General features: G+C 47.6%; 107 protein-coding genes (2 of these 107 running past the window's edge). 81 read left to right on the forward strand and 26 right to left on the reverse strand.

What is annotated here, in order from left to right; genetic code table 11:
- Together AC3Y23_RS04710 and cysI are read left to right on the forward strand one after the other, a co-directional pair.
- Positions 1 to 1688, forward strand: the 3' portion of a protein-coding gene (locus AC3Y23_RS04710; RefSeq protein WP_379197094.1) for an assimilatory sulfite reductase (NADPH) flavoprotein subunit. 160 nt of this gene lie to the left of the window's left edge; the window shows 1688 of its 1848 coding nt (coding positions 161–1848); its start codon lies beyond the left edge, outside the window; it ends in the stop codon at positions 1686 to 1688.
- A gap of 53 nt (positions 1689 to 1741) precedes the next feature.
- Positions 1742 to 3469, forward strand: a complete 1728-nt coding sequence (cysI, locus tag AC3Y23_RS04715; RefSeq protein ID WP_379196189.1) for an assimilatory sulfite reductase (NADPH) hemoprotein subunit — start codon at positions 1742 to 1744, stop codon at positions 3467 to 3469.
- A 94-nt stretch (positions 3470 to 3563) separates the two neighbouring features.
- On the opposite strand, the gene AC3Y23_RS04720 is transcribed toward cysI, so the two are convergent.
- On the reverse strand, positions 3564 to 4673 hold the full coding sequence (locus AC3Y23_RS04720; protein ID WP_379196191.1) for a glycosyltransferase: 1110 nt from the start codon (positions 4671 to 4673) through the stop codon (positions 3564 to 3566).
- Between the two features lie 197 nt (positions 4674 to 4870).
- The gene (locus tag AC3Y23_RS04725; RefSeq protein WP_483874835.1) at positions 4871 to 7081 is read right to left on the reverse strand and encodes an exosporium glycoprotein BclB-related protein; all 2211 of its coding nucleotides are present in this window, start codon (positions 7079 to 7081) and stop codon (positions 4871 to 4873) included.
- A gap of 232 nt (positions 7082 to 7313) precedes the next feature.
- Between AC3Y23_RS04725 and map the strand changes: the two genes are divergently transcribed.
- Positions 7314 to 8060, forward strand: coding sequence for a type I methionyl aminopeptidase (map, locus tag AC3Y23_RS04730; RefSeq protein ID WP_379196193.1), 747 nt, complete (start codon positions 7314 to 7316; stop codon positions 8058 to 8060).
- Positions 8061 to 8129: 69 nt separating this feature from the next.
- On the opposite strand, the gene AC3Y23_RS04735 is transcribed toward map, so the two are convergent.
- The 4 genes from AC3Y23_RS04735 to AC3Y23_RS04750 all read right to left on the reverse strand — a co-directional run bounded on the left by AC3Y23_RS04735 (position 8130) and on the right by AC3Y23_RS04750 (position 11119).
- The gene (locus AC3Y23_RS04735; RefSeq protein WP_379196195.1) at positions 8130 to 8534 is read right to left on the reverse strand and encodes a CBS domain-containing protein; all 405 of its coding nucleotides are present in this window, start codon (positions 8532 to 8534) and stop codon (positions 8130 to 8132) included.
- Positions 8535 to 8713: 179 nt separating this feature from the next.
- The gene (locus AC3Y23_RS04740) at positions 8714 to 9895 is read right to left on the reverse strand and encodes an oxalate decarboxylase family bicupin (protein ID WP_379196197.1); all 1182 of its coding nucleotides are present in this window, start codon (positions 9893 to 9895) and stop codon (positions 8714 to 8716) included.
- A 137-nt stretch (positions 9896 to 10032) separates the two neighbouring features.
- Positions 10033 to 10224 (reverse strand): hypothetical protein, encoded by a 192-nt coding sequence (locus AC3Y23_RS04745; protein ID WP_379196199.1) that lies wholly within the window; start codon positions 10222 to 10224, stop codon positions 10033 to 10035.
- Between the two features lie 151 nt (positions 10225 to 10375).
- The gene (locus tag AC3Y23_RS04750) at positions 10376 to 11119 is read right to left on the reverse strand and encodes a hypothetical protein (protein ID WP_379196201.1); all 744 of its coding nucleotides are present in this window, start codon (positions 11117 to 11119) and stop codon (positions 10376 to 10378) included.
- 162 nt (positions 11120 to 11281) lie between these two features.
- Between AC3Y23_RS04750 and AC3Y23_RS04755 the strand changes: the two genes are divergently transcribed.
- Together AC3Y23_RS04755 and AC3Y23_RS04760 are read left to right on the forward strand one after the other, a co-directional pair.
- Positions 11282 to 11998, forward strand: a complete 717-nt coding sequence (locus AC3Y23_RS04755; protein ID WP_379196203.1) for a response regulator transcription factor — start codon at positions 11282 to 11284, stop codon at positions 11996 to 11998.
- A 1-nt stretch (position 11999) separates the two neighbouring features.
- A complete protein-coding gene (locus AC3Y23_RS04760) occupies positions 12000 to 13463 on the forward strand; it encodes a sensor histidine kinase (protein ID WP_379196205.1) in 1464 nt (487 codons plus the stop codon).
- A 200-nt stretch (positions 13464 to 13663) separates the two neighbouring features.
- On the opposite strand, the gene AC3Y23_RS04765 is transcribed toward AC3Y23_RS04760, so the two are convergent.
- Positions 13664 to 14005, reverse strand: a complete 342-nt coding sequence (locus tag AC3Y23_RS04765) for an ArsR/SmtB family transcription factor (protein WP_379196207.1) — start codon at positions 14003 to 14005, stop codon at positions 13664 to 13666.
- 107 nt (positions 14006 to 14112) lie between these two features.
- On the opposite strand from AC3Y23_RS04765, the gene AC3Y23_RS04770 reads away from it, so the two are divergent.
- The 9 genes from AC3Y23_RS04770 to AC3Y23_RS04810 all read left to right on the forward strand — a co-directional run bounded on the left by AC3Y23_RS04770 (position 14113) and on the right by AC3Y23_RS04810 (position 24607).
- Complete coding sequence (locus AC3Y23_RS04770) at positions 14113 to 15489, forward strand: MFS transporter (protein WP_379196209.1); 1377 nt, start codon at positions 14113 to 14115, stop codon at positions 15487 to 15489.
- A gap of 825 nt (positions 15490 to 16314) precedes the next feature.
- Complete coding sequence (locus tag AC3Y23_RS04775; protein ID WP_379196211.1) at positions 16315 to 17091, forward strand: ABC transporter ATP-binding protein; 777 nt, start codon at positions 16315 to 16317, stop codon at positions 17089 to 17091.
- Positions 17092 to 17373: 282 nt separating this feature from the next.
- Entirely contained in the window at positions 17374 to 18177 is an 804-nt protein-coding gene (locus AC3Y23_RS04780) for an ABC transporter permease (protein WP_379196213.1), read from the forward strand.
- Positions 18178 to 18189: 12 nt separating this feature from the next.
- Positions 18190 to 19074 carry an ABC transporter permease gene (locus AC3Y23_RS04785; protein WP_379196215.1) on the forward strand — a complete coding sequence of 295 codons (885 nt, stop codon included), beginning with the start codon at positions 18190 to 18192 and terminating at the stop codon, positions 19072 to 19074.
- A 23-nt stretch (positions 19075 to 19097) separates the two neighbouring features.
- Positions 19098 to 20705, forward strand: coding sequence for an FAD-dependent oxidoreductase (locus tag AC3Y23_RS04790; protein WP_379196217.1), 1608 nt, complete (start codon positions 19098 to 19100; stop codon positions 20703 to 20705).
- Positions 20702 to 21034, forward strand: coding sequence for a 4Fe-4S binding protein (locus AC3Y23_RS04795; protein WP_379196219.1), 333 nt, complete (start codon positions 20702 to 20704; stop codon positions 21032 to 21034). Before AC3Y23_RS04790 ends, AC3Y23_RS04795 begins: the two co-directional genes overlap by 4 nt.
- Positions 21035 to 21472: 438 nt before the next feature.
- Positions 21473 to 22540 carry an ABC transporter substrate-binding protein gene (locus AC3Y23_RS04800; RefSeq protein ID WP_379196221.1) on the forward strand — a complete coding sequence of 356 codons (1068 nt, stop codon included), beginning with the start codon at positions 21473 to 21475 and terminating at the stop codon, positions 22538 to 22540.
- 112 nt (positions 22541 to 22652) lie between these two features.
- Complete coding sequence (locus AC3Y23_RS04805; protein ID WP_379197100.1) at positions 22653 to 24266, forward strand: FAD-binding protein; 1614 nt, start codon at positions 22653 to 22655, stop codon at positions 24264 to 24266.
- A complete protein-coding gene (locus AC3Y23_RS04810) occupies positions 24263 to 24607 on the forward strand; it encodes a 4Fe-4S binding protein (RefSeq protein WP_379196223.1) in 345 nt (114 codons plus the stop codon). The genes AC3Y23_RS04805 and AC3Y23_RS04810 overlap by 4 nt, the downstream gene beginning before the upstream one ends.
- 179 nt (positions 24608 to 24786) lie before the next feature.
- On the opposite strand, the gene AC3Y23_RS04815 is transcribed toward AC3Y23_RS04810, so the two are convergent.
- Positions 24787 to 24966, reverse strand: a complete 180-nt coding sequence (locus AC3Y23_RS04815; protein WP_379196225.1) for a TetR-like C-terminal domain-containing protein — start codon at positions 24964 to 24966, stop codon at positions 24787 to 24789.
- Positions 24967 to 24976: 10 nt separating this feature from the next.
- Between AC3Y23_RS04815 and AC3Y23_RS04820 the strand changes: the two genes are divergently transcribed.
- The 8 genes from AC3Y23_RS04820 to AC3Y23_RS04855 all read left to right on the forward strand — a co-directional run bounded on the left by AC3Y23_RS04820 (position 24977) and on the right by AC3Y23_RS04855 (position 32180).
- Complete coding sequence (locus tag AC3Y23_RS04820; protein WP_379196227.1) at positions 24977 to 25906, forward strand: NADP-dependent oxidoreductase; 930 nt, start codon at positions 24977 to 24979, stop codon at positions 25904 to 25906.
- Between the two features lie 151 nt (positions 25907 to 26057).
- The gene (locus AC3Y23_RS04825) at positions 26058 to 27215 is read left to right on the forward strand and encodes a YhgE/Pip domain-containing protein (RefSeq protein ID WP_379196229.1); all 1158 of its coding nucleotides are present in this window, start codon (positions 26058 to 26060) and stop codon (positions 27213 to 27215) included.
- Between the two features lie 69 nt (positions 27216 to 27284).
- Positions 27285 to 27827 (forward strand): PadR family transcriptional regulator, encoded by a 543-nt coding sequence (locus tag AC3Y23_RS04830; protein WP_379196231.1) that lies wholly within the window; start codon positions 27285 to 27287, stop codon positions 27825 to 27827.
- A 565-nt stretch (positions 27828 to 28392) separates the two neighbouring features.
- A complete protein-coding gene (locus tag AC3Y23_RS04835; RefSeq protein WP_379196233.1) occupies positions 28393 to 28920 on the forward strand; it encodes a WGR domain-containing protein in 528 nt (175 codons plus the stop codon).
- A 339-nt stretch (positions 28921 to 29259) separates the two neighbouring features.
- Positions 29260 to 29397, forward strand: coding sequence for a hypothetical protein (locus tag AC3Y23_RS04840; protein ID WP_379196235.1), 138 nt, complete (start codon positions 29260 to 29262; stop codon positions 29395 to 29397).
- A 978-nt stretch (positions 29398 to 30375) separates the two neighbouring features.
- Positions 30376 to 30789 carry a cytidine deaminase gene (locus AC3Y23_RS04845; RefSeq protein WP_379196237.1) on the forward strand — a complete coding sequence of 138 codons (414 nt, stop codon included), beginning with the start codon at positions 30376 to 30378 and terminating at the stop codon, positions 30787 to 30789.
- Positions 30790 to 30793: 4 nt separating this feature from the next.
- Positions 30794 to 31273 (forward strand): hypothetical protein, encoded by a 480-nt coding sequence (locus AC3Y23_RS04850; protein WP_379196239.1) that lies wholly within the window; start codon positions 30794 to 30796, stop codon positions 31271 to 31273.
- A gap of 427 nt (positions 31274 to 31700) precedes the next feature.
- Positions 31701 to 32180, forward strand: coding sequence for a GNAT family N-acetyltransferase (locus AC3Y23_RS04855; RefSeq protein WP_379196241.1), 480 nt, complete (start codon positions 31701 to 31703; stop codon positions 32178 to 32180).
- 435 nt (positions 32181 to 32615) lie between these two features.
- Here AC3Y23_RS04855 and AC3Y23_RS04860 read toward each other — a convergent pair whose 3' ends face one another.
- Positions 32616 to 33290 (reverse strand): hypothetical protein, encoded by a 675-nt coding sequence (locus AC3Y23_RS04860; RefSeq protein WP_379196243.1) that lies wholly within the window; start codon positions 33288 to 33290, stop codon positions 32616 to 32618.
- A gap of 152 nt (positions 33291 to 33442) precedes the next feature.
- Between AC3Y23_RS04860 and iolD the strand changes: the two genes are divergently transcribed.
- The 18 genes from iolD to AC3Y23_RS04950 all read left to right on the forward strand — a co-directional run bounded on the left by iolD (position 33443) and on the right by AC3Y23_RS04950 (position 56905).
- A complete protein-coding gene (gene iolD / locus AC3Y23_RS04865; protein WP_379196245.1) occupies positions 33443 to 35305 on the forward strand; it encodes a 3D-(3,5/4)-trihydroxycyclohexane-1,2-dione acylhydrolase (decyclizing) in 1863 nt (620 codons plus the stop codon).
- A 12-nt stretch (positions 35306 to 35317) separates the two neighbouring features.
- Positions 35318 to 36211, forward strand: coding sequence for a myo-inosose-2 dehydratase (gene iolE / locus AC3Y23_RS04870; RefSeq protein WP_379196247.1), 894 nt, complete (start codon positions 35318 to 35320; stop codon positions 36209 to 36211).
- Between the two features lie 19 nt (positions 36212 to 36230).
- Entirely contained in the window at positions 36231 to 37238 is a 1008-nt protein-coding gene (gene iolC, locus AC3Y23_RS04875) for a 5-dehydro-2-deoxygluconokinase (RefSeq protein WP_379196249.1), read from the forward strand.
- 37 nt (positions 37239 to 37275) lie between these two features.
- Entirely contained in the window at positions 37276 to 38721 is a 1446-nt protein-coding gene (locus tag AC3Y23_RS04880; protein WP_379196251.1) for a CoA-acylating methylmalonate-semialdehyde dehydrogenase, read from the forward strand.
- Between the two features lie 136 nt (positions 38722 to 38857).
- Positions 38858 to 39871, forward strand: coding sequence for an inositol 2-dehydrogenase (gene iolG / locus AC3Y23_RS04885; RefSeq protein WP_379196253.1), 1014 nt, complete (start codon positions 38858 to 38860; stop codon positions 39869 to 39871).
- An 18-nt stretch (positions 39872 to 39889) separates the two neighbouring features.
- Positions 39890 to 40723 (forward strand): 5-deoxy-glucuronate isomerase, encoded by an 834-nt coding sequence (gene iolB, locus AC3Y23_RS04890; protein WP_379196255.1) that lies wholly within the window; start codon positions 39890 to 39892, stop codon positions 40721 to 40723.
- A 98-nt stretch (positions 40724 to 40821) separates the two neighbouring features.
- Positions 40822 to 41835, forward strand: coding sequence for a LacI family DNA-binding transcriptional regulator (locus AC3Y23_RS04895; RefSeq protein WP_379196257.1), 1014 nt, complete (start codon positions 40822 to 40824; stop codon positions 41833 to 41835).
- 5 nt (positions 41836 to 41840) lie between these two features.
- A complete protein-coding gene (locus AC3Y23_RS04900; RefSeq protein WP_379196259.1) occupies positions 41841 to 42386 on the forward strand; it encodes an HAD family hydrolase in 546 nt (181 codons plus the stop codon).
- A gap of 909 nt (positions 42387 to 43295) precedes the next feature.
- Entirely contained in the window at positions 43296 to 44444 is a 1149-nt protein-coding gene (locus tag AC3Y23_RS04905) for a GntR family transcriptional regulator (RefSeq protein ID WP_379196261.1), read from the forward strand.
- A 389-nt stretch (positions 44445 to 44833) separates the two neighbouring features.
- The gene (locus AC3Y23_RS04910) at positions 44834 to 46363 is read left to right on the forward strand and encodes a Vps62-related protein (RefSeq protein WP_379196263.1); all 1530 of its coding nucleotides are present in this window, start codon (positions 44834 to 44836) and stop codon (positions 46361 to 46363) included.
- A 27-nt stretch (positions 46364 to 46390) separates the two neighbouring features.
- On the forward strand, positions 46391 to 48505 hold the full coding sequence (locus AC3Y23_RS04915; protein WP_379196265.1) for a DUF5054 domain-containing protein: 2115 nt from the start codon (positions 46391 to 46393) through the stop codon (positions 48503 to 48505).
- Between the two features lie 420 nt (positions 48506 to 48925).
- Positions 48926 to 50884, forward strand: coding sequence for an ABC transporter substrate-binding protein (locus AC3Y23_RS04920; RefSeq protein WP_379196267.1), 1959 nt, complete (start codon positions 48926 to 48928; stop codon positions 50882 to 50884).
- An 89-nt stretch (positions 50885 to 50973) separates the two neighbouring features.
- Positions 50974 to 51972 (forward strand): ABC transporter permease, encoded by a 999-nt coding sequence (locus AC3Y23_RS04925; protein WP_379196269.1) that lies wholly within the window; start codon positions 50974 to 50976, stop codon positions 51970 to 51972.
- Between the two features lie 2 nt (positions 51973 to 51974).
- Entirely contained in the window at positions 51975 to 53120 is a 1146-nt protein-coding gene (locus AC3Y23_RS04930; protein WP_379196271.1) for an ABC transporter permease, read from the forward strand.
- Positions 53121 to 53152: 32 nt separating this feature from the next.
- Positions 53153 to 54196 carry an ABC transporter ATP-binding protein gene (locus tag AC3Y23_RS04935; RefSeq protein WP_379196273.1) on the forward strand — a complete coding sequence of 348 codons (1044 nt, stop codon included), beginning with the start codon at positions 53153 to 53155 and terminating at the stop codon, positions 54194 to 54196.
- Entirely contained in the window at positions 54193 to 55239 is a 1047-nt protein-coding gene (locus AC3Y23_RS04940; protein WP_379196275.1) for an ABC transporter ATP-binding protein, read from the forward strand. Before AC3Y23_RS04935 ends, AC3Y23_RS04940 begins: the two co-directional genes overlap by 4 nt.
- 97 nt (positions 55240 to 55336) lie before the next feature.
- Entirely contained in the window at positions 55337 to 56371 is a 1035-nt protein-coding gene (locus tag AC3Y23_RS04945) for a LacI family DNA-binding transcriptional regulator (protein ID WP_379196277.1), read from the forward strand.
- Between the two features lie 30 nt (positions 56372 to 56401).
- Positions 56402 to 56905: an MgtC/SapB family protein gene (locus tag AC3Y23_RS04950; protein WP_379196279.1), complete on the forward strand. Its 504-nt coding sequence runs from the start codon at positions 56402 to 56404 to the stop codon at positions 56903 to 56905.
- Positions 56906 to 57098: 193 nt separating this feature from the next.
- On the opposite strand, the gene AC3Y23_RS04955 is transcribed toward AC3Y23_RS04950, so the two are convergent.
- Positions 57099 to 58172, reverse strand: coding sequence for an LLM class flavin-dependent oxidoreductase (locus AC3Y23_RS04955; RefSeq protein WP_379196281.1), 1074 nt, complete (start codon positions 58170 to 58172; stop codon positions 57099 to 57101).
- Between the two features lie 187 nt (positions 58173 to 58359).
- Between AC3Y23_RS04955 and AC3Y23_RS04960 the strand changes: the two genes are divergently transcribed.
- From AC3Y23_RS04960 to AC3Y23_RS04970, 3 genes are all read left to right on the forward strand, one after another.
- A complete protein-coding gene (locus AC3Y23_RS04960; RefSeq protein ID WP_379196283.1) occupies positions 58360 to 58839 on the forward strand; it encodes a DinB family protein in 480 nt (159 codons plus the stop codon).
- 215 nt (positions 58840 to 59054) lie between these two features.
- Positions 59055 to 60038 (forward strand): phosphotransferase enzyme family protein, encoded by a 984-nt coding sequence (locus tag AC3Y23_RS04965; protein ID WP_379196285.1) that lies wholly within the window; start codon positions 59055 to 59057, stop codon positions 60036 to 60038.
- A gap of 165 nt (positions 60039 to 60203) precedes the next feature.
- Positions 60204 to 60563 (forward strand): hypothetical protein, encoded by a 360-nt coding sequence (locus tag AC3Y23_RS04970; protein ID WP_379196287.1) that lies wholly within the window; start codon positions 60204 to 60206, stop codon positions 60561 to 60563.
- Between the two features lie 108 nt (positions 60564 to 60671).
- On the opposite strand, the gene AC3Y23_RS04975 is transcribed toward AC3Y23_RS04970, so the two are convergent.
- The gene (locus tag AC3Y23_RS04975) at positions 60672 to 61100 is read right to left on the reverse strand and encodes a VOC family protein (RefSeq protein ID WP_379196289.1); all 429 of its coding nucleotides are present in this window, start codon (positions 61098 to 61100) and stop codon (positions 60672 to 60674) included.
- Positions 61101 to 61327: 227 nt separating this feature from the next.
- On the opposite strand from AC3Y23_RS04975, the gene AC3Y23_RS04980 reads away from it, so the two are divergent.
- The 3 genes from AC3Y23_RS04980 to AC3Y23_RS04990 are packed head-to-tail and all read left to right on the forward strand — an operon-like array spanning position 61328 to position 65409.
- Positions 61328 to 63286, forward strand: a complete 1959-nt coding sequence (locus AC3Y23_RS04980) for a serine hydrolase domain-containing protein (protein WP_379196291.1) — start codon at positions 61328 to 61330, stop codon at positions 63284 to 63286.
- A gap of 60 nt (positions 63287 to 63346) precedes the next feature.
- Positions 63347 to 64024 (forward strand): response regulator transcription factor, encoded by a 678-nt coding sequence (locus tag AC3Y23_RS04985; RefSeq protein WP_379196293.1) that lies wholly within the window; start codon positions 63347 to 63349, stop codon positions 64022 to 64024.
- A complete protein-coding gene (locus tag AC3Y23_RS04990; RefSeq protein WP_379196295.1) occupies positions 64021 to 65409 on the forward strand; it encodes a HAMP domain-containing sensor histidine kinase in 1389 nt (462 codons plus the stop codon). Before AC3Y23_RS04985 ends, AC3Y23_RS04990 begins: the two co-directional genes overlap by 4 nt.
- On the opposite strand, the gene AC3Y23_RS04995 is transcribed toward AC3Y23_RS04990, so the two are convergent.
- Together AC3Y23_RS04995 and AC3Y23_RS05000 are read right to left on the reverse strand one after the other, a co-directional pair.
- Positions 65381 to 66001, reverse strand: coding sequence for a TetR/AcrR family transcriptional regulator (locus tag AC3Y23_RS04995; protein ID WP_379196297.1), 621 nt, complete (start codon positions 65999 to 66001; stop codon positions 65381 to 65383). The genes AC3Y23_RS04990 and AC3Y23_RS04995 overlap by 29 nt on opposite strands.
- 60 nt (positions 66002 to 66061) lie before the next feature.
- A complete protein-coding gene (locus AC3Y23_RS05000) occupies positions 66062 to 67231 on the reverse strand; it encodes a pectin acetylesterase-family hydrolase (RefSeq protein ID WP_379196299.1) in 1170 nt (389 codons plus the stop codon).
- A gap of 197 nt (positions 67232 to 67428) precedes the next feature.
- On the opposite strand from AC3Y23_RS05000, the gene AC3Y23_RS05005 reads away from it, so the two are divergent.
- Together AC3Y23_RS05005 and AC3Y23_RS05010 are read left to right on the forward strand one after the other, a co-directional pair.
- Positions 67429 to 67881: a MarR family winged helix-turn-helix transcriptional regulator gene (locus tag AC3Y23_RS05005; protein WP_379196301.1), complete on the forward strand. Its 453-nt coding sequence runs from the start codon at positions 67429 to 67431 to the stop codon at positions 67879 to 67881.
- Between the two features lie 8 nt (positions 67882 to 67889).
- Positions 67890 to 69098 (forward strand): MFS transporter, encoded by a 1209-nt coding sequence (locus AC3Y23_RS05010; RefSeq protein WP_379196303.1) that lies wholly within the window; start codon positions 67890 to 67892, stop codon positions 69096 to 69098.
- Positions 69099 to 69153: 55 nt separating this feature from the next.
- On the opposite strand, the gene AC3Y23_RS05015 is transcribed toward AC3Y23_RS05010, so the two are convergent.
- Positions 69154 to 69918 (reverse strand): hypothetical protein, encoded by a 765-nt coding sequence (locus tag AC3Y23_RS05015; protein ID WP_379196305.1) that lies wholly within the window; start codon positions 69916 to 69918, stop codon positions 69154 to 69156.
- Between the two features lie 419 nt (positions 69919 to 70337).
- On the opposite strand from AC3Y23_RS05015, the gene AC3Y23_RS05020 reads away from it, so the two are divergent.
- The 4 genes from AC3Y23_RS05020 to AC3Y23_RS05035 all read left to right on the forward strand — a co-directional run bounded on the left by AC3Y23_RS05020 (position 70338) and on the right by AC3Y23_RS05035 (position 75344).
- Positions 70338 to 71429: a mandelate racemase/muconate lactonizing enzyme family protein gene (locus AC3Y23_RS05020; RefSeq protein ID WP_379196307.1), complete on the forward strand. Its 1092-nt coding sequence runs from the start codon at positions 70338 to 70340 to the stop codon at positions 71427 to 71429.
- Between the two features lie 98 nt (positions 71430 to 71527).
- Positions 71528 to 72763: a mandelate racemase/muconate lactonizing enzyme family protein gene (locus AC3Y23_RS05025; protein WP_379196309.1), complete on the forward strand. Its 1236-nt coding sequence runs from the start codon at positions 71528 to 71530 to the stop codon at positions 72761 to 72763.
- Positions 72764 to 72996: 233 nt separating this feature from the next.
- Positions 72997 to 73905, forward strand: coding sequence for a LysR family transcriptional regulator (locus AC3Y23_RS05030; RefSeq protein WP_379196311.1), 909 nt, complete (start codon positions 72997 to 72999; stop codon positions 73903 to 73905).
- Positions 73906 to 74087: 182 nt separating this feature from the next.
- Positions 74088 to 75344, forward strand: coding sequence for an APC family permease (locus AC3Y23_RS05035; protein WP_379196313.1), 1257 nt, complete (start codon positions 74088 to 74090; stop codon positions 75342 to 75344).
- 114 nt (positions 75345 to 75458) lie between these two features.
- Here the strand turns inward: AC3Y23_RS05035 and AC3Y23_RS05040 are convergent, their stop codons facing one another.
- Positions 75459 to 75632, reverse strand: coding sequence for a hypothetical protein (locus AC3Y23_RS05040; protein ID WP_379196315.1), 174 nt, complete (start codon positions 75630 to 75632; stop codon positions 75459 to 75461).
- Between the two features lie 6 nt (positions 75633 to 75638).
- A complete protein-coding gene (locus AC3Y23_RS05045) occupies positions 75639 to 76091 on the reverse strand; it encodes a MarR family winged helix-turn-helix transcriptional regulator (RefSeq protein ID WP_379196317.1) in 453 nt (150 codons plus the stop codon).
- Positions 76092 to 76511: 420 nt separating this feature from the next.
- Here AC3Y23_RS05045 and AC3Y23_RS05050 point away from each other — a divergent pair, with 420 nt between their 5' ends.
- From AC3Y23_RS05050 to AC3Y23_RS05080, 7 genes are all read left to right on the forward strand, one after another.
- On the forward strand, positions 76512 to 77264 hold the full coding sequence (locus AC3Y23_RS05050) for an SDR family NAD(P)-dependent oxidoreductase (RefSeq protein ID WP_379196319.1): 753 nt from the start codon (positions 76512 to 76514) through the stop codon (positions 77262 to 77264).
- 142 nt (positions 77265 to 77406) lie between these two features.
- Positions 77407 to 78159, forward strand: coding sequence for an SDR family NAD(P)-dependent oxidoreductase (locus AC3Y23_RS05055; protein ID WP_379196321.1), 753 nt, complete (start codon positions 77407 to 77409; stop codon positions 78157 to 78159).
- Between the two features lie 399 nt (positions 78160 to 78558).
- On the forward strand, positions 78559 to 79851 hold the full coding sequence (hcp, locus tag AC3Y23_RS05060; RefSeq protein ID WP_379196323.1) for a hydroxylamine reductase: 1293 nt from the start codon (positions 78559 to 78561) through the stop codon (positions 79849 to 79851).
- 177 nt (positions 79852 to 80028) lie between these two features.
- Positions 80029 to 80706 (forward strand): hypothetical protein, encoded by a 678-nt coding sequence (locus tag AC3Y23_RS05065; RefSeq protein ID WP_379196325.1) that lies wholly within the window; start codon positions 80029 to 80031, stop codon positions 80704 to 80706.
- A 239-nt stretch (positions 80707 to 80945) separates the two neighbouring features.
- Complete coding sequence (locus AC3Y23_RS05070; protein ID WP_379196327.1) at positions 80946 to 81344, forward strand: Imm10 family immunity protein; 399 nt, start codon at positions 80946 to 80948, stop codon at positions 81342 to 81344.
- Positions 81345 to 81855: 511 nt separating this feature from the next.
- A complete protein-coding gene (locus AC3Y23_RS05075; protein WP_379196329.1) occupies positions 81856 to 82386 on the forward strand; it encodes a pyrophosphohydrolase domain-containing protein in 531 nt (176 codons plus the stop codon).
- A gap of 82 nt (positions 82387 to 82468) precedes the next feature.
- Positions 82469 to 83386, forward strand: coding sequence for a poly(ethylene terephthalate) hydrolase family protein (locus AC3Y23_RS05080; RefSeq protein ID WP_379196331.1), 918 nt, complete (start codon positions 82469 to 82471; stop codon positions 83384 to 83386).
- A 95-nt stretch (positions 83387 to 83481) separates the two neighbouring features.
- Here the strand turns inward: AC3Y23_RS05080 and AC3Y23_RS05085 are convergent, their stop codons facing one another.
- A complete protein-coding gene (locus AC3Y23_RS05085; protein WP_379196333.1) occupies positions 83482 to 84039 on the reverse strand; it encodes a TetR/AcrR family transcriptional regulator in 558 nt (185 codons plus the stop codon).
- A 199-nt stretch (positions 84040 to 84238) separates the two neighbouring features.
- Here AC3Y23_RS05085 and AC3Y23_RS05090 point away from each other — a divergent pair, with 199 nt between their 5' ends.
- Entirely contained in the window at positions 84239 to 84961 is a 723-nt protein-coding gene (locus tag AC3Y23_RS05090; protein ID WP_379196335.1) for a RibD family protein, read from the forward strand.
- Positions 84962 to 85088: 127 nt separating this feature from the next.
- On the opposite strand, the gene AC3Y23_RS05095 is transcribed toward AC3Y23_RS05090, so the two are convergent.
- The gene (locus AC3Y23_RS05095; protein ID WP_379196337.1) at positions 85089 to 85355 is read right to left on the reverse strand and encodes a hypothetical protein; all 267 of its coding nucleotides are present in this window, start codon (positions 85353 to 85355) and stop codon (positions 85089 to 85091) included.
- A gap of 511 nt (positions 85356 to 85866) precedes the next feature.
- Here AC3Y23_RS05095 and AC3Y23_RS05100 point away from each other — a divergent pair.
- From AC3Y23_RS05100 to AC3Y23_RS05110, 3 genes are all read left to right on the forward strand, one after another.
- On the forward strand, positions 85867 to 86574 hold the full coding sequence (locus tag AC3Y23_RS05100; RefSeq protein ID WP_379196339.1) for a DNA alkylation repair protein: 708 nt from the start codon (positions 85867 to 85869) through the stop codon (positions 86572 to 86574).
- A 366-nt stretch (positions 86575 to 86940) separates the two neighbouring features.
- Complete coding sequence (locus AC3Y23_RS05105; RefSeq protein WP_379196341.1) at positions 86941 to 89265, forward strand: S-layer homology domain-containing protein; 2325 nt, start codon at positions 86941 to 86943, stop codon at positions 89263 to 89265.
- A 99-nt stretch (positions 89266 to 89364) separates the two neighbouring features.
- The gene (locus AC3Y23_RS05110) at positions 89365 to 89988 is read left to right on the forward strand and encodes a hypothetical protein (protein ID WP_379196343.1); all 624 of its coding nucleotides are present in this window, start codon (positions 89365 to 89367) and stop codon (positions 89986 to 89988) included.
- Positions 89989 to 90009: 21 nt separating this feature from the next.
- On the opposite strand, the gene AC3Y23_RS05115 is transcribed toward AC3Y23_RS05110, so the two are convergent.
- From AC3Y23_RS05115 to AC3Y23_RS05130, 4 genes are all read right to left on the reverse strand, one after another.
- Positions 90010 to 90135: a hypothetical protein gene (locus AC3Y23_RS05115; protein ID WP_379196345.1), complete on the reverse strand. Its 126-nt coding sequence runs from the start codon at positions 90133 to 90135 to the stop codon at positions 90010 to 90012.
- Positions 90132 to 91226, reverse strand: a complete 1095-nt coding sequence (locus AC3Y23_RS05120) for a GerAB/ArcD/ProY family transporter (protein WP_379196347.1) — start codon at positions 91224 to 91226, stop codon at positions 90132 to 90134. Before AC3Y23_RS05120 ends, AC3Y23_RS05115 begins: the two co-directional genes overlap by 4 nt.
- 25 nt (positions 91227 to 91251) lie before the next feature.
- Positions 91252 to 92454: a Ger(x)C family spore germination protein gene (locus tag AC3Y23_RS05125; RefSeq protein ID WP_379196349.1), complete on the reverse strand. Its 1203-nt coding sequence runs from the start codon at positions 92452 to 92454 to the stop codon at positions 91252 to 91254.
- Between the two features lie 73 nt (positions 92455 to 92527).
- Entirely contained in the window at positions 92528 to 94003 is a 1476-nt protein-coding gene (locus AC3Y23_RS05130; RefSeq protein ID WP_379196351.1) for a spore germination protein, read from the reverse strand.
- Positions 94004 to 94269: 266 nt separating this feature from the next.
- On the opposite strand from AC3Y23_RS05130, the gene AC3Y23_RS05135 reads away from it, so the two are divergent.
- From AC3Y23_RS05135 to AC3Y23_RS05150, 4 genes are all read left to right on the forward strand, one after another.
- Entirely contained in the window at positions 94270 to 95109 is an 840-nt protein-coding gene (locus AC3Y23_RS05135; RefSeq protein ID WP_379196353.1) for a GNAT family N-acetyltransferase, read from the forward strand.
- 3 nt (positions 95110 to 95112) lie between these two features.
- Positions 95113 to 95652 carry a GNAT family N-acetyltransferase gene (locus AC3Y23_RS05140; protein ID WP_379196355.1) on the forward strand — a complete coding sequence of 180 codons (540 nt, stop codon included), beginning with the start codon at positions 95113 to 95115 and terminating at the stop codon, positions 95650 to 95652.
- A gap of 188 nt (positions 95653 to 95840) precedes the next feature.
- The gene (locus AC3Y23_RS05145; protein WP_379196357.1) at positions 95841 to 96413 is read left to right on the forward strand and encodes a PadR family transcriptional regulator; all 573 of its coding nucleotides are present in this window, start codon (positions 95841 to 95843) and stop codon (positions 96411 to 96413) included.
- Positions 96410 to 96772, forward strand: a complete 363-nt coding sequence (locus tag AC3Y23_RS05150) for a DUF4180 domain-containing protein (protein ID WP_379196359.1) — start codon at positions 96410 to 96412, stop codon at positions 96770 to 96772. Before AC3Y23_RS05145 ends, AC3Y23_RS05150 begins: the two co-directional genes overlap by 4 nt.
- Before the next feature lie 60 nt (positions 96773 to 96832).
- Here AC3Y23_RS05150 and AC3Y23_RS05155 read toward each other — a convergent pair whose 3' ends face one another.
- On the reverse strand, positions 96833 to 98584 hold the full coding sequence (locus AC3Y23_RS05155) for a HAMP domain-containing sensor histidine kinase (protein WP_379196361.1): 1752 nt from the start codon (positions 98582 to 98584) through the stop codon (positions 96833 to 96835).
- Complete coding sequence (locus tag AC3Y23_RS05160) at positions 98581 to 99309, reverse strand: response regulator (RefSeq protein WP_379197102.1); 729 nt, start codon at positions 99307 to 99309, stop codon at positions 98581 to 98583. The genes AC3Y23_RS05155 and AC3Y23_RS05160 overlap by 4 nt, the downstream gene beginning before the upstream one ends.
- Positions 99310 to 99670: 361 nt before the next feature.
- Here AC3Y23_RS05160 and AC3Y23_RS05165 point away from each other — a divergent pair, with 361 nt between their 5' ends.
- From AC3Y23_RS05165 to AC3Y23_RS05185, 5 genes are all read left to right on the forward strand, one after another.
- Complete coding sequence (locus AC3Y23_RS05165; RefSeq protein WP_379196363.1) at positions 99671 to 100372, forward strand: GntR family transcriptional regulator; 702 nt, start codon at positions 99671 to 99673, stop codon at positions 100370 to 100372.
- An 87-nt stretch (positions 100373 to 100459) separates the two neighbouring features.
- Positions 100460 to 101452, forward strand: a complete 993-nt coding sequence (locus AC3Y23_RS05170; protein WP_379196365.1) for an ADP-ribosylglycohydrolase family protein — start codon at positions 100460 to 100462, stop codon at positions 101450 to 101452.
- Positions 101453 to 101485: 33 nt separating this feature from the next.
- A complete protein-coding gene (locus tag AC3Y23_RS05175) occupies positions 101486 to 102868 on the forward strand; it encodes a purine-cytosine permease family protein (protein ID WP_379196367.1) in 1383 nt (460 codons plus the stop codon).
- Positions 102861 to 103775 (forward strand): PfkB family carbohydrate kinase, encoded by a 915-nt coding sequence (locus AC3Y23_RS05180; protein ID WP_379196369.1) that lies wholly within the window; start codon positions 102861 to 102863, stop codon positions 103773 to 103775. Before AC3Y23_RS05175 ends, AC3Y23_RS05180 begins: the two co-directional genes overlap by 8 nt.
- A gap of 210 nt (positions 103776 to 103985) precedes the next feature.
- Entirely contained in the window at positions 103986 to 104408 is a 423-nt protein-coding gene (locus tag AC3Y23_RS05185; RefSeq protein ID WP_379196371.1) for an immunity 22 family protein, read from the forward strand.
- 83 nt (positions 104409 to 104491) lie between these two features.
- Here the strand turns inward: AC3Y23_RS05185 and AC3Y23_RS05190 are convergent, their stop codons facing one another.
- Positions 104492 to 105760: an alkaline phosphatase gene (locus AC3Y23_RS05190; RefSeq protein WP_379196373.1), complete on the reverse strand. Its 1269-nt coding sequence runs from the start codon at positions 105758 to 105760 to the stop codon at positions 104492 to 104494.
- Positions 105761 to 105926: 166 nt separating this feature from the next.
- Here AC3Y23_RS05190 and AC3Y23_RS05195 point away from each other — a divergent pair, with 166 nt between their 5' ends.
- From AC3Y23_RS05195 to AC3Y23_RS05215, 5 genes are all read left to right on the forward strand, one after another.
- Entirely contained in the window at positions 105927 to 106322 is a 396-nt protein-coding gene (locus AC3Y23_RS05195) for a RidA family protein (protein WP_379196375.1), read from the forward strand.
- Positions 106323 to 106524: 202 nt separating this feature from the next.
- On the forward strand, positions 106525 to 107217 hold the full coding sequence (locus AC3Y23_RS05200) for a TetR/AcrR family transcriptional regulator (protein WP_379196377.1): 693 nt from the start codon (positions 106525 to 106527) through the stop codon (positions 107215 to 107217).
- On the forward strand, positions 107178 to 108461 hold the full coding sequence (locus tag AC3Y23_RS05205) for an MFS transporter (RefSeq protein ID WP_379196379.1): 1284 nt from the start codon (positions 107178 to 107180) through the stop codon (positions 108459 to 108461). The genes AC3Y23_RS05200 and AC3Y23_RS05205 overlap by 40 nt, the downstream gene beginning before the upstream one ends.
- Before the next feature lie 36 nt (positions 108462 to 108497).
- Entirely contained in the window at positions 108498 to 110837 is a 2340-nt protein-coding gene (locus AC3Y23_RS05210) for an ABC transporter permease (protein ID WP_379196381.1), read from the forward strand.
- Between the two features lie 14 nt (positions 110838 to 110851).
- Positions 110852 to 111616 carry an ABC transporter ATP-binding protein gene (locus tag AC3Y23_RS05215; RefSeq protein WP_379196383.1) on the forward strand — a complete coding sequence of 255 codons (765 nt, stop codon included), beginning with the start codon at positions 110852 to 110854 and terminating at the stop codon, positions 111614 to 111616.
- A gap of 55 nt (positions 111617 to 111671) precedes the next feature.
- On the opposite strand, the gene AC3Y23_RS05220 is transcribed toward AC3Y23_RS05215, so the two are convergent.
- Positions 111672 to 112007 carry a CDP-alcohol phosphatidyltransferase family protein gene (locus tag AC3Y23_RS05220; RefSeq protein WP_379196385.1) on the reverse strand — a complete coding sequence of 112 codons (336 nt, stop codon included), beginning with the start codon at positions 112005 to 112007 and terminating at the stop codon, positions 111672 to 111674.
- Between the two features lie 97 nt (positions 112008 to 112104).
- Here AC3Y23_RS05220 and AC3Y23_RS05225 point away from each other — a divergent pair, with 97 nt between their 5' ends.
- From AC3Y23_RS05225 to AC3Y23_RS05240, 4 genes are all read left to right on the forward strand, one after another.
- Positions 112105 to 113265, forward strand: a complete 1161-nt coding sequence (locus tag AC3Y23_RS05225) for a sensor histidine kinase (RefSeq protein ID WP_379196387.1) — start codon at positions 112105 to 112107, stop codon at positions 113263 to 113265.
- 22 nt (positions 113266 to 113287) lie between these two features.
- Positions 113288 to 113941, forward strand: a complete 654-nt coding sequence (locus tag AC3Y23_RS05230; protein WP_379197104.1) for a response regulator — start codon at positions 113288 to 113290, stop codon at positions 113939 to 113941.
- Positions 113942 to 114218: 277 nt separating this feature from the next.
- Positions 114219 to 115151 (forward strand): ABC transporter ATP-binding protein, encoded by a 933-nt coding sequence (locus AC3Y23_RS05235; RefSeq protein ID WP_379197106.1) that lies wholly within the window; start codon positions 114219 to 114221, stop codon positions 115149 to 115151.
- A gap of 15 nt (positions 115152 to 115166) precedes the next feature.
- Positions 115167 to 115343, forward strand: the 5' portion of a protein-coding gene (locus AC3Y23_RS05240) for an ABC transporter permease (protein WP_379196389.1). The gene runs 1107 nt beyond the window's last position; the window shows 177 of its 1284 coding nt (coding positions 1–177); the start codon lies at positions 115167 to 115169; the stop codon falls past the right edge of the window.

The following is a 115343-nucleotide window of genomic DNA, read 5'->3' on the forward strand; positions in this document are numbered from 1 at the left end:
CTGTTCTGGTCGAAGAGAGTGTTGCCCCGATCAGTCAGCAGTCCATTTCCCGAGAGGTGACAGTATTGTTCGGCTCACAGACAGGCAACTGCCAGCGGCTGGCCGGCAGCCTGTCCCGCAAGCTGGAGGAGCAGGGATTCCAGGTCACACTGTCTTCTATGAACAGCTTCAAGCCGAATGGATTAAAGAAAGTGGAGAATTTGCTGGTTCTGGTCAGCACGCATGGCGAAGGAGAGCCACCGGATAATGCCCGGGCACTTCATGAATTCCTCTATAGCAAGAGAGCACCGGGACTTGAGCATTTACGCTTCTCAGTTCTGGCGTTGGGAGACACTTCCTATGAATTTTTCTGCCAGACGGGTAAGGACTTCGACCAGCGTCTGGAGGAGCTAGGAGGACAGCGCCTGTACCCGCGTACAGATTGCGATTTGGATTATGATGAGCCGGTAGCGGAATGGATTGAAGGTGTACTGCAATCTTTTCAAGAACGTCTTCATCCCACCGCTATTGCTACGGAAGCCGTAAAGGCAGCGGACCAGGCGCCAGGGCAAGATCCATCGCAATATTCACGTAGCAATCCTTTTCAGGCTGAAATTCTTGAGAATATTAATCTGAACGGACGCGGCTCAGATCGTGAGACACGGCATCTGGAGCTGTCACTTGCCGGTTCCAATCTGCAGTTCGAGCCGGGTGACTCCCTTGGAGTCTATCCTGAGAATCATCCGCAGCTGGTTGACGAGATTATCGCAGCCTTCGGTTGGAAAGCGGAAGAGACGGTTCCTTTCAATAAAAAGGGTGACGAAGGCGCTTTGCTAGATGCGCTCAAATATCATTATGAGATAACAGTGCTGACCAAGCCGCTGCTGGAGCAGGCGGTACAGTTTTCCAGAGGCACCGGGCTTCAGGAACTTCTGTCGCCTGAACGCAAGCAGGAGCTAAAAGAATATATCCATGGGCGTGATCTGCTGGATCTGGTTCAAGACTTCGGGCCTTGGGAGGCACCAGCCCGCAGCTTTGTACCAATCCTGCGCAAGCTGCCAGCCCGTCTGTACTCCATTGCAAGCAGCTATAATGCGAATCCGGACGAGGTCCACTTCACCGTTCGTGCTGTACGTTATCAGACCCATGGCCGGGAGCGGTATGGTGTATGCTCCGTACATTGCGCAGAGCGGGTGCAGCCGGGCGATACTTTGCCGATTTACATCCAAAACAATCCCAACTTCAAGCTCCCGGCTAGTGGGGACGCTCCGATTATCATGATTGGACCGGGTACGGGCGTAGCGCCGTTCCGTTCCTTCCTGGAGGAGCGAGAGGAGCTTGGTGCTGAAGGGAAATCGTGGCTGTTCTACGGAGACCGTCACTTTGTGACGGACTTCCTGTACCAGACCGATTGGCAGCGGATGCTGAAGGACGGTGTACTGACGAAGCTGGACGTGGCATTTTCCCGTGATACAGAAGAGAAGGTATATGTTCAGCACCGATTGCTGGAGAAAAGCCACGAGCTGTATCAATGGCTGCAAGAGGGTGCACATGTCTATGTTTGCGGTGACGAGAAGCATATGGCCCATGACGTCCATACTGCACTGATCACGGTTATTCAGCAGGAAGGCGGGCTTAGCCCCGAGGATGCTGCCGCTTATCTAGAGCAGATGCAGCAGGAGCAGCGCTATCAGCGTGATGTATATTGATATACAGGGTCCAAAGAGGACACCGGGATGATCTGCGAGAGGAGATGGCAGCATTGGCGAATAAATTATCGGTAACGCCTATTGGCGGTCCGCCAAGCGATGTTGAACATATAAAGAGTGAGAGCAATTATTTACGGGGCGCCTTGGTGGAGACCCTGCAGAATCCGATAACCGGGGGCTTGCCGGAGGATGACAACCGTCTGCTGAAATTCCACGGCAGCTACATGCAGGATGACCGTGATCTGCGCAATGAACGGGAGCGGCAAAAGCTGGAGCCGGCCTATCAGTTCATGTTGCGGGTCGTAGCTCCCGGCGGGGTGGCGACACCGGCCCAATGGTTGGAATTGGACAGACTAGCCCAGTTATACGGCAATGGCACACTACGGATAACGACGAGACAGGCTTTTCAAATGCATGGAGTTCTGAAATGGAATTTGAAAAAGACGATCAAGAGCATCAACGATTCACTGATGACAACGCTGGCGGCATGTGGTGACGTGAACCGTAATGTCATGAGTAACCCTAATCCCTATCAGTCGGATGTACACGGTGAGGTCTATGAATGGGCAAGACGAATCAGCGATCATCTGTCTCCGCGCACACCGGCGTATCATGAGATCTGGCTGGACGGGGAAAAGGTTGTGGACAGCCTCGCAGACCAACCGGAGGTAGAACCGATCTACGGTCCGGTTTACTTGCCGCGTAAATTCAAGATTGGCCTGGCCGTACCGCCTTCTAACGATGTAGATGTATTCTCGCAGGACCTGGGATTCATCGCTATTATTGAAGATAATAAGCTGGTTGGTTTCAATGTCACTGTGGGCGGCGGGATGGGAATGACCCATGGCGATACTAGCACTTATCCGCAGCTTGGCCGGGTTATCGGCTTCTGCAAGCCGGAGCAGATGATTGATGTCGCTGAGAAGACGGTGACGATTCAGCGTGACTATGGTAACCGCTCCGTACGTAAGAACGCCCGTTTCAAATACACCATCGACCGTCACGGCATCGAATGGTTCACAGAAGAGCTGCATGATCGGCTGGGTTGGCAGCTGGAGGGGGCACGCGATTTTAACTTTGAGCATAACGGCGATCGTTACGGTTGGATAAAAGGTAATAATGGCCGCTGGAACCTGACACTCTACGTGCAGAGCGGACGGATTCATGATCAGGAAGGCTATGAGCTGATGACTGGCCTCCGGGAAATTGCCAAGATCCATACCGGAGATTTCCGGCTGACCCCGAATCAGAATTTGACTATTGCCAACATCACTACAGCGAAGAAACGCAAGATTATGGAGTTGGTTCAGCAATACGGGCTGACCGATGGTGCCCATCATTCGGCACTGCGGAGAAGCTCTCTGTCTTGTGTGGCCCTCCCGACTTGTGGTCTGGCGATGGCGGAAGCCGAGCGTTATCTGCCGCTGCTGCTCGATAAGCTGGAGCTGGTGATTGACGAGGCAGGTCTGCGTGACAAGGAAATTGTTATTCGGATGACTGGTTGCCCGAATGGCTGTGCCCGTCCGGCACTGGGTGAAATTTCGTTCATCGGCAAATCACCGGGCAAATACAATATGTACCTGGGCGCAGGCTTCACTGGCGATCGGCTGAACAAGATTTACCGGGAAAATATCGGCGAGGATGAGATTCTTTCGCTTCTTACGCCGATGCTTCACCGTTATGCCAAAGAACGTCATACGGGCGAGCACTTTGGCGACTTTGTCATCCGCGCCGGATATGTCAAGGCGGTAACGTCAGGGCTTAATTTTCATAGCGTATAGAAAGATAGAATAGACAGTGGAATTAACAAAGCTCCGGGCAATGTGCCGGAGCTTTGTTTTTTAACGACCGCTTATATTTTGATGAGAGCAGAATTCAGACGACCAGTTGGGCTAACGCTTCTTGGGCCAGCGTGTAGTTCGGATAGAGCTTTAACGCTTCTTCATAAGCTTCAGCAGCGAGTTTAGGCTCTTCCAATTGTTCCAGACATTTGCCTTTGTAATACCAGGCGTGAAAGCTGCCAGAACCTTTTAAAATCAAGTGACTGATATTGTCTTCTCCCATGAGAATGCATTGCTCGAATAGTTCTATAGCCGATGAGTATTCTTTACTTTTGAACAAGGCGACTCCTTTATAGAAATGCAAATTGATATAGTCTGGGTACAGCTTAATGGCTTTATCAATGCCTGTTGGAACGTTCTCCAGACTATCCACAATAATCAGGCAAGAGTATTTCAGATTGTATAGCAAGGAAGGCGGTAATTTACCGCTATTCAAAAAACGGGCGATGGACAAATTCACAAAATTATAGGCTTGCTCATATTGACCAGTCCGATAATATTCACTGGCTAGATGGTATTCCGTCCAGGGATTGCTGTTCTCGCTATTCCATTCCTGAAGCAGAAGCGTTAGATTCCGCTCATTTTTTTGTTTGGCTGTGACATAGGGCTGAAGGTAGCCATAGTGGTAGATGAACAGGTCTTCGATTTGCTCGATGCTGCGGGGGGCTTTTTCCCCAATCAATATCTCTTCGACATTTAGCGTTTCATGAATAGGGTATATAAAACGCAGTCCGATTTTGTTGCGAAATAACCGGGTATGTGCAATATGAAATGTCTCATTGGGGTCAGGAGTTTCACCTATATAATTTACTAAGTGAACATTAAACAACGGCACGTCTGCCACCGTCAACCGTTCCTTCCAATTTCCAGCGGCAGATACATCCAGTACCTCGTCTGCATCCATCCATAGAATCCAATCGCCGGTCGCTTGCTCCAGACTATAATTACGGGCTTCTGCAAAATGATTATTCCATTCATAACTGTAAACCTGTGCTCCAGCACTCTGACAGAGCTGTATCGTCTGATCTGTCGAACCTGTATCGACGACAATCATTTCATCCACGAACGGCCTCACGCTTGCCAGACAGCGTTCGATGCTCTTTTCTTCATTTTTAACAATCATGCAAAGCGATACGGTAGTCATTTTAGCATCTCCTTTGAGGGTTTTACAGAGTAAAGAGTATTATTGTAATTTCTATACTGTAGATGCTTAAATATGAGTTTTTTTTGAAAATTACTATGTAAAAAAAACAAAACAGAGCTGGCTCACGGATCTATTGAGATCTTTGAACCAGCTCTATTGTTAAAGGATCATTGGAAGATCCTAATATTATAAATGTATCAGCTGATGGTGACACCTGCCCTAGCATATCCACCAATGGTGTTCAACAGGCTTAGACCGGAAGCAGTTGAGGAGAAGACCATGAGCAGGCTATCCTGGGCTGCAACAGCTATAGATAAACCGGATGATAACCCGTTACTAATCTGACCAGTAGGGACAATTCCTGTGAGTGCAGGGGCTAAAGTTACACTAGCTCCAGGAATCGGTATAAAGGAATTATTGGGGGTAGCTGACCTATATAATTGAGCTGTAATTGTAATCGATGAGCCGACAAGTGAAAGTCCGGACGTTGTGCTAAAGAAGGCGGCTATGCTCGTAATTGTGCCGGGCCGGGAGCATTGAAACGCAAAGTTAAGCAGAGTGCCTGAAGAACCGGTCAAATCGATGCTCCCACCTGCAGCGCTGACACCTGTTACAGAGCTACCAAAGCCTACAAGGCTTGTTGAGCCGATTAACCCGCCAGCAATAGTTGTCATAGAGATTGGTGTACCCGATGCGTACGGAATGATCGCCCCGGGACCCGTGGCGCCGGTGGAACCCGTGGCGCCGGTAGAGCCTGTGGCGCCGGTAGAGCCTGTGGCGCCGGTGGAACCCGTGGCGCCGGTGGAACCCGTGGCGCCAGTAGAGCCTGTGGCGCCGGTGGAACCCGTGGCGCCAGTAGAGCCTGTGGCGCCAGTCGAGCCCGTGGCGCCGGTGGAACCTGTGGCGCCGGTGGAACCTGTGGCGCCAGTGGAACCCGTGGCGCCAGTGGAACCTGTGGCGCCGGTGGAACCTGTGGCGCCAGTGGAGCCTGTGGCGCCAGTGGAGCCCGTGGCGCCGGTGGAACCCGTGGCGCCAGTGGAACCTGTGGCGCCGGTGGAACCTGTGGCGCCGGTGGAACCCGTGGCGCCAGTGGAACCCGTGGCGCCGGTAGAGCCCGTAGTACCCGTGGCGCCCGTAGCCCCTGTCGCTCCAGTAGCCCCTGTCACACCAGTGGCACCGGTAGCGCCTGTCTCTCCCGTAGCGCCCGTGGCGCCAGTAGAGCCCGTGGCGCCAGTAGAGCCCGTGGCGCCAGTAGAGCCCGTGGCGCCAGTAGAGCCCGTGGCGCCAGTAGAGCCCGTGGCGCCAGTAGAGCCTGTGGCGCCGGTAGCACCAGTGACGCCAGTAGCGCCCGTCGCCCCCGTAGCGCCAGTTGCGCCTGTCGCACCAGTGGCGCCTGTGGAACCCGTAGCGCCCGTAGCGCCCGTAGAGCCAGTAGAGCCAGTAGAGCCCGTGGCGCCGGTGGAACCCGTGGCACCAGTAGAGCCCGTGGCGCCGGTAGAGCCTGTGGCGCCGGTGGAACCCGTGGCGCCAGTAGAGCCTGTGGCGCCAGTGGAACCCGTGGCGCCAGTCAAGCCTGTGGCGCCAGTGGAACCCGTGGCGCCGGTAGAGCCTGTGGCGCCGGTGGAACCCGTGGCGCCAGTGGAACCTGTGGCGCCGGTAGAGCCTGTGGCGCCAGTGGAGCCCGTGGCGCCAGTGGAACCCGTGGCGCCAGTCAAGCCTGTGGCGCCGGTAGAGCCCGTGGCGCCAGTGGAACCCGTGGCGCCAGTAGAGCCTGTGGCGCCGGTGGAACCCGTGGCGCCAGTAGCGCCGGTGGAACCCGTGGCGCCAGTAGCGCCGGTGGAACCCGTGACGCCAGTGGAACCCGTGGCGCCAGTGAAGCCCGTAGCGCCAGTAGCTCCCGTAGCGCCGGTAGCCCCCGTCGCACCAGTGGCGCCGGTAGCCCCCGTCGCACCAGTGGCGCCAGTAGCGCCTGTCTCTCCCGTAGCGCCCGCAGCGCCATTAGCACCAGTGGCACCTGTCGCACCAGTAGCCCCAATAGCCCCCGTAACCCCAGTAGGCCCAATCGGTCCACCAGCTGGGCCCGTAGGGCCGGTCGGTCCAGTTGGACCAACTAAAGAAGGGGCCGCCAAGATGCACTTCATTTTAAACACGAGGAGAATCTCTTTCTTAATGATTTCCTGCATAGTATTTTGAACACTGTCATTAATAGCAATCAGTTCGCTTATAGAGGGCGGATTAGTCAGCCCTGGTAGTGTTCCAAGGGCATATTGAATTTTTTCCGCTTCGGCATTAATGAGATGGCCTAATCCTAATTCTTCAATCGCTATCGATGATAGTAATAGGTTAAGCGCTTCATCTCTGGTAATGAGGACGGTAGGCGTAAGGTTGGGAATATCTTCTAGAGGCAAGAGAAACATCCCTTTACTTTTGGATTTTAATATCTTATGTGTTAATCCAAAGAAAGTTCCTCGAATCCTCGTAACATCCCGTTATTTCCGCTTTTAAATAGAAGCTGTTTTACATGTAATCATAAAAAATTTGGATTTCTTCCGTTTTTCTTTCATAATATAAGGGGAGTACTAACCATACCAAGAGCCATTATGATCAGTAATGAGTTCTGTACAAAAAAGAGGCGAATATATGATTATCATCAAAACGATGGAAGAGATCGAGAAGATGCGGGCTGCCGGCAAGATTCTTGCCGAATGCCATCGGCAGATTGCGCAAATTATTAAGCCCGGTATTACTACCTGGGAGATTGATGAGTTTGCAGAAAAGTTTATCCTGTCCCAAGGAGCAACGCCTGAACAAAAAGGCTACCATGGTTATCCTTATGCGACCTGTGCATCGGTCAACGATGTGATTTGCCACGGTTTTCCTAAGAAAGAGCCTTTGAAGGAAGGCGATATTGTGACAATCGATATGGTGGTGAACCTGAACGGCTGGCTAGCTGATTCGGCTTGGTCTTACGCAGTGGGAACCATCAGCGATGAAGCGCAAAAGTTACTGGATACCACGAAGGAATCGCTGTTCCGCGGCATTGAGCAGGCGGTGGCAGGCAATCGGATCGGGGACGTAGCACATGCGATCCAGACTTTTGCTGAAACCAGCGGCTATTCGGTGGTGCGCGACTTTATTGGTCATGGAATCGGTTCGGAGATGCACGAAGCCCCAGAGGTGCCGCATTACGGTCCCGCAGGGAAGGGGCCTCGCCTCAAAGAAGGTATGGTATTTACCATTGAACCTATGTTGAATACCGGAAGCTACCGTACGAAGGTGGATGCAGATGGTTGGACAGCCCGCACTATTGACGGCGGTTTGTCTGCACAATACGAGCATACCCTGGCGATCACGCCACAAGGAACGATTATTCTGACAGAACTGTAATTCCTTAACCATACAATACCCCCGGCCTACCTCACTTTAGTGTGAAGAGGGACCGGGGGTATTTGTGTTTTAATCTGTGATATTGCTTGTATAATATTCGATGATATCTTTTCGACGGATGATCCCGATGAAGACTTCGTCCTCGTCGATTACAGGAACAAAGTTCTGATCGGCAGCCAGAGTTAACATATCTTCCATTTGTGCTCTTACAAATACACTCTCGTTGTGCACATGCCTTTGGATATCGCTAATTTGCACCTCACGCATGGTTTCAAACGTTAGTCCTGGCGTTCGCTTCAGCTTCCACAACAGGTCACCCTCCGATAGAGTTCCTACATATTTCCCATCGGCATCAATTATAGGGATCGCTGTGTAATGATGCTGTTCCAATTTCTCCAGCGCTTCCAGCATGGACATTGAGGAGGTGATATAGGCAACCTGATCTTTAGGTAACAAAAAAGAGGATATTTCCATCGGTATGAACTCTCCTTTACTGTGGATTGATTGGCAGTGTCTCTTTAATTAAAACACATTTATGTATGTAAGCGCATTGATAAAATGATTAGAAATGGATATATCTCAATATTGCTGAACATAAAAACCCTTGGAAACGCCTAGTTCATTAGGATTTTCCAAGGGTTTTCGGCTGCAAATCACGGGTTTGGCCAATGCTGAGGGTATTTTACAACCGGATGTTTGACCTTTTGCAATTTGGCTATCAGATCTGGACCCACATTCAGATTGCTTTCGACAAGTTGGGGAGGTGTGAGCGCCATCCATTGATTCAGCGATACATCCTCGAACCTGTCGCTCTTGAACATCTCCAGAAACCACAGACTCTCTGCACCGGTATTCTGAATATAATGTCCAAAGGCAAAAGGTACATATCCCACGTCCCCGGCTCTGTAATCGAACGTTCGTGCTGCGCCGTTGCCTGCGAATACGGTCATCCGGCCTTGCCCAGAGAGGTAATACTGCCACTCATCATTATTGGGGTGCCAGTGCAGTTCCCGCATACCGCCCGGTTCAATCTCCACCAGTGCTGCGGCGACGGTTTTGGAGATGGGGAAATTAGAGGAATCCACGATTCGTACACTTCCCCCAGAGGTTTTGAGTGGAGGTTGTGCGAGTAACTGGTGCTTGAAAGACAAAGGGATGGGGCCATACGGTGATTCAACAGCCTGGCTGTTGAGGGGGCCTGGAACGGTATCCTGATAAATGTATACCTGTTCGTTAGGGATGGACTGAAAGTCGCTTTCCGGTACCCCAAAATTGGCCGATAATACCTCTTTGGGCGTATGCGCGAACCAGTCCGAGATTGAGAGTGTATTGAGGTCGGAGAAGCGGCCGTCGTCGAATACAAGCAGGAACTCACAGCCCGCGTCAAGACCTTGGATCGAGTGAGGAATACCAGGTGGAAAATACCACAGATCCCCTGGCCCGACATCGGCTATGAAATTTCTGCCGTTCTGGTCCACTACGGTAATTCGTGCCTGGCCCAGCAGCATATAAGCCCACTCCGCCTGCTGATGCCAGTGCAGTTCCCGGACGCCGCCCGGGGTCAGACTCATGTTCACCCCAGCGAGCGTGGTGGCGATCGGAAGCTCCCGCACGGTTACTTCACGTGACCAGCCGCCGTGGTTCAACTGTATGTGGGTATCGGAGAATGAAAACCGCAGGTTCGGAACCAGTCCATTATCGGTAACCGGGGGGACGAACATATCTGGATTCTCTAAATCCCGTAGAATATCGCGCGGACCATTGTCTACATTCCCCGCACCATCACTACGGATGGGTTGGGGAATATGTGCAGCTTTGGAGGGATGCTGATTCATGAATTCCTCTTCCTCTCTTTATGAAATGCCGAATGAATGACATACATGAGATTGTTATGAGGTTTTACGGGCTTTTATACGATTTTAGCGAAACAAAAACAAGCTCGGGCGGTGAAGGGTTGGGGGTGAAGCGATATTCAAAATCCGGACTGAGCTCTGAATCTGCCTTTTACAAGCTCGGCTTTTAAGTTTGATTTTGCGACGGCTACAACTGCGTTAACAGGTCGCTGGCTAGTGGCTTCGCTATCTATACTGAGAAGGAAGCAAAGCGCGGCTGCAGCCAGCAGCAGGAGGGAGAGCAAAATCTTTTTAATGAGGTGGAAATCCATAAAGTGGTAGCTCCTTCTGTGTATCGTGTTGGGACCAGCAGAAAGCAGACCCCTAGGAAGGGGCCTGTTGGTTCATGCACAATCGGTCATTCTATATAGTGGGGATGTCCGGGAATAGTAATGTTTTTATGCGTGGAATGTATAGTGAAATTTATTCTTGAGGTTGGGCTTTCTCCAACCCAGTGACTTTAACCTCTGCCTTATATTGCTTCAGGAGCTCGGCAAGAGCGTTCTTGATTTTGGCAGCGTCCTTAGTAGCCACAGCGTCGTTCAGATTAATCTGAGCGTTAAAAAATGCATTGTTTTCAATAGCGACTACCGGGAATGCAGCGTCGAGTTTTACAGCTTTTTCTGCCGGAACGCCTTCCAGATTACCGATAACTTTCATCTCACCGAGGTCTGTAGCCTGAGCAGGAATTGTAACGCCGGTCCATGTCCGCTTTTCCGCTTCTGAAGTTTTAGGGCTTGCCGCAGCCGTTTGGTTGCTCTTCGTAGTCTCAGACTTGGCCGGCAGCTCAATTTTTACGCCGTCCAAATTTTTAAGCGTGCCTCTCACGGCTTCGCCTTCTTTCAGAGCGGGAAGCGCAGGAATCTCAGAACCGGTCTGAGAGGAAGAGGCATCTACTAGAATAGCCATAGGCAGCACTTCTTTGTATTTTTCCAGCACAGCTTCCCATTCGCTTACTGTTTCGGGTGCGTATTTTTTGGCCAGCTCTAACGGGTTAGCCATTGTAAATGCCGCAGTAGTTGCTTTCAAAGGTTGGACGTTGCTAGTTACGTTTCTGGTGTCTTTAAGAGTTGCAGCACTGTCGGCGTTGGCGATAACCGGTACCGAGATGGCGGAGATCAGCAGGGCGGACAGGGCGACATTTTTGAATTTCAGGCTGTAGTTCATTGTTTAACACTCCTTGTGGTTTGGTTTGTCTTACAGTGTCCAATTTACAGGAGGAGTGTGGCACAATATTGGTTGAATTGTGGAAAAACAATGGCAACGCCCTTACGCTCTATCTACCTTTGGTATACTTACTAAAGAGAAAACGTACAGGAGGATCACTTCATGAACAACAACTATCTCATCGCAGTAGTCGACGATGACGAGAATATACGGACCTTAATAGAAGCATATCTACATAAGGAAAACTACCGAACGATCGGGCTCGCGAATGCTGAGGATGCCTGGACATTATATAGAATGAGTCCACCAAGTATGTGGGTAATGGACATTATGCTTCCTGGCATGGATGGCTATGAATTATGCAGACGCATCCGTAATGAGGGCGAGGTTCCAATTATCATGATTTCGGCCAAGGATAATGAAGTGGATAAAATCCTTGGTCTTGAACTGGGCAGCGACGATTATCTTGTCAAGCCTTTCAGCCCTCGCGAACTGGTCGCCCGAATCAAACGGCAGCTGGAGCGCTGGGTCCGAATATCGAACACAGAAGAACGGACAGCTCCTAGTGAAGCAGTTTCTTCACGGATCGAGATCGGCGAGCTTAGGCTGCTGCTGGAGGAGAGACGGGTGATCTGGCATGGCGAGGAAGTGGATCTTACCAGTAAGGAGTTTGCTATGCTTAAAGTCTTGGCTGAACATCCGAACCGGGCATTCACAAGGGACGAGCTGTTGACGTTCGTCTGGGGAGACGATTACTTCGGCAGCGACCGTGCAGTCGATCATCTAATTAAACGGATGCGCAAAAAAATAGAGGAATTACCGGTTGAGTCCGTATGGGGACATGGATACCGTATGCGTACAGACAGGAGTGAGATTTGAGATGAAGCTCGTTCACCAGATTAATCTTGCCTTCGGTTTATCGTTGGCCTTGATTCTTTCGATCACGGCGGTGTTGATTCATTATGTGCTGCTGGATCATTTCATCGGGGCACAGAAAGATGATCTCAAGACATTAAGCACGGCGATGTCGGCGACTTTATCCCAAGCGGGAGAGAATCTTACCCCAGCAATGATTCAGGATATGGGTACCCTGCAAAATGTGGCTGGAGTAGATGTGGACCCGAGCAAGACGATTAGTGGTACAGTCCTTGATGTCGTAAGCGCGATTCCGGTTAATTACGCTGGCGTGGAAGCCATCGTCACTGATCCTAGCGGGAAAGTGCTGTCTGGCCCAATGCCACTAAATGCAACTTCCTTGCGATCAACAGATGACTCATTCTCAGCGGTCATGCCTGCACAGCTGCAGGAGTTCAAACCTGTTACGTCCAGTCTTCAGGAACTATGGAATGGGAAAGATGGACGTTATGTGATGGATGTAAGCGCGATTCCACAGGGGACCCTAACGCTTCTGACACCAATGAGCAAGATCAAAGCAATCGAGCAGGCGCTCTTGGGACGACTTATTCTGGTAATCTTCATTGTAGGTGCGGTTTTGTTCCTGCTCAGTTTGTTCATTACGAAAAAGCTAATCCAGCCGCTAATGAATTTGAAGCAGGAATTGAAGAAGGTCAAGGAGCGGCATTTTACCGATGTACAGCTGGTCAGAGCCGGAGGTGAGATAGGTGCTGTGGCGCAGACCGTATATGAAATGGCCGGAGAGCTGAATCGGTTCAACCAGGTACAGAAGCAGTTTTTCCAGAATGCATCCCATGAGCTGAAAACGCCTCTGATGTCCATCGCGGGGTATGCGGAGGGTATCCGGGATGGTGTGTTTGAAGGTGAGAGTGTCCGCACAGGCCTGGATGTAATTCTGGAGGAGAGCGGCAGATTGGGGAAAATCGTAACGGAAATGACGCTGCTAGCCAAATTAGACAGCGAAGAGGATATCTTCAAGCCTTCCGAGGTGAGCCTGAATGAGCTATTGTCAGAGATGGCCGAGCGTGTCAACCCGCTGCTGGTGAAGAAAGAGCTGATGCTCAACATTGACTGTCCGGATAACAAAGCGCTGGTCATCATGGCCGACCGTGATAAGCTGCTGCAAGCTTTGCTCAATATCGTAACGAATGCTGCTAGATATGCGAAGGCGTACATTCATATCACAGGACGTGTTGAAAAAGGAAAAGTGGAGTTGACCGTCACTGATGATGGCCCTGGCTTCCCGCAGGAACTGCTCCCAACACTGTTCCACCGGTTCGTTAAGGGTAAAGATGGCGAGTCGGGTCTTGGCCTTGCCATTGCCCGCGCGATTGTGGAGCGCTGTGGCGGCCTGATACAGGCTAGTAACCGCCAGGAGGGCGGCGCGGTGATCACATTTGGCTTTCCGGCGGCTGGTAGTGCCACGTGAAGAGAGAATACAACTAACGTGGACATAGATAAAGGTCCGGTTTCCTTGGATAGGGCTAAGGATCGGGTATATCTTCCTGCCGATCAATTGCAATCCAAAAACAGCATGTCGATGAGGTTATCGGCACGCTGTTTTTTATACTTATTGGTTTACTAGTAAAGAATGATCTTATGACTGATATTATTGGTGGAATAGGGTGATCAGTTGTTCAGGTTCAACAGCTTGCTTTTCTCTTCGGAATTTTCGAAAGCCTCGAGAATGGAAGATAGCAGACCAGGAAAACGGAGATTCAAGTCTTCTGCCCGCAAGGCCACGAGCCTCTGTGTTCCATGAGGACGCACATGTACAATACCTGATTCCCGAAGAGTCTTGATATGATGAGACGCTGTGGATTTGACCACAGGAACGTTAATTTCACCGCAGGTGCGTTCACCGACTTGATACAGTTCAGAGACAATTAATAGACGGATAGGATCGCTTAATGCATTAAGTACCGTGGATAAATGAATATCCGCCCGGTCGGGATGAAATAAGAGCTTCACGGGAGGACCTCCTTTTTTTACTGATGATTGCATTATAACACAAACCGTGTTATATTATTTTCAAATTTCGATAATAATCGAACAATAGAAATTGGATGGTGGAGAAAATGAATAAACAACCAGTCCCTGCCGCATCTGGCGGACAGGAATCGACTGTGATAAATGAACGGGCAGTAGGCATTTTGCTAGGTGTAGCGATCGTGCTGGTCATCATGAATACCATGATGTTCAATCTGGCTCTGCCCGATGTTGCTGAAGCTTTTCATTTGACACCTGCGTTAACTTCGTGGATTGTCACAGGCTATTCGATCGTTTTTGCTGTCTCGTCTATCACGTACAGCCGTCTTGCCGATTTTGTACCGATCCGCAGGTTGTTCATAATAGGTATCCTGTCGCTCAGTCTTGCAGCGATAGTAGGGCTGTTCAGTAACAGCTTTATAATGCTTCTAATTGTGAGGCTCGTTCAAGCCACTGGTGCAAGTTCAATTCTTGCATTGACGATGGTTCTGAACTCCCGCTATATTCCGGTTGAACGCCGGGGCAAGGCGATGAGTATAACCATGTCTTCTGTCTCGATGGGTCTTGGACTGGGTCCGGTTGCTGGCGGAGCTATTGTTGAGTATTTAGGCTGGCATATGTTGTTTGTAGTTACTGCAGTTACGGTGCTGCTGGTACCGCTGTTCGTCATTTTTATTCCAAAAGAGTCTGTGCAGAAGGGGTCTTTTGATTTCCTGGGCGCATTGTTCATTAGCGCGGGCACGACAGGCCTGCTAATCGCTTTAACGAATCATTCCTGGATTGGTCTGGTCGTAGGTCTTGTAGCGCTTGTATTGTTCGCTGTCCGGATTCGTTCGGCTAAGGAACCGTTTGTCCTGCCATCCTTGTTCCAGAACCGCCGCTATCTGATCCTGGCTGCAGTTGGTATCGCTGCTTATCTTTGCAGCTTCGCGACCTTGTTCCTGATGCCGCAGATTCTGGTGAAACAGTACAGTCTAAGCGCCATCCAGGCAGGTATGGTGATTTTCCCGGGCTCGTTCCTGGCGATGGTTGTCTCCCAGCGGGTCGGCCGGTTTATTGATTCTCGCGGCAACAGCCCGATTCTGCGGATTATCCCGTTGTTCTTCCTGGCAGCCGTTGTCTTGTTTGCATTATTTGAGGGAAGCTCGTATGTAGCTATCATCTTTATTTACATGCTGATGAGCACCTGCTTCACAATTCTGTCGAGTAGTGTATCCAACGAAATCTCCCGTATTCTGCTGCCGGCCGAGATGGGCTCCGGGATGGGGCTGTACCAATTGCTGCAGTTCTGCAGCGGAGCCATGGGGGTTGCTGCTTCTGCCAGTGCACTGGCGATGCAAAAGAGTCTGCCAATGGGCATGGCCTATAGCAATATTTACTGGGGCCTGTCCATCATCGTCATCGTATCCATCGGCTGTGCGGTGCTCTACCTGAGATCGGCCATGCAACGCCAGCCGCAGGTATAATCCGAATTTTCCCAGCTGAAGTACAAAGGTAAAGGTAAAAAGTCCAAGAATCCTGTGTTTATAAGGCGTCTTGGACTTTTACTTTATTCAGAACAGATTCCGAAGGAGTTCTATAGCAGTGAAGCTCAGCAATGTCTTCGAGAGATAGGATTTAAGCAAATCCGCATAAAGAATCGTTGACAACCCATTAAATAGATGCTATTTTAAAAACACAAATTCCAATATATTTACTTTGAATTAATTGAATAACCGACTGTTCAGAACAGAGGTGTTGCGCTTAAGAGAAGCGTGATACCTCTGTTTTTTTAGCTCAATGTCTTAGTGATCGCTAGCCAGAACGATCTGGCCAAACAGGCTCGATAAAACAGCGTCAGCAGAACACGATCATCAAAACAAGCTTAATAAAACAGTGTCGTGAAAACAAGCTCATCAAAACAGCATCGTAAAACACTTAGTAAAAACAAATTTGTTAAAACAGCGGTATCCAAACAATGCGATAAAATCAGTGTATCAGAACAATATTTTCATAATAGCCAGTTCAGCAGCTAACATGTGGTACTACACATCGCGTGAGAGCTAACGGACCGTATAGGCGTTATTTTCAAATGAGGCTGGTCTGGCACATGTAGCGGACTCAAATGACGCTATTTCATCCCAAACAGCCCATTTTGAGCAAGAATCTTGTCATTAAGGTCTCTGGAGTCCTTTATCTTCTGAAATGGTTTGATCAAAAGGCAATAAAGCCTCTGGAGTCCGTTGTTTGACAAAGCAAGCATGGTTTTGAGGTGATCCATTTTTTCACTCACAATTAAAGGGGGAGCTGGGATGGGAGAGGCTTTATTATCCATAACCAATCTGAATAAACGGTTTGAGACGGCGGGCGGGTCTGTGCAGGCCCTTCACAATGTAGATCTGAATGTCCAGCAAGGGGAATTTATTACGGTTATTGGTCCCAGTGGTTGTGGAAAAAGCACTCTACTCCGCATCATTGCCGGGCTAGACAGCGGCTATACGGGCAATGTAACTCTGGAGGGTAGCGAAATTGGCGGACCGGGGATTGATAAGGGCTTTATCTTTCAGGAGCATCGGCTGTTTCCTTGGCTGACTGTAGAGAAGAATATCGCTTCCGATTTGTCGCTAAGGAACCATGAAGTTCGGCAGAGAGTGGATGAGCTGATTGAACTGGTAAAGCTGAAGGGATTCGAGAAGTCCTATCCTCGTGAACTGTCCGGTGGGATGGCCCAGCGAGTGGCGATTGCCAGAGCGTTGCTGCGGAGTCCGAAAATTCTGTTGCTGGATGAGCCATTCGGGGCACTGGATGCCTTCACTCGGGCGCATATGCAATCGGTACTACTGGACATTTGGCGCACCAACAAAACAACGATGATCTTCGTGACTCATGATATTGACGAGGCTGTCTTCCTGGGTAACCGGGTAGTTATTCTAGAGCCGCGCCCAGGGAAAATCCGCCAGATTGTACCTATAGATCTACCGTATCCGCGTAAGAAGACGACTTCATCCTTTCAGGAGCTGCGCTTACGGGTGCTGAATCAGTTCGAGAAGGTGGATGAATTGGAACTTACAGATGGGGCGGGAATCTGAAGCAAGCTTTTATGGCAGAAATTCCTTTCCTCTGTAAACCTTATGAAAAATAGCCATGGCCATGAAAAAGCAGCGATGGGGCAATGTAGAGCGGTAATTAGCGAATTAGAGCAGTATGGAAGTAGAATTAATACAGCATTGAAGCAGCATTAAATCAAAAAATCAGCGCTGAAGTATCACTATAGGTCGACCATACACTTGGAGACTTCCTGAAGAACAACTTTCGGGAGTCTCTTTTTTTATAGCTTTAGAGGATTGGTAAAGAACAGGAGGAGAGCATTCATGAGCAACAGCACTGCAGTCGTACACACAGCAAGAGGACCAGGAAAGTTAGCAACATTGGGGTTGGCCTTGCTGCTTCCGGGAAGTGTGCTGATTCTGTGGCAGGTATTAGGACATTATGGAATCATCTCCGAATTGCTGTTTCCTACACCGTATACCATTGGCGAGTCTTTTTGGAATCTGGCTGTTTCTGGTGATCTGTGGATTAATCTGAAAATTAGTGCGGTCCGGGCACTTAGCGGGTTTGCACTTGGCGGGGGGCTTGGGCTGCTACTGGGTCTTCTGGTCGGCCTGTTCCGAAGGTCGGAGAAGCTGCTCGATCCATCACTACAGATGATTCGGATGATCCCGAGTCTTGCGGTAGTGCCACTGTTCATCCTTTGGTTCGGTATCGGCGAGGAATCTAAGGTATTGCTGATTGCCAAAAGCGCCTTTTTTCCGCTCTATATCAATACCTTCGTAGGTATCCGTGGTGTGGACAACAAGCTGTTTGAGGTTACCCGGGTGCTAGGTTACAGCCGGCTGAAGCAGATCTCCAGACTGGTGCTGCCCGCAGCGTTGCCAAATGTCATTCTTGGCGTACGCCTGTCGCTTGGATTGTCCTGGCTTGGACTAGTGGTGGCTGAGCTTATCGCTTCAAGCTCAGGCATCGGCTATATGATGTCGGATGCTCGCCAGTTTGCCGACACGCCGGTGGTATTCGTGGGGATTCTGGTCTTCGCAGCAGCCGGGCTGCTTAGCGATACAGTCGTTCGCTTGATCGAGCGCAGGCTGCTGAGATGGAAGGGCAACTTTCAAGGATAGGAGGAGTGTAGTATGAGCGATAGTGCAGAAATCATTATCAATCAGGCCAAAGCGGTTAGAGAGGCCCATGATTATAGCGGAACGGCACCAATCTGGTCCAAAAGGAAGACCCGAAAATCTCGAGTTGCTTGGAGACCATTGCTGTCTGATCTGGGAATTGGTGCCTTGATCCCAGTCGTGACTGTGGCTGTCTGGCAGTTCGCTGGCAGCGCCGGGTGGATCTCGGGTGAGTTCTTGCCTGCACCGTTATCCATTGCGAGAGCTTTTGGCGAACTGTTCACCAGCGGCGAACTGCTGCACCATCTGGGTGTCAGTATCGGCAGGGCGGGAATCGGTTTTCTGATCGGCGGTGTTCTGGGGCTGTTGTTCGGCATATTAACCGGATTGTTTCGCAGCGCGGAGTACGTACTGGACCCGAGTGTCCAGGTGCTGCGCCTTGTTCCGCACCTTGCGATAGCGCCGCTAATTATCCTTTGGTTCGGTTTTGGAGAAGTATCCAAGGTGGCTATTATTATGAGCGGCTCTTTCTTCCCGCTCTATATTAATACATTTGCCGGTATTCGTGGCGTGGATAACAAGCTGTTCGAGGTGGCACGTGTGCTTGGGTTTAGTCCATCTCAAAAGCTAGTAAGATTGATTTTACCAGCGGCACTTCCCAGCATTCTGCTTGGTTTGCGGCTGTCACTGGCTGTCGCTTGGATTGGTCTTGTCGTCGCTGAATTAATCGGCTCACAATCAGGGGTTGGCTTCCTTATCAATGAAGCGAAGCAGAATTCCCAGACGGAAATCATTTTTGTCGGCATTATCATATTCGCTATTGTCGGCAAGCTGATCGATTCTCTTTTTAAAGTGATTGAACGTAAATTTCTGTTCTGGCGCGATAGCTACCAAGGCTAAACAATTTGAGGAGGTATATGCACATGAGTGTAGCAGCACATAAAGGATCGTTGGATTTGACGGCAGATGTTCTGGTGATTGGTGGAGGTCCGGCGGGAACCTGGGCGGCGCTCACAGCAGCCGCTAAAGGCGTTAAAGTCGTGTTGGCTGACAAGGGGTACTGCGGATCAAGCGGAGCAACGGCTCCTTCCGGCACTGGTGTTTGGTACGTAAACCCAGACAAGAAGCTGCGTGAAGAGGCCAAAGCCAGCCGTTTTGAAATGGGTGGACGACTGGCAGAAGACCGCTGGATGAACCGGGTGCTGGATCGAACATATGAGAATATGAATCGCCTCGGTGTAGCCGGATATCCCTTCCCGCTGGATGAACAGGGGAATCAGCACCGCCGGAGTCTGCAAGGACCGGAATATATGCGCTTAATGCGCAAGCTGGTCAAGAAGGCCGGGGTCAAGATTCTGGATCACAGCCCGGTTCTGGAACTGCTGGCCGACGGTCATGGCGTTGCTGGCGCGGCTGGTGTACAGACGCAGACCGGAGAGACCTGGTCTGTCCAGGCAGGGGCAGTGGTGATTGCCACTGGCGGCTGCGCTTTTCTGAGCAAGGCGCTGGGCTGCAACGTTTTGACAGGAGACGGATACCTGTTTGCAGCTGAGGCGGGAGCGGCTCTGTCCGGAATGGAATTTTCGAATGCTTACGCGATCTGCCCTACCTTTTCCTCGGTTACCAAAACGGCATATTACAACTATGCCAGCTTCTATTATGAGGATGGCAGCGTAGTAGAAGGAGCCGGCTCCAAGAAAGGCCGGTCGGTCATAGCCCACAGCCTGCTGGCTGGGCGCCAGGTGTTCGCCAAGCTGGACGGAGCGCCGGAAGATTTACAGCCGCTTCTGCGGGTAGCGCAGACGAACTTTTTCCTGCCCTTTGACCGCCTCGGGATCAATCCCTTCAAGGACGCATTCCCGGTTACGCTACGGCTGGAAGGCACTGTGCGAGGCACAGGTGGCATCCGCATCACGGATGAGAACTGCGGCACAGGCGTTCCGGGACTCTACGCAGCAGGCGATGCGGCTACACGCGAGTTGATCTGCGGCGGCTTCACCGGTGGCGGCAGCCATAACGCCGCCTGGGCAATGTCCTCCGGTTCTTTTGCCGGGGAAGGCGCTGCTGATTATGCGCTGAGTCTGGGCAGACATGCGGCGGACCGCACAGCATCCAGTCTTTCGTCCTCACCGCTAGTGGACCGGCAGGTGAAGCCGGGAACCGCGGCGCGGACAGCAGAGCTTGTCTCCGCGGTGCAAGCGGAAGTAAAGCCTTATGATATCAATCTTTTCCGGACAGAGAAGGGTCTGACTTCTTCGCTGGAACGTTTGGGCGGATTGTGGAAAGAACAGCGCAATACGGAGATTCAGCGCACACCTGAAGGGGTGAAAGCACGGGAGATTCAGGCGATGACGGCGACAGCACGCTGGATGTATAGCTCCGCGCTTGCGCGTACGGAGTCGCGTGGTATGCACAAGCGGGAGGATTATCTAAAAATCGATGAGCAGCAGCATCATCGTCTCATCAGTGGTGGCCTGGATGACGTATGGGTCAAACGAGAAGAGGTAGCGAAGGAGAGTGTTCTTCTGTGATTGAAGTCCTCAGTGCAGACAGTTGTATATCTTGTAACCAATGCGTAGCGGTCTGCCCGACTAACGTATTCGAGCGTGTGGAAAATGGAATCCCCGTCATTGCCCGGCAAAGTGATTGCCAGACCTGCTTTATGTGCGAACTGTACTGCCCAGTGGATGCACTCTATGTAGATCCTGATGCCGAAGCCGTGACCGGTGTGACAGAGGCAGAATTACAAGAGCGAGGGCTGCTTGGCGGATACCGTGAAAAGGTGGGCTGGGGCAGAGGTCGGCAGCCGGTGGCGGGCCATGACTTTATGTATCAATTATCGCGAAGAGCGGGCTTTTAAAGTTCTATATGTATTAAGTGAATTTAAGATTGAAGCAGAAAATCAGGCGTTATTCTGGTGAAGTACCCGTCTTCTTAAAGTGGAAAATGGTCCAACTTCCCAACTAACAGCATTTTTGCACCTTATTTTTCTTCAATGCAGAAAAAAGAGGGAATTAAGGACATTATTGTATCTTATTTTTCGGAAAATCACGCTGAACGGGTATTCTGGAAGATTTAAGGTACAAAATTGCACTTATTCTCCAATAACCCTTAGTTGCAGACAATTTAGGGTACAAAAATGTCGTTAATTACACTCCTGAAATAACTTCTAAGCATTATTTGTTATTTTAATGTGCTCTATATAGATTTACAAAGCTGCAAGAACACCATGAAATTCGCATTGGCAATATTGCCTTCATATTCATTCCAACATCCAACATCGAGGGGAGAAACAACAATGGCAAAGGTATTCAGAGAGAATCAAGGGGGACACGGCAAGCGGCTGCGTTTGCTGCTCATCGCAAGTGCATTGATGATTATGATGGTGCTTCAGGCTTGCGGGAACAACGCAGGTTCCAGTAGCAAAGAGGCTTCTGCTCCGGCAAGTGGAGAGAAGGCCGAGGCTGCTAGCGGAGCGGCATCAATTAATGTACCTGCAACGCTGAACTTTGGCTTTATCGGCTCCAACAAGCTGAACCTTCCGGGTGGAGCCGAAGGCTGGGGCTTTTACAAGGGCATTATTCAGGAGGAGCTGAAGAAGTACGGTATCACTGAAGTGAAGCTGACTGGCTTTCCGAACGGACCGGACCAGACGGAATCCTTAATCAGCGGTCGGCTTGATTTCGGAAGTCTTGGTGACACCCCTGCCATCATTGCCTATGCTTCCGGAGCGAAGACTCGTCTGATCACCCAATCCTCGGCGAATACCATTGGCTACTTGATTGGTAAGAAGAACGGCCCAAAGACAGTCAAAGATCTTCAAGGTAAGACGATTGCCATCCAAAAAGGCTCCTTCATGCATCGTTATGTGGCCGGATTGCTAAAAGATGAAGGAGTCACAGATGTGAAGCTTGTTCACATGCTGATTCCCGACGCAACAGCAGCCTTGGCCCGCGGAGATGTGGATGCCACTACTAATAATGGCGTTCCTGCACTGAAGCTGCTTGATGAAGGTTACACTTATCTGGATGATGCTTCCAAGCATCCTACCCTCCTGGGTTCAAGTGCAACCGTAGTGTCTGAGGATTATTTGGCGAAGTTCCCTGATTTCCCGAAGGTATGGAATGAAGCGCGCGAGAAAGCGCTGGCCGATCTGAAGCAGCATGAGGATGAATATTATCAATTCCTTGCGGATATCGGTAATACAACGCCAGAACTGGTGAAGAAAGTGAGTCCGATCAGCGATATCAAGGATACCGCGTTTACGGAGGAAGGTACGAAGCTACTGGAAGGCACGAAGAACTTCCTGGTGGAAGAGAAGCTGGCGAAAAAAGATTTCAAGATCAGTGATTGGCAGCTGAAATAACACTCAATAGCACTAAAAATATCACTCAATATCACTCAATATCACTCAATATCACTCAATATCACCAAGAACAGAAGGTCCATGGGACATGGCCTATGAACAAGGAGGAAACATGGTGTCTCAGCAGGATCAACAATGGACGACAGATGTGCTGGTGCTGGGCGGCGGACCGGCGGGAGCCTGGGCTGCCTGGAAGGCTGCTTCGCAAGGAGCCAAGGTCATCCTGGCGGATAAAGGTTATCTGGGTACCAGCGGAGCGACCGCGCCTGGAGGCACCACGCTGCTCGTCATTCCCCCGGTGGCGGACTTGCGGGAGCAAGCCGTTCAGGCCAGACTCCGGGCAGGCGGATACTTGTCCGAAAATGCCTGGATTCACCGGGTACTGGATCAGGTAGAGCATAATCTGGAACTGGTGGCCGAGTGGGGATATCCGTTCCCCAAGGATGAGGAAGGCAAACCGCTCCGCACTCATCTGCACGGACCGGAATACATGCAAATCATGCGGCGGACCGTGCGCAAAGCCGGGGTCAAAATTCTGGATCAGTCGCCTGCCCTGGAACTATTGCATGATGAGCATGGTGTCGGCGGTGCACGCGGTATCAACCGCTTGACCGGTGAGAGCTGGGAGATTCGGGCTAATGCCGTCGTTATGGCTACCGGTGGCTGCGCTTTTCTCAGCAAAGGTCTGGGCTGCAACGTGCTGACCGGGGAGGGGCTGCTGATGTCTGCCGAGACGGGCGCGGAGCTATCCGGCATGGAATTCAGCCGTCAATATGCCCCCAGCTTTGCCGATGGGACCGTCACACGCGGGCGTATGCTGGCTTGGGCCACGCTGTATGATGCGGCTGGCCAGCCGCTGCATAAGGGAGATCGTACCTTTGGCAGCTTGCCGGAACTAATGAAGCAAGGTCCCGTCTACGCCTGTCTTGATCTGGCCGATACGGCAGAGAAGAGGGAGTTCCTGCGCCGGGCCCACCCGATCTTCTTCATGCCGCTGGAACGGGCCGGGATCGACCCGTTCCGGCACAAGTTTCCGCTGACCCTTCGTTACGAAGGGACGATGCGCGGTACTGGCGGCTTGCGCCTTACGGGTAGCGACTGCGCCACCACGGTCCCCGGCCTATATGCGGCCGGGGACGCCGCCTCGCGCGAGAAGGTAACCGGCGCGATCTCCGGCGGCGGGGCCTACAACGCTTCCTGGGCCATGTGCAGCGGAAGCTGGGCCGGGCAGGGCGCCGCGCAGTATGCGCTGGCCCAGCCAAGAGGCGCAGACAGCCGGCGGCTGGTCGCGGCGGGCCGCTATGGTCTGCCGGCTGGCGCCACCCACAGCAGGGCGCTGGACGCAAAGCCGCTGATTGCGGCTGTCCAGCGGGAGATCCTGCCGCTGCGGATTAACTACTTCCGCAGCGTACCGGTCGTCCAGTCCGCCTTGCAGCGACTGACGGACCTCATGCCCAGCCTGCACGGAAGAATCGCACCATCGGTGCAAGGGACCGTGCAGGCCCGGGAAGCGGCCGCCCTGCTGGTCGTCGGCCGGTGGATCTATACCGCTGCGCTGGCCCGCAAGGAGACCCGCGGTCTGCAAAGCCTGGCGGAATATCCAGCTCTGGACCCACGCCAGACCCACCGGGTGATCCTATCTGGTATCGAGCAGATTTGCACCAGCACAGAGAGCGTGCCTCACGCCCATGAGCTGAGCAGACTGCAGGAGGAGCAGGCGATATGATCGAGCTAGTCAGCAAGGACCGCTGCATCGGGTGCAGCTTGTGTGTGAAGGTCTGTCCGACCAATGTATTCGAGATGCAGGGCAAGCTACCCGTCATCGCCCGGCAGGAGGACTGCCAGACCTGCTTTATGTGCGAGGCTTATTGTCCTGCGGATGCACTATATGTGGCGCCTCAGGGTGAGCGTTCGGTCGAAGTGAATGAAGAGGAATTGGTGTCATCCGGGCTGCTAGGAAGCTGGCGGGCCGAGATCGGCTGGAGCCGGAATTCCGTGTCCACGATGGCGGAGCGGGATACGACGCCTTTTTTCGAAATCTTCACCGAGCAACACAGGGGTGGGTAAGAAAGAACGTCCGCATGCGCTTATTCCCCCTTCTTTTCTTCCCCTTCACGGAGCAGCATAGAGGTAGGTAAGAGAAGGCAAACGAACGCTCGAGTATTACTTAAAAGGATTGGAACAGATTCGGCCCGGCCGGAGGTTCCAATCCTTTTTTTGCGCTGAATAGTAGGGGACAGATATCCTTACCCGATCTCCACTTTTTGCACCTGATTTCGCTCCAGTAACATCCATATTTCATCGGCGATATCTTCCGCGGAATAGGGCATTTTGTTCATAATCCACCATTCCACAACCCCTACAGCAGCCGATGTCAGGAAGCGGATCAGAATTTCTTTGTTGGCATGTTGATTGATACGATCCATGGATATCTGGTTGAAAGCTATTATTTTTAATGAATACGGAACCCCAGATGTGCTTAGAGAAGAGGAGGTTGAAATTCCGATCATCCATGATGATGAAGTGTTGGTTGAGGTGTATACCACGTCAGTAAATCCTGTAGACTGTTACATTCGTTCAGGACAAGTGCATGATATATTTCCAGTAGACTTTCCACACATTTTGGGCGTTGATATTGCCGGTATCGTCCAGGCGACAGGGAAGAATGTAAATCACGTACAACCAGGGGACCGGGTCTTCGGGCTTGTGGATTCCGGAGGCTACGCAGCATATACAAAGGTAGATAAATCTGCTGTGGTCCGTATCTCCCCAAGTATTTCTTTTGCCGAAGCAGGAGCTTTACCGGCAGTTTCGATTACAGCTTGGCAATCGCTTTTTCACTACGGTCAGCTCCGTAAAGGAGAACGTATATTAATTCACGCCGCAGCAGGCGGTGTAGGGCACATCGCGATTCAGTTGGCTAAATGGGCAGGCGCTTATGTTATAGGAACGGCAAGCTCGTGGAATTATGATTTTGTTAGACAGCTCGGCGCGGATGAGGTCATTGATTATACAGCTGTTGATTTTACTAAAGTTGTGCATGCTGTCGATGTCGTCATTGATGGTATTGGTGGTGAGGTTGAGGATATGAGCTATAAAGTGCTCAAGGAGGGAGGCAAGCTGATCTCGCTGATTAACCGGGCTATTAAGGGAAATACTTCTCGGAATGATGTCATGGCAAAATTTGCGCTCATTCAGTCCAGTGCAAGTGATTTTGCGCAGATTGAAGAATTGGTTAGAGAGCACAAGCTGAAAGTTCATATTAACGGCGTTGTTCCACTGTCACAGGCGGGAGTGACCGAGGCGCACCTCAGAAGTGAAACCCGTCATGTCAACGGCAAGTTGGTTATTCAAGTCAGGGAATAGGTTATGTAAAAATACTCAACAGGTTTATAAAAATGCTGCGGCAGTTTTGTAGACCTGTTTTTTTTGCTCCTTGTATTCCCCATTGACACCCACCTTTGATTGTATTACTTTAATTAAAGTATATAAAATAAAGTATAAGGTGGAGTTGGGTATGAAATCATTTCTGAAGCACAAAGGTATTTTGAGTGGCGTCTTTATGATGATCTTTTATCAGATCGTGATGATCGGGATTTTTATGGGCGGGTACAGCTCGGTGCCTAAGGATCTGGACAAACTAACTGTGGCCATTGTCAACGAGGATCAGCAGGCTGGTGCAGCGTTTGTGAAGGAGATTCAAGCGCAGATGCCTTTTCACGTCGTAACGAATCTGTCACTGGAAAAGGCCAAACAAGAGCTGGAAGATCGCAGCGCCCATCTGGTGATGCATATTCCGCAGGATTTTACGCAGAAGCTGTCTGCACAGGGAGAGCAGGTCAAGCTGGATTTTTTCATTAACCAGTCCAATCCCGCTACTGTAAGTAGTACCATGCAAAACGTTGTCACCCAGATCACGAATAAGATCACCACACAATTGCAGACCCAGAGCTTCGATGGTATTCTGCAAGGCATGAAGGTGCCCGAAGCCCAGGCGCAGCAGATGGTAGCTGGTGTAATGGGCAAGGTGGATGCCAATGTCGTGATGACCAATCCACAACCGGTCGGCATGCACAATCAGATGGCTCCAATGTTCCTGACGATGTCTTCCTATGTTGGTGCGATGATCTATTCCATGATGAGTGTTGGCGCTTTGAATCAGTTGAGATCTCGTCTGGGCAAATGGAAGGCTTTCCTGTCCCTGCAAGGTGTCAATGTACTGTTGTCCTTGATTGCCCCGCTTGTCGGCGTATCATTGTACTTCGCGGTTCATGGCTATGGTGTTGAGACATTTATGAAGGTGTGGATGGTGCATTCGTTAGAAATGTTTGTCGCTATTGAGTTTACAAGCATTTGCTGTCTGCTGTTGGGCCAGGCGGGGATGATTCTGAATCTGCCGATTCTTCTGAGCCAGACGATTGCCAACGGCTCTGTAATTCCCCAGGAAATGATGAGTGGTGTGTTCAAGGCTATCAGCTATATTTCCCCGATGTTCTATACAGTACATCTGGATTACAACCTGTTGTTCGGCGGCGGCAAAACTGGAGCATATCTCGCGGGCCTGGCACTGGTAGGCCTTGGAGCGCTGTTGATTAATACGTTGATCCATCTGTTCAAGACAGTAAAACAGCCTAAAGAAGCAATTGAGCCTGCACCGCAGCCTCTTTTCATGTAAAATAACTATAGCGGGCTCTGAAGTCTCCTCGTGAGCCCCTTTTAAAAATGCATGAAGGAGAGGACACTATTGTCGCTTCAAATATTTATCCTGGGTATGCTGAGTGAGGGCGAGCATCATCCATATGACATTAAGAAGATGATCCTCAAGCCACTGGAGAACACAGTGTCCATCAACGACGGAACGCTGTATTATAACTTCGAGGTGCTGTTGAAGAAGGGGCTGATCAAGAAGCTCCAGGTGGTGCAATCTGACAATCGTCCAGAGAAGACCACCTACGGTATCACCGACAAGGGACGAATCGTGCTGGAAGAAGAAATATACGATGTTTTCAAAAAATTCAACGATATCCGGTCACTATATTCCTCGTTAATGTTCCTGGATAAGGTCGATCCCCATAAACTTGCGTATGTCATCGAGGAGGCTATTGCGAGATTGGAGAAACGGGTCAGTATGATTGAGGGATCTGATCCTGAGCTCTTGGAAGTTCCGGAAGAGAAACGGGAGGCCGTCAGCCTGATTGTGGAGCATGCGAACCAAACGTTCCTCAAGGATATCGACTGGCTCCATAAGCTGCTGGCTTCTGTTCGTAAGCGCGCCGGGGCTGAATAACAGCACAACAGATGCTATTTCAAGGGAAATAAAAAGTATTACACTCAGATGTATTTTATCAAGACAGCTCCTGATTAAGGGGCTGTTTTTTTCCATTTCTAAAGGACGGATTAGTCCTTCACTCGAATAAAGTTTCTCGAAAACATAAAGTATCTGGAAAAAAATGAAGTACAGTTCGATCACAGGGAACGTCTTGTCAGAAGAAGAGGAATTAAAGGTTAGCAGACACAATGAACTACCTGATTCGAACAAATGGTTGCCGACGGATGTGCATAAGTCTGCATTTCGTGAATTTGGCAGGTATGCAAATGGGGAGAATTTTTTATTTACAGGTACACCATTTTGGGAATGATAGGCAATTTTATTTTTAGAATAATACAAGATTCCAGAAAAAAGATAACTTAATTACGCTAACGGGCAGGTTAGTTTAACAAAGAACTAGTAACCAATGCATAAGTTTTGATATTTTGAGATAATTAAAAGGCAACAAGACATTGAAGGTAAGAAGTAAAAACCGAGGGAAATGTACATAAAAGATTAGTGATTTTCACAGGAGGAATAAACGGTGATTAAGTTAGTCAAAAAAGTTGATAATGAATTGGTGTATTGGGAAGTTTGGAAAAATGGTAGAACATTAACAGTCCACTATGGTGTTGTTGGAGATACTGGTGAATCAGAAGAAGTAAAATTAAACTTATTTGAAAAAGCAGAAAAGGTAATGGAAAAATTAGCTGAAGAGAAGCTGAATAATGGTTATGAAAATCTTGATGAGGAGGAGTTAATCGAGTTTGTTGTCCAATACCCATATGAAGAAAATCAAATGGAAGAAGCACTTGAAAAAAGGCATATGGTCGAAAATTTAATGAATGAGTGTTTAGGTTGGACTGGAAATGGTTCGAGTGATGGTGGAGACATTGGTAGTGGTAGTGTGAACGTCTTCAACTACGTTCTTGACGTCGAAAAAGCTTTAAAAACTACAATTAAGGAATTATCTAATAAAAATTTATTAGATAATGTGAAAGTAGCCTTTTTAGATGAAGATGAAGAATATGTTTCTCTTTATCCAGAAGGTGCAGAATTTGATATTATTTAATTTAACTCCCTCGAAATGATTCGGTTTCCTCACTCAGACTCATGAATTCGCAGGATTTCATCCTGTATTTAAAGTGAAGAAGAGGATGGTGAAGGAGCCGGTGGCTGGGAGATGGAGAATTGGGTATGCGCAAATAAAGGGTGAATAAGGATCGCCCATATTGTTTCATTATGTGCACGTCCCCACTTACAATGTCTACCCAGCGATGAATCTGATTAACCGCAGCGTTGAGACGCTTGGTTACCGTCTCTCGGTTTGCCATTAGAATACTACATACTCAATTTCAGTCATTTTATATATGTACTCCGACATAAGGAAGAGGAAGCTCAACAAGAAGAAATGGAAAAGTTGTTGCTAAAGACTCGTTCTGAATTGGAAAGTGGGAGATATTATCTTTTTGTCTGCCCCATGTGTGCTGACTTGGGTTTTGGGGCGATTGCAGTTTCCATAAGGCGTGAAGGAGAAAATATTATCTGAAGTGAGTTTAGTCTTGTAAAATGGAGAATCAATAAGACCATTGAACGTAGGTACTTTTATGTTTAATTGGTTAAAGTACTCAGGTGGCATTTTGTCTTCTAATATTTAAGAATAATTAATAATATGTTTAGTTGATGAGCTAACGGGGAACGATAGTTTGACAACAACAGCGGCAGTCTAAGGCTTTAATTATCAAGTCTTGTTCTGCCGCTGCTTCATTTAATGGATCAGTCTAAAACTTTATTTTCACAGAACATTAGGAGGATTTTATACCAAATAAGACAAAGTTAAGAACCAGACGTAGGATTCAAACTACAAGTAAAAAGTTCAAGCTTTATTATGGTGATGTTTGGACTCTATGTGATTCACAACGTGTAATTAACGGCATTTTTGTACCTTAATTACTATGTAATGAAGCGTTAGCAGGGATTAGAGGCAGTATTGTACCTTAAATATTCCACTATAGCACGTTTAGAGAGTTTTTTCGAAAAATAAGATGCAATAATGCCCTTAATCACCTCTTTTCTCTATATTAGAGAAATATAAGGTACAAAAATGCCCTTAATTGGGAGATGGATCTTATATCATTTGAAATCTGCCGACCAGTTAGTCATCCGATACAAGCTTTCCTCCGGAAATCTTTCAGGCAAACCCTTAGCTCCTTTTCGCTGTTTGTTACTTTCTTTTGTTCGTCTTAAAAATTAGAACACTAATTCAGTGAATAGGATCACCTAATATAAAAAGCGAAGAGATATCTTTCGGGCCATTTATGGCTTGGGGTGCCTCTTCGCTTTTAAACATGGCAGAAGATTCTTGCCTACTTCACCGAAAAGCCAATATAACACTCCTCCGAGCATTCCTGGACTTCACGTAACAATATATTCACTCAGTATGGCTATCGCCGCTCGGATACTGAATGTATAATTATGGAATGAGCTCAGTCGATATATCAATTTTTTAGTGGGAGTGAATTTATTAATGACAGTAGATCAAGAAGATCTTCAACTTATAGATGTGGCGAAGAACACAATAAAAGCTTTATATGTAGACGGAAAGCATCATGTTGGAGCAGCTGTAAGAACAAAAACAGGAAAGATTTATTCAGCAGTACATTTAGAAGCTAGTATTGGTCGTGTCTCTGTATGCGCAGAGGCAATTGCATTGGGGAAAGCTATCTCAGAAGGAGAAAGCGAATTTGATACCATCGTAGCAGTTAGGCATCCTGACCCCACTCAAGAAAATCAACAAATAGAAGTTGTGTCCCCATGTGGTATTTGTCGAGAATTAATAAGCGATTATGGCGAAGGAACAAATGTGATTTTAAGTGACAAAGAAGGATACATAAAGACCGTAATAAATGACTTGTTGCCCAATAAATACACTAGAGACTAATGGGGTGATTAAGATAATTCTTGATGAGTTTTTCCAACACTTGTCTGACGAGGATAAACTGTTATACTCCAAAATTGCTGATCAAGCTGAAAAACTTGGATACAAACCCCGAAAGGCCAAGACTCAAGCACTTAATTTTGTATTTAAAAATAATAAGACTAAGAAACATATTATGAAATTCTCGATAGAAAAAGAAATTCCAGTACTAAAAATGAAATTCTATGCTTCATTAGAATACTCTTATATTTTTCATGATAGTGTAAGGTTTGCTATTGAAGAATATAACTATAAGTACACTGGATGTTACAACGGTGGGAAGTGTTTAGACGAACTTGAAGGATATCAATACAAATATGATGATGGTCGTACCTATTTTAGATGCGGTAGCGAATTAATCAGTTTGCCGCCAGTCACACATCACGAGCTTCCAGAGATTCTTAAATTACTCAATACCCAGCATCAATATTATTTATCTAAAGGATAAGCGCTAAGTATTAAATCAACAAAGTAGTTTACACACGAAGAGGTATCCTCCGACCATTCACGGCTTGGGGATTAAAGTCTCAATATTTCAGAGAATACCGTAGACTCGTGCGATTTCGGTAGTATCCATAACATGACGTCTGTACTCAAAATCGCAAGTTCCTCCTGTATTTCATTTTGGGTTATGTACAAAAACAAGTTTCACGGGCAGATCGCAGAAATTGTGTAAGAGGCGGAACCTTTGATGTATTTTGAATTGGACTTATGAAGGTTTTGAACTACAGTTTATTTCTGAATATGTAGTAATATGTTGTCAATGCAAAGCGGAGATCGAAGGTAGAAATCGGCATTATTTTTAATCATGGCGAAAGTTCTTGCCTACTGCACAAAGAAGGATACATAAAGACTTTAAAAAGGCGGACGCTTAAATGAATTATGAATTATTACGTGCTGCTAAAAAACACAAAGAGATCATACAAAATTTAATGCAATTTTATATTTATGATTTTTCTGAATTTGTAAAGTGTGATGTGGAGGAAGATGGGCTTTTTGCGCCATATCCTTATTTAGATGACTATTGGGAAGAAGAGAATCATCGGTTTCCTTATGTCATAAAACAAGATAAAAAATATGCAGGATTTGTCTTAGTAAGATTCATTGAATCAGAAGAGCGGAATTACTTTTCAATAGCAGAGTTCTTTATTCTGAAGAAGTATAGAAAAGAAGGAATTGGCAAAGCAGTAGCCAAACAAATATTCGAATTACATAAGGGTAACTGGGAAGTCTTTCAAATAGAAAGTAACAAACCGGCGCAAGCTTTTTGGAACAAGACCATTAACGAATACACTAGAGGGGAATTTAAAGAACGGTTTGAAGACGGTAGAAAAATACAAAGTTTTATTAGTTAATCGAAGACTAACAAAGTAGAAAGAGCTGATTATTCTGAATCATCAATGTCCAAAGTGCAATATTGATATGACTCGCTCAAGAGCAACAAGTGCGATTGGTAAGTTCTCAGCAATAAAAGAACCAGTTAAAAATTTTACAACAAAAGAAAGCAGTCCGATCATTCCGTTTGTATGTTCGAAATGCGGATTAACGGAGTGGTATGTAGAAAAGCCTGAGAATTTCAGATGAACAATACGGTAGACGCTATTTATTTATTCTAAGTCCAAAAAAATAGTAAAAAGCTAAGCCTGTCGCTCCTCGGTTTAGTCATTCTTGGGTAAGTTAAGGGGCAAAGTTGTTGGCAAATCGGACAATTAATGCGAAGAGGTATCCTCCAGCCATTCACGGCTAGGGGATACCTCTTTACTTTTTATTTTCCAGAAAATTAATATTTTTTACCTAATCGTGTCAATGAGAGCCTTCATGCGTACCGGAATCTCTTCGCGCAGCTCTGGCCAGGAGACGAATGTCTCCTCAGGTAAGGTATAGGGAACATATTCGAACGATGGCTGAAAACTGAAAGTTCGTAAATGCGCCTCGGCTGGCGGATCGATATGTACTCCTGGTTTGAACTCACCACTGAACATGTCCGGTTCCAGCACACCTTCGATTCCTGCCTCCTCTTGGCAGCATCTCTCGACGTTCGGGAGCAGCCGGAACAATTCTTCATGTGCCGCCATGGCGTGTTTACCGGGCTGAACATAAATTTTGATGACATTATCATCCGTCAGATTGCTGCGGTCGCGCATTAGTCCTACCATAAAATGGCCATGGAAGCTGACTTCAGCGTACTCGATGCCACCGTCATGATTTAGATATACCCAAACATGCTCCAAATCATAAATATGTTGAATGTCATAATCGTAATAAATGGCGTACTCAATGACCAGGCTATACTTGCTGGTATCGACATGGACGATCCGGTCAAAAGAAACCGAAGGTGCGGTCGTCTCGAATACAGTGACCCCGACACGATGCGGTTTGAAGGGCTCCTGACGGTCCAAATATAGTAATGGTGCAACGCGAAGAACAGTGTCCCAGAAGGGACGAAGATGGTCGACAACAGGCATTAGCAAAACCTCCAAGAAATAATGATTGATTTTTTTGTCCTATTCATTGTAACATTGGATTAAGCGCTTTACCTATACAATTAATATAAAATGATTGCATTTACATTTCTTTATTTTTGATAAGCGCTTAACTCACAAATAGGGAGGATACAATGACTACTATCCGCTTAACAATGGCACAGGCCCTATTAAGATTTCTGGATCAACAGTACATTTCCTGCGACGGAGTCGAAACAAAATTTGTTGCCGGGGTAATGGGAATCTTTGGTCACGGTAATGTAACCGGTCTTGGTGAGGCCCTGGAGCGTAGCTCAGGCAGCCTGAATTTCATCCAAGGCAAGAACGAACAGGGGATGGCACATGCGGCCACCGCGTTCGCTAAACAACACAATCGCAAACAAATTTATGCATGCACTACTTCCATTGGTCCTGGTGCTTTGAATATGGTTACTGCAGCCGGAACGGCAACGGTCAACCGTATTCCGCTGCTACTTCTTCCAGGAGACAACTTTGCTTCCAGACAGCCTGACCCGGTATTGCAGCAACTTGAAGCCGGTCATGACTACACGATTTCGGCAGCCGACGCTTTTAAGCCGGTGAGCAGATTCTGGGATCGCATTGTCCGCCCTGAACAATTGATGACTTCAGCTCTGAACGCGATTCGCGTGCTTACAGATCCGGCCGAGACTGGCGCGGTAACCCTGGCACTGCCACAAGATGTGCAGGCTGAAGCTTATGATTATCCGGCATCCTTCTTCGAGAAACGGGTGCATTATGTAGAACGCCAACAACCGGCTCCCCAGGCTCTGGAAAGAGCGATCGCCCTTGTGAAGTCCAAACGCAAGCCTTTGATCATCGCCGGTGGAGGCGTTAAATATTCAGACGCTACGAAAACGCTTGCGGAATTTGCAGAGAAGTTTGGCATTCCGGTATCGGAAACACAGGCAGGTAAAGGCTCCTTGCCTTGGAACCACACGCTCAATGTTGGCGGAGTCGGCGTAACCGGCGCTTTGGCCGCTAATAAAGTAGCCAAAGAGGCAGACCTGATTATTGGTATCGGAACAAGATATTCCGATTTTACGACATCATCTAAATCTGCGTTTCATCCGGAAGCGCAGTTCCTGAATATCAACATCAACCGTATGGATGGCGCCAAGCTTGATGGCGTAGCCTTGACGGGAGATGCGAAGACGGTCATCCTTCAGCTCTTGAAAGGCTTGAGTGATGCAGGTTATAGCAGTTCTTATGAAGACGGACAGCTTGCGGCACTCGGCACCGAGTGGAAGAACGAGGTAGACCGGTTGTATGGGCTGGAACATCCAGAAGGCTTCGCCCAGACACGTGCGCTTGGTGTTATCAACGAGACGATCGGCGACGAAGCCGTTATTGTCTGCGCGGCAGGCAGCTTGCCGGGTGACCTGCACCGCTTGTGGCGGGTCGGACAACCAAAGGGCTATCACATGGAATATGGCTTCTCCTGTATGGGATATGAAGTCAGCGGGGCCTTCGGCGTTGCACTTGCCGAGCCGGAACGTGATGTGTACGCCGTTGTCGGAGACGGCAGTTATCTGATGCTCCATTCCGAATTGGTCACAAGCCTTCAGGAAGGACGCAAAATCACTGTGCTGCTATTCGACAACCATGGTTATCAATGTATTCATAACCTGCAGCGCGGACATGGCAGTGACGGCTTCGGCAACGAGTTCCGTTATCGTGAACAGAGTACAGGCCGTTACACAGGGGCGCCGCTCCCGATTGATTTTGCAGCGCATGCCCGCAGCCTTGGCGCAGCCGCATACAAAGCGACTACACCAGAAGAACTTGAGCAAGCACTTAAGGCAGCGAAGGAAGAAACACGCACTACATTAATTGAAATTCCGGTTCTTGCTGGTACGAATACTGACGGATATGAATCCTGGTGGAATGTAGGGGTTCCCGCCGTTTCCTCAAGCACTAAAGTCACAGATGCGCATCAGGCAATGAACGAGAAGTTATCTCAGGCGAGAGTCTACTAGGAGGACTAAGTGATGACACGGTTTCCATTTCAATTAGGCGTTCACCCTATTAACTGGGTCGGCGAAGATGTTAAAGAGCATGGCGATGATACCACTTACGAGCAGATTATGGACGATATCCATTCCCTGGGCCTTAAGGGCACGGAGATGGGTAGAAAGTTCCCGACCGATATTGCAGTTCTAAAGGAAGAACTGGCGAAGCGTGACATTCAGCTGGTCTCCCAGTGGAAATCCGTATTGTTCTCTGATCCCGCATATCGTGAGCAGGAGTTGGAAGCTTTCCGGGAACATGCCAAATTCCTGCAGAGCATGGGCAGTAAGGTCATCAGCACTTGTGAGGTGGGTGGCTCGCTGCATTTCGATCCGCGACGGACGCCAAATGAGAGTGAAGTCATTCGTCTTGATGAAGCGGGCTGGGCCAGCCTGGCAGAAGGTCTGAATGCTGCCGGCAGAATTGCCCAAGAGTACGGCTTGAAGCTGACTTACCATCACCACGGCGGTACTGCTGTAGAAAGCCCGGAAGAAATCGACAAGCTGATGGAGCTGACAGATCCACAGGCTGTATATCTACTCTTCGATTCTGGTCATGCATTGTATGGCGGCGCGAATCCGCTGGATGTACTGCGTAAGCATTATGATCGAGTGGCTTATGTACATCTCAAGGATGTGCGTCCAGCGCTGCTGGAGCAGGCCAGAGCCGATGGCGTGGACTTCGTCACCTGCATTCGTAGAGGCGTGTTCACGGTTCCGGGAGATGGCTGCATTGATTTCAAACCGATTATCGGCGAACTTGTAAGCCGTAACTATACAGGATGGGCGCTGCTCGAAGGGGAACAGGACCCAGGCGAACATCCGGCGCGTGAATACGCAGAGAAGGCACTCCGTTACTTGGAATCTTTACTATAAACGAAGGAGGGTGAACATATTGTCTAACATTTTTCCTTCCGGAAGGAAGTTTGACTTTACTGCGATTGGCCGCTTGTGCATCGATTTGAATGCGAATGAGATTAATCGGCCTATGGAAGAGACGATGACGTTTACCAAATATGTAGGTGGCTCTCCTGCCAACATTGCTATCGGCATGAGCCGATTGGGTCATGCAACAGCATTTATCGGCAAGATTGCCGATGACCAGATGGGGCGCTTTATCCAAGGGTACCTGGAGAAAGAAGGTATTGATACCGGTAATGTCGTTACAGACAAGACCGGTGCGGTTACAGGCCTTGCTTTTACCGAAATCAAGAGCCCGAGCGAATGCAGCATTCTGATGTATCGTGATAATGTGGCTGACCTGAAGCTGGGACCGCTTGAAGTGAATGAGGAACTGATTGCTAACAGCAAGGCCCTGCTTGTATCGGGTACTGCGCTCGCAGCTAGTCCTTCGCGGGAAGCAGTGCTTCTGTCTCTGGATTATGCCCGCAAGCATGGCACTACAGTCATTCTGGATATTGATTATCGCCCGTATACCTGGAATTCTGCCGAAGAAACAGCAGTATATTACAACCTGGCGGCAGAGAAGAGTGACATTATTATTGGCACAAGAGAAGAATTCGACAGCATGGAGCGATTTGAGAATAATCTCGAGCATAGCGACAGCTTTACAGCTTCCAAGTGGTTCAACCACTTTGCCAAAATCGTTATTATCAAACACGGTAAGGAAGGATCCATCGCCTACACCGCAGAGGGACTGGAGCAACGGGCTAAATCCTATCCGGCCAAGGTTATCAAGACTTTTGGTGCGGGCGACTCTTATGCCGCAGGCTTCATTCATGGACTCATGTCCGGTCTAACTATTGAGAAAAGCATGGAATTCGGCAGTGCGGCTGCATGTATTGTCATTTCCAGCCATAGCTGTTCAGATGCCATGCCAACTGTAGCACAAGTTGAAGATTATATTGAACGCTGCAACCGCGGCGAAATCATAGCTGGCTAAGCAAAGCCGCTAAATCTACTATAAGCGAGGGAATACGATGACAACGAAGTTAAAGAACTGGATCGGCGGAGAATGGGTGGAGTCTTCCGCTGTACAATACGATGATGTGTACAACCCTGCTACGGAAGAAGTATTGGCGCAGGTGCCATTGTCTTCCAAGGAGGACGTAGATTCAGCGGTCCAAGCCGCCCGCAAGTCTTTTGAGAGCTGGAGTCGGACACCGGTTCCTCGCCGGGCCCGCGTACTTTTCAAATATCAGCAGCTGCTAGTGGATCACTGGGATGAGCTGGCTACCCTGATTACGAAGGAAAATGGTAAAAGCTTGAGCGAAGCGCGTGGCGAAGTGCTGCGTGGGATCGAATGTGTCGAGTTCGCTGCTGGTGCACCAAACCTGATGATGGGTAAACAATTGCCGGATATTGCTTCCAACATTGAGTCGGGCATGTACCGTTATCCTATCGGCGTGATCGGCGGTATTACACCGTTCAACTTCCCGATGATGGTACCTTGCTGGATGTTCCCGCTGGCGATTGCCGTTGGTAACACCTTCGTATTGAAGCCATCCGAACGTACGCCACTTCTGGCGAACCGTCTGGCTGAGCTGTTCCATGAAGCAGGTCTACCTGCCGGCGTGCTGAACGTCGTACACGGTGCACATGATGTCGTAAACGGTATTCTGGAGCACCCGGAGATCAAGGCGATCTCCTTCGTTGGATCACAACCGGTTGCAGAGTACGTGTATACAAGAGGTACGGCTCATGGCAAACGCGTGCAAGCATTGGCTGGCGCGAAGAACCACTCCATCGTTCTGCCTGACGCGGATCTGGATTTGACGGTCAAAGAAATCGTTAATGCAGCATTTGGCTCTGCAGGCGAACGCTGCATGGCTTGCGCCGTTGTAGTCGCTGTCGGTGATGTTGCCGATGAGCTGGTTGAGCGGTTGGCTGCTGCTGCCGATCAGATTACGATCGGTAACGGACTGGATGAAGGCACGTTCCTTGGCCCGGTTATCCGTGGCGGACACAAGGAAAGAACACTTGGTTATATTGAGTCTGGGGAATCCGAAGGCGGTGTGCTAGTCAGAGACGGGCGTAAGGATGAAGCTGTTCAGAACTCCGGCTACTTCGTAGGCCCGACGATCTTTGACCGGGTTAGCAGTGAAATGAAGATTTGGAGAGATGAAATTTTCGCACCGGTATTGTCCGTGATGCGTGTAGATACGCTGGAGGATGCAATCGCTGTTGCCAATCGTTCAGAGTTCGCGAACGGAGCTTGTTTGTTCACCAGCAACGGAAGCAGCGTGCGTCAATTCCGTGAAACTATCGATGCAGGTATGCTCGGGGTCAATCTCGGCGTTCCAGCTCCAATGGCCTTCTTCCCGTTCTCGGGCTGGAAGAAATCGTTCTATGGTGATTTGCATGCCAACGGACCAGACGGCGTAGAATTCTTTACCCGCAAAAAGATGGTTACCGCTCGCTGGTAATTCACAATAGCAGCCTTACAACTACGAAATAGCAGATCCCCGGCCGTGAGCCGGGGGGAATGATGGAGTGGACTGAATCCATATAGAAGAGAAATCGGAATCGTATTTACACCCCACTACAGAAAGGCTGACGACTATGAAGAAGCTGAAATTCGGTATTATCGGCGCCGGCAGAATCGGGAAAATCCATGCCGACAACTTGATCAGACATCCACAAGCGGAGATTCTCGCAGTGAGCGACCTGTTCGCAGGTCCGGAACTTGAAGAATGGGCGGCATCTAGAGGCATTGCCATCGTCACTAAGGACAGCGAAGAGATCCTGAACCATCCCGAGATTGACGCTGTATTTATTTGTTCTTCCACTGATACGCATGTCCCTTTGATTAAGAAGGCTGCAGAACAGGGTAAGCATATTTTCTGTGAAAAGCCGCTTAGTATGGATATCCGTCAGACTGAAGAAGCTATCGAAGCCGTATCCCAGGCAGGCGTACAGCTGCAAGTCGGCTTTAATCGCCGGTTCGACCACAACTTCAAACGGGTGCGTGAGCATGTGCAGAACGGAGCCATTGGCGACACCCATCTGATCAAGATTACTTCCCGGGACCCGGGGCCACCACCAGAAGCATACATTAAGGTCTCCGGGGGCATCTTCATGGATATGATGATCCATGACTTTGATATGGCTCGTTTCCTCTCGGGTAGTGAAGTTGAAGAAGTCTATACCCAAGGTAGCGTACTGATTGATCCTGTATTCGGTCAATACGGCGATGTGGACACAGCGATTGTGACCCTTCGCTTCGCAAATGGTGCGCTTGGCGTCATCGATTGCAGCCGGAAGGCGGCTTATGGCTATGACCAACGTGTTGAGGTGTTTGGATCGAAGGGTTCTGTAACGGCTGCCAATGATTTTCCGAACACGGCTGTTTTGAGTACAGAAGACGGCATCCAAAGCGACAAGCCGCTTCACTTCTTCCTGGAACGTTATAATGCAGCATATGTAGACGAAACACAGCAATTTATCGATACTCTTCTACTGGGCAAGGCGGTTTCAGTTAACGGAAATGACGGCTGGCAGGCAGAAAGAATTGCCCGGGCAGCGAAGCTTTCCTTGCAAGAGAACCGTCCGGTCAAACTCTCGGAATTACAATAAGGAAAGGTTGTGAAAAGCGTGAGCAAGCTGATTGTAAGTCCGGATTCGCAACGTACAGGTAATCAACCCGCGCTATCGATAACACCTGAGTCCGCTGGCTGGACCTATGTAGGCTTCGAGGTCTATCGATTGAGTCCTGGTGAGACGTTAAGCCAGTCTACAGATGGTGACGAGGTATGTCTGGTGCTTCTGAGTGGTAGAGCCGACATCGCGACTGCCAATGCTTCCTGGCTCAATATCGGGCAAAGAATGAGCGTGTTCGAGCAGATTCCACCTTATTCTGTTTATGTCCCGAATGACAACCGTTTCAAGGTGACCGCTGTAACTGAACTGGAGCTTGCAGTATGCAAGGCCCCTGGTCACGGCAACCATGATGCGCGTCTGATCGCTCCTAGCGATGTAGGCGTTGAGGTTAGAGGAGAAGGACCTACGCAGCGGTTCATCCATAATATTTTACCGGAGCAGGAGCCGGCTGACAGTTTGCTGGTGGTCGAGGTATTCACACCGCAGGGTCATTGGTCGAGTTATCCTCCGCACAAGCATGACCGGGATGCGCTGCCAGAGGAGTCATTGCTGGAAGAGACTTATTACTTCCATGTGAAGCCTGAACAAGGTTTTGCCGTTCAGCGTGTGTATACGGATGACCGTTCTCTCGACGAGACGCTGGCTGTCAAAGATAGCGAAGCCGTGCTTGTACCGAAAGGGTATCACCCTGTCTCGGCGCCTCCTGGCTATGATGTTTACTACCTGAACGTGATGGCCGGACCAACCCGGATCTGGAAATTTCACAATGATCCAGATCATGAATGGCTCGCTAAGCCACTTTCCACCGCTCCGGCTGAGAGTGAATGAGTGTTGCAAAAAGAGTATATTCATCGGATAATAATGTGATGGGGATTTGAAAGAAGAGAAACTATCCCTTAACAATCCGATAATAATGAGGCTATGCCATGAAAGCAACCACGATATATGATGTTGCGAAGGAAGCGGGCGTATCGATTGCCACCGTCTCCAACGCAATTAACGGTAAAGGAAAAGTAAGCAAGAAAAGGCGCGAAGAAATCCTGCAGGTGATGGAGCGACTGAATTATCAGCCCAGTGTCATTGCGTCCGCTTTGATGGGGAAGAAGACCTACACGATAGGTCTTCTGATTCCGGATGTCTCCAACCCTTTTTTCTCTGAAATTGCAAGAACAGTAGAGGATTTGGCACATTCAGAAGGCTACAGTGTCATCGTTTGCAGTACGGACAACAGGGATGAACGCGTTGAGAAGTACATCCGACTACTGGAGCAAAAGAACGTTGACGGTATTCTGATCGGAACCGGATTAGAGAATGCAGAGATTCTCGCGCTGCTTGCAGAGAAGTCCTTTCCGATTGTTATGATTGCACGGGAGGCCGCAGGCATGTCGGTGCACAGCGTCCTGACGGACGACTTCAGGGGCGGCGAGCTTGCCGCCCGGTATTTGCTGGGCAAGGGCCATAAGCAAGTGGCGGTTCTTTCGGAGAATTTCAAGGTCAGCAGCAGCTTTGAGCGGGTCAGAGGTTTCCGGTTTGGATTATTCGAAGCAGGAATTTCATTGAGCCCGGAGGAGATTCTGTCCTGTGAGTCGAATATTAAAGACGGCAAACGGGCAGCCGCTGCGATTATTCGCGGATCGGAACGTCCCACGGCTTTGTTCTGCTGCAACGATTTGCTTGCTATCGGCGCGCTGCAGGCCGCGAAAGAAGCGGGCATATCCGTACCGGAGCAGCTCTCGATTATCGGCTTTGACGACACCATACTGTCCACCGTGACGAACCCAACGCTGACAACTATTGCTCAGCCTATGGATCAGATGGTGAAGCTGGCGTTCGATCTGCTGATCGGCAGTCTGGATAACGCAGATGATATCAAGCAGAGAATTGTTATGCAGCCAGAACTGGTCATCCGGGAATCCACTGGCAGTCCGCCAATCGAATGAAGAGGATGGTCATAAAGAATATGGACGACAAGAAGTTAATTATCTTTTTTGACAGCGGCGACACGATTGTTGATGAATCGACTGAGATTCGGGACGAAGAAGGCATCGTTCTCGGTGCGGATCTGATCCCTGGGGCAGAAACCACGATTCAAACTCTGCATGAGAGAGGCTACACGCTGGCCCTGGTGGCCGATGGCGATGCACAATCCTTCAAGAACGTATTCAAGCAACATGGACTTCATGATTATTTCAGTGCAATGATTATTTCTGAGAATATTAAAGCTGTTAAACCTAGTCCTCGGATGTTCAAGGCTGCAATCGGAGCACTTGACCTGTCTGAGCAGGATTTCTCCCGGACCGTCATGATCGGCAATAACCTGAGCCGTGATATGAAGGGAGCCAACGCACTTGGCATCACCAGCATCTTTCAGAGCTGGACGCCGCGTTATCCCCATGAACCGGCGGATGAATCCGAACGGCCGACACACACCGTCAGTGAACCGCTGCAGTTGCTTGAGCTCATTGAACGGCTGAATGCCGAGCTGCAATAATAAGGCAGATTGCCTGTTGTATAGATTGAACTGGGGAAATATCACAGGGGAATAAGGAATGCTTCTCCTATGTTGAAAAATTCAAGGTCAATCTATGCATGCCCTTTGGTTGAAGAATGGGAGTTTAACCATCCTTCGGCCAAAGGGCTGTTTTTTTATATTTTTATATAAATCGTATTTAAAAACACAATGTGATCTCGAAAATGACACGGACGTCTAAATAACGACTTTCTTGTAGCTTAAGGTACAAAATAGAAGTGAACTCTTTTGAATGCTCAGCTCACAAGGATTTCACGCCTTCAGGTGACCAATGCGCCGGAAAGCTCAACTTCATTCGATAGGGCATTGCAATAACGGGAATAACTCCTGTTATTTTGATTGAATTTTTTTCTGTTCTAAAGATAACTGGAAAATATCCCGTTAATTACCTCATATCTAGATCGTTGAGGGGGAAAATAGGTTTTTAACAGGAGAATTTCCCTTTATTTATCGCAAATAAGGAGAAAAGAAAGAATTAACGGTATATTTTCCTGTTATAAAACTCTTACTAAGCTCGAACGTAGGCTCAGGCGGATTTTCTGGTAAAGTGGGTACTGCGGCCGTTGTTGCTCCCTATTCTTCTAGGTTTAGGTACTGCGGCCGTTGTTGCTCCCTATTCTTCTAGGTTTAGGTACTGCGGCCGCTGTTGCTCCCCTATTTTTTCTAGGTCTAGCAACAACAGCGACCTGAAGCCCAAACATTCCCCGTGATGCCTCCCGGAGCGCGGTGCTTGGCCCAAGGTTTCGTCTTACTTTAGCAATAAAAGTGGAGATTCTTAAACAGGATTGTACAATAACTGTATCGAACTATCTTTTTCATGAGACAATGACAAAAGAAAGATAGCAATTCGGAATTGAGGTAGATGTGTACATGGAAGAACAACATCAGAAGTCGGATCGGAAGCCGCTACTATACCTGCAAACTGCTGATTTGGTGCTGGAGGAAATTCGCAAGCGTAAGTTGCAGCCGCATGATCCGGTGCCGTCTGAGGCGGAGCTGGCCAAGCTGTATTCTGTCAGCCGCATGACTGCCAAGCTGGCGCTGCAAATTTTGGAGAAGCAGGGAATTGTATACCGAATGGCGCGGCGGGGCACCTTTATGTCAGGCGACTATTCAGGACCAGATAGAGAGATTGCAGCGGATCGAGCAGATATTGATAATACGCTGGATAAGCGAAGAATTGCCCTTGTGTTTCCGAACGTGGATGATTATATCGCCAGAATTATCGCCTCCGTTGAGCGGGAAGCCCGCAAATCCGGTTGCCATCTGCTCATTCGCATGACTACCGACAAAGAGGATGAGAGTAGCAGCCTTCAGGAGCTGTATGATGATGGCGTGGACGGAATTATTCTATTCCCACGAGGAAGAACGCATTGTAGTGAGAAGGTACTGGAGCTTAATTTGCTAAACTACCCGCTGGTGATTATCGACCGGATTTTTCGCGAGCTTAACATTGATTGTGTGTATCACGACCATCATCAAGGTGCCTATAATCTAACGGAATATTTGATTCAGAGAGGACATCAGGAAATCGGTTATCTCTCCATGCCATTTGACGGAGTGACAAGTCGGGAGGACCGTTATAAAGGTTACATGCAGGCGATGCTGGATTATGAGCTACCTGTGAACGGGCGGAATATTAGCCTGAACTGCTCAGAGGATTATATGTTGAATCTGAACGGCTCCAACCAGGAACTGGTTGATTTCATGCAAAATAATCCGGACATGACAGCGGTCCTCTGTGCGGATGATTATCTGGCGACTTCCTGCTTGAACACGGCTTTGTCAATCGGCAAGGCGGTTCCTAAGGATCTGTCCATCATCGGGTTTTCTGATATCCAACTCGCCAGTTTGTTGCCGGTCCCGTTGACCACAGCGAGACAAACAACGCAGCAGCTAGGTCAGGCAGCGGTTAATCTGCTCTGCAAGCGTATGGAGAATTCCAAGGAGGGAGCGGTGTCGATTAAAGTAAACACGACTATTATCGAACGAAGCTCTGTACGGAATCTTAATCTCTGAACCGAATAGTGGTATTCAGCCTCTCTAGCCTTCAACATCACTTGTTATGTGATAGGGGAGGTTTTTTATATATCAGTGACATATGGAGGTTGGTTTCTTTAAAATGGAAATTTAATCTCGACATTGTTATCTTTGTCCTTGGGTTGTGCAATGATATTGTAAATAATGGTCGAATTATGAGATTTGGGATCGGAAAAATTTACGTAACAATGCTGATTTTATTATTGTATATGTCACTGACATAGATTACCCTGAGTGTATAGTTATCTTTAATCATGAAAGGAGGATCTTTAGAAAGCGTTATCATACATCCTGAGAATAGACCTACAGAAGTCCGAAGAAATGAATGTTAGCAGAAAATGAAATCATCATTCGAAGAGGAGCCGAATATGACAATCAAATCCTTGCTTACAGTATCGTTCTTGGCAGTATCTCTGATCTTACCGGTAGCGCAGCCTGCGATGGCGGAAGAAGCACAGCCCATGCTGGTGGAGGAAGCACAGTCAGCGCTGGCGGCAGAAAGTCCGGTAACAGTGTATCGGGATGGTGATTTTGACGGCATTTCACAGCAGTTTGGGATTGGTCTTTACAATGTGAACGAGCTAAATGTCGTTGGAAACGATAAAATTTCTTCAGTCAAAATAGCATCAGGTTACCGTTTAACCTTGTATCGTGACAAGGACTTCTCTGGTGACGCAAAGCAGCTAACTCGTGACGCAAGTTGGTTGGATGATTTCAACGACGCGACTTCCAGCCTTAAGGTTGAGAAGATTGGCGGTCCGAACAAGCCGGTGATTGCTTACTCCAATTCTCCTTATGGTGGATTCGAGCAGCAGTTTGATATCGGCAACTATGATTGGGCGGATATTGTTAACGGAGTTGGCAATGACACAATCTCTGCTATTCGTATAGCACCAGGTTATAAGGTAACACTATACAAAGACAATAACTTTAAAGGATCGTCAAAGGTGTTAACTTCTGACACGATCTATCTATCCGATTTTAATGACCAGACCAGCAGCTTGAAAGTGGAGGCCATTTCACCACAGGATTCCACGACCAGGGCTGTGCCAGGCAATGCTTACAGTGATACGGCCAAACGCGAGATTTTGCAGACATTCGCTCCCAGAATTTGGTTTGCGCAAGGGGAGACCTACTTCCCGGCTTCCGTAGAGTTCACACTGCCTTACCTGGACCGCTATATTAATCCTGACTCTGGATTGTATGAATTCAAAACTAAAACGGAGCTTAATCCTTACACTTTGAAGCTCCCTCATTTCTCAGGCGATTTGGCCAATGCTCCAATCTATGCTTTCTGGGTAGAGAAGGAGTATAACAATGTCGATCTAGTATACTTCCAGTACAGTGCCTATGATCTAGGCAAAACTGTGTTCGGAACAGAAGTAGGCGATCATGTCGGGGATTGGGAACGTGTAACGGTTAGATTGGCCAAATTCTCAGACCAAGGCAGCAATTATATTAAACCGGTTCAAGTTTTTTATGGTGCCCATTCTTTTGGCACAACATACAACTGGAATGAAGTAGATAAAGTGAATAACACCCATCCGGTAGCTTACTCTGCATTTGGCTCTCACGGGATGTGGAAAGATCCAGGTAACCATGTATATAAAGAGCTGGTCGTTACCCAACTAATAGATGTGGCGAACCAAGGCACCGCATGGGATACATGGAACAATATTCAGGCATTCCAGTACTACCCGAATGAATTGACAGGCAATGGCCTCGGTAATGCGTGGCCGTCTTGGCTGGACAGAGATTACAGCAATCCGAACAGTCTCTCGGTGTACAAATTCGGTAATCCTGCCCAAGGCTCTTTCTTTGGACAGCCGCTCCTCGCTGGTGGACCTACCGGTCCGCAAGAAAAAGGCGCGCTTACGAACGATGTAGTTCTTGACTAATTATTTGAAAATGGAGGCAAGACAACCATGACTAGCAGAAAAAGAGTACACGTTGTTTTTAAGACTCACCTCGATATCGGTTTTACCCATCTGGCAGCTAATGTAGTAAAGCAATACATGGAGGAGTATATTCCAAAAGCGATCGCGCTGGCTGCTGAGCTTGAAGCTAAAGGTGGTAAAGAGCGCTTCGTCTGGACCACTGGTTCCTGGTTGATTCGCTATTACCTTGATCATGCGTCCGAAGAAGGCAAGAAAGCGATGGATGAAGCGATCCGTAAGGGTCACATCGTGTGGCACGGCTTGCCGTTCACAACACATACCGAGCTAATGGATCCAGCCCTGTTCCGTTATGGTCTGTCGATTAGCCAAGAGTTGGATGCCCAGTTCGGCAAAACGACGATTGCTTCGAAGATGACAGACGTACCGGGTCACACCCTGTCGATGGTGCCATACATGAGTGAAGCAGGCATTCGCTATATGCACCTTGGCGTGAACCCGGCCTCGATGCGCCCGGATGTGCCGAAGCTGTTCAGATGGCAGGCGGCCGATGGCAGTGAGATTATTGTCAACTATGCTGGAACTTACGGTGAAGCCGTAGAGCTGGACGATCTTAATGATATCCTGCTGTTCGCGCATACCGGCGACAACTGTGGTCCACCAAGTGCAGAGGAGATTCGTGAGCAGTTCGAGCATATTCAAGAGCGCTACCCGGATGCAGAGATTATTGCTTCTTCGCTGGATGCTTTTGCTGAACAATTGCTTACGGTTAGCGACCGACTGCCAGTGGTACGTGAAGAGCTTGGAGATACCTGGATTCACGGCGGAGCTACTGATCCGCTGAAGGTTGCTAAACTTCGCGAGCTGCAACGCTTGAGAGACAAGTGGCTGGCTGAAGGCCGAATTGATGTCGCAAGCGCCGAGTACAAAGGTTTCAGCGACGCCTTGCTGCTTGTTGTAGAGCATACTTGGGGCCTTGACGTGAAGAAATGGCTGCCGGACTTCCGCAACTATGCGAAGCCAGACTTTAACAAGGCGCGGGAAGTTGACGATATCGACGTGGATGACATCCCGGCTAAATTCCAATACATCGGTGCATTTGCTATGGACGAGTTCGACAAGCATTCCAGCGGATTGTTCGCTTCTGAGACCAGCCGCCGCACGTACTCGATGATCGAGAGCTCTTGGGCGGAGCAGCGTGGATATCTGGACACAGCTGTTGCTGCACTGAGCGAAGATAAGCAAGCTGAAGCACGGGCAGCTTTTGAGCAATTGAAGCCAGTGAAGAATGAGTTGTCCGGTGCGACTCAGTTTGTCAGCCATTCGGCTTACAACAGCGGTGGTTATGAGGTTGCCTTCAATGAGAACGGCGCTTTGATCCAGCTGATCGACGGCAACGGCAAGAACTGGGTGGATGCCGAGCATCCGTTTGGTCAATACATCTATGAGACCTTCGGCACAGATGATTACGGCAGATATTTCCGCACTTACATGCAGAACCTGCCGCTAACGCACCCGTGGGCAGATGCCGATTTCAGCAAGCCGGGCTTTGAATTCGTACGTCCGCTGCCAAGCCATGGTATCTATAAACCGATTGTAAGAGAAATGCAGAAGACAAGCAGTGTGAACGGTGATCAATACTTGCTCCGTCTGTCCATGCCTAAGGAAGCTCATGAAGTATACGGAGCACCGAAGGAACTGGAACTGATCTACACTTTTGCCGGTGATGGTGGAGTGGATGTTAGTTTGCAGTGGTTCGGAAAAGATGCCAACCGCCTGCCGGAAGCCAGCTGGTTCAGCTGCGGCCTGAAGGTGGATAATCCAAATCTGTGGATGATGGATAAGCTGGGCGGTCCGATCTCGCCTCTGAATGTAGTGAAGGACGGCAACCGTAATCTGCATGCCATCGACCGTGGAGTTTTCTATGAAGGGGCAGACGGTCAGGCTTCGATTGCGGCATTGGATTCTGCACTGGTTGCACCTGGTCAGAGAAGACTGCTGCAGTTCGACAATACGTTTGTTTCGCTGAACGGCGGATGGCACTTCAATCTCCACAACAACAAATGGGGAACAAACTTCCCGATGTGGTACGGAGATGACGCCAAGTTCCGCTTCCGTCTGAACACACATTCTAACCTCAAATAAAAGGAAATAAGCAGGGGTTTTACCGAAATTTGATGATCCGCTAATAATCCTAGTACATTTTGGTCCTATAATAGGACAAGTAAGAGGGATTAACGGATTGCGAATGAGGTAAAACCTCTTTTTATTCATATTAAAATAATATTGAACTTTCTGTTAATTACGTATTGATTAAGCGCTTAATTCCATGTATTATACAAATAAAGCGTTTACATTTCGGTATTAACAATGTTTAAACCGGTTTAATAAGGGGTTATGTCACAGGCCCATATTTTTTTAAACCAATATTAAACCGGTTTAATATTGCTTTTACATAGCATTTCCGCATTTATGTTAAATCGGTTTAATTCCACTTGGGAGGTGGGAGACAGCTAGAGCAAGTTCCGCTAGACAAATCGTAAATCTAAACACGGAGGGGTTAACTTGAAAAGGGGTAGCAAACTGTTAATGGGTCTTGTCCTTTTAACTACGGTTCTGGGAGGGTGTACAACTACTTCCTCTAACAACGCAGTTGAGAAGGTTAAAGAATCGCCGGATGTGAAAGAAACGATCGTCAAGGACAATAACACTAAAGAGGCACCTCAGTTTGCTAAGCTGGTGTCTGAAGGCAAGCTGCCACCGCTGGAAGAGCGTCTTCCGGCTGCCAAGGACATTAAAATTGAGGAAGTCGTCGATGAAATCGGGCAATACGGCGGCGACTGGAAAATGCCTTGGAACGGGGTAGCTGATAAGTGGGGAATTGGTCAACCAACCGAAGAAGCGCTGTTCCGCTTCAATAAGGAAGGCAATAAGGTTGAACCAAACGTAGCCAAAGGCTATGAAGTTAACGCAGATTCCACAGTGTTCACCATTCATTTGCGGGAAGGCATGAAATGGTCTGACGGTGTTCCTTTCACAGCTGATGATGTCCTCTTCTATTGGGAGCACATGCTAACCAAAGAGACTTTCGGTAAAAAGATTTACGATGCTTACTATTCCGTTGATCCGGCAACTGGCGACAGAGCGCTAGCGGAAGTCAAGAAGGTAGATGATTACACCTTTACAGTGACTCACAAGTATCCAAGCGTACTCTTCCTTGAACGTGTGGCGATTGATAACAAGTGGTTCTTTGCTCCGGCACACTTCCATAAGACTATCCTGCCTGAGTTTGTAGGTGATGCGAAGACGCTGGAAATCACCAAGGAGTGGGGCTATGAAGATCCGAAGACCTTCCTGATGGAGACCGGATATACAGACTGGCTGCACTACCAAATTCCTACACTTCGCGCTTGGGTGCCAACGAATGATCCTAACGGCGACCAATTCGTGATGGAACGTAACCCTTACTATTGGAAAACAGATAAAGAAGGCAAACAGCTTCCTTACATCGACCGGATTGTTGCAACCAAGATTCAAGATCCAAGCCAGAAGGTGCTGGGTACACTCTCCGGCGACTATAACTTGACTATTTTTGATTCGAAGGACTTCACAGTCCTGAAGGAAAATGAGAAAAAAGGCGACTTCCGTATCATTCCATGGACACAACCATCTTGGTCCAGTGCGGGTATCCAATTGAACCAGACAACAGAAGATCCGAACCTGCGCAAGCTGTTCCAGGATATCAAGTTCCGCGAAGCGCTTTCGATCGGGGTAGACCGCAACCAAGTCTCTGAGATCGTAACCAACGGACTAGGTGAGCCGATTCAGGCTTCCGTTCCGAAAGGGGTTATGGGGTATCAGGAAGGCTGGGATAAACAGTGGGCGGAATACGATCCGCAGCGGGCTAACCAGCTCCTCGACGAACTGGGTCTGACTAAGCGAGATAAGGATAATTTCCGTACCAATGCTGACGGCTCTGAACTGGCGCTGACCATCGTCGAGAGCAGCACCGACAATGCGCCATTCTTGGAACTGCTGAAGAAGTACTATGAAGAAATGGGTCTCAAAACGAATGTGAAAATCGTGGATGGCACTACCCAATTCGATATGAAGTATGCCAACCAGATTCCAATGCATACCGAGAATATTTCTGTCGCTAACGTTGCCTTCCGTCCGGATACCCTCGTTCCACTTCGTGTCATGACACCATGGCTCGGTCATTACGGGCTCTACACGCAATCCGGTGGTAAAGAAGGCGTTAAACCTGAAGGCGATGTAGCGAAGATCCTGGAATACTGGGATCAAGTGAAGTCCAGTAAAACACTTGAAGATATCAACAAATACAGCAATGAAATCGTCAAGCTGCATCAGAAAAATCAATGGGTAATCGGTTATGCAGGACCAACACCGGTACTGATTGTTGCAAACAATAAGATTCACAACATTCCTACTGACGCCATCTGGTGTGACGAATATCGTTCCCTCGGCCAAGGACATCCAGTGCAATTCTTTATCAAGCAATAAGCTTTGAATCGATTTGGCGGCAATAGCGGGGTATCCCATCCCCGCTATTGTTTTGTATCATCAAGTGTTGTAGAGGAGAGGATTGCAAAATGCTTCAATACATTATCAGACGAATTCTGCTGGCGATACCTGTGGTGGTCTTAATCTCCTTCATCGTCTTTTATATCATTCAATTGCCGCCCGGAGATTATGTCTCCTCCTATGCGGCCAAAATGTCCGCCTCTGGCGATATCATGACCCAGACCGAAATGGATCAAATGCGGGCAAATCTGGGCCTGGATCGACCGATCTATGAGCAGTATTTTATATGGATGAGTAAAATTATTCTGCATGGCGATTTCGGATTCTCGTTCAACTATAACAAGCCGGTTATGGCGGTCATTCAGCAATATATGGGACTGACACTTGTCGTGTCCTTAGTTACCATGGCTTTTCATTATATCGTTGCGATCCCCATCGGGATTTACACAGCAGTGAAGCAGTATTCCGTAGGAGACTATTTCTTCTCGGGCCTGAGCTTTATCGGGATGGCTACCCCGAACTTCCTGCTGGCGATTATTCTGATGTTCCTGTCTTATAAATGGTTCGGTAATCCGTTGCTCGGCTTATTCTCCCATGAATACGTAAATGCGCCGTGGTCGATGGACAAAGTGAAAGACTTAATGCAGCATATGGTCATCCCAGTTATCGTCATCGGGCTATCGGGTACCGCAGATCTGGTCCGGATTATGCGGGGACAGATGCTAGATGAGTTGAATAAACCGAATGTGGTTACCGCACGCGCCAAGGGCTTGTCAGAGATGCAAATCTTGTTCAAGTATCCGACACGTGCAGCCTTGAATCCGATTGTGAGTACCTTCGGCTGGTCCTTGTCCTCGATCTTTACGGGCGCGACCATTACAGCGATTGTATTGAACCTACCGATTCAAGGTCCGGTCATGCATAACGCCTTGCTGGGTCAGGATATGTACCTTGCCGGAACCTTCCTGTTAATTATGGCTCTGCTGACCGTACTCGGAACCCTGATTTCCGATATTTTGCTAGCTTGGCTTGATCCAAAAATCCGTACAGAGTTCAGGGGATCTTAATTATGAGAACACTACCGTTATTCAAAGGTCAAAAACCGGCAGCCCAGGTCGCGGCGGCACCCAAAGACACGGTTTACAGCTCGCAATGGCGGCTGATTTATAAGAAATTCAAGAAGCATAAGCTGGCTCGGATCAGTATGTATATCCTTGGTTTGCTATACCTCGCGGCCCTGTTCGCGCAATTCATCGCGCCCTATGATCTGCAAAGCTATGACAGTAAATACGTTAATGCCCCGCCCATGGGTCTTAGGTTTGTGGATGCAGAAGGTAAATTTCACATCAAACCATTTGTCTATGAGCTGAAGACGGAGCGGGACCCGGAAACTTTACGTAAAATATTTGTTCCGGATACAGAGACCAAATACTCCTTCAAGTTCTTCGTGAAAGGACAGGATTATAAATTTCTGGGCCTGATCCCGATGTCGACCCATTTGTTCGGGGTAGAGGAGCCGGGACGAATCTTTCTGCTCGGTACGGATGGCATGGGCCGTGATCTATTCTCCCGGATTGTGCTTGGCAGTCAAATCTCGCTCAGCATTCCTTTAGTCGGTGTAGGCATCAGCTTTATTCTAGGATTAATTATTGGCGGCATCTCCGGTTATTTCGGTGGCTGGATTGATTCAGTGATTCAACGTGTAATCGAAATTATCCGTTCCTTCCCTACACTGCCGCTATGGATGGCCTTGTCTGCTGCGATTCCGCCGCGTATACCAGTGGTGACCATGTATTTATACATTGTTATCATATTTGCATTCATTGGCTGGACGGATCTGGCACGCGTCGTTAGAGGCAAATTCATCTCGCTTAAGAATGAAGATTATGTGGTAGCGGCGAGGATCGCTGGCGTAGGCAACACGAAGATTATTGTGAAGCATATGCTGCCTGGCTTTATGAGTTATCTGGTCGTAGCGACGACCTTGGCAATCCCCAGTATGATCCTAGGGGAGACGGCCATGAGCTTCCTCGGACTTGGTGTCCGTTCACCTGCAACCAGTTGGGGTGTGCTGTTACAGGAAGCCCAAAAAATCGAGAACGTGGCTCTGTATCCATGGAAGCTGCTTCCACTGGGTGCAGTCATTCTGACCGTATTGACTTATAACTTCATTGGTGATGGCTTGCGCGACGCAGCTGACCCGTACAAAAAATAATGTCACAAATACTAGGCAAGCGAGGGGATAGCATGGCAACTCAAGCGGCTCACAAGGAGCAACCTTTACTGTCCGTTCAAGATTTGAAGATCAAGATCCAGATGGAAAGTGGCATCATGAATGCCGTGGATGGGGTCGACTTCAACATTTACAAAGGCAAAACGCTAGGACTCGTCGGTGAGTCAGGCTGCGGTAAAAGCTTGACCAGCCGTTCAATCATCAGCATTAATCCGAAGGAATGTGAAACGAGCGGAACCATCACTTACAATTCGGAGTCAGAGTCGGCGCTGAATGGCTTGAATCTTTTATCCCTGAAGCCTACTGGCAAGCAGATCCGCTCCATCCGCGGCCGGAAAATCTCGATGATTTTCCAGGAACCGATGACCGCTTTCTCACCAATGTATACCATTGGAAATCAGATTATGGAAGCGATCCGGACGCACCAGACGAAGGACAAGAAAGAAGCCAAGAAAATCGCGCTGGAGATGCTCAGCAAAGTCGGCATTTCCGATCAGGCGAAACGGTTTGATCAATACCCACATGAATTCTCGGGAGGGATGCGCCAGCGGGCGATGATCTCTATGGCGCTGTCCTGTAACCCGGAGATTCTGATAGCTGACGAGCCGACGACAGCGCTCGATGTGACGATTCAGGCGCAGGTGCTGGAACTGATGAAGAGTCTGCAGGCGGAGTTCGGCATGGCGATTCTGCTAGTGACGCATGATTTGGGGATTATCGCCGAGATGTGCGATGAGGTCGCGGTGATGTATCTTGGGAAAATCGTGGAACAGGCACCGGTGAAAGAAATTTTCAATAATCCGAAGCACCCTTATACCAAAGGATTGCTCCGATCTATGCCGAGGCTGGGCGGGAACAAGAGTAAACGACTAGATTCCATTGAAGGCTCTGTTCCAATGCCAATTAACATGCCGCCGATGTGTGGATTCTATGACCGCTGCAAAGACCGGATCGAAGGCGTATGCAATGCGCAGTCTGCACCGAAAATCACAATTTCTGACGAGCACATGGTTAGATGTTTCCTGTACGGTGACCAGAGAGAAGGAGAAGTACAATGACCAAACCTATTCTTGAAGTCCTCAAGCTGAACAAGAGCTTTCAAGTCAAATCCGACAAGGCGCTGTTCAAAAAGCCAAAGCCTGTTCATATCCTGAATGATATTTCATTCGAATTGCTTGAAGGGGAGACGCTTAGTATTGTCGGAGAATCCGGCTGTGGAAAAACGACGCTTGGGCGGTGTATCGTGAGGGGCGTTAATGCCTCTTCGGGCAGTGTCGTCTATCATGCAGAGGATGAGAAGGCCGTTGATTATCTTAAGCTTGACCGTAAAGGAATCAAGGCTTACCGAAAAGATATTCAGATGATTTTTCAGGACCCGTATTCCTCACTTAGTCCGCGGATGAACGTGTTTGATATTATTGCCGAGCCGCTGATTGCCAATTTTAAGCTGAGCAAGGATGAGGTGGAGGCCAAGGTCACGGAGATTGCCGAGAAGACCGGACTGAATGTAGGTTATTTAAAAAGATATCCCCATGCCTTCTCCGGGGGACAACGGCAGCGGATTGCTATCGCACGCGCGCTGATTACACAGCCTAGGCTGATTGTCTGTGATGAGGCGGTATCTGCGCTCGATGTCTCGATTCAAGCACAGATTATTAACCTGCTCAAAGATTTGCAGGAGCAATACAAGATTACTTATATTTTCATTTCGCATGATCTTTCTATCGTACAGAACATTTCTGACCGGGTAGCCGTAATGCATCTGGGCAGAATCGTGGAGCTGGCGTCAACGGAATCGCTATTCGGACATCCTCAGCATCCCTATACGGAGGCTCTGATGTCGGCTGTACCCCAGCCGAATCCTGAATTCAAGAAGGAGCGGATCATTCTGGAGGGAGAAGTGCCGAATCCAGCCAATCCGCCAAGCGGCTGCCATTTCCACCCCCGCTGTGCTTACAAGACAGAGAAATGTATCCAGCAAGTGCCTGAACTTCGTGAAGTGGGTTATAATCATTTTGCTGCATGTCATTATGCAGAGAAGCTGCAGCTTCGCGGCGTTCCGATGGAGAATACAGACGAAGTGCAATCCAGAACATCGTAATTAACCTACATTGTTGAACCCGGCGATGCGATACAGTCAGTCACTTGACCACCCAGATGAAACTTTTAGCAAGTGCTTAAGGAGAGGTATTTTCAAAATGGCAAAAATCGATGACGTAGCCCGGCTGGCGGGCGTATCAAAGGGTACGGTATCTAATGTATTCAGCCAAAAAAGGCCAACCAGCAAAAAAGTGACTGAGAGAGTACTGCAGATATCGAAGGAATTAAATTACGTACCAAATCATATTGCAAGAAGCCTGGTCACCAAGAAAACAATGGCGATCGGGCTCACTATTCCGCATCGTAAATTCTTCTTCAGCATGTTCCATAATCAATTTATTAATGGTGTGCTGTTGGAGGCCTCCAGGTATGGCTATCGCGTGCTGCTGGACATGATTGCGACTGAAGAGATCAAGACGCCTTCACTGGCTAGTTTTCCGATCGACGGAGCGATTGTGCTGGGGCCAACGGAAGAAGACCCGCGCATTAATCTTCTGCACCGGCATGACATTCCGTTTGTCACTATTGGCCGTGTCATGAATGAAGGAATGGAGGATGTCCCTACAGTCAACAATGACAATAGACAAATCATGCGTGAAATCTGTGAGCACCTGATTGGACTTGGGCACCGGAATATTATGTTCCTGAACGCTGGAAAGCGAATGACAGTTGCCAAAGAGCGGTTGGAGGAATTCATGCAGTCGATGGAGACTCATGATATTGCTGTCACCCCGGATATGATCTTCGACAAGCCGGATATTCAGTCGGACAAGTATATGAGTTATGGTTATGATGAGACCCTTCAGATGCTCCAGCATCATCAGGGGCGCGTGACGGCGATTATTGCCGATGATGATCGTGCAGCGATCAATGCGCTCCATGCCATTAATGATGCAGGACTCAGTGTGCCGGAGGATATCTCGCTGTTCATGATCTGCGGAGACCTGTCCACGACGCATCAGGTTCGGCCGTCGCTTACAGGAATGGACCTTCAGGCCTCAGAGCTTGGGGTGCAATCGGTTCGGCTATTGATGCATAAGCTGGGGGTTCTGGAAGGGGAGTATGAGGATAACTGGGTTGTGCCCAGCAAGTTTATTGAAGGCAGTTCCTGTTCCGCCATCACAGAGCCGTGAAGGGGAACTGCAGAACTGGCGAGGTGAGAAATGAATGCGATTACATCATCTATAAGAGCTGGTATCCCTTTGGAATATTACATCCGGATTCTGGTCAGTGCGGTACTGGGACTCCTGATCGGATTCGATCGAACACATAAGAACAAACCGGCAGGCGTTAAGACATATACTTTCGTTACAGTAGCTTCTGCACTAATCACTATCGTATCTATTGAAAGTGTTGAAGTCTACGGCCAGCTGCATAACCGGACGATGATGGACCCGATGCGTCTGGCAGCCCAGATTGTCTCCGGACTTGGCTTTCTCGGAGCAGGCTTGATTATGAAGGCTGGTTTTGAGGTTAAGGGCTTAACCTCTGCTGCGATGATTTTGTTTGCGGGAGGCGTCGGGATTGGTACGGGTGCAGGCTTTTATGGCATCGTGATCTTCGCAATCGTCGTCAGCTTCTTCTTTGTCCGTGTTGGCACATGGATAGAGAAGTGGGAGCACCGCAAGCTGGAGGTCAAAGAGGAGAAGAAAGACTTGAGCGCGTGAGGCGTTTGATGGATTATCCAGCCGGTCACATATTTTTGTGTTTTTGACTACCTCTTCGCTCAGTGGAACAAGAAAAGAGCTGTACCGGCGTACTTGTACCGGTGCAGCTCTTTGTTTATTGCAGCGAGGTGTGCATAGCGCACTCGACTTACAGGTCAATTAGTAGACGCTGTGTCCTTGCAGCCATCCTAGCTTATTCCCAGCCCTCGATACGGGCCAATTCCTTGCGCACAATAGGCGCGACCTTGGTGCCTAGCAGTTCAATCGCGTGCATGAGCTCCTCATGTGGCAGCGTACCAGCGCTCAAATGCAGGAAGAAACGCGTAATACCAAGGTTCTTACGCAACAGAATGATCTTCTCTGCGACATATTCCGGGTCTCCCACATACAGAGCGCCGCGCAAGCTGCGGGCGGCATCGAAGGTCGCCCGGCTGTAAGGCTGGCTCCAGCCGCGCTCGCGCCCGATGACATTCATCTGGGCCTGGATCGGCGGGTAGAGCAGCTCAGCCGCATGCTCGGTTGTGTCGCTGACAAAGCCGTGCGAATGGGTCGCGATTTGCAGCTTCGCAGGATCATGCCCGGCCTGCGCGGCGGCTTGTTTGTACAGCCGGACGAGCGGTGCGAACTGCTCTGGCATGCCGCCGATGATCGCGAAGGCGACCGGCAGACCCAGTGCGCCCGCACGAATGGCGGACTCCGGGTTGCCTCCGGTGCCGATCCAGACCGGCAGCGGGCTCTGAACGGAGCGCGGGTAGACACCGAGGTTATGGATGGCCGGGCGATGCCCGCCGCGCCATGTAACCTTCTCGGATTCACGGATCTTCAGCAGCAGCTCCAGATTCTCTTCGAACAGCTCGTTATAGTCATCCAGGCTGTAGCCGAACAGCGGGAAGGACTCTGTGAACGAGCCGCGTCCAGCCATAATTTCTGCCCGACCGTTCGAGAGGCCGTCTAGTGAAGAGAAGCCCTGATAGACACGGACCGGATCGGCCGAGGATAACACGGTCACGGCGCTGGTCAGCCTAATACGTTTGGTTACAGAGGCTGCGGCCGCAAGCACAATCTCAGGAGCGGTACCCGCATAATCGGCCCGGTGATGCTCCCCGATGCCGTATACATCCAGGCCGACCTGATCGGCCAGGACAATCTCCTCCACAGCGTTGCGCATCCGCTGCGCATGACTCATAATCTCACCCGTTTTCAAATCGGGAGTTGTTTCCAGAAAAGTACTAATTCCTATTTCAATGCGGTTTGCTGGTTCAGCCACTGCAATCGCCTCCTTATTTATAATTTTATAATACTATATTTTTTAATGTTTCTCAACTTTAGTAAGTAACTTTTATTTTTCTAGATTGGAATATTTGTAGTTAATTTCCTTTTTCGTCTGTTACAATTAACTTGTAGCCAAGCAATAGAACCCGGAATTGCTGACAAAATTGCAGGAGGTAATACGTATGGCGGTTAAAACCAATGAGCAGATGGTACTCGAATTTCAATCGTTTCTCCCTTTTGTGGAGTCCTTGAGTGAAGCATCTGAGACGCACTGGAATACACCAATCGGTGAAGGAAAATGGACAGTGAAGGATATCATTTGTCATATTATGTTATGGGACAAGTACTTTTACGAGGAAGCCATTGAGAAGATCAAGCAGGGTCAGCCTTTGACATCCAGACATCTGGACTTCAATGAGTTTAATGCCAATGCCGTAGAACACGCAAAATCGCTATCTGCCCTGCAGGTAGCTGAGGCATGTATTTTGCAGCGAAACCGCATTCTGGATGCCATCACGGGGTTAACGGAAGAAGAATACATACAGGAATATAAGGATGGAGACCGCAAGAAGTTCAGCATCCGCAAGCATTTGCGGGGCTTCCTCCCGCATGACAAGCATCACCGGAAGCAGATCGAGACCTTTTTCAAAGGTCTGAAATAACGAGAATACCTAAGGGGGCTGACCATTCGTCAGCCTTCTTTTTATATAAAGCTGATCAACTTCGAGGATAAAAGTCTTTTCAAACTGATCTTTCCTCTGTTCCCACAATAGAAACATGCTAATCTACTTATGCAACAAGCTTACACATGATGTGTACTGCGAGACATGCGCATTTGATCAGAGCTTGAATCTAGGTAACGAAGGAGTCGGGAAGAATGAGCTTTTTTCCAGTAATGTACTCATTATTGTCTGCGGAGGCCCTATTATCGCATATCATGGGGACATATAAACTGAATCAACCTGCAGAGCTGCAGTTTTTTCTCAGGGGAATGAACGATACGTACATACTGACTGCCGGACAGGAAAAATACATCTTTAGGGTCTATCGTGCAGACCTGAGAAGCCAATCAGAGATTTTCTTCGAATTGGATTTGTTAGCGGAGCTTCATCAGAAAGGGATAGCAGTATCTATTCCCATTCCTCGGATAGACGGGAAGCTTATTAATGAATTTAACGTCCCTGAGGGTATTAGATACGGAGTGTTATTCAGCTATGCTGAAGGACATGAGCGGCACATTCGTACCCCAGAGGATAGTTATGCAGTCGGCAAGGCGGCAGCAGAGATTCATAAGGCTTCAGAAGGTTTTCGTAGCAGTCACAATCGGGGTGAACTGAATCTGGAGCATCTGATCGACAAGCCGCTTCGAATTATTCAAGCTCATATGGCTCACCGGCGTCAGGATTATGAGTTTCTGTATAGCCTTATTATGCAGTTACGACAGAGGCTGGACATGTATCTGGAACAGGGGCTGGATTGGGGGATTTGTCACGGAGATTTGCACGGCAATACCAACGCGGCATTCGCGGAAAATGGAACGTTAACCCATTATGATTTTGATATTTGCGGCTTCGGGTGGCGGGCTTATGATATAGCTGAGTTTCGTCTGGCGCGGGAGATTCATAGCGGTCACGATAAGAACGAGGTAGAGCAGCTATGGCAGGCATTTCTGCAAGGATATGCTGAGGTCCGGGAACTGGGAGAATGTGACCTGCAGGCAGTTCCGCTCTTCGTGGCATTGCGGCAGCTATGGCTGTTCAGTCTATGCTTCAGCGAAGCTGCGTATGTGGGTGCCGCAGATTTTGATGACGGGTTTATCGATGGCAAGCTGGAGTATTTCCGGGGACTAAATTTAACGTAAACAGGCGATTCACAGGCCGGGGCATGATTCTTTATGCTTCGGCCTGTTTGTGTTCATGCTTGATAAGGAGAGCGGACATATATCACTGTAAAAGGATGGAATCACAATTATAATGTAAGCGTTATCTTTTGTTTTATTTACAAATTATATCAAAGGAGAACCGCTATGCATTTGAAGAGAATCCCCTTTAATTTGCTGGTGTTTTTAGGGCTTGGCCTCCAATATAGTATGCTGCATGTGCTTTCGCCCGGTCCTACACTTGTCATTACTAACCTGGAGCTTGTCATCTATATTGCCTACACTGTCATCGGTCTTGCAGGATTCTTCTATAAGAGCCGAAGAGTGCGGAGTGAAGACGTCTCCAGTATGGCAGCGCTGTTCTTCGGCGTGCTATGGACCGTGGCGATCACCTCACATTTTCGGAAAGAGAGCTATACCGAGGTGCTGACACTGATGAACTCTCTCGGAATTTTCACAGCTGGTCTGATTCTGCTTACCGAACTGATTATCCTGTTCAGGGCATGAGCAGTGACAATAGTGTCGACTAGCGATATGGACAACAAAAAACGGCGCTGCCGCAATTCTGCGGACAGGCCGTTTTCATTTGAATTGATTTTTCTAAAAAGAAGGGAACTATCCTTGGAATTCTCCATTGTCATAGTTAAACTGCCATTGAATGCCGAATTTATCGGTGAGGTTACCATAACACTTACTCCAGAAGGTCTCCTGTAATTCCATACCCACCTTGCCGCCATCCTCGAGCTTGCCGAAGAGGGACTTGATCTCCTCGATATTATTGCTGCTATAGGACAGGCTGATATTGTTGCCCTGGATGAACGACATCCCTGGGAACGTGTCTGAGAACATGACGTTACTGCCATTGATGCTCAATCTTGCGTGCATAACCAACTGTTTCGCTTCCTCTGGAAGTGGGTAGTTCGGATCTGGTGGTGTATCGCCAAAGGTCATGATTTGCGGTTCTGCGATTCCAAATGTCTTAGCGTAGAATTCTACAGCTTCACGGCAGTTTCCTTCAAAATTAAGATACACGTCAATGGCCATTGTCTTCACTCCTCAGTTTTAAATGGATCGCACATATTGTATCATTTCAATTCTTGATAATCAAAACTTGTCCTACGTTCAAATGAAAGGGAATTTTGTGCCGTTATGTGATTATGGTTTTGTTAACTTTCTATTCACAATCCTCTGATAATCTCAATACGTGTTAGGGCGGATGATATCGAAGTCCCAATAGATGATGATACGGAGGATAAATGATGTTTACAACGATGAAAAAAAGGTTGGTCGCAGGTCTGGCCCTATTGGTTGTTCTAGGCGCCGGATTAGGAGATACACTGATATTTCCCGGGAAACCAGTCTCGGCAGAAGTCAGGCAAACCAAGCCGATGGCACAGCAGATTGAAGCCCCTGCTAATCTGGAAGACACCGCGGGTCTGACTAGGTTCGTGGACGGAATCATGGAAGAGGACATGAACCGGCTGCACATCCCGGGCGCAGTGATTTCGATTGTAAAAGACGGACAGATTATTTTGGCGAAAGGTTATGGCAGTTCCAATCTGGAGAAAGCTGCACCGGTTGATCCCAAGACCAGCATGTTTCGGATCGCTTCAACGACCAAGCTGTTCACCTGGACAGCGGTTATGCAACTGGTGGAGGAAGGCAAGATTGATCTGGATACCGATGTGAATACTTATCTGAAAAGCTTTAAGGTGCCGAATACCTATCCTGAGCCGATCACAATGCGTCATTTGATGACGCACACAGCGGGGTTTGAGGAAGGGGGAGTGGGGTATCAGATCACGACAGACCCTGCTAAACTGCCGAGTTCGATCTCGGAAACGCTGGACAAACATAGGCTAGCCCGGGTGAGACCGCCAGGTGAGATAAGTTCCTATTCTAATTACGGCACCGCATTGGCAGGCCTGATCGTGCAAGAAGTTAGCGGGATGTCTTATGACGATTATATTAAAAAGAATATATTTGATCCGCTGGATATGAAATATGCGACAGTACAGGAGCCGTTGCCGGAGGCATTCAAGCCTTACGCAGTTGTGGGATACAACAGTGAGAACGGCAGCTTTACTCCCGGCACGCCTACATTTGAGGCAGGCTTCCGCCCGGCCGGGTCCGGGACTGTTTCGGCAGTGGATATGGCACATTTCATGATTGCTCATTTGCAGAATGGACGATATGGGGACAAGCAAATTCTGAAAGCCGACACTGCAGGGCTGATGCATGCAACGGCGTTCCAATTCGATAAACGTATGCCGGGCGTAACTCTTGGCTTTGCCGAGAAAAAGGTCAACGGACTGACCCTCATTACCCATGGCGGTTCCGATCCGATGTTCAATACAGAATTATATCTGGTTCCTGCCAAAAATCTGGGCATATTCCTTTCCTATAATGGAGGGTCGGGTAGTGAATCGGCAGAGGGTCTGCTCCAGGCCTTTTTCAACAAATACTATCCTGCACGCCTTCATGAGACACCGGTAGACCCTTCAATTACGGCTGAATCGATTCAAAAATATGCGGGTTCCTATGAGTTTACACGCCGTAATTTTAGTGATATCGATAAATTTTTCAATTTCCTTGTACAGTTCAATGTCTCCGTATCCGATAATAAGTTGTCTCTGGGAAGCGGTAGTGAACAAGCCATTTACGCACCTATTGGGGAGAATTTGTTCCAGCAAGTTGGAGGTACCGAACAAATCGCTTTCCGCACTGATGATTCTGGAATGGTCACACATATGCTCTTGGGGGCTATCCCGGATATGCCACTGGAACGTACGCCTTTAATGGATCAAACGAAGTTCTGGTTCACTTTACTCGGGGTTTCAGCCTTTATTTTCATCACAGCCATACTGGGATTTATTTTTGGTAGACGCAAAATCAAGATGATGTCTGCTCCGGAGAAGTGGGCGTTCAGACTGTCGGCGGCGACCTCTGGCTGGGGATTGCTCTCCTTCGTCACGATATTTCTGGTAGTAATGTCCATGGATCTTATGACGAAGCTCAGCGGGATCAGTACCGCGCTTTATCTCAGTTTGGCCATGCCAATCCTATTTGTAGGTCTGACCTTGGCTTTACTGGTAGGGACTGTGATGGCCTGGAAAAACAAGTACTGGACGGCTTTGCGGCGTGTTCATTATACGCTTGTGGCATTTTCAGCAGTGACGTTAGTTGTATTTTTCTACCACTGGAATCTGCTGGGCTGGCAGTTCGGTTAAGGCCATTTCTTACTAAGCGTAAAACATTTATAATGGAAGCTTAAGAGAGGAGGGATGATTGTGGCGGTTATCCTTATCGCAGATGATGATGACAACATCCGGAAGCTGATGTCTTTATTTTTACGTAAAGAGGGCTTTGAGATCAAAGAAGCGAACGATGGTGCCAAGGCGCTGTCCATTGTGGAGAACTCACGGCTGGATCTCGTTATTCTCGATATTATGATGCCAGGATTGGACGGCTGGGATCTTTGCAGGGAGATCCGGCGTCAGGATGCCAACCTCCCCCTTCTGATGGTGACAGCCAAAGCCGAATCCGCGCACAAAGTAAAGGGATTCCAACTTGGCACAGATGACTATCTGAGCAAGCCATTTGATCCACTTGAGCTGGTAATGCGGGTAAAAGCACTGCTTAAACGTTCGCTGGTAGTTACTTCCCAGTCCGTGCAGGTGGGCAGTGTCGTTCTTAACCGCCGCACATTTGAGGCCACTCGCGGAGACGAATTGGTCAATATGCCGCTTAAGGAGTTCGAGCTTCTGTTTCTGCTAGCGAGCCATCCCGGACAAATCTTCACAAGGGAACAGCTGATCCAGCAGATCTGGGGACTTAACTATGATGGAGATGGCCGGACGGTCGATGTGCATATCAGCCGGCTCAGAGAGAAGTTTACCAGCAAGGAAGGACCTTTTCAAATTGAAACGGCCCGGGGGCTGGGATACCGGCTGATTCTGCAGCCATGATCAAGACCTTGTATGTGCGTGTTATTATCACGTTCCTGGCCATTATTATATTCAGCCTGTTATGCTCCTTTTTTATAGGACTGTATGTTTTTCAACAACAGATTAGTTACGAAGGTCAGAATGAAATGATCAGTGTAGGCAAAGAGATCATTCACCGCTATGATAACGCCAAACCCGCTGATACAGATGAATTTCTACGGAGTATGGTTAAAATATCTGCCTATCCGATTCATCTGTTCAATCATTCCGGTGAGCATACCTTTTACGGACTTAAGGATAATCCGGCTGTAAGTATCAATCCCGAAGCCGTGAAACAGGTGCTGCAAGGACAGTATTACCGCTCCACGACTGAAGAGCATGATACGTTCATCGGGATGCCTTTTCTTTTAAAAGGAGAATGGCAGGCCATGTTCTTGCAGTATTCCGCTGAGAACGAGAATATCTTCAACCGGATGATCTTTTTTGTACTGCTGCTTGTGCTGCTGCTGGGAAGCCTCTGTATTCTCATCGCTGCCAGATATCTGGTCGAGCCGATCAAAGCATTGACCCGGGCGACAAGAAGACTGGCTAAAGGAGACTTTGAGGTAGAACTTAAGGCCAATCGGATAGACGAGATAGGGGAACTGACGCAGAGCTATGTGGAAATGGCTGGGGAGCTTAAGCAATTGGAGCAAATGCGACAAGATTTTGTATCCAATGTCTCGCATGAGATCCAGACACCGCTTACGTCGATTTCCGGATTTGCCAAGGCCCTGCAAAGTCATGATCTGATCGCAGAAGAAGAGCGTAATGAATACCTTGAGATTATCGTAGCGGAAAGTGGACGGCTGTCGCGTCTCAGTGACAATCTGCTGAAGCTCGCTTCACTGGACTCGGAGCATCATCCCTTTAATCCGGTATCCTTTCATCTTGATGAGCAACTCAGAACTATTGTTGTAACCTGTGAGCCGCAATGGTCGGCCAAAGACATCCTCATTGATCTTGAGTTGCCGGAAGCTGTTACTATTGAGGCGGATGAAGATCAACTGAAGCAGGTGTGGATGAATTTGCTTAGCAACAGTATTAAATTCACACCAAAGGGTGGGCAGATCCGTATCACAATTGACGTTGGTGCAACAGAAATAACCGTTACCATAAGCGATAGCGGCATTGGGATCTCCCCGGAGGAATTCAGTGCTGTATTCCAAAGATTCTATAAAGTCGACAAGTCGCGGAACGGAAATAACAATGGCAACGGATTGGGGCTGGCGATCGTTAAGAAGATTGTGGCGCTGCACCAAGGGAACATCGAAGTGGATAGTGCAGTGGGAGAGGGCACGACGATCATTGTCAGACTGCCGCTCTCTGTGCCTTATGTCAGCGGGAATGACGAACGCCGTGCATAATGAAATCCTTGAATTGCCGGTCGGTGGCCCGATCCTCTTCCGTAATCTGGCCCCCGCGTTGTCGGGTAATGATGACAGCTTTTTGCAAATACATGAAATACAGGTGGGTGGACTTCAGCAGGATGTCTATCCACCTTGTTTTGTCTTCTGGCGCCACCGGCACTGTCTCCGGTTGCAGAAGTCTTGCTGACCAGCCTTGCATAGCTTTCTGGAAATCTGGCAACTCGGCCGGATTCTTGGAGAGGGTACTGTAATAGACTCCGAAAATAGCGTCGTAGTAGATCAGTGCTTCATTCTCCTCCCTAAGTGCCAAATACTTGTCCAGGATAGTTTCCAGAGACTGCTCCGGGTGTTCGAAATTAAAGTCAAACAGTAGCTGCCCGAACATCCGCTCTAAATTCTCAACATAGATTTGGGCAGCCAATTCTTCCTTGTCTTTATAATGATGATACAAGGTGCGCCGGGAGATGCCAGCTTCTTCGGCAATCTGAGCCATATCGGTGCGCTCAATGCCCTGGGCATTGAATAGTGACAGCGCTGCACCCTTGATTAGCTCCCGCGTCATCTGCATCTGTTTTTCACGCAGCTTCATTAGCGTTTCTCTCCTGCCTCTTTCCAGAATATCTTCCTTTCCATCGTACTGGACTTCTTCCTATTTCTCAAGGAACTCACTGCCGACGGAATATCGTTTGTGGTGGTTGACGGCATCACCTAGCCAATTCAGAAGCTTAATCCCATCCTGCTCGGCCTGATAGAAGGTGTCCCGGGTGGCAAAAGTATGCGGGGTTGTACCTTTTGTTGTATCCAGCCCGTAATCGGTCAGAAAGTAGTAGTAATTCGGCAGGGATGCCGTAAGCTTACGGACAGAGGTCCGCATTTCCTGTGACCATACATCTATGTTCTGCTGATCCAGCGGCCCTGAGTAATCATTGATTTTGTTCTGAAAATGAATCAGGATCTCGTCAAACAACGAATAAGATTGCAACAATACCGCATTGGCAGGTAAAAGATGGCCGTTTGCCTCAAAAGCCGCCCCGATAATATCCGGTTCAGCTGTATAACCAAAGGTTTTGGTGAAGTCTGCATGCCACTCTTGGTCAACTACATCTGGCCATTTATCCGATTGCAGGAAGGAGCTGTCGGAATACTGATAAATCTCCGAGTTCTTGTAATGGGAAGCGATTTCCTGTGCCCAGAAGGCAGAGCCGAATCCGCCCGCGCTTTCGCCTGCGATCAGCAGCTTGTCTGGGTTGTTAACATTGGCATAGATCCAGTCCAGACTGCTCCGTACATTGTTGCGCCCATTATAATGCATCGTGAAGAGGGTGCCGTCCTCTTTTTTGTATTCAGCGATGTGGTTCCCGATATGAAAATCACCGGTTGTATACGGGATGTAAACGACATTCCAGCCATGAAAGGGGTTGGCGGGATTATCGGTATCCATCATTCCTTGTAGCAGACTTAGCATATAAAAGGGGATGTTGGGAAAATAGTTGCCTGTATCTCCGCTTCTTATAAAATTCATGAGCTTAATAGGGTGCGCGGCGCTCTTGGCATCCCAACTTGCCCCACCTCCGGAGAAGAAGATAATCCAGTTATTATTCTCTCCTTTTTTATTCCATAGAAAATATTCGGAACCGTCACTGGAGATCACATTTCCGTCTAAGTTCATTTTATTCCACTTGTAGGGCTTCACATCTGCAAGCTCGGGGATGGCTGTTGGCCGTTTGATCACGAAAGCGCTAATGAGCACTACAGCGATCAAAATCAAACTTAGCAAGCCAACTCCAGTAAAGATTGTAATTTTGGCCAATTTCCTCATCTATATCACTCCTCGAAATTAGTATACATAATGATATTTCATTACACAATATGTGTAGTGAAATATTGTAGAATGAATGATCATATTTCCTGTCAGATCGAAATTCGGCTGTCCTTCAGTGGAAGTAAAAACTATTGACGTAGAAAGTTGTTTTACTTATAGTTGTTATAACAACTATATAGGGGAGTGACAAAATTATGCGTAATCAAGGATTGGATCATTCCATCGGATTCCGGCTGGCCATTGCCAGTCGCAGGTTCACGCAGATGTTTCTTATGCGGATCAAAGATTATGATTTGACGCCGGAGCAATGGTCGGTATTATACCGCATCCGGGACCGGGATGGCATGATTCAGAAGGAGATTGCGGACCGGGCTGGCAAGGACAAGCCGACAACGACCCGAATATTGGATTTACTGGAGGAGAAGGGCTACATTACGAAGCGATCCGGAGAGTCCGATCGTCGCTCGTACCATGTATATATTACTGAATCCGGTAGACGTGTAGCAGAAGCTATCGCACCAATCGAGCACCAGACGGATTTGGATGCCACGGAGGTGCTGACTGAAGAGGAGTATCTTCAGTTGATGGACATGCTGGAGCGTGTGAGCAATCATGCTGCACTTTGGATAGAGAACGGAAAGGTGTAGAGAACATCATGAACACACATCAAGACAAGCTATGGACCCAATCCTTTATCACACTGACGGTTAGCTACTTATTTCTGTTTCTATGTCTCCATATGCTGCTGACTCCATTTCCGGCTTATGTTAAGGAGCAGTTTCATCCCGGAGATTTTACCCTTAGTCTCGTCACTAGTCTGTTTGCACTGGCGGCGATTGCCTCCCGTTTTGCGACGGCTGCACTGCTGCGGAAAGTAACCCGCAATACGCTTCTACTAATAGGGATTGTGCTGGCTGCATTGACCACGCTGCTGTATCCGTATGCTGCCAGCATGTCGCAGCTACTTGTCCTGCGCGTGGTTTTTGGCGTGGGCTTCGGTATAGCCAGCACGATTCTTCCGACGATCGTCTCCCAGATTATCCCGCAGAACCGCATGGGAGAGGGGATCGGCTATTTTGGATTATCCACCAGCATAGCTATGTCAGTAGGTCCTATGGTCGGCCTAACGGTGCTGCATGATTACGGCTTTACCTCATTATCTATCATGGGAACGGTTTTTGCGTTAGCTCTTATTCCGCTGCTCTTGACTTCCCGAAGTCTGCCTGCACCAACCGACAGACCTGTTCAGGCAGACTTATCCTCTGAAGCATCAGCACATGCCAAACGGCGTGTCGGAAAAATGCTATTCCCCGCTGTGCTCAATATGCTGTTATCTGTTTCTTATGGTGGGTTGTTAGGCTTTCTGGCTCTGTACGGTCAGGAGAAGCACCTGGACCAAATTGGTTTGTTCTTTCTGTTCATCGCCGGTACGGTTCTGGTCATTAGGCCGATCTCGGGTAGAATGTTTGACCGCAAAGGGCCGGCACCAGTGTTGATTCCAGCTGCTTTGGTGACTATAGCAAGTATGGTGATTCTGTCCGTTGCAGATTCCATGCTACCTGTTATATTGTCAGCTCTACTGTATGGCCTCGGCTACGGGGCGATCCAATCTACTACCCAAGCCTGGGTGATCCGCGAAGCCGCGCCAGAGCAGCATAGCTTGGCAAACAGCCTGTATTACAATGCCATTGATCTCGGTGTCGCCGCCGGCTCGATGCTGCTAGGATTGGTCGCCTCCGCACAGGGCTACTCCGTGATGTACCGTTGGTCAGCCGGGGTAATGGTACTGTTCCTAATTGTTTTTGTCGTACAGCAATGGATGGGACGATCCCGGCGCAGACAGGCGCCCGGCAGGGCGTCTTGATCTCATCTTAAGATCCAACTGATTCTAAGGTCGAGATTTAAGCTGATTAGTTATTTCAAAAATGGTTATTCAATTTGATTATTTCAACGATCTCAGCAGAATCTAAATCCCTGATCACTTTAGTTTTCTTCGTATCAAGTGAGTATCTATATAATTTGAAGGTATCCGAAGGATATTCACTTTCAAAGTCTATGAACGCTCCCTTTTTGTCCCAGAAAATATAGGCGGTGGTGATCGTACTTACTTCTCTGGGTACATAGGTGAGAGAGTTATAGAATACGTTGTATATTGCTATTCTGCTAGTAGAAGGATCTCCATAAGCCAAGGCAAGCTTCTGGCCATTAGGGGACCAACTGTAAGCTGTTACTGTTTCAACTGCGGTTGCGCTCTTTACCAGATCATTGATGATTTTATAGGTGCCGTTATTAAGATTAACGACCAATAATTTGTTACCGCTGCTATACCCTGTTTGGATTGCGAGGTACTTGTTTGAAGAAGAGAGAGAAATTGAAGTAATGGTTGCAGGCTTATCTTCAAAAGGAATAGAGAATTTTATAGTTCCGTTAGTTACTGTTATAGAATCAATGGTAGTGGATGGAAGAACGGTTGATTTTTGCTTAATCGCAGAGACAGTCCACGGACCTTGTTTAAGGGTTATACGACTTGTCGTTTCTTGCTTAGTGAACTTTTCTGGTGTGATGAAATACTGAGAAGTGTCTGCTTTAACTTTTGCTGCGGCCTCAACTTTAGAATTTTCAGTAGATTGAAGTACAGGATAAATTAATGTGAAAATCAAAAGAATTGCGAAGATTTTTCGCATAAGAAGCATACCTCCAATGAATTTGTTGGTTATTTCCAGTTTAGCATATTATCGAAAAATAGCGCGAAGTAGAATCCCCTCTCGGAAGGGCAATATGAATCTCTTAATTCCAATGGGACTACTATAAATAATAATTGACATCGTCATCTCGCGATTATAATATTTCAATATAATATTTGATTATCGCATGATAATAATATAGAGACTAACCTGACAGATGGAGGTCTCATTTTCCCCCGCAGTGGGGAGAGTGAGATCTTTTTTTTTGTGAATAATTCCGATTATGTGCATTAACTTAATGAATTTTAAATTAGAAGGGTTTGGTGATTGGATATGGATGTAAATGTGAATGCTGTGGAATCCAAAAAGGTCAGAGTACTTGCGTCGAAAGGCTTGCGCCAGCAGAGCAAAGGTGGAGTATGAAAATTACGCGCGTAACGGCTAACTACTATTCCTGGCCCCGCACACGGCCAATCTCGAACGGTTCGCATACATGGAGCGATGTAGTGCGCTGCGTGCTCAAAATAGAGACGGATGAAGGTATCACCGGCTATGGTATCGGCAGTGCGTCAGACGGAGAGCGGCAGCTACGTGAAGCGTTCGCCGTACGTCTAATCGGGATGGACCCGCTGATGACCGAGCGAATCTGGTCCACGCTGTGGGATAGCAAGCTGAACGGACGGCGGGGTCATGAGACCGCTGCACTGTCCTCTATTGATATGGCATTGTGGGACATTAAGAGCAAGTACGCCGGTTTGCCCTTGCACCGATTGCTTGGAGGCTACAGTGACAAGATGCCTGTCTACATTGCGGGAGGCTACTATATGGACGGCGAGGGTATCACAGAATTGCAGCGCGAGATGTTGTCTTATGTCGAGCTTGGTGCGCGTGCTGTGAAAATGAAAATCGGCCGCCTGTCCATCCGCGAGGATGTCCAGCGTGTGCGTGCTGTGCGCGAAGCCATAGGGCCGGATATTACCCTTATGGTGGATGCCAACGCCTCGTACCGTTATTTCGAGGCTATTCAGATCGCCAAACGTCTTGAAGAATATGATCTCTTCTGGCTTGAAGAGCCGGTAGCTCCCGACGATTATGCCGGATATAAAAAGATTGCTGCGCATACGAGTATCACACTAGCCGCCGGAGAGCAGGAATATACCAAATATGGCTTCCGGGATTTGATTGAGACCGGCGCAGTCGGCATCCTCCAGCCGGACGCCCGCTGGATGGGTGGAGTTACGGAGTTTAGAAAGGTGGCTGCTTTAGCTGAAGCTTGTGGCCTGGCTATTTCGGCTCATGGCGATCACCAAATCAATCTGCCGCTGATGACCTCGATCCCCTGTGGGATCTGGATGGAATATTATCCGGCTGCGTTCGATCCCATGCTGGCAAGCTTTTATACTGAAGGCGCTGTTCTGGATGCGGATGGCTGTCTCCAGGTACCGGAGGTTGTCGGCAACGGGTGTACGCCGGACGAGATCCGACTTGCGCCTTATCAGGTGAGGCTGTGAGACTGTGAGACTGTGTCGGCATTTGATATCTTAAAAGGCTTAGATGATCTCAGCTGGAACAAAGAAGAAGCTGAAGGCGCACATTTTTAAAAGAATATATGAAGCTGGGTAACGCATGGTTGAAATACGATGTGGAGGGTGAGGAAATGAGCAGGACAATGACGCACCGGGATCATGAGATTGTCCGTGTGGAACCGATTCTGGCTGATATGCATGCTTTTGTGGAAATTGAGACGGCAAGCGGTCTGGTCGGCGTCGGAGAGATTGGGGTGTGGTCACATCTGGAAGCTGCGACTACACTGGCGGAGAAGGCCGGACGTTACCTGATCGGACAGAGTGCTGACCGGATTGAACATCACTGGCAGGCGTTAACCCGGTTTGGCAGCTATCATGGCTCCATTCTGATGGGGGTTGTATCCGCGATTGATATCGCTCTGTGGGATCTTAAAGGACAACAGCTTGGGGTGCCTGTATATGAGCTGCTGGGCGGTGCATTACGCGACCGCGTCAGAGTATACGGCCAGATCAGAGGAGCAAACCAGGAAGAAGTGATAAATAATGTCACGGCTCTTAAGACAGCGGGCTTCACCGCAGCAGGCCATCTGAATCCATTCCTGGATGTCTCGTCTGACATTCCGCTGGATTCCACCTATGCCAAGCGAATGTCTTCGGCACTGGAGGTACTGCACTCCGTGCGCGAAGCCGTAGGCAATGATCTCGACCTCGGCATTGAGCTGCATCGTCGGCTGTCGCCCGGCGAAGCAATTAGCTTCGCGCGGTCGCTGGAGTACTTGCAGCCGCTGTTTCTTGAAGATCCAATCCGGCCCGATTCCATTGAGGCTATGGCCGAGGTTCAACGATCAATTGGTGTGCCGATTGCCACCGGGGAGCGGATCTACTCGCTCCATGAGTTTCAGCAACTGCTTCGAGCAGGAGGTGCCCGCTATATCCGGCCTTGCATCGGATTATGCGGCGGATTCACCGGACTGCGCAAGATTGCCGCGCTGGCAGAAGCTTATGATGTGCAGATTATTCCGCACAATCCGTTCTCACCAGTCATGCTGAACGCCAATCTGCATGCTGCAGCGGCTCTGCCTAATTTTCTGATTCTCGAATACCCGACAGCTAGCTATATTGACCATACGTTCAGTACGTCACTTCGCGGCACTTCGCTGGTTACTTCTGTCCCAACATTCGATGCTGGGTATGTGACTGTCCCGGTCTCTCCCGGGCTTGGCACCTCCTTGGCCTCAGATCTTAAGGAGAAGCATCCTCCCAGAGAAATTCCGATCAAGCTGCGCCATCATATCGACGGTTCACTGGTGGAGCATTAGGTAGAGGTACGCACACCCTATAATAATGCTCTTATTTTCTTTATTTACTTCGATTCAAGAAATATTGTTAAGCAGACTGCATGAATCTTAAGTTCACTTCATATAGACAGGCAAGACCCGTGAGGGACCTAGCCTGTCTTTGTCTTTTCACCCAGGGGCTTGACGAATGCATATCTGCTGTTTATGGTTAAGTCATTTGAGGACGAGCAGCTCCGAAACGGAGGAAACCGAACGTGAAATTACAGCAATTCAAATATGCGGTGGAGATTGCCAATAAAAGCTCTTTTAGTGAAGCCGCGAGAAGTCTGTTCATCTCCCAGCCCAGCCTCTCCAACGCCATTAAGGAACTGGAGGAGGAGATTAATCTCTCCATCTTTATACGAACCCATAAAGGGGTCAGTGTGACGAAGGAGGGAGCTGAGTTCCTGAGTCATGCGCGACAGATGCTAGAGCATTATCAGCTCATGGAAGAGAAATATCTGCACTCCAAGCCGGCCAAGCAGCATTTTTCCGTCTCCACCCAGCACTATACGTTCGCGATTAATGCTTTTGTGAATCTAATCAAGGACTATGGCGCTGATGAATATGAATTCACGATCAGAGAGACGAAGACCTATGACATTATCGAGGATATCAGAAGCCTCCGCAGCGAGATCGGGGTGCTATATATCAACACTTTCAACGCCCGCATTATCTTAAAACATCTCAGAGAAAACGATCTTGTCTTCTCTGAGTTGTTCACCGCTCGGCCGCATATTTTTATCAGCACTCAGAACCCGTTGGCTCAGCGGACAAGCGTTACGATTGAGGATTTGGAGGAGTACCCCTACCTTTCCTTTGAACAAGGCGACAATAATTCTTTTTACTTCTCGGAAGAGATTCTCAGCAATTTAGAGCGCAAAAAAAGCATTAAAGTGACCGACCGGGCGGCGATTGTCAATCTACTTATTGGCCTAAACGCGTACACGATTTCGACGGGGATTATTGGTGAGGAGATTCATGGCGATGATTTTATCGCGATCCCGTTGGAAGTGGAAGAGGAGATACAGATCGGGACCATCAGGCATAAGAATATGAATCTGAGCCGCCTAGGTGAGCAATATTTGGAAGAATTGCAGCGTATGGTCAAAGACCTGGTCTAGCGCGTGTTGAAGTGGTTTTGGCGTTTGTTTGCTTTAAGGTATAGCTTTTAGTTATGGAGTACGATAGTTATTGGGATTTACCCTATAGAGGAAGAGGCCGTCTATAATTTCTTGTACATGAGCAGCAGGCTGAAAGTTGTCTTTCGGATACTGAAGCTCGGGACGAGAAGGGATGGTTCAGCATGAAGAGGCAACATAGTGTGAAGGAGAAAAAGCTTGGCGTATGGACCCTTAGCGGTCTGATAATTGGCCCTATTCTGGGTTCGGGTATTCTGATGCTACCCGCTACCATCTTCGAACTGGTCGGGGAGTGGGCGATTATCGCTTGGCTGATCATTATCGGGGTTAGCTTGCTGACGGCTTATATTTTTGGAGCAATCAGTATCCGTTATCCCGGCGACGCCGGTATTGCTAATGCAGTGAACAGTGCGTTCGGGGGACAGATCAAGGTGCTATCTTCCTTGTATTTGATCCTGGGCGTGTCGGTCGGAGCGGCAGCGGTCTTACTGACTGCGAGTGAATATTTGTCACAGCTTGGGTGGGGAGACCCCTTCTATATCGGATACGGTTTGACAGCGGGATGCGTGCTGTTGCTATTTTGCAGAATTACTTTTGTCGGAAAAATATCGCTGCTGCTGTCCACGGTTTCTGCAGTGGTTCTGTTCACAGGTTCAGCCGTGAGTCTGACCAATCATTCTAAGAACTTTATTATTACGGATACTTTCCAGCCCCAATCCTTCGGATATGCGGTGCTCATTCTCTTCTGGGCTGTCTTCGGTTGGGATATCATCGGGAATTACACGAGCGAGGTGAAGGATATCCGCAAGACGACCAGCAGAGGGATAATCCTGAGCTTTATCGTTATTGCTGCTGTCTATCTGGTGGTGGCGGCGGCTATGCAGTGGAGTAACCTGGCCGGTGCTGGCGAGGGACATTCACTTGGAGGAATTATGTATCCGTTGTTCGGAGACCGAGGGCAGCAGATCATTGCCGGGCTTGGCGTCTTCCTCTGCGCCTCTACCTATCTACTATACGTAGGAGGAATATCGCGGCTGACCGCTTCCTTGTCAGGAGACAGGATTTTGCCTGCTTTTCTTGGACAACGTACGAAGCACAATACTCCTTATGCGGCCATTGGCGTCATCGGTTTAGTGAATGCAGCGGTTATTTTGTTCATGCAGCTTGGGACTTATGATATTAGCGTGCTGGTTCTGATCGCGAACAGCTTTCTGGGAATGAACGCGTTAATCGGGATTCTGGCAGGAATCAAGCTGCTGAAAAGCAGAGTGGTTGCTATATTGGGAATTATTCTGTCGCTGTTCCTGATCGCCGTCATCGGGATGTATTCCTCCCGCAGCTTGCAGTTGATCATTAGCGTTCTTTGTGTGTTCTTTATCTACAAGGAGTGGAGGAGCAGAGTAATGCGTTCTCAACACTAACCAGTACATATTCATGCAAAAGCGTCCTCTGCAAGCAAATGCTGCCGAGGACGCCTTTTTTTCGTTACCGTTTAACCTCTGGAGAGATTGCAAGTCTGGATGCCAGCGCCAGGATCATCTCTCTGTCGTCATAATAACAAGCAGAACACTGGGTTCGGACGCCAGCGGCTTACGCTCAATTAAGCTTCGTTTCTGCATTCTTGTCAGATGATGGGACAATCGGCTCTTGGACCATTTTATAGAATTAACCAGCTCATATGTGTCCCCATGTGACGGATCGTATTTCATTATCGATCAATCTGAAGACATGTTATCTGTCCGTTCTGCCAACTTAGTAATCAATTCAACGTCTTGATCTGTTAATTGATCAAGAAAATATTTGCGTACTGCTTTTGCGTATACGGGACGAGAAGCATCGACTGCTGATTTTCCAGAGGGAGTGATGATAACTTGAACACCATTGCCTGTGTCTAATGGCTTCCTTAGAACAAGTCCACGTTGCTCCATCCGCGTCAGATGATGAGACAATCGACTCTTCGTCCACTCCATCGAGTCGACTAATTCCTGTTGGCGAAGGACACCATTCCCTAAATCAACTAACCTGACTAATACTCCAAAATCACCCTCTTCTGATAGTCCTGTTTTCTCGGACAAGTCTTTTACTACACGATCCATGATTTTCTTATAGTTGGATTTCCACGAATACCATAGCTGCATTTCCTCTTCATTTAGCCAGTCTTTATCCATTATCACATATCCTTTTCATTTAGTTTCGTTATGACCCATAGGGAAATTATCACTAGCGTTGCAAAAAGGCTGAACGCATGAAGCTGTTTCATTCACTTGAAAAACGACTACATAGCTGGTCGTTTACGATACATCATACCGATTTTATTAGCATCTAAATCAAAACGATTCACTCTAACGTACGGAAAAGGATTCAGCACATGGACAAGGATACCCTATTTTTTTTATTTGGTAAATGGTCATTACCTATTCGGAGTTGATGCGTCAACTTAAATGTATTATAGTGAACTAACTACCTGGTTGACGCGTCAACTTAGGTGTGATATAGTGAACCCATCGCTAAGGTTGACGTGTCAACCTGGTGATAGAGCAGATATATTACAAAGATTGCACATTGCTGCAAGAAAGGATGGTACTACAATGCATAATAATCGTGTCGCCCTGATTACCGGGGCAAATCAAGGAATCGGTCTTCAGGTTGCAAAGGATCTTGTAGCAAACGGCCTCACTGTGTTGGTCGGATCGCGTAATTTCGAGCGAGGTGAGGCTGCAGCCAAGGAGATTGGGCCGGGTGCCATCGCACTCCAGCTGGACGTGACCGATCAAGCTTCAATCACCGCAGCAGCAGAGCGCATCCGCAAGGAGCTTGGCCGCCTCGACGTGCTCATCCAAAACGCAGCAATTTCAAATACAGGAATGGGTTCCATGTCCGTCCAGGAGTACGCTAAATTAACCCTTCCGAGCAACGTATCCTTGGATGAAGTACGCGCAGTGTGGGAAACCAACGTGTTCGGCGTCCTTGCTGTTTACCAAGCGATGCTGCCTCTTCTGCGCGAGGCACCGCAAGCAAACATAGTCAATGTATCAGGTGGCGTTGGCTCGCTGACCAATAACTCGGATCCGTCCTATGCCTTCCGTTCGTACTTCCGCCCTACCTACCCTGCTTCCAAAACGGCCCTCAACGCTATGACGCTCGCCATGGCGATCGAGTTGGAGTCGACTGGAATTAAGGTCAACGCAGTCTCCCCGGGCTTCACCAAGACGGCCCTCAATGCAGAGGGTACGCAGACCGTCGAGGAGGGTGCTTCCGAAATCGTGCGCGTTGCGCTGCTTGGACCGGACGGGCCAACAGGCACGTTCATGAGTGCAACCTTTGGAACGATTCCGTGGTAATCGGTAAAGCTTAAACTATACGGTCCCTAAAAATAAAAATGCCATAATTGTTGTAGCGAGTTTTGTATCAAGTTCAGTAAAGCTGACGAGTTAGATAAATTACAAAAAAATGCACATTGATGCATGAAAGGAAGGTATTACAATGCATAATAAACGTGTCGCCCTGGTTACCGGGGCAAATCAGGGAATCGGTCTTCAGGTTGCAAAGGAGCTTGTGGCAAACGGCCTCACAGTGCTGGTCGGATCGCGCAATTTCGAGCGAGGCGAGGCTGCAGCCAAGGAGATTGGGCCGGGCGCTATCGCACTCCAGCTGGACGTGACCGATCAGGCTTCAATCACCGCAGCAGCAGAACGTATCCGTAAGGAGCTTGGCCGCCTCGACGTGCTCATCCAAAACGCAGCGATCTCCAATACAAGACAGGGTTCCATGTCCGTAGAGGAGTATGCTAACTTGACCCTTGCCAGTAACGTGTCCCTAGATGAAGTGCGCGCAGTGTGGGAAACCAACGTGTTCGGCGTCCTTGCCGTTTACCAGGCGATGGTACCGCTCCTGCGCGAGGCACCGCAAGCAAGCATAGTCAACGTATCAAGTGGCGTGGGCTCGCTGACGAGTAACGCGGATCCGTCTTATGCCTTCCGTTCGTACTTCCGCCCCGGCTACCCTGCTTCCAAGACCGCTCTCAACGCTATGACGCTCGCCATGGCAATCGAGCTGGAGCCAACTGGAATTAAGGTCAACGCAGTCTCCCCGGGCTTCACCAAGACGGCACTCAATGCAGAGGGTACGCAGTCTGTTGAGGAGGGCGCTTCCGAAATCGTGCGCGTTGCACTGCTTGGCCCAGACGGCCCGACAGGGATGTTCACCAGCGCAACATTTGGAACGATTCCGTGGTAATCGGTAAACCATGATTGTTACATCAAGTGCATTCATGCATAAAAACAAGTAATTTGCGCTTCTGTGTATGAAGCACCTGTCTATTAACATCACATAATAGACAGGTGCTTTATTTATATTAACGAAATATGCAACAGTTATTAAAATACATATCATGTACAGCTTATTGGTTAACCAATAAAGCGCGCCGGAGGAAGGGACGGCCATTGCGATTGATCTAGCAACACTCAATGATAACGGGCCAACAGGCGGTTTTTTGATGATAAGAGTAAGAATGAGTGGACCACCAAAATGTACAAAAAAAGCTTGGATTTCCTGTGTGTGTAATCACACCTTGAGTCTGGACTCTTTGATACGCTGAAACGGACGATTGATTATCTATGAATGGAGGATAACGAGATGTTTTGTTATCAGTGTGAACAGACGCCGGACGGTGGATGTACTGTTGTGGGTGTGTGCGGGAAGAACGAGACGATTGCGAGCTTGCAGGACACGATGATTTTTGCATTAAAAGGTATTGCCGCCTACGCGACACATGCGAGACAACTGGGCTATACCGATCCTGAGGTGGACCGGATTACTCACGAAGCCTTGTACATGACCTTGACCAATTCCAACTTTAATGTGCAGGAGCATTTGGAAATGGCCATGAAGGTTGGGAATGCAGCGGTACGAATTATGGATGTGCTGGACCGTGCGCATACGGATCGGTTTGGTATTCCACAGCCTATTACAGTGAGCCAGAACAAGATTGAGGGGCATTGCATCGTAGTGACAGGGCATAACCTGTATGCTCTGGAAGAGCTGCTGCGGCAGACAGAAGGCAAGGGAATCAACATCTACACTCACTCAGAAATGCTGCCTGCCCACGGCTATCCGGCACTGAAGAAGTATAGTCATCTGAAGGGCAATATCGGGAAAGCCTGGTATGACCAACGTAGATTGTTTGAGCAGTTTCCTGGTGCTATTCTGGCGACTACGAACTGTGTGATGCCGATTAAAGGGACGTATGCAGACCGCTTTTTCTCTTATGAAGTAGCAGGGCTTGAAGGGGTGGAGAAAATCATAAGCGAGGATTTCACCCCGTTGATTGAGCGCGCGCTGTCGCTGCCGGTGGCGGATGTGGAGTCGGATCTTGTACTTACCACAGGGTACCACCATGAGACAGTGCTGGGGCTTGCACCTGAGATTATTCAGGCAGTCAAGGATGGTCATATCCGCCGTTTCTTCGTAATTGCAGGTTGTGATGCGCCGGGCAAAGGGGGAGAATATTACCGTGAGCTGGCGACCTCACTGCCGAACGATACGGTTATTCTAACCACGTCCTGCGGTAAGTTCCGCTTCAACGACGTAGATTACGGGACAGTGGGGAACACGGGGATTCCGCGTTATATCGATCTTGGGCAATGCAATAATTCGGGTTCCACTGTAAAAATCGCACTGGCCCTCGCCGATGCCTTCGGCTGCAGCGTGAACGAACTTCCGGTCAGTATCGTACTGTCCTGGTTTGAGCAAAAGGCAGTGGCCATTTTACTAGGTCTGTTCAGTCTCGGCATACAGGATATCCGCATCGGGCCGAAGCCGCCGGAATTCATCTCGGAGGGTGTGCTGGACGTGCTTGTTGAAATGTTTGGACTGAAGCTAATTACAACAGCCGAAGCAGATATGAACGCTATGCTGGCATTATCGTAAACGACTCTATCCACAGGGTAACCTGTGGATTTTTTTTGTCTATTAGAAAGGATATAATGATGTTGCCGATGATGGAAGGATTTAGAAGACTCCGCGAAGTGCTATTTATCGTTCCTTGTACAAGATATCGCTGCTTCTTCTCTTTCACCATACGAACAAATAAAGGAGCAGTAGTATATGAGTGAACAGTTTATTGAACTTAACTGGCATAATGATCAGCTTTGGCGAGGCTGTACATTTGCTGCTATAGCTCATGCTATCATGGTTGCTCATTTTCCCAAGTCATCCAATGAACACTCTTGGGACGGAATGAACTACAGTGTACAAGATAGTATGGGGACAAGAGGAACTATTACGTTTAGTCCTAATTATGTTGTTGCTGCTTTTCGTAACGATAAAAGCGAACGGGTATCAGCAAACAAGTTTGCTGAAGCAATCAATTATTTTCATGGCGCACCGATTGAAGTGATTGAACTTGCAAAAAGCGAGACTCTTCAGTATCTATTAGATGATATCGATGGTAACGTTAAACCACTAATTACTACTGCCTTTTGGGGAACCTCGATTAAATCGTATTCCTTGGATTCTTTAGAGGAACTTAATGATCATGGCGCTTTTTTATTGGAAAACCAGCTGATGGATTTTGAAAATTCACTTGAATCATGGAAGGAATACTATGATATGTCAAGTGAGCAGTGTGATTTGTTGATATCGATATTTAACAGGAAAGTTACTAATCCAAACGAAACGATTGTATTAACGAAGGAAGAAATCACCATGTTAGGTGATGTTGATCAAGAAGGGCTAGATGAAAGTGAGATTTCGTTTAAAGAAATTGGAGTGGATTGGGAGTAGAATGATATTTCACAATATAACGAAGGTACTGATCGACTCAGGTGTTTAAAATCGAGCCTCAAACTGGAACTATTATAATTCTTAAACAATCTGATAAGCAGAATTGGATTACTGAAATTGAGGATCGGCTCCCTTATCCATTGCCGTGTAATGAGACAACATTAATTATCAATGGAGACAGAATGGACAAACACAGAAGTAGGTCTGCAAACAATAAGAAGAGTTAACCGGAGGTAAAGATGTATACGACGCTGAATGCGGATTTTTTATACGCACAAATCGATGAAGAAATAGGTGTATTAATGGTTGGTTTTGCTGACAACGAATTTGATACTCAAGAGTATGTGCTTCTTCAAAAAACATTAAATCCTAGTGAGGATGATGTAGTAGCAGGGTTTGATAAGGTTCATATTACGTATAATGATGAGTTGCAGTCGTTATATGGTGGAATTACTAAATGTTATTTTACACGTAATCAAATAGAAATAACTCTGAATGAAGAAGCGACTGAGATATTAAATAGTAAACCTGTTATTGTTATTAAATACGACCAAAAGAATCTTGATATTAATCAGTTCCATAACTACCTTCTTCAACTGTTTTCTAGTGAACAGGATGTATACAGTTACGATATTTAATGTTATCTACCTTGATTGGCTTCGTGCCTTTCAAGGTTTTTTAGTGGGGCTGCCCAGCCCCGAATGAGCTCATTTCTCAACCAATCACATGTTTAACCCGCATAATACCGCTAGAAGAACTCTTCAATTCTTTTAAAGTTATACAGATGCACGAAACAGGTCAATTATGCTCAGATACTACCATTATTGTCTTTTTTGTTATCTTCGTTTTCTTACGCTTTTTTTAAAACTCATTCGCAACTTAACCGACCTTAGCAAAGATGATTACTGTGTTAGGACAATCTGGTGACGAACAGCAACATATAGAGGTATGGATACTTTTTAGGATAGCCGTCTTCTCTACTTGGTTTGATCGGCAATGCGAACTAGGTCAAAATAAGGAGGTGTTCTGCACTTTTGGCTGCGGTACAGCACTTTTTTTACGGATGAATCTTATGATTTCCATGACCTGCATGCGGGATACCGTTATAATAGTAAAAGATTCAAGAGACAGAGGAGCGAGATTATACCCATGACAGAGAAAACAGAGAACAAAACACAATTCCAGCAGGTACGAGAGTTTCACCTTGGCTTTAACTGCCCAGCCCCTGAGGCGCCGGAAAAGCTATCGGATAAGCTTGCGGTTAACCGGGCCTCTTTTATTATGGAAGAGGTAATCGAGCTGCTGCATGCTACTGCTGGAAATGACGAGCGCTTCGCTATATTTTACGAGGATCTTATGACCCGTGCAGCAGAGTCTTATCGCAAGCAATTGCAGAAACCCTATCCTGACGACCAGTTGATCGGGCAGATGGATGCGTTCACTGATATTCTGTACTTCGCCAATGGTGGATTCGTAGAAGCGGGTGTGGAGCCCGAACCGATCTTTAACATCGTTCACGCTGCCAACATGGGCAAAATCTTCCCGGACGGTAAACCGCATTACAACGAAGTAGGAAAGGTCATTAAACCGGACAACTGGGAGCGCGATCACGCGCCAGAGCCTAAAATCCAGGCCGAGGTCAACCGCCAAATTGAGCTGGGTGGAAAACGGTTTGAGTAGTTGCATGTAACATTGTGTTAACAAACACATAGTATGCTTATTTCCCAAACAACCATGTATATTTTAGTGGGGAGGGTGTTGTATGCTACAAATCAAGCGAGTGTTTAGAAACCGTTGGTTTCAATGGATCGCCAGTATTTTTCTGATTGTGATTATTGCGTTCTCCACAGTATCCTTTTTACTGGTGAACTCGGTATCTGCTGCTTATAAAACGGGGAGTATCGAGGAGAAGTATGCGTTACCCGGAACGTATTCAGTCCAAACGGTTGATATTACGGGAGCAAAGGGAGCAAAGCTGTACAAAGTCTATTACCCAGAGTCCAAGGATGTCAGACATCCATTGATTGCATGGGGGAACGGAACGGGAGCACTGCCCAAACAATATGATGCGCTGTTCCGCCACCTCGCGGGTTGGGGATTTATTGTCATCGACAGCTATAGCACAACGACCGGAACAGGGAAAGAAATTCTGGCCTCGATTGAATATATGTTAGCTGCGAACAATGACCCCAAAAGTCAGTTCTATCACAGAGTTCAGCCTGATCGAATAGGTGCGGCGGGTCATTCCCAAGGCTCCACGGGCGTCATTAATGCTCATACGAATTATGAGCGTGGGAAAGTGATTAAAACCGTTGTATCCATCGCGCTTCCGAAGCTGGAATTTTGCGAACCTAAGGATGCTTATGATACATCTGCGCTAAAGGTGCCATTTTTGGTGCTGAGCGGTACCCGTGATTTTATCATCTCACCTGCCTCCTCCAACAAGCTGGAGATCAGCAAAGCTAAGCCGGATCTTCCGGTAATGATGGCCATGGCCAAAGGGGCCGCACATACAGCCATTGAACAGGATGGCGGTCAGCATAGAGGGTATCTGACAGCCTGGATGAGATACCAGCTGATGGGCGATGCAGAGGCCAAGCGTGCTTTTATCGGTAAGGATGCGGAGATTGTCACGAATAGCAATTGGAAGGATGTCACTTCAGCCAATATGCAGAAATGATTCATTTGAGAACAGAAAACAGAGTTATGGAAAATGAGAACGGAGAGACCTGGTCTGACATGACATGGGTTTCTCCGTTTTTTGTTAATGCAACGCTAGTGATTTGAAATCAAAGATAGATTCTCTTCTAGTAATTTCCCGACTTGTCTGGCTATATGTTCACAGTCAGAATTGATTTCATCCATAATAAAGGATTCCACAATACCTAGAACGGCTGTGCTCAGGAAACGAATCGTAAGGTCTCGATCTTGAGTGCTATCTACAATAGGAATTTCTCCCCCGATTTGTTCCATAAGACAATTGAGAAGTTGTTTTCTAAAAGATACAGTGCTTTCACTTTTAAATAAGGCATAGAAAAAATCTTTCCTTTGTTCAAAGTATTGAAACCATATGATTGTACTTTCTATAAAATCAGTTGCGTTACTTTCGGCACAAGTCGATTTGAGTTCTCTGATTTGTTCTTGAACGATCGTATCTAATAAGTCATTTTTATCAGTAAAATGTAAGTAGAAGGTTTTTCTACTGATATCAGCTTTTTCAGTAAGAGTCTTCACTGTAATGCTATCAAATCCATCATGAAGTAAAAGTGTCAAAAAAGTGGATTGAATTGCTTTTCTGGACTTTTTGGTTCTTCGATCTAATTTTTCTTCCATATTAAACTCCGTTTCATACACAGTTTAGAATAAATGAGTATTACTACATGAATTAATAAATGTGGTAATTGTTTTGTTAATCATTCTATTTTAAATTAAATATACAGGAGAGTATTAATACACACAAGGATAGAAATTAATTTTTGTAAAAGATACTTTTTCTGTTAAGAAAACTTGTTGCGATAAAGGAGAGAAAAGTATGAATAGACCTCATGTTATTTGCCATATGATGACGTCCTTGGATGGAAAAATAGACGGGGATTATATGAACACAGAAGAAGCACAATCTTTGTATTTGAAATATGTAGAAATCCAGGAAAGCTATAATCCTAAGGCTTGGATGTGCGGCAGGGTGACTATGGAAGGGAATTTTGCCTTTGGAGAAAAGGTGGAATTTAAGGGGGGTATCACCTTATCAGTACCTAGAACAGATTTTATTGCTGATTCTCATGCTGAAAGATATGTAATTGCCGTAGATCCTAAAGGAAAATTAAGATGGACTCAAAACACAATCCCAACATCGTTCCAGTTAAAAGTGGAATCACATATTGTAGTGGTAATCACTGAGGATGTAGCAGATGAATACTTAACATATTTACGTGATTTAGGGATTTCTTATATTTTTGGCGGTAAAGAACAACTGGATTTGCATGAAGTATTAAGAAAGATTCATACCTTATTAGGGGCCCAGGAAATGATGTTGGACGGGGGAGCTTATTTGAACGGTACTTTTCTAAATGAAGGACTCGTTGATGAATTAAGCTTATTAATTACTCCAACAGCCGATGGGGATACAAGTACACAAGCCTTATTTGCCAAACCAGATTCTCTGGTGAAACAGCCAGCGGCACGATTTATACTAAGAGAAGTTCAAAAATTAGAGTCTAACGGCATATATTTGAATTATACAATTAATAGATAATATTCATAGCGGAAACCAATCGGGGAGTTATGGAAAATAAGAACGGAGAGGCCTGGTCTAACATGACAGGGGTTTCTCCGTTTTTTGGTGATTAAGCAATTTAGGTATGTACCAAAAAGTCACAACACTATTCAACTAACAAGGCAACCCATATAAATATTACATATAGGAGTATCGCTGCCGCTAGGGCGCTAAGCGGAATAATCCAAATTAAATGTGTTTTGAGTGGCTGCGCTATTATTTTCAATCTTTCTTTTGTTGGCAGTATGCCTTTATTTGCTTTTTTGATAATTTTGGCAGCTTGTTTTTCATCAATATTAAGAAGACTTTCCCATAGTTGATTGTATTGCTCTTGAACCTTATCTTTATCAGGACTTTGTTTTAATAAAATCATTGTACCCTCCAATTATTGAGGCTTCACTCGTGTCGAACCTTTACTGTTAGGATGGCTAACAATCAGAGCTCTTTTCATTTTACCAAAAAATTGAAACCAATATAAGCTTGAAAAAAATGTTAGTGTAGATAATACTTATTCTGATCCTTATCGATATGAAAGGACGGAATCAAATGCTTAAATTAGCTTCCTTTGTAGTTGAATTACTCCGGATTTGTATTTTACTTGTTTTTACTTTACTAGTTTTAGATGGATTGGAAAAGGTCGTCTATCAATCGATACTTGGCCAGCCGCTTTATCATTGGAGCATGGCATTGGGAAATATGATATTATTTTTAGTGTTGTACCGTAATTATTTTCAGTTTAAAGGCTGGTATAAATCAGAGAATAATAAAAAATTGAATAAAGTCTGGACAAGAAGTTTAGTTATAATCTCACTAGTGCTATTATTAGTACCAATTTGGATAAACTAGTAGAGGACTTATCTAGAACCTAAGGGAAGTGTTAAACGATGGATTTTGAAATGGTAATGCAGGAGCTTGAAGACCTTGGCAAGGAACGGACGAAGAAGATCTACCAATCCAATGGCGCACAGGAACCGCTTTTTGGTGTGGCTACAGGGCAAATGAAGCCTATTTTTAGAAAAACAAAAATAAATCAACCGTTGGCTGAGCAACTTTATGCAACAGGGAACTACGATGCCATGTATTTTGCTGGCATTATTGCCGATCCCCAAGCGATGACGGCAGCAGATTTTGAGCGTTGGATCGAGGGAGCTTATTTTTATATGCTGTCCGATTTTGTGGTGGCGGTAACGTTGGCAGAGGCAGATATTGCTCAAGAAGTGGCCGACAAGTGGATTGCAAGTGGCGATGAACTGAAAATGTCTGCAGGCTGGAGCTGTTATTGCTGGCTTTTAGGAAATCGTCCGGACGCTGAATTTTCCGAGAGTAAAATTGCGGGTATGCTTGATATGGTGAAAAATACGATTCATGATGCTCCCGAGCGCGCAAAATACGCTATGAATAATTTTATCTACACAGTAGGAGTGTCTTATGTGCCGTTCCATGATACAGCGTTGGAGACTGCGAAGGCAGTAGGTCCGGTTGAGGTTGATCGTGACAAGAAAAAAAGCAAATTTCTACTCGCTTCTGAACGCATTCAAACCGCAGTAGATAAAGGACAGATTGGTTTCAAACGCAAGCATGTAAGGTGCTAAGTGCTTGTTCGAAACCTGCCTATACCAATTAGAAGATGCCAGGAGTCTCCTGTGCGTCTTTTTTTGTTATCTTTGTGCAGAATCAGCTTGAAGCTTTAAGAAAACTCACCTGATAAAATAATTAAATTGACAAGAAATTTATTTTATTGCTACTATAGCAATAAAATAAATGATAATGAAAATCATTATCATAAAAAAGAGTCATTAAAGCGATATATCATGCTCTTTTTCAAAAAATAAGATGAGAATGATTATCCTTTAACGATTCACCTAGCTATTTGGAGAGGAGTTGTAAGCAACAAGGTTTAGATTTGGCAGCTAGAGATTGATTAAGTCAACTAGAATAGTGAAAAGGAAAGTGAAACGATGAAGAAAAGCAAGTCAATGTTTTGTAAATTTGTTTTGTTAACTACTGTGATGGCATCCGCGCTATCTATTGGATATGGAGAGAAAGTATTCGCTGCTCCTGTATTTAGTCAATGGGGAGAAGATGGCGAGGAAGAGGGGCAATTTAGCTTTCCGCAAGGGATGGCAATTGATCAAGAAGGAAATCTTTATGTAGCGGATACCATGAACAGTCGTGTGCAGAAATTCACATCAAACGGGCAGTTTTTGCAACAATGGGATATTGACGGAATGGTCTATGGAATGCCAAGGGCCATTGCGGTTGATCATAGTGGGCTTGTCTATGTGAATAATGGGCAAGGCAACATTCGGGTATTTCAGTCAGACGGCACTGAACGGAGACGTTTGATTGACAGGAATTTTCTGAATGCTGGCGTGTTGGGGATGGCAGTCGATCAGGAAGGTAACGTATATGTATCGAATGCCGGATTGCATCAGGTACGAAAATATGATCCGACAGGACAAGTTTTGCTGACATGGGGATCGCGTGGGGCCGGTCCTGGGGAATTTAATGCACCGTCGGGTATCGCGATCGATCGTGAAGGCACTATTTTTATCGCTGATCCAGGCAACTTCCGCATCCAGAAATTCGATACTACGGGCCATTATCTTGGACAATGGGGAGAGAAGGAGAGCGCCGAACCAGGACAATTCAGTTTTCCACAAGCGCTCACCTTTGACAATTACGGAAATCTGCATGTCATGGAGACGAAGAATTATCGAATCCAAGTGCTAGATCCATATGGAAAATCAATCAGGATGTGGGGCAAGGAAGGCTCTGCGCCTGGGGAATTTGAGGTTACCTTCGGAGTTGCCACCGACAATTTCGGAAATATCTATGTAGATGATTCCATGCTGCGTCGTGTGCAAAAATTCTCACTTACTTTGGAGAGCCCGCAAATCGTCACCACTTCAGACCAAGCGACTATCACATGGCCTGAAGTAGAGGGGGCAACGGATCTTGAGCTTGAATGGTCTACAGACGGAAAAACCTGGAGTAAACAAACCTTGGCTGCCAATGCAACGCAGACAACGATTCAACCATTGGCAGACGATACAAACTATCAGTTTCGCTTGAGCGCCAATTTTGGTCCAGGCTACAGAATGGCCTCCAATCTGGTGGCAGCCAGAACGGCTAGCATACCATTGCCACCTGAAACGGACACACCATCGGAACAATTGCCGCCAACGAATGGTGAAACAACGCCTCCTGTAGATAAAGAGGGCGAAGCGCCAACAAATAGTCAACCAACGCCTTCTACAGATAAAGTAGTCGAGGTTGGTTTTGATAAGATAACGTCAGCAAATGGTCAAATTACACTTCCTGTAGGTAAAATGGGTGAGGTTAGTCTCGAGGATATGATCAGGCTCTCCATTCCAGCCAATGTAACAAATAAAGAACTGAAATTATCGATAGAGAAAGTCCTAAACCCGCAAAATCTTCTAAATAATAAAGAAATTCTGGGTAGCTCGATATTTGAAGTTCTGAAAAACTTCCCTGAAAACTTGAGTAAACCGGTAACGATAACTCTAGCATTTGATCCTGTAAGTCTGAAGAGTAATCAAACAGTGAGTGTCTTCCATTATGAAGATGAAAAGAAAGCATGGAAGGCTGTCTCTGGCGCTAAGATCAACGGTAACCGCATTAGTGTGGAAGTTAATGAACTTGGGAAGTTTGCGATATTCGTCGTAGATCAAGCTACGGGTCTGCCGGTAACGAGTCACAGAGCGGAAATGTCAACAGAAGCTAATATTAGCGATATCTCTGGGCACTGGGCCGAAGCGGACATCAAGCAAGCAATCAGTAGTGGAATCGTCATGGGGTATCCGGATGATACATTTAAGCCGAATCATGCTGTGACACGTGCGGAATTTACTGTAATGCTGATGAATACGTTGAAGCTGCAAGAAGCAGGAGTGACATTGAGCTTCACAGATGCTGCCGAGATTGGAGCTTGGGCGCAGAAAGCGGTCGCGCAAGCGTTGCAAGCTGACATCATTAAAGGTGATAATACCGGCTCATTCCGTCCGAATGCAGAAGTTACTCGTGCTGAGATGGCAGTGATGATAGCTCGCGCTATGAGCTTGTCTACCGAAATTAATGACGCAACTGACTTCGCAGATGACAAGGATATTCCTGTGTGGGCGAAAAGCAGTGTTGCTAATCTGAAGCAAGCTGGTATTATCAGAGGTAAAGGCGGAAACCAATTCGCTGCTCAAGATCATGCAACGAGGGCTGAAGCCGTAACGGTTCTACTGAAAATGTTGGTTCAAAAGAGCAAGTAAAGCAAAAACTATAAACTTGGACGGTCCTAATGGACCTTCTAAGTTTATTTTGCATTCGGTCGTACCTAAAATCAATGCAACTCTAAAGGAGAACAACAGATGACCATAATCGATAAACTAGCAACCTTACTCAATCGCAAAGACGAAGGTCCTAATCAGGAATTGGCGAAATATATTGCCGACCGAGAGGATAAGGAGGCTGTGAAGGAACTTGTTGATAACTTGCATAACAGCGACAAGAACATCCAAAGCGATTGCATTAAAGTTCTCTATGAAATCGGTGAAATAAAACCGTCTTTAATTGTTGAATACAACAAAGAGTTCATAACATTACTTGATCATAGGAACAATCGACTTGTCTGGGGGGCTATGACTGCACTAGATGTGATAACGCTTGAAAATCCAGCAACCATTTATTCATCACTTGCAAAAATTGTTGATATTGCTGACAAAGGATCGGTGATCACCAAAGATCGCGCAGTAAATATCCTGATTAAACTTTGTTCTATCGAACAATATGCTGATAATGCATTCAACCTACTCATTGAACAGCTTAAGAAATGTCCGACCAATCAACTTCCAATGTATGCGGAGAATGCGATATCCATTATTAACGGTACAAACAAAGGCGTATTCATAAAGACGTTGAGCTCACGACTCGACGATATTGAAAAGGACACAAAGCGAAAACGAGTGGAGAAGCTGATTAAGAAATTGAGTTGATCCTTGAGATCAGCTCTTTTTTTATTTTTTCTTTTTGAACCATGTAATCATCGACAACAGCAGCGCTAACACAATGAACATGATGGAGATTGCCCAAGGATGCAGAAGGATCACATGAGACTGCCAAGGCCACAGGTATCCTTTCATAGTGTTGTCCCCACTTTCTTGCGAAGCCAGGTGACCATCAACAGAATAGCCGGAACGACGAGAAAGAGGGGAATCCATAAGTTGTAAGGAAGGATTCGGGTCCCCACGAAGATGTGGTCAGACACATTTTGCGCCATATTGTTACCAATCCATAGTGTGATTACGGCGACGATAAGAATCGGCAGACGCAGTGTTTTGGAGGAGGTAAGCTTCTGGATAGCCAGAACAGCAGCCATCAGATGAAGGGACATTTTTAAAAAGATGGTTGTCATAAAGTACATCACACCCAGGGCATCGAGGTTATCCAGAAAATCACTGATGCTAAGCTGTTTCAGCAGCACCAGCAGCGGATAGATATTGCGCTGGAAGACGCCTTCACCCAGCACCATAATTGCGAACATATCAAACAAGGCGATAGTAACGCCAGTGACCAGCACGGCAATGATATTTATTTTGGCAAGTTGCCCCGGTTTTCTCAGAAAGGTCCACAACATCGCGAATTCGATGGTTTCGCCGAAGGTCTGCAGAATGCCAAAGGGCCAGACCGTCTTCCATACTCGCCCCCAGCCTTCTCCCAAGAGGGGCTGAAGATTGTCAAAATGAACACTTCTGGAACCCAGTAGTAGAAGGATCTCTACAACGAAGAAGAAAAATATAATCGGGAAAAGCAGCCCTGCGAGCCGAAAGATAACTTCGACACCACTGGATAACAAATATATAATAACGAGCATCATGGAGCCAAGGATGACCCATGTAGGTGTACCTGGCAGCAGGGTGAGCGGAACAAGCTCCTTCAGATCGCTAATTCCTCGTCCAGCATCATAAATAAACAGCATCGGATAGAACCAGGCAATCGGGATACCCAGCCAGGGACCAAATTGCTTGGGGAACCATTCAACCAAGGATAATCCCGGCATCATGTTCATAAGAGCAGTGTAGCCCAGGATCATGAACATTCCAATAAAAGCGGAGAGCAGTATCGCAATCCAGGCATCACGTCCGGCAGGAGAGGCGAACCCGAAGATTACTGTCGTTCCAAGCTGAAACAACACCGTAGTGGCAAACAGCTGATACCCCGATACCCTGACCATCCTGATACCCTCCCTTTTCAGCCTTTTATTCAAGCTCTATGGATTTATTGGTTAAACCTACCTGCGTTATTGAAATGTGTGGAATAATGTTTATTGGTACTTCCGGAAACAGATTCTCCCATTCCTTGGCATAGCTTGTGTTCCATTGTTTGGGGTGCTGGCGGTAGACGATTTGCCCGAACCCGAGAATATCTGTCTTATACTCTTGCTGTGCCTTGTGACAGACCAATTCAATTCTGGCCTTGACATCATCCGCAACCAAAGCTCTGACATAGTCCAGATCCTTGGGGCTACTCATGTCCAGCTTAGAAGTATTCTCGAAGATAGATATCCCCGCATAGGTATCCACATTTATCGTAATTCCTTTAGTGTCTGCAAGAGTATGATATTTCGTATGTGCTGTATGCACTTGTGCGCTGATCCGGCCGCCGCCCTTTTCCGCCGGAACTTCGGCAGTAGTGACCGCATCCTTCATCCGGTTCTTGAGCCACATGGCACCTCTGGTCTCCGTCTCGTTCAGCCAGCCGATTAGTTGATCCTTGTGAAACAGAGCTGCACCTCTGACGGATAGACTGCTAATCTGGGATGAGCCTGGATCTGACTCGTTGCTGTTTTTATCTATTTGAGCCGGGAGTAGCTGTACACGAGCTGCCATGGGCGTATCTCCCGGGGACACCATCATGTCCATAAATTGCAAAAGACGGACACTTACATTCCTTTTGGATTTGGCCTCTTCGCGCATGATTTCGGAGGACAGTTTCTCGAATACCGGATTATACTCCAATATTTTCACCGCCTCGCCTTTGGTAAACAGAATATGGCTCTTGATTTGCGATTGTTTGTACCGTTCAAAAAAATCAAGGACCGGGAGCATGCCGCTGCGCGCCAGCTTCTCTCCGATAACAATGACCTTACTGTGGTAAAAGACAATCTTACGCTGTACCTTCTGCTGAATGTACCTGTAGGCCTCTAGGATGGTCTCTCCCTCTGCGGACAAAATCCAGCCAGCTTTAGTCTCTAGCTTTTCGCCTCCGGTTTGATTAGTCACACCCAGTAATCGAGGGACGGCGAGTTCCAGTGAGAGCTGAATTTTTCCTTTGTCCGTCTTGTCGAGACCGACGGCAGTAACCATTGCTACGTCACTTACTTCCACTTTGCTCCAGCAGCCTGTCAACAGGGTAAGAATTAGGACAAGCATCATTAACAGGGTTACTGGTTTTACCTGCATTTTTCTCACCCCTCATCTTATTGTTGAAACGAAGCTTATGAATGGCATCGTATCAGAGTGCATGGTCTTGTTCTTATTCGCCAATTCCTCTGCGGCGATGAATCAGATTCCTCCAAGGTACCCGGAAGAGTGTATCCTTAAGATTATTCAAGGATAAGGGAGCTACGGGCGAAAGATAAGGTACGCCAAAGGAGCGGAGCCTAAGCAAATGGATGCATATGACCAGCAGCCCCAGGAGAATTCCGTACAGCCCCAGAGTCCCGGCAAGGAACATTAACGGAAAGCGCAGCAACCGTGCAGCGATCCCCAGGCTATAAGAAGGGAAAATAAAGGAGGCAATTCCCGTGAACGATACAATAATCACGAGGATCGCCGAGACAATACCCGCCTGCACCGCGGCTTGCCCAATGACAAGTGCGCCTACGATGCTTACGGCCTGTCCAACAGGACGGGGCATGCGGATACCGGCTTCACGAAGTCCTTCAAAGGTAATCTCCATGAGAAGTGCCTCGACTAGGGCTGGAAAAGGAACCGCCTCGCGTGAGGAGGCAATACTTAACAGCAGGTTGGTTGGCACCATTTCCTGATGAAAGGTCGTTACAGCAATGTAAAGAGAGGGAAAGGTCAGGGCGATGAACGCTAGCCAGTATCGTAGCCACCGGGTGGCTGTCGATATCATGTACCGTTGATAATAATCCTCCGGCGACTGCAGCAATCCCAGAAAAGTGATAGGCAATACCAATGCGAACGGCGTATTGTCAATCAGTAAGCCGACTTTACCTTCTAGCAGAGCTGCAGCTACCCGATCCGGGCGTTCTGTACTAAGTATTTGCGGAAACGGCGAATACGTATTATCCTCGATCAATTCTTCAATATATCCGCTCTCCAGAATCGCATCGATTTTTATTCGGTGAAGCCGTGTCCGCACTTCATCCAATAGCTCTGTCTTGGCCACTCCGTCCAGGTACACGAGGACAATATCCGTATTGGACACATCACCAATGGTTAGTGGCTCGATCTTGAGTTTATTCGTCTTGAGCCTGGTGCGCAGAAGAGTTGTATTGGTGCGCAGTTTCTCGGTAAAACCCTCCCTAGGTCCACGAATGGTTGGCTCAGAGGCCGCTTCCTCAACCGCGCGTGCTTCCCGCTTTTTCATATCGAAGATCAGGGCTTCAGGAGAACCTTCCAGAATGAGTACGGTGTCACCGTTCGTTATGGCAGATGCGATGGCATGAGCTTCACTCTCTAGCTTGCTCTGGCAGGCAGATACAATGCTTTTTTGCAGAATAGCTTGGACATCGTGATGCTTGACTTGTTCATTCAGCTTTTGTTCCAATTGGCTGCGTCCGTGCAGCAAGGGAGTAATGATGTGCATGTCCACTAGTGACACATCGATCAATCCGTCTATGAAAATAATAATGCCGCGGTATCCGCCGCAGACCAGTAATTCCTTGAATACGACATCACTTGAACGATCGAAAGCCTCCCTGAAGAACGCCACGTCGGCTTCGAAATCACCACTAAGTGTAAGGCCCTTCGGAGAATTCACTTGGGACAAATGAGGGGTTGATCGCTTTTTTTGTGATTTACTTTTCATAAAGATCCATTTGAACATAATTACATCCTTAGATGGGTCTGACTTGATATTCCCAGGTTATTATGCACAATTTGCATGGAATTATATTCTTGGAGCATCAACGGATACGATGCATTTTTGACTCGACTATGGAAAATTTACTTTAACTCATTCTTTACAATCCATATAATCCCACTTCGAGGTATAATCTAACTATTATTGTAATGGAGGGGATTCATGTGATCTGTGAGCTTAAGCCACAGGATTTCAAGAAAATAAAACATCTAACGGATCCCTGTTATAACATCGAAGTAAGGGCAATTGCTGAAGGTGTTAACCCGGGGCGGGTGTACACAGATAATCCTGATGAACCCGAAGCGGCTTTAATCTGGATTCAGGGCCAGTCTGATTTTCAAATTATCGGGAATCCGCGAAGCCAAGGCTTTTTGCAGGGCCTTGATTCCTATATGAGAACCTATCTTGAGCCTGAACTGATAAAGCAGAATATTCATGGGATAGAGATTGTGCCGGAGAACAGAGAGTGGGGCGAGACCATCACTGAGATCTTTCATCCGCGTCATCTCTCCCATGATATTCAGCATGTATTCGGGCTCATAGAGGACAATATACCTCCGGTACTGGAAGTGGTCTTTTCACAAGTAACGATCACCAGAATGGACAAGGAGACATTAAGACCCGGAAGGTATAAGAATTATTCCTTTTTGGAGGAGAAGATACTTCGCTTCTGGAGCTCGATAGAGGATTTTTTGCAGCATGGCATTGGATATATAGCAGAGTGTAATGAGAAGGTGGCCAGCGTGTGTTTTTCTGGCTTTGTAGCCGGGAGTACCCATGCGGCGGATGTAGAAACTGTGGAAGAGTTCCGAAGACAGCATTATGCTGCTGGAGCCGTCAGGGCTTTTGTGGCGGAATGCTATCGGAACAATATCCAGCCCTATTGGGATTGCTCTCCTGATAACATGGGTTCAATTCGGCTGGCTGAAGGTGCAGGCTTGTCTTTAGATTTTAATTACCCTATATTCTGGTATAATCTTGCCCCCAATAAGGAGGAATCTTAGTTCATGGAAATTCGCGGAGAACAGGTGCTGCTGTCCAGTCTAGCCAGTAGTGATCTGGACTTTATAAGCAGTACATTATGCAATAAAGATTTGTGGTATTACGAAGAGAGTGTAGATGATAACAGAGAGGAAGTACGTGAGAGATACCGGAGCAGGATTCAAGATACCGGGAATAAGGAGCATTATGATTTTGTGATTCGTAGAGCGAATGATTCCGAGGGCACGCCAATTGGGATAATAAAGCTTTGGAGCTATGTTGGTTTCCGCAGCAGCTGGGAGCTTGGTTATGCTCTGCTTCCGGAATACACTGGCAACGGATATGGAAGTGAAGCAGTGAGACTGCTGCAGCAATTTGCTTTTGAACAGCTGAAGGCCCATAAGGTTGTAGGAATGTGCAATAGTCATAATGAGCGATCGGCCGCACTGATGGAGCGAAGCGGGATGGTCAGGGAAGGGATTTTCAAGGAAGAGCTGAATTGGCAGGGACGCTGGGTTGATCAGTATTTTTATGCGATATTGGAGAGGGAATTTATACATATATAATCGAGCCTTAAGTTCGGATTTTAAGTTAGGATCTTAAGTTGGACTTACCTACCTACTAAAAGCACCTTTTTTGTGGTGGATGTTTGCATTAGTCTCATCCTCAGCAAAAGAGGTTTTTTCTGCGCTTGCATCTACTAAATAACATATGATACTATTAACATAAGTTACTTGATAAAGGATGGATTGTAATGTCAATCAAATTGGCGATTTTGGGTATCCTGAGCTGGAAGTCATCCACTGGATACGATCTAAAAAAAATCATTGAAGATTCATCAGCGATGTATTGGTCAGGCAACAACAATCAAATATACAAGACACTGGTGCAGCTCCTGGGAGAAGAACTCGTTACGAATGAAGTGCAGCATCAGGAAAGCTCGCCTTCTAAGAAGATCTATACAATTACGGAGAAGGGCAGAGCCGAATTGAAAAGCTGGGTACTTTCACCGTCTGAGCTGCCGGAGATCAAGAAAGGGTTCCTGACCCAACTGGCATGGGCTGATCAGTTAAGTCCAGCCGAGCTGGAAGAGCTACTGTCAGGATATGAGCAGGAGATCAGTCTGCAGATCAGCCTGGAGCAGGAGAAGGTTCGTAGAGGCCTCTTTTCCCCCAATCGCACCCCCCGTGAGACTTATCTCTGGAAAATGATTGACGAGAATATTATCGCTTCATATGAACAAGAGCTGCTATGGGTGCAGCAATTACGCCAAGGTCTGGCAGAGCAGGCTTCGAAAGACGAACAACCAAAGGAGAGAATAGAATGAATTACGAAGTGATCAGCAATAACAATGTAAACTATGTCTCATGCCTGTCCGCCGAGACACCGCTTAGCAGGGAACAGGATGCATTAGACCTCATCGCCTTATGCTCAGAGCATGACACCAAGCTGCTGATGCTTCATGGTGCAGTGCTGTCCGCAGATTTCTTCAACCTCAGGACAGGTCTGGCAGGTGGAATGATGCAGAAGCTTATCAATTATCATGTGAAAACTGCGTTGATTTTGGATGAAATGATTACAGAAGGCAGATTCAAGGAACTAGCTTCAGAATTGAATAAAGGAAACCAATTCAGAATCTTTGACAATACCGATGAGGCCGAGCAGTGGCTTCTCCAGCGAGCTTAGTATGGACATAGAAAAGAATCTTCAGGCTCCCGGAAGTCGCAGGGCTGAAGATTCTTTTTTTTACAAGTTGTGCTTCTGGGGCAGCAGGATCAGGATTTCAGTCCCTTGGCCTACTGCGGAATGTACTTTGATTTCACCACCATGTGCATCCACAATCGCCTTGGCGATGCTCATTCCGATACCGGAGCCTGCTGTGGATTCTTCTGTATTGGTTCCCCGGTAGTAGCGTTTGAACAGATTTTGCTGGGTGGTTTCATCCATTCCGCTTCCATTGTCCGCTACTTTGATGTAGGGGATGTTATTCATTAAGCCTACGGAGACGTTAACCGTTACACCAGGCCGATTGTGCTTCACCGCATTGGATAACAGGTTGTCCAATAGCCGCTGCAGCCAATTGTCATCTGCCTGAACATATAAGGCCTGATCTGTACCTTCATATGTGAAATCGCAGTCTGACATGGTTGCATCATTCACATATTTCAGAACAGAACGGCGTACTAGCTCTTCCAGGTCCAGCTTGTGGACTTTCATGAGGGAAGCCCCATGCTTGAGCTGATTAATGAGCGAGAAGTCAGTGATAAGCTCAAGCATGTAGTCGCCTTTTTCACGGATCATCGTGCCCATGACCTGAAGTTCCTCCTGGTCCCATTGCCCAGGCTGGTTCGCCAACATGTAGCCATACCCCTGAATGGTAGCCAGTGGTGTCCGCAGATCGTGCGATATGCCAGACATCCATTCTTCCTGCGCGTTCTCCAGCCGTTTGCGTTCTTTCTCCGTATGCGCCAGCTGTTCGGCCATATGGTAGAACGTCTGAATAACCTCGCTGTATAGCTTGTAGCTGATTTTCAGCTTCCCGCTTGGCTTAAAGACTTTGCGTTTGTCTTTCTCCGTCAGCACTTGATCATAATGCCCTTGGCTTAATTTCTGGAACCAATTGACGAAAAGAATCAGCGGTTGACCATAACGGTAGCCGTGCCAGAGAGAGATCGCCAGCGAGAAGACAAAGATGAAGACGGCCATCCAATAGATTCCACGAACAAGGCTCTGAACAACGGGCTGTCTGGGGATGTTCTCCACCGCATTTGGTGAGTATAACATCCAGGTCTTTGCTGTGTGCGGATCCCGGTAGACTGCAATGTTCCTATCCGTATTGGCTGGAGCCTGCTGCATTTTCAGGATTTCGAGCGTAGACTGGTTTGGATAAAAAGAGCTGCTCTTCCCGGCACTCTGAACGGTTGTCCCCGCTTCGTCAGTGATTTGCAAATACCTTCCGCTGTCCATCAACTCAGCTGATAGTTCGGGGAGCTTCGACTTGCTAACCAGCCCATTGCTCTGATAGCTGTTGAACAGATTCATGAGCAGATCCAGGTCAGGATTTTTGTACCCAAGGAGAAAAAGCTGGGTTTGTGAGAGGTTAAGATCCATTTGAGAATGCACCGAGTAATCTTCGTACTTACCTGATTCCTGTATGTTTAACAGTTGGGCCACAGAGTAGGAGGAGGGAAGCGATGGGACAATGGCTGAGTTAATGTCATAGATCACTTTTCCGTCTTCATTGATAATCTGCAGCCACATCCCCCGCTCCTTGAGCAGATTAATCCAGTGTGAGGGGACCTTGATCTCCCCGTTATTCCTTGAGACTTCCGTCGTGATGCTGGTCAAGGCTCCGTTTGGAAAATTGCGGCGCAAGTCATCGTCGATCGTTTTTTGCAGAAACATAAAGAGCAAGAACAGACCAATGGCCTGTATAAGCAGGGCATATAAAATAAATTGGTAGGTAAGATGGAAGGCAATCCGCCGTCTGATTTTCATGACTCCTGTGGCCCCTTTGCCAGCTTATAGCCTAGACCGCGGATGGTCAGCAAATATTGGGGGTTGCCAGGGTCTGTCTCGATGCGTTCCCTGATCCGTCGAATATGCACGGGTACCGTGGAATCATCCCCCAGTCCGTCAATTCCCCATACCGCTTCATAGAGCTGGGTGCGGGTAAAGACGATCCCCGGATGCTTGCAGAAATGGAGAAGTAACTGAAATACCTGGGCCGGGCAGGAAACGGGTTGTCCATCTACAAGGAGTTCACCTTCTGCCTCGTTGACGACAAAATGCCCGAATTCGTACAGCACAGCTTCAGAGCGAGGCGGATTAAGTGTCACCGGTGAGCCCTCGGCATTCTGTCGGCGCAAACGAGCTTTAATTCGTGCCACGATCTCCAAAGGATTGAAGGGCTTGGTGATATAATCATCCCCACCCATGGCAAAGCCAGTCAGCACATCCAGGTCTGAAGCTCTTGCCGTTAGAAACAGGATATGGGGATTGCCATATTCTCGAATACGCGAGCAAATATCCAGCCCACTGCCGTCAGGGAGCATGATGTCGAGCAGTACGATTTCGGGGCGGACACGCCGGGCGACCTCCAGCGCTTCCCGGCAGGTAGCGGCAGTATAGATATCCTGGAACCCTTCCTTGCGCAGCACCATTTGGAGCATCGTAATAATTGAAGATTCATCGTCTACGATGACTATTTTTGTATCGTTCATTGTTGTCATATATTCTTCACCCACTCTCATCGTATCATATTTACTTTAACAGAACTTGAACGGTAGAGGAACATAAGTACTACGGTTAATCGAACCGCTATACAGAAGAGGATGCAATAAGAATTAAGCGGCTGCGGAGAGCCTTCTAGAGTTATAATAATGGAAGTTTGTCCCAACCTCAGGAAAGCTATTGCTAAAGAATCATAAACCTGATATATTGAACTCACAACTCATACGTATGAGTTAACGACAGGCAGAACAACATGAGATGAAAGCGCTAAATCACTTGTAGCATGGGACTTGTGCAGAATGGACGGTACAGCCTGCTGGCTATCCCGTGATTGCGTGTAAGGAGGCAGATATGCTTAACAAGCACGACAGTGTTCCGCTGTACATCCAACTGCAGAACATTATCCGGAATGATATCATCAATGGTAAGTTCAAGGAAGGGGGAATGATTCCTTCTGAGACGGAAATGATGAAGCTGTATCAAGTCACAAGGACTACGATCCGTAAGGCGATTGATGGCCTCGTCGATGAAGCACTTCTGGTGAAGATGCATGGCAAGGGCACCATGGTATGCCTGCGGGAGATGAAGCATAATATCTGGAACTTTAGCGGTTTTACGGAAGCTGCGCGGAAGAAGAATGAAATTCCCGTCTCGCGTGTGCTGAAGAAGGAGATTATCAGTCTGGAAGGCAGCTCTTACATGCATTTGGTTCGGCTCCGCGGGACGCGCAAGGAGAGCAGCATTAAGTGGCTGACCCTGGATACCTCGTATGTTCCGTTGGCTCTTTTTCCAGGCATTGATCAATATGATTTCTCCGAGCAGTCCCTGTACCAGATTATGAATCAACGCTACAGTATTTATCCGCAGAATGCAGCGCTGGCCATTCATCCCATTAACAGCAGCAAGCGAACAAGACAGCTGTTTGAATATGAGGGAGATTTCCCACTGATCATGACCAAAGGGAGTGTATTGGATGAGAAAGGGATCGAAGTGGAAAAGGTAGAGGTTATCTACGGGCCGAGTGTCGAGTTCAAAGTGGTGACCCATATTTAATCGCCGAGTGAGCTCGGCTTTATTTCAAGAACAACTCATACGTACAACCGTATGTGTAGAATATATTAAGGATAGGAGACAAATTACATGAAGAACAAAATTCTCGGTGCATTATACGGAATGGCCATTGGTGATGCGATGGGGATGCCGTCAGAGCTATGGGGCAGAAACAAGGTAAGGAAGTATTTTGGAACCATAACGGATTTTCTGGATGGCCCTAAGGAAAATGATGTGGCGTGCAACTTCACCCGTGGTCAATTTACGGATGATACCTCACAGGCTCTGCTGATCCTTGATGCTCTAGTTGAAAGCGATTTCGTCCCGGATACGGCTGTAATTGGCCGGCACTTGCTGGAATGGGCCGACAGGCTGAATGCTTTTGAGAACAACATTCTCGGGCCAAGCTCCAAGGCTGCGCTACTCGCTCTAAAGGCAGGTAAAGATGCGACGGAGTTTACTTCCAAAGCCGAAACCAATGGGGCCGCGATGCGGATCGCGCCTATCGGCGGGCTATTCCTGCCAACAGAGGTCCAGAAGTTATCTAAATTTGTGTACGACATTAGCAAGGTGACGCATTCTACGGATGTGGCTGTAGGTGGAGCGGCAATGATTGCTGCAGCAGTCGGAGCTGCCATAGTCGATAAGTCGTGGGAGGATATTATGACCCATGCGGTCTCGGCCTATCTGGAAGCGAAGGATTACGGTGCAGAGACGTACAGCGCATCGCTCCCGGCGCGGCTGAGGCTCGCACTGGAATACGCGGACAAGTACGAAGGTCAGGACGACAAGTTCCTTCAGGTAATTTACGATGTTATCGGTAGTGGGGTAATCACCAGCGAATCCGTTCCAGCCGCGCTCGCCATTGCGTATTACGCCAAGGAGCCGCAACGATGCAGCCTGCTATGTGCAAATTTGGGTGGTGACACAGATACCATCGGAGCGATGGCGACTGCCATCTGCGGTGCCAAATCAGGAGCAGAAGGTATTGATCCCTCCTGGAGAGCATTGATTGACGAGGCCAATGGTGTGAATCTCAGTCAGTATGCCGATCATATTCTTGCGTTCAGAACACAGCATTAATTCATTCTGATTCATTATAGGGGGAAGAAGAACATGTCTAATTCGAAGTCTGAACTGTTTATCCCGTTTGATGAGAGAACCGGAAGTCCCAAGGAACTTTTCTTTATCTGGTTTGCCGGTAATATTGGTATTCTGGGCGTAGTCTATGGCGCTCTTATTGTGAGCTATCATCTGAGCTTTATCCAGTCCATACTAGCGGCAGCCGCAGGTGCATTGTCGTTTGGACTTGTGGGTTACCTAAGCCTGTCCGGCCTCAAATCGGGCGGTACCACCTTCGTGTTGTCCAGAGCGGTCTTTGGCGTCAAGGGGAACTATATTCCTAACCTGCTCGGATGGCTAAGTCTAATAGGCTGGTTGGCAGTGAACGTCATAACGGGAACACTTACCTTGATGTCACTGTTCGGGCTGTTTGGCATCGGTCAATCGGCGGTACTGACGGTGATAAGTCTGGCGTTGTTCGTGGTGCTGATTCTAACCTCGAATCTCTTTGGGCAAAATGTCCTTGTCAAAGTACAGACCTTCTTCACCTATGTGTTCGGGGCATTAACCTTCCTGATTCTGGTCATTCTCATTCCCCAGACAGACTGGACGGCGTTGTTCAAGATGAGCAATGGCAATTGGTTGAACGGCTTTCTGCCGGCGCTCTCTATTATCATTGCGGGAACGGGGATTAGCTGGTCCATTGCCGCCGCTGACTACAGTGCATATCAGAACCCGGCCAATTCCGGTAAAAAGGTAGTCGCTGGTGTCACGATTGGTGCCTTCATTCCATTGTTCTTCATCATGGGCGTGGGAATTCTGCTCAGCACCTCTGTGCCGGATCTGGTGTCTGCTTCTAACCCGATCCAGGCCATTGGGAATGCGCTTCCAAAATGGATGACAATCGTCTACTTCATTACTGCGCTTGGCGGTCTGATTCCGCAGTGTATCATCAGCTTGAAATCGGCTCGTGTCAACATGGAAACACTGAACATCAAGGTCAGCGATAAAACGGCTATTGGCATTCATGCGCTAATTATGATTCTTATTCCTGTCTACGTTCTGTTTATTTCAGAGGATTTCCTGATGAACTTCCAACTGTTCCTGGGTATTCTCGGCATCGGTCTGGCAGCCTGGGCGGCGACCTTTATGTTCGACTATGTGCTGCTGCGAAGCAAAACTGGGTATGATGCAGGTTTGCTGGACAATGCTACAGGCAAGGCATTTAATTACAATGGCGTAATCAGTTGGATTATCGGGGTAGTTGTAGGTTTTCTGTTCACCAACTCGCCGTTCTTCAGCGGCCCGTTTGCCACAGGAATTTTTAAAGACAACAGTCTCGGTGTGCTGCTGGCCTTTGCGGCAAGTGCAGTGACAACCATCATCTTGCATCAGGTGAACGGAAAGTCCAAGCAAGGAGGAGTATCTCATGAATGAAAATATTCTGGATCGTGTAAAATCCGATAAAAGTCGCAGAATCCTCGTGATCGGTGCAGCCGTAGTCGATGTAATCATCCAGCTCGACAAACTGCCAAGAACGGCTGAGGATGTCATGGCTGAGCATAAAGAAACTATTGTGGGCGGCTGCGCCTACAATGTGTCCAATATTCTGAATCAATTGCATGTAAATTACAGTCTGTTCGCCCCGGTGGGAAAAGGAAGCTATGGCGATATCGTCAAAGCCCAGCTGCAAAAGGACGGTGTTCCTGTACTCCTGGAGGACCTATCTGGAGATAACGGCTGGAACCTTTCCATCGTAGAACATGATGGGGAGCGGACCTTCATCACTATTCCCGGAATTGAAACACGATGGGCTCCTCACTGGTTCGGGGCACTTGACTTGGCTAGCTACGACTACATTTATGTTAGCGGCTACGAATTGGAAGGACCGTCAGGCCCAGTTATTCTGGACGCCTTGAGCCAGCGCAAGTCAACCGGGAAAATTGTCTTTGATCCAGGTCCGCGCGGAGAGTTCTTGGAACCAGCAATTCTGGAAAGAATCTTTAGTATGGGTACAATTGTGCACGCCAATAAGAACGAGATTCAGGCCATCATGGGGGTAGATGATGCCAAGGAAGCAGCAGCCAAACTGACTCAACTGACGGGCGAGGCAGTCGTCGTCACCTTGGGTGGAGATGGCACCCTGTACTGTTCACGTGATGAAGAGGGGATCGCTGAGACGGAGCCAGTAAAGGTCGTGGATACGATTGGTGCAGGCGATTCGCATACAGGCGCATTTATTGCGGGACTGGCCAGAGGCTATACCCTGCAGCAGGCTTGCGAGCTGGGAAATGTCATAGCCGGTAAAGTGGTGCAGCAGCAGGGCGGACGGCTACAATTGTAAAGGTCAAATTTAGGGTTGACCACCGCCATGGGCCAAACACCGCGCGCCGGGAGGCGCACGCAGTGTGAAAAAACATCTTCGAAAAATCCGACTGAGGCTTACCGCCCAGTCGGATTTTTAAGTATGTAGTGTTACTTTTCCATTTACAATTGGGTAAACTTGAAGTACAAAGCTTGTCATTCTCAACTAACTGTACAGAGGAGTGCGAAGATGAGAAATGCGGTTGCGATTTGGGCGGGGAATTTCAATTCTGAAGAAGAGCTTATGACCTATACGGAGGGTTCCTCTGGTGACGGAGTGGCAGGGGGCAGTTTTATGGACGAGGCAGGACTGGAGGGGCTGGATCAGGATTTTATGGAACGGCATTACATCGGGAATGGGGAAGAGCGTCGGAGTTTGGTTACCTATCTGCGGCTTGAGTACACAGAATATAGTGAGTTCGCAGAGCAGTTGCCTGCCGACCTGGAAGCCCGTCTCGTCCCATACAATTCGGTGGTGCTGCTGTATGGCAATGATTCTCCCTATGGTCCAGTGAATGAGATGCTGCTGGAGAGCTTCTCTTCCAAGAATACTTCAGCATCCTTTCCGATGATTCTCATAGCACGTGTGGAGTACGAGACATTGGGGAAGTAACAGTGAAAAAAGGGCTTCCCGCCGGTTCTGTGACCTGACGGGAAGCCCTTTACGTTAATCCTGTGAACAATCCTTTCACCGGATTATTTTTTTGCTTTAAGTCCCATAGAATCCATTAGCTTGTGGAAGACTTCAGTATTCTCGTAGATACCTGTGAAGAGATTCGCATTTCTGCCCATAGCTGTGATAGGAATATCTACCGCAGTGTGGCCTGAGGTTGTCCAGTCTACCACAAAGTTAGCTTTGGAATTGGCAATGGCGAATGGACCGTCTTCTTTAGAAATACCGTCGCCAGATTCGTCGCTATCATTCACTTCTTCAATCGAGAAACCGCCAGTTTCATGGTCAGCCAGGACCAAGACTAATGTGTCAGGGTTTTTCTTGGCGAAATCCTTGGCAACCTGAACGGCTTTATCCAGTTCTTGACCAGATTTGATCGTCATTTTGGCGTTGTTTCGGTGGGCAAATTCGTCGGTACCCTCTTCTTCAACCATCAGGAAGAAGCCATTTTTATTCTTAGAAAGGGTGTCGATTGCTTTTGTGGTCATTTCTTTAAGGGAGACGACAGGGTTATAGATATCGCCTTCACCTTCAGGCTTTTGCTGGAACATTTCCTCATTAGCGAACAGTCCGAGCAGCTTGCCACCCTTTGCTTGTTGCAGTTCTGTTTTGGAAGAGACATGGTTATAGCCCAATTGCTTAGCTTTTTCTACAAGATTACCTTGAGTTCCTTTGCTTTTCTCGGAAGGGTCTTCTGCAGGCTCATCTTGGAATTTACCCGGGTTGCCTGCCGGGTACCAGAAATCCTCACCGCCACCAAGCAGTACATCGACTTTACTCTTCGTCAACAATTGCAGTGCGATGTCACTTTGCTTGGAACGGTCTTCCACATGTGCGCCAAAAGCGGCACCAGTGGCATCCGTAATTTGACTGGTCGTAACCACACCAGTGGATTTACCGGCTTCTTTGGCATATTCCATAATAGTCGGTACAGATTTCTTGTTGGCATCCATGCCGATGGCACCATTGTAAGTCTTCACACCACTGGCATAAGCAGTAGCGGAAGCTGCCGAATCCGTTACCGGAACAGTGGAGCTTGTATGGATCAGACCAGCGTAGGGCATAGAATCCATAGCCAGATTTCCTTTTTCTCCAACAGTGGCTAACCGGATCGCGTTCCGTTGCGCGGTACCCATTCCATCACCGACAAACAGAATAACATTTTTAGTCTTGGAAGGAGCGGCGTCCGCACGATTGGTGACTTGTGCAGTTATTACGCTTGAAGCGAATAGGGCAGTTGCCGCTGTAGCTACAACGGCAGTCTTGATACCGTACTTTTTCGGTGATTTCATAAGTTCCCTCCTAATGTTTATACTACCAACCAAATCATAAAGAACTTAGATTATGAGAGTGTTTTCGGAATATGCAAATAATATTAACGTCAAGCGCGTGTTCAGATATCGAAATTTAGTATAATAATCGAAGCAGTTATCTTTTTGTAAGAAGGGAAGAAACAACGTGAGCAGACAACAGGTATTCACAGGCTCCCCTTGGGAACCGATCGTAGGGTATTGCCGCGCTATTCGTGTGGGCAACCGGATTGAGGTCGCAGGCACAACAGCGATGAAAGATGGGGAAGTCATTGGCTTAGATGATCCTTACGCTCAAACGAAGTTTATTCTGGAAACCATTGAGCGGGCTCTTAACGAACTAGGGGCTGATATGACCCATGTAGTACGAACCCGCATGTTTGTTACGGACATCTCCAGATGGGAAGACATCGGGAAAGCGCATGGTGAATTTTTTAGAGATATTCAGCCAGTAGCGAGTATGCTGGAGGTAAAGGCGTTAATAGACCCGCGTCTTTTGGTCGAGATCGAAGCAGAAGCTATCATTGATACAGAGCTGAGTTAAGAGATTGGGAAAATATTTTGATAACATTAAGCAAAGGGGCTGTCCCAAAAGTAGATTTTTCTACGGAGGGATAAGCCCCTGTTTTATTTAATAGTATGATAGTAGAGCTTTTTCATTAGCGGTTGACATAATTTGGATCAAGGTGTAATCTGTAATAGACCGACGGTCGGTCGATGAATGGACAGAATGGAGGCATTGCGCAATGAGAATTACGAAAGAACCTGAAGAACGTAGAAATGAAATTTTGGATACGGCGGAGAAGCTTTTTTATACAAAAGGATACGCGGGAACGACAGTAAACGATTTGTTGCGGGAAATCGGGATCGCGAAGGGGACGTTTTATTATTATTTTAAATCTAAGGAAGAGGTTATGGACGCGGTAGTTATGCGATTCATCGAGGCAGGGGTGTCATCGGCTAAACAAATTGCAGGCAATCCTGATCTGACTGTCCATGAGAAGCTATTGTCCATCATTATGGCACAGAAGCCAACTGATGAACGAAAAGAACATATGATTGAGCAGTTCCACCAGCCGGACAATGCCCAGATTCATCAGAAAAGCCTGGCCCAGACCATTCTTCACCTAACCCCGGTGTTGACTGAGGTCATAGAGCAGGGAATTCGCGAGAAGATGTTCCATACGCCATATCCCAAGGAATCGGTAGAATTCCTGCTGACCAGCTCGGAGTTTCTGTTCGATGAAGGAATTTTCCACTGGCAGCCGGAGGAGATCACTCAGAAGATTGAGGCGTTCATCTATATTATGGAGACGATACTGGGTGCGGCCCCAGGCAGCTTCTCTTATGTGGTGCAGATGTTTGAACAACGGTCAAAAGGACGAGGAGATGAGCAAGGATGGGGAGCGCAAGCCATAAGTCGTTTAGATCTTTTCTGATCCTATGGACGGGGGAGTGGATTTCCAGTATTGGCAGCGGACTGACTGCTTTTGCACTTGGTGTTTATGTCTACCAAATGACCGGGACAGCTACGAGTGTGGCGCTGGTGACCTTATGTGCTTTTCTCCCATCCATCTTGCTTGGACCGATCGGTGGGGTACTCGCGGACCGTTTTGACCGTAGGCTGCTGATGATGGTGGGTGATTTGTTCTCTGCTGTTGGCCTTGTATTTATTCTGGTGGCAATGCTGCTGGGTGATCCGCCGTTATGGCAGATCTGTATGGGTGTTGCTTTCAGCTCCATCTTTGTTTCTCTGCTCGATCCCGCCTACAAAGCGACGATAACAGACCTGTTGACCGAAGAGCAATTTGCCAAGGCCAGTGGCCTGGTCCAGCTTGCGGCATCCTCCAAATATCTCCTTTCACCGGTTATCGCCGGAATTCTACTGTCTCTTTTTAACATTAAGGTCGTGCTGTTGATTGACATCTTCACGTTTCTGGTTACGGTACTAACGGTACTGGCTGTGAAAAGAACTCTCGGGACCCCCCTCCAGAGCAAGGAACCATCGTCTTTCGTCAATGAACTGAAGGAGGGATGGAGTGTCTTAGCTTCCACCAGGGGTGTGCTTTCCCTGACCTTCATACTATCCGTGGTGACGTTCGCCATTGGTTTTCTCCAGACCTTGTTCACTCCCATGCTCTTACCCCTTACAGATTCGGGAACACTTGGGACGGTAATGTCTGTAAGTGCCATCGGGATGCTGGCCGGAAGTCTAATCATTGGCATCTTCAGTATGAAGAGCAACTATATCCAAATGCTGATGATCGGGCTGGGGGTAGCCGGGTGGTGCTACGCTGCGGTGGGCTTGACGACCCACATTTATTTTATCGCTGGAGCAGCCTTTCTCTTCTTCGCAGCGATTCCCTTCATTAATACAAGTGCTGATGTGATGATTCGTTCCAATATTCCAAATGATGCTCAGGGCCGGGCCTGGGGCATTATCGGCATCTTGTCCCAGCTAGGTTATGTGGCTGCTTACGCGCTGGCCGGTGTGCTTGCGGATCGCATCTTCAACCCGATGTTGCGGGAAGGAGGACTGCTGGCTACTACGGTGGGGCGAGTTATCGGTATTGGGGAAGGACGGGGGATCGGTCTGTTATTTATCGTGTGCGGATTGCTGATTGTCGTCCTGGCCTTCTTGATTCCCGGTATTAAATCTATCCATTCACTGGAGAAGGAATAGCTGACTTTATGCAAGGGGAGGAGGGGATACGGAAAGATGCTGTTGAAGATTGCCATAAAGGATTTTCAGCGTAATAAAATCGTGACGGTCGGACTGTTCCTGTTCATTATGTTATCGTCTCTGCTTGTGGCCAGTGCGTCCCATATCATCATGGAGCTGTCGGGGTCCTTGAACAACCTGCTGCTTAAATCGAGCGCACCCCACTTTGTGCAAATGCACCAAGGTCCAATCAATAACGTAGTGATTCAACGGTTCGTCTCGGCTAATCCATTAGTGAAGAAGCAACAGACGGTAGAGATGCTGCGTATAGATGGTTCGAATATCTCGCTAGGGAATCAATCAAAGACAGAAGTTAATAGTGTGATGGACATTGGTTTTGTGAGACAGAATCCATCGTTTGATTTCTTGCTCAATTTGGACAATGAGGTGATTCAGCTAGCGGAGGGAGAAATTGCCGTTCCCATCTATTACAGACAGCAGAACCATCTGAATATCGGCGATCCCGTCACCATTTCCGCTGGGGCTACCCGGTCTACATTTACCATTGTTGATTTCGTTCGTGATGTACAGATGAACCCGGCGCTTGTCAGCTCCAAACGTTTTGTGGTGAGTGACAGAGACTACACAGTTCTTAAGCAATCCTTCAAGGATTCTGAATATTTGATCGAATTTCAACTTACAGATCAGAGCAGACTCAGTGAATTCCGTAGTAGATATGAAGCTTCAGGCCTACCCGCTAAAGGTCCGACGGTGGACTATGGGTTATTCAAGACACTGAATGCCTTGACCGATGGTATCATTGCGCTCGTTATTATTTTGGCCAGTATTTTACTAATGATAATTGCCCTGCTATGCCTGAGATTCACGATGATTGCCGCGCTAGAGGAGGATTACAGGGAGCTTGGTGTCATGAAGGCCATCGGGATTCCGCAGTCTGAGATCAGAGCGATTTACATGGCAAAATACATTCTCATGGCAGCATCGTCTTCGCTGCTGGGATACTTGGCCTCTTTAGCCGTGATGCGGATTTTCACTGCCAACATCAGCCTGTATCTGGGCACAGCTTCACCTAGCTTGCTGCAGCACCTTGTTCCTGTTCTGGCAGTGGGTCTTGTATTTGGCGCAGTCGTGTTCTTCTGCAAGCTGCTGCTAGGAAGATTAAATCAGATCACAGCGGCCCAGGCACTACGGTCTGGCACGGCCGGGGCAACGAAACTGAACACCAGTATGATTTCGCTCAGTCGGCGCAAATGGATGAACGTGAACATTGTCCTCGGGATCAAGGATGTGGTGGGACGCTTCAAGATGTACGGGTTATTGCTGTCTATTCTTATGATCTGTACATTCATCATGATTGTACCGGTGAATCTGCTATATACGCTGCAGTCCCCGCAGTTTATTACCTATATGGGTATAGGGCAGAGCGATATTCGGATCGACCTGCAGCAATCGGGGGCTACCGAGCGGAAGTTTGAATCAATGCTGAGAACGCTTGATAAAGATGCAGACATTGAGAAGTTCTCGCCGCTAGTGACCTCACGCTTTAAAGTGCTGGGAAGCGATGGGGTATGGGAGAGCTTGAATGTTGAGAGTGGGGATTTCTCCATTTTCCCGTTATCCTATATCGAAGGTACGTCTCCAAAAAGCAGTAATGAAATTGCACTTTCGGATCTGAACGCCAGAGAGCTGAACAAAGGGCTTGGGGAAGAACTGTTACTGGCCGTGGGTGGAACACAGCGGAAAATGATCGTTAGCGGAATCTACCAGGATATCACGAACGGGGGACGAACGGCAAAAGCGCGACTCCCTTACGACCCTAAGACTGCTATGTGGTATGTAGTGGCTATAGATGTCAAGCTGGGTGTTGGGGTGAGTGAGAAGGTGGATCAATATGCTAACCTCTTTTATCCCGCTAAAATCACACATCTGGACAGCTATCTATCCCAGACCCTGGGGAGTATGATTACACAACTGCGGCTCGCGACTCTCCTGATTATTGGCGTTTCCCTAGCTATAGCCGTGCTGATCACCTCTTTATTTCTAAAGATGTTGCTGGCCAAAGATACCTCGCCAATCTCGATTCTGCGAAGCATCGGGTTCACACTAGGGGATATCCAGACTCAGTATCTGGTCCGCATGCTGCTGACAGCTGGACTGGGTATTCTGCTGGGAACGGTGGCCGCCGGTACGCTTGGACAAAGTATGGTTCGGGTGATTGGATCGGTGATGGGGGCTTCAAAGATTCAATTTGTGATTCAACCGATGACCGTATATGGATTGCTCCCGCTAGTCTTCGTTCTGGTCATCGGCATGACAACCTTCGTAAGCACGATGTCCATCAGACAATCCAGTATTGCGGCACAGATGAGTGAATGAGAGGGGATGACAGAATGTACATATTGGAAGCCAGCGGGTTAAGTAAAGCATACCCTTCAGGGAAAGGGGCCGGGCAACTAGTGTTGCGAGAGATCCAGCTCCAGATCGAGCAGGGTGAATTCGTGGCGATAATGGGGCCTTCCGGGTCCGGCAAATCCACATTGCTCTATACAATCAGTGGCATGGATGGAATTAGCACAGGGAAGGTGATCTTTAAGGGACGGGAGATCAGCGGTCTTGCCGAGAAAGAGCTGGCGGAACTCCGGCTGCATGAGATGGGATTTATTTTTCAGCAGATGCATCTGTTAAAAAACTTGAATATCCGCGATAACATCATTCTGCCTGCGTACCGTGCGAACAAGAACAGACGCGCAAGTATCAATAGAAAAGCTGCTGATTTAATGAAAAGAACCGGCATTGCAGCACTGGCAGAACGGGATATCACACAGGTGTCAGGTGGCCAAATGCAGCGGGCAGCCATCTGCCGGGCCTTGATCAATGGTCCAGATATTCTCTTTGGTGATGAGCCAACCGGTGCGCTAAACTCCAAGGCCGCCGGGGAGATCATGGAGATTATCGGCGAGATTCACCAGACAGGAACGACGATCCTATTGGTCACGCACGATACCAAGGTTGCTGCTCAGGCCGAACGTGTGATGTACATGCTCGATGGCAGCATTGCCGCAGAACTCCGGCTTGGTAGATACGCGAAGAGAAACAATGATCTCAAGACACGGGAAGAGAAGCTGACTGCCTGGCTGATGAACATGGGCTTTTGAACCGTGGATTATACCGTTAAAGAGTCAGCTTGTTGCCCCACGTATGCAAAATAACCTATGAATGATATTTGTAAGCTGCAATGACGGCGTTTGCTATACGAACCAGGGCTATGATAATGATCCACGGCCAAAAGCTCAGCGTGTCCTGACCAAGCCAACTTGCCGTAAATACGATAATCATTGTATAAAATAGCAAATCCGCTGCTGTATCCAAACGGGCTCCCAATTCACTTTGCGTGCCTGTTTTGCGCGCGATGTATCCATCAAGCACATCACTTAGCCCACATAGCAGATACAACAAGGTGAAGACCCATACGTGTCTGAATAAGAACAACATGCACAGCGTAAGAAGTATCCGGCTTAGGGAGATGAGATTAGCAGTATGCTTCATGCCGCTTGACCTCCTTTCAAAATATTGGATTTTTGATTATTATATAAATACCCAATTATAGGAATGAAAAGTGGATTGCGTATAGTGAGGGGATTCTATGAAACAAGTTGCCACCCAGGTATCGGGAGTATTTATTGGAAGAGCGATGAAGTGTTTTTTACTTATCTCAATCCTGTTCACAATTCTGGAAAAATACTCTATTACCGCACATATGAGCGCTATACTCGTTGGTGTTACTTTATTTTCATTAGGAAATGATTACTTCAGAATGAGATTCAACAGCATGTCCGCCGCTTGGTACACTTCCTTCATAATTAGCAATATTCTCGCAGGTTTTTTATTGTTCAAGGCTTACAGTATAGGGTCACAAATCTACATCATTATTTTACTTGTGGAAATCGTTGTGAGTACAAAGAAAATTCCGGTGAGTGTGTTGTGCTTACATTTCGCTATTTTCACAGTTGCCTTGCTCGCAGAGCATACGACTATCAAAGAAATTTTATCTTCTTACATAATCATTGTAGCTATCGTCTACTTGTTCCGGAATGTCGTGATTGAAAAAGCAAAAACACAAGGGCTGAATCAAGAATTACAGGTAGCAAATGCGAAGTTGCTAGAGTACTCCAGCCAGATTCAGGAGCTGACCATTTCCACAGAGAGGACGAGAATTGCCCAAGAGCTTCATGATTCTCTCGGCCATTACCTCGTAGCCTTGAATATGAATCTTGAATATGCGAACGCTACCGTGGATGTGGAGCCGAACAAGGCTAAAGTGGCGATCACCAAATCTCATGAGCTGTCCAAGGAATGTATCGTTAATCTGCGGAAGGCTGTAGTTCTCCTGAGGGAAGAGCCTGCTTCAAAAGAGCTTCTTGAGTCGCTTCACGAAATCTTTGCCAACTTCCAAGGGACGAATAAGATTCAGTTTGAACTGAACATGGACGATGATATTGAACGGGTGGATTCCGATATCAAACATTGTATATATAAAACGGTGCAGGAAGCTATAACGAATGGGATCAAACATGGCGAGGCCACATACTTCTCCATTGATATCCATAAGAATATGGATCAAATCTCCCTGCTCATTCATAATAATGGAGCAAAATGCACGGAGATCATTAAGTCCAATGGGATTCAAGGAATAGAAAACAGGATTACAGCCTTGGGTGGAACGGTAAGCTTTTACTGTAGTCAGGCTCCAGGATTCAATGTTGAGGCTAGTATTCCTAAAATTGCTGTTGATTTTCAAGGTTGATAAGTAAGGAGGGCTGTTCATGGTGAATATCGTTATAGTGGATGATCAGCAGATTGTTAGAGAAGGCTTGAAAATGATTCTGAGCTTACACAAAGAGATTAATGTGATCGGCGAAGCGGCCAATGGAGAGGAGGCTCTGGAGCTGCTCACATACACTTCCCCTGAAGTGATTCTAATGGATATTAAGATGCCTGTAATGGACGGGATCGAAGCCACAAAATTGGTGAAAGCCAAATACCCGGAGATCAAGGTTATTATTCTTACCACATTTAATGATAGCGAATATATTTTTACAGGACTTAAGAATGGAGCCGATGGATACCTCCTTAAAGATGCAGGCGCTCAGGAAATTATTGCTTCTATTAAAACTGCTCGCGAAGGCAATATCCTGCTGAACCCCAAGATTACTAGGGAAGTAGTGAATGCACTGAATGCAGTACACCACAATAAAGAATTTAGTGCCGAGAATACACACAACGAGCAAATCATGCAGCTGCTTACGCCGCGCGAACTTGAAGTGGCCAGAAGGATTATGGAGGGGAAAAGCAATAAGGCGATCAGTAACGATTTATTTATCACAGAAGGTACGGTCAAAAATTATGTCTCCCGGATGCTTGAGAAACTCGAGTTAAAGAATAGAACCGAGCTAACGCTATACCTGCAAAAAGCGCTCTGACGCAGCTTCTTTAGAGCCGTGTCTGCTCCCTCTCTAAATTGTTAAAGCTTTATCTCTTCCCTCACCGTTTCGTTTCCAGTATGCCGCTGTTAAGTCCGTCTGTTCTGCAGGCGTTTGACTTAGGCAGCGGCTTATTTTTGTTGAACCTGACGAAAGTAATACTCCAATTGATAACTAAAGTAATACCCGGATTGAGTACTATAGTGAATATTTTTCAAAAGGAAGCGGGGGTAGAATGATAGCAGAACAAGAAATGCAAGCGGGGAGTGCATTGCGAATGCTTGAATTAATGAATTTGACCAAAAAGTATAACGATGTCACGGTGGTCAACAACATTTCGTTACATGTGAACAGTGGTGAGATCTTTGGTTTGTTAGGTCCCAATGGAGCCGGTAAATCGACGACCGTATCCATGATCAGCACAGTGCTTGGACCAACCAGTGGAAGTATAAACATTGATAACAAATCTCTTAGGGAACAGCCTATAGCAATCAAAAAGATCATGGGCATTGTGCCGCAGGATCTAGCGTTGTATCAAGCCTTAAGCGCCAAAGAAAATCTGGAGTTCTTCGGTAGCTTATACGGACTTTTCGGGAAAAGGCTGAAGAGTAGAACCGACGAGGTATTGGAAATCATCGAATTACAGGATCAGAAAAATCAGGATGTTGCCGAGTTCTCTGGAGGAATGAAGCGCCGGGTCAATATCGGAATTGCCCTCATGAATAATCCTAAATTATTGATCCTGGATGAACCTACTGTAGGCATTGATCCACAATCCCGCAATCATATCCTAGAGACGGTGAAAAAACTGAACAAGGAGAGAGGAATGACGGTAATTTATACAAGTCACTACATGGAGGAAGTAGAGTACTTGTGCAAGAATGTGGCCATTATTGACCATGGCTCCCTGATTGCACTGGGGACAAAAGAAGAATTGAAGCAGAACCTGGCCGCGTGCGATACGTTGACAGTGAATTTTAGCGCTGCTAGTGAAGGTACAATTGAGCAGTTAAGTCAGATTCCTGGTATTTCCAAGGTTACTGTAACGGGTAATCAAATTAGCATGCTGGTTTCCATGAGTGGGAGAAATGTGATTGAGATTGTGGACGACATCAAAGGATTAGGAATCAAGCTCACCGGCTTTAAATATGAGGAAGTGAACTTGGAAAGCATGTTTTTGCAGATTACAGGCAAGGCCTTAAGGGGGTAATAAGGGGGTGATTTGGTGAGAAAACTATTGCGTTTATTTCTGCTGGATCTTCGGTTGTTAACCAAAAACAAGTCATTTTATTTAAAACTAATACTGTTTCCATCCCTGCTGATTCTTATTTTAGGAACGGTATTCAGTGATTCCAGGTCTCCAATCAAAGCCTTTGATGTAGCTTTCTATAATTCAGATACA

The sequence above is a fragment of the Paenibacillus sp. MAHUQ-45 genome, from assembly GCF_058133325.1.

Bases quoted from the DNA above. Each gene is read 5' to 3' on its own strand.
- AC3Y23_RS04840 (WP_379196235.1), top strand. From the start codon at position 29,260: ATGGAAAAGTTGTTGCTAAAGACTCGTTCTGAATTGGAAAGTGGGAGA.
- AC3Y23_RS04740 (WP_379196197.1), bottom strand. From the start codon at position 9,895: ATGAATCAGCATCCCTCCAAAGCTGCACATATTCCCCAACCCATCCGT.
- AC3Y23_RS04750 (WP_379196201.1), bottom strand. From the start codon at position 11,119: ATGAACTACAGCCTGAAATTCAAAAATGTCGCCCTGTCCGCCCTGCTG.
- AC3Y23_RS05165 (WP_379196363.1), top strand. From the start codon at position 99,671: ATGCTTAACAAGCACGACAGTGTTCCGCTGTACATCCAACTGCAGAAC.
- AC3Y23_RS05215 (WP_379196383.1), top strand. From the start codon at position 110,852: ATGTACATATTGGAAGCCAGCGGGTTAAGTAAAGCATACCCTTCAGGG.
- AC3Y23_RS05140 (WP_379196355.1), top strand. From the start codon at position 95,113: ATGGAAATTCGCGGAGAACAGGTGCTGCTGTCCAGTCTAGCCAGTAGT.
- AC3Y23_RS05090 (WP_379196335.1), top strand. From the start codon at position 84,239: ATGAATAGACCTCATGTTATTTGCCATATGATGACGTCCTTGGATGGA.
- map (WP_379196193.1), top strand. From the start codon at position 7,314: ATGATTATCATCAAAACGATGGAAGAGATCGAGAAGATGCGGGCTGCC.
- AC3Y23_RS04900 (WP_379196259.1), top strand. From the start codon at position 41,841: ATGGTCATAAAGAATATGGACGACAAGAAGTTAATTATCTTTTTTGAC.
- AC3Y23_RS05065 (WP_379196325.1), top strand. From the start codon at position 80,029: ATGAGTGAACAGTTTATTGAACTTAACTGGCATAATGATCAGCTTTGG.
- AC3Y23_RS05015 (WP_379196305.1), bottom strand. From the start codon at position 69,918: ATGCGAAAAATCTTCGCAATTCTTTTGATTTTCACATTAATTTATCCT.
- AC3Y23_RS04980 (WP_379196291.1), top strand. From the start codon at position 61,328: ATGAAAAAAAGGTTGGTCGCAGGTCTGGCCCTATTGGTTGTTCTAGGC.
- AC3Y23_RS04775 (WP_379196211.1), top strand. From the start codon at position 16,315: ATGGGAGAGGCTTTATTATCCATAACCAATCTGAATAAACGGTTTGAG.
- AC3Y23_RS05185 (WP_379196371.1), top strand. From the start codon at position 103,986: ATGAGAAATGCGGTTGCGATTTGGGCGGGGAATTTCAATTCTGAAGAA.
- AC3Y23_RS04935 (WP_379196273.1), top strand. From the start codon at position 53,153: ATGGCAACTCAAGCGGCTCACAAGGAGCAACCTTTACTGTCCGTTCAA.
- AC3Y23_RS05110 (WP_379196343.1), top strand. From the start codon at position 89,365: ATGACCATAATCGATAAACTAGCAACCTTACTCAATCGCAAAGACGAA.
- AC3Y23_RS04745 (WP_379196199.1), bottom strand. From the start codon at position 10,224: ATGGATTTCCACCTCATTAAAAAGATTTTGCTCTCCCTCCTGCTGCTG.
- AC3Y23_RS04860 (WP_379196243.1), bottom strand. From the start codon at position 33,290: ATGCCTGTTGTCGACCATCTTCGTCCCTTCTGGGACACTGTTCTTCGC.
- AC3Y23_RS05035 (WP_379196313.1), top strand. From the start codon at position 74,088: ATGAAGAGGCAACATAGTGTGAAGGAGAAAAAGCTTGGCGTATGGACC.
- AC3Y23_RS04855 (WP_379196241.1), top strand. From the start codon at position 31,701: ATGAATTATGAATTATTACGTGCTGCTAAAAAACACAAAGAGATCATA.
- AC3Y23_RS04810 (WP_379196223.1), top strand. From the start codon at position 24,263: ATGATCGAGCTAGTCAGCAAGGACCGCTGCATCGGGTGCAGCTTGTGT.
- AC3Y23_RS05200 (WP_379196377.1), top strand. From the start codon at position 106,525: ATGAGAATTACGAAAGAACCTGAAGAACGTAGAAATGAAATTTTGGAT.
- AC3Y23_RS04880 (WP_379196251.1), top strand. From the start codon at position 37,276: ATGACAACGAAGTTAAAGAACTGGATCGGCGGAGAATGGGTGGAGTCT.
- AC3Y23_RS05050 (WP_379196319.1), top strand. From the start codon at position 76,512: ATGCATAATAATCGTGTCGCCCTGATTACCGGGGCAAATCAAGGAATC.
- AC3Y23_RS05145 (WP_379196357.1), top strand. From the start codon at position 95,841: ATGTCAATCAAATTGGCGATTTTGGGTATCCTGAGCTGGAAGTCATCC.
- AC3Y23_RS04815 (WP_379196225.1), bottom strand. From the start codon at position 24,966: ATGGATCGTATCAATCAACATGCCAACAAAGAAATTCTGATCCGCTTC.
- AC3Y23_RS05205 (WP_379196379.1), top strand. From the start codon at position 107,178: ATGGGGAGCGCAAGCCATAAGTCGTTTAGATCTTTTCTGATCCTATGG.
- AC3Y23_RS05150 (WP_379196359.1), top strand. From the start codon at position 96,410: ATGAATTACGAAGTGATCAGCAATAACAATGTAAACTATGTCTCATGC.
- AC3Y23_RS04800 (WP_379196221.1), top strand. From the start codon at position 21,473: ATGGCAAAGGTATTCAGAGAGAATCAAGGGGGACACGGCAAGCGGCTG.
- AC3Y23_RS05010 (WP_379196303.1), top strand. From the start codon at position 67,890: ATGAACACACATCAAGACAAGCTATGGACCCAATCCTTTATCACACTG.
- AC3Y23_RS04735 (WP_379196195.1), bottom strand. From the start codon at position 8,534: ATGGAAATATCCTCTTTTTTGTTACCTAAAGATCAGGTTGCCTATATC.
- AC3Y23_RS05025 (WP_379196309.1), top strand. From the start codon at position 71,528: ATGAAGCTGGGTAACGCATGGTTGAAATACGATGTGGAGGGTGAGGAA.
- AC3Y23_RS05085 (WP_379196333.1), bottom strand. From the start codon at position 84,039: ATGGAAGAAAAATTAGATCGAAGAACCAAAAAGTCCAGAAAAGCAATT.
- AC3Y23_RS04790 (WP_379196217.1), top strand. From the start codon at position 19,098: ATGAGTGTAGCAGCACATAAAGGATCGTTGGATTTGACGGCAGATGTT.
- AC3Y23_RS04975 (WP_379196289.1), bottom strand. From the start codon at position 61,100: ATGGCCATTGACGTGTATCTTAATTTTGAAGGAAACTGCCGTGAAGCT.
- AC3Y23_RS04805 (WP_379197100.1), top strand. From the start codon at position 22,653: ATGGTGTCTCAGCAGGATCAACAATGGACGACAGATGTGCTGGTGCTG.
- AC3Y23_RS04895 (WP_379196257.1), top strand. From the start codon at position 40,822: ATGAAAGCAACCACGATATATGATGTTGCGAAGGAAGCGGGCGTATCG.
- AC3Y23_RS04990 (WP_379196295.1), top strand. From the start codon at position 64,021: ATGATCAAGACCTTGTATGTGCGTGTTATTATCACGTTCCTGGCCATT.
- AC3Y23_RS04785 (WP_379196215.1), top strand. From the start codon at position 18,190: ATGAGCGATAGTGCAGAAATCATTATCAATCAGGCCAAAGCGGTTAGA.
- AC3Y23_RS04930 (WP_379196271.1), top strand. From the start codon at position 51,975: ATGAGAACACTACCGTTATTCAAAGGTCAAAAACCGGCAGCCCAGGTC.
- AC3Y23_RS05070 (WP_379196327.1), top strand. From the start codon at position 80,946: ATGTATACGACGCTGAATGCGGATTTTTTATACGCACAAATCGATGAA.
- AC3Y23_RS04915 (WP_379196265.1), top strand. From the start codon at position 46,391: ATGACTAGCAGAAAAAGAGTACACGTTGTTTTTAAGACTCACCTCGAT.
- iolG (WP_379196253.1), top strand. From the start codon at position 38,858: ATGAAGAAGCTGAAATTCGGTATTATCGGCGCCGGCAGAATCGGGAAA.
- AC3Y23_RS04970 (WP_379196287.1), top strand. From the start codon at position 60,204: ATGCATTTGAAGAGAATCCCCTTTAATTTGCTGGTGTTTTTAGGGCTT.
- AC3Y23_RS05225 (WP_379196387.1), top strand. From the start codon at position 112,105: ATGAAACAAGTTGCCACCCAGGTATCGGGAGTATTTATTGGAAGAGCG.
- AC3Y23_RS05125 (WP_379196349.1), bottom strand. From the start codon at position 92,454: ATGCAGGTAAAACCAGTAACCCTGTTAATGATGCTTGTCCTAATTCTT.
- AC3Y23_RS04945 (WP_379196277.1), top strand. From the start codon at position 55,337: ATGGCAAAAATCGATGACGTAGCCCGGCTGGCGGGCGTATCAAAGGGT.
- AC3Y23_RS05235 (WP_379197106.1), top strand. From the start codon at position 114,219: ATGCTTGAATTAATGAATTTGACCAAAAAGTATAACGATGTCACGGTG.
- iolE (WP_379196247.1), top strand. From the start codon at position 35,318: ATGACACGGTTTCCATTTCAATTAGGCGTTCACCCTATTAACTGGGTC.
- AC3Y23_RS05120 (WP_379196347.1), bottom strand. From the start codon at position 91,226: ATGGTCAGGGTATCGGGGTATCAGCTGTTTGCCACTACGGTGTTGTTT.
- AC3Y23_RS04910 (WP_379196263.1), top strand. From the start codon at position 44,834: ATGACAATCAAATCCTTGCTTACAGTATCGTTCTTGGCAGTATCTCTG.
- AC3Y23_RS04960 (WP_379196283.1), top strand. From the start codon at position 58,360: ATGGCGGTTAAAACCAATGAGCAGATGGTACTCGAATTTCAATCGTTT.
- AC3Y23_RS05100 (WP_379196339.1), top strand. From the start codon at position 85,867: ATGGATTTTGAAATGGTAATGCAGGAGCTTGAAGACCTTGGCAAGGAA.
- AC3Y23_RS04940 (WP_379196275.1), top strand. From the start codon at position 54,193: ATGACCAAACCTATTCTTGAAGTCCTCAAGCTGAACAAGAGCTTTCAA.
- AC3Y23_RS05155 (WP_379196361.1), bottom strand. From the start codon at position 98,584: ATGAAAATCAGACGGCGGATTGCCTTCCATCTTACCTACCAATTTATT.
- AC3Y23_RS04770 (WP_379196209.1), top strand. From the start codon at position 14,113: ATGAATAAACAACCAGTCCCTGCCGCATCTGGCGGACAGGAATCGACT.
- AC3Y23_RS04950 (WP_379196279.1), top strand. From the start codon at position 56,402: ATGAATGCGATTACATCATCTATAAGAGCTGGTATCCCTTTGGAATAT.
- AC3Y23_RS05180 (WP_379196369.1), top strand. From the start codon at position 102,861: ATGAATGAAAATATTCTGGATCGTGTAAAATCCGATAAAAGTCGCAGA.
- iolD (WP_379196245.1), top strand. From the start codon at position 33,443: ATGACTACTATCCGCTTAACAATGGCACAGGCCCTATTAAGATTTCTG.
- AC3Y23_RS04825 (WP_379196229.1), top strand. From the start codon at position 26,058: ATGAAATCATTTCTGAAGCACAAAGGTATTTTGAGTGGCGTCTTTATG.
- AC3Y23_RS05020 (WP_379196307.1), top strand. From the start codon at position 70,338: ATGAAAATTACGCGCGTAACGGCTAACTACTATTCCTGGCCCCGCACA.
- AC3Y23_RS05095 (WP_379196337.1), bottom strand. From the start codon at position 85,355: ATGATTTTATTAAAACAAAGTCCTGATAAAGATAAGGTTCAAGAGCAA.
- AC3Y23_RS04845 (WP_379196237.1), top strand. From the start codon at position 30,376: ATGACAGTAGATCAAGAAGATCTTCAACTTATAGATGTGGCGAAGAAC.
- AC3Y23_RS05170 (WP_379196365.1), top strand. From the start codon at position 100,460: ATGAAGAACAAAATTCTCGGTGCATTATACGGAATGGCCATTGGTGAT.
- hcp (WP_379196323.1), top strand. From the start codon at position 78,559: ATGTTTTGTTATCAGTGTGAACAGACGCCGGACGGTGGATGTACTGTT.
- AC3Y23_RS04720 (WP_379196191.1), bottom strand. From the start codon at position 4,673: ATGACTACCGTATCGCTTTGCATGATTGTTAAAAATGAAGAAAAGAGC.
- AC3Y23_RS04995 (WP_379196297.1), bottom strand. From the start codon at position 66,001: ATGAAGCTGCGTGAAAAACAGATGCAGATGACGCGGGAGCTAATCAAG.
- AC3Y23_RS05210 (WP_379196381.1), top strand. From the start codon at position 108,498: ATGCTGTTGAAGATTGCCATAAAGGATTTTCAGCGTAATAAAATCGTG.
- AC3Y23_RS05075 (WP_379196329.1), top strand. From the start codon at position 81,856: ATGACAGAGAAAACAGAGAACAAAACACAATTCCAGCAGGTACGAGAG.
- AC3Y23_RS05105 (WP_379196341.1), top strand. From the start codon at position 86,941: ATGAAGAAAAGCAAGTCAATGTTTTGTAAATTTGTTTTGTTAACTACT.
- AC3Y23_RS05080 (WP_379196331.1), top strand. From the start codon at position 82,469: ATGCTACAAATCAAGCGAGTGTTTAGAAACCGTTGGTTTCAATGGATC.
- AC3Y23_RS05115 (WP_379196345.1), bottom strand. From the start codon at position 90,135: ATGAAAGGATACCTGTGGCCTTGGCAGTCTCATGTGATCCTTCTGCAT.
- AC3Y23_RS04760 (WP_379196205.1), top strand. From the start codon at position 12,000: ATGAAGCTCGTTCACCAGATTAATCTTGCCTTCGGTTTATCGTTGGCC.
- AC3Y23_RS05220 (WP_379196385.1), bottom strand. From the start codon at position 112,007: ATGAAGCATACTGCTAATCTCATCTCCCTAAGCCGGATACTTCTTACG.
- AC3Y23_RS05040 (WP_379196315.1), bottom strand. From the start codon at position 75,632: ATGAAATACGATCCGTCACATGGGGACACATATGAGCTGGTTAATTCT.
- AC3Y23_RS04755 (WP_379196203.1), top strand. From the start codon at position 11,282: ATGAACAACAACTATCTCATCGCAGTAGTCGACGATGACGAGAATATA.
- AC3Y23_RS05000 (WP_379196299.1), bottom strand. From the start codon at position 67,231: ATGAGGAAATTGGCCAAAATTACAATCTTTACTGGAGTTGGCTTGCTA.
- AC3Y23_RS04925 (WP_379196269.1), top strand. From the start codon at position 50,974: ATGCTTCAATACATTATCAGACGAATTCTGCTGGCGATACCTGTGGTG.
- AC3Y23_RS05005 (WP_379196301.1), top strand. From the start codon at position 67,429: ATGCGTAATCAAGGATTGGATCATTCCATCGGATTCCGGCTGGCCATT.
- AC3Y23_RS05055 (WP_379196321.1), top strand. From the start codon at position 77,407: ATGCATAATAAACGTGTCGCCCTGGTTACCGGGGCAAATCAGGGAATC.
- AC3Y23_RS05045 (WP_379196317.1), bottom strand. From the start codon at position 76,091: ATGGATAAAGACTGGCTAAATGAAGAGGAAATGCAGCTATGGTATTCG.
- AC3Y23_RS04905 (WP_379196261.1), top strand. From the start codon at position 43,296: ATGGAAGAACAACATCAGAAGTCGGATCGGAAGCCGCTACTATACCTG.
- AC3Y23_RS05175 (WP_379196367.1), top strand. From the start codon at position 101,486: ATGTCTAATTCGAAGTCTGAACTGTTTATCCCGTTTGATGAGAGAACC.
- AC3Y23_RS04780 (WP_379196213.1), top strand. From the start codon at position 17,374: ATGAGCAACAGCACTGCAGTCGTACACACAGCAAGAGGACCAGGAAAG.
- AC3Y23_RS05190 (WP_379196373.1), bottom strand. From the start codon at position 105,760: ATGAAATCACCGAAAAAGTACGGTATCAAGACTGCCGTTGTAGCTACA.
- AC3Y23_RS04965 (WP_379196285.1), top strand. From the start codon at position 59,055: ATGAGCTTTTTTCCAGTAATGTACTCATTATTGTCTGCGGAGGCCCTA.
- AC3Y23_RS05160 (WP_379197102.1), bottom strand. From the start codon at position 99,309: ATGAACGATACAAAAATAGTCATCGTAGACGATGAATCTTCAATTATT.